This window comes from Xenorhabdus griffiniae (genome assembly GCF_037265215.1).
GTDB classification, from domain to species: Bacteria; Pseudomonadota; Gammaproteobacteria; order Enterobacterales; family Enterobacteriaceae; genus Xenorhabdus; species Xenorhabdus griffiniae.
In genome coordinates, this window is sequence record NZ_CP147737.1 from 1,635,343 (window position 1) to 1,750,685 (window position 115,343).

At 43.9% G+C, this 115,343-nt stretch carries 101 protein-coding genes, 2 tRNA genes, 1 pseudogene, 1 riboswitch and 1 other annotated feature (2 of these 106 only partly in view); of the genes and pseudogenes, 61 read left to right on the plus strand and 43 right to left on the minus strand.

Annotated elements, in window-relative coordinates:
- The 22 genes from sdhD to aroG all read left to right on the plus strand — a co-directional run.
- Window positions 1–269, plus strand: partial view of a succinate dehydrogenase membrane anchor subunit gene (gene sdhD / locus WDV75_RS07310; protein ID WP_047770308.1) — the 3' portion only. The gene continues 79 nt to the left of window position 1, outside the view; only the last 269 of its 348 coding nucleotides appear in the window; the start codon falls outside the window, past its left edge; the stop codon is at window positions 267–269.
- The gene (sdhA, locus tag WDV75_RS07315) at window positions 270–2,036 is read left to right on the plus strand and encodes a succinate dehydrogenase flavoprotein subunit (protein ID WP_189758114.1); all 1,767 of its coding nucleotides are present in this window, start codon (window positions 270–272) and stop codon (window positions 2,034–2,036) included.
- A 37-nt stretch (window positions 2,037–2,073) separates the two neighbouring features.
- On the plus strand, window positions 2,074–2,790 hold the full coding sequence (locus tag WDV75_RS07320; protein WP_273570730.1) for a succinate dehydrogenase iron-sulfur subunit: 717 nt from the start codon (window positions 2,074–2,076) through the stop codon (window positions 2,788–2,790).
- Between the two features lie 335 nt (window positions 2,791–3,125).
- Window positions 3,126–5,933 (plus strand): 2-oxoglutarate dehydrogenase E1 component, encoded by a 2,808-nt coding sequence (gene sucA / locus WDV75_RS07325; RefSeq protein WP_273570728.1) that lies wholly within the window; start codon window positions 3,126–3,128, stop codon window positions 5,931–5,933.
- Between the two features lie 14 nt (window positions 5,934–5,947).
- Window positions 5,948–7,159 carry a 2-oxoglutarate dehydrogenase complex dihydrolipoyllysine-residue succinyltransferase gene (odhB, locus tag WDV75_RS07330; RefSeq protein WP_189758117.1) on the plus strand — a complete coding sequence of 404 codons (1,212 nt, stop codon included), beginning with the start codon at window positions 5,948–5,950 and terminating at the stop codon, window positions 7,157–7,159.
- A 158-nt stretch (window positions 7,160–7,317) separates the two neighbouring features.
- Complete coding sequence (gene sucC / locus WDV75_RS07335) at window positions 7,318–8,484, plus strand: ADP-forming succinate--CoA ligase subunit beta (RefSeq protein ID WP_273570727.1); 1,167 nt, start codon at window positions 7,318–7,320, stop codon at window positions 8,482–8,484.
- Window positions 8,484–9,353 carry a succinate--CoA ligase subunit alpha gene (sucD, locus tag WDV75_RS07340; protein WP_099131146.1) on the plus strand — a complete coding sequence of 290 codons (870 nt, stop codon included), beginning with the start codon at window positions 8,484–8,486 and terminating at the stop codon, window positions 9,351–9,353. The genes sucC and sucD overlap by 1 nt, the downstream gene beginning before the upstream one ends.
- A gap of 644 nt (window positions 9,354–9,997) precedes the next feature.
- Window positions 9,998–11,569, plus strand: a complete 1,572-nt coding sequence (cydA, locus tag WDV75_RS07345; RefSeq protein ID WP_273570724.1) for a cytochrome ubiquinol oxidase subunit I — start codon at window positions 9,998–10,000, stop codon at window positions 11,567–11,569.
- A gap of 14 nt (window positions 11,570–11,583) precedes the next feature.
- Window positions 11,584–12,723: a cytochrome d ubiquinol oxidase subunit II gene (gene cydB, locus WDV75_RS07350; protein WP_189758120.1), complete on the plus strand. Its 1,140-nt coding sequence runs from the start codon at window positions 11,584–11,586 to the stop codon at window positions 12,721–12,723.
- 11 nt (window positions 12,724–12,734) lie between these two features.
- Window positions 12,735–12,851: a cytochrome bd-I oxidase subunit CydX gene (gene cydX / locus WDV75_RS07355; protein WP_099131149.1), complete on the plus strand. Its 117-nt coding sequence runs from the start codon at window positions 12,735–12,737 to the stop codon at window positions 12,849–12,851.
- Window positions 12,851–13,138, plus strand: coding sequence for a cyd operon protein YbgE (ybgE, locus tag WDV75_RS07360; RefSeq protein WP_273570720.1), 288 nt, complete (start codon window positions 12,851–12,853; stop codon window positions 13,136–13,138). The genes cydX and ybgE overlap by 1 nt, the downstream gene beginning before the upstream one ends.
- Before the next feature lie 114 nt (window positions 13,139–13,252).
- Window positions 13,253–13,657: a tol-pal system-associated acyl-CoA thioesterase gene (gene ybgC / locus WDV75_RS07365; RefSeq protein WP_189758122.1), complete on the plus strand. Its 405-nt coding sequence runs from the start codon at window positions 13,253–13,255 to the stop codon at window positions 13,655–13,657.
- Window positions 13,654–14,343, plus strand: coding sequence for a Tol-Pal system protein TolQ (gene tolQ, locus WDV75_RS07370; protein WP_273570717.1), 690 nt, complete (start codon window positions 13,654–13,656; stop codon window positions 14,341–14,343). The genes ybgC and tolQ overlap by 4 nt, the downstream gene beginning before the upstream one ends.
- A gap of 24 nt (window positions 14,344–14,367) precedes the next feature.
- Window positions 14,368–14,799 carry a colicin uptake protein TolR gene (gene tolR, locus WDV75_RS07375; protein ID WP_273570715.1) on the plus strand — a complete coding sequence of 144 codons (432 nt, stop codon included), beginning with the start codon at window positions 14,368–14,370 and terminating at the stop codon, window positions 14,797–14,799.
- Window positions 14,800–14,834: 35 nt separating this feature from the next.
- Window positions 14,835–15,896 (plus strand): cell envelope integrity protein TolA, encoded by a 1,062-nt coding sequence (gene tolA / locus WDV75_RS07380; RefSeq protein ID WP_273570713.1) that lies wholly within the window; start codon window positions 14,835–14,837, stop codon window positions 15,894–15,896.
- A 190-nt stretch (window positions 15,897–16,086) separates the two neighbouring features.
- Window positions 16,087–17,373: a Tol-Pal system beta propeller repeat protein TolB gene (tolB, locus tag WDV75_RS07385; RefSeq protein ID WP_420497544.1), complete on the plus strand. Its 1,287-nt coding sequence runs from the start codon at window positions 16,087–16,089 to the stop codon at window positions 17,371–17,373.
- Window positions 17,374–17,415: 42 nt separating this feature from the next.
- A complete protein-coding gene (pal, locus tag WDV75_RS07390) occupies window positions 17,416–17,916 on the plus strand; it encodes a peptidoglycan-associated lipoprotein Pal (protein WP_273570740.1) in 501 nt (166 codons plus the stop codon).
- A gap of 33 nt (window positions 17,917–17,949) precedes the next feature.
- Entirely contained in the window at window positions 17,950–18,690 is a 741-nt protein-coding gene (gene cpoB, locus WDV75_RS07395) for a cell division protein CpoB (RefSeq protein ID WP_422399063.1), read from the plus strand.
- A gap of 156 nt (window positions 18,691–18,846) precedes the next feature.
- A tRNA-Lys gene (locus WDV75_RS07400) sits at window positions 18,847–18,922 on the plus strand.
- 31 nt (window positions 18,923–18,953) lie between these two features.
- Window positions 18,954–19,029 (plus strand) — tRNA-Lys (locus WDV75_RS07405).
- 288 nt (window positions 19,030–19,317) lie between these two features.
- Window positions 19,318–20,037, plus strand: a complete 720-nt coding sequence (gene pnuC / locus WDV75_RS07410) for a nicotinamide riboside transporter PnuC (RefSeq protein WP_273570709.1) — start codon at window positions 19,318–19,320, stop codon at window positions 20,035–20,037.
- 409 nt (window positions 20,038–20,446) lie between these two features.
- A complete protein-coding gene (gene aroG, locus WDV75_RS07415; protein ID WP_273570707.1) occupies window positions 20,447–21,499 on the plus strand; it encodes a 3-deoxy-7-phosphoheptulonate synthase AroG in 1,053 nt (350 codons plus the stop codon).
- 70 nt (window positions 21,500–21,569) lie between these two features.
- Here aroG and gpmA read toward each other — a convergent pair whose 3' ends face one another.
- The 4 genes from gpmA to modE all read right to left on the minus strand — a co-directional run bounded on the left by gpmA (window position 21,570) and on the right by modE (window position 26,107).
- Window positions 21,570–22,322 (minus strand): 2,3-diphosphoglycerate-dependent phosphoglycerate mutase, encoded by a 753-nt coding sequence (gene gpmA / locus WDV75_RS07420; protein ID WP_189758129.1) that lies wholly within the window; start codon window positions 22,320–22,322, stop codon window positions 21,570–21,572.
- A gap of 229 nt (window positions 22,323–22,551) precedes the next feature.
- Complete coding sequence (locus WDV75_RS07425) at window positions 22,552–23,391, minus strand: CPBP family intramembrane glutamic endopeptidase (RefSeq protein ID WP_273570704.1); 840 nt, start codon at window positions 23,389–23,391, stop codon at window positions 22,552–22,554.
- A gap of 216 nt (window positions 23,392–23,607) precedes the next feature.
- Entirely contained in the window at window positions 23,608–25,092 is a 1,485-nt protein-coding gene (gene modF, locus WDV75_RS07430) for a molybdate ABC transporter ATP-binding protein ModF (protein WP_273570703.1), read from the minus strand.
- Between the two features lie 223 nt (window positions 25,093–25,315).
- Window positions 25,316–26,107, minus strand: coding sequence for a molybdenum-dependent transcriptional regulator (gene modE / locus WDV75_RS07435; protein WP_273570702.1), 792 nt, complete (start codon window positions 26,105–26,107; stop codon window positions 25,316–25,318).
- Between the two features lie 176 nt (window positions 26,108–26,283).
- On the opposite strand from modE, the gene WDV75_RS07440 reads away from it, so the two are divergent.
- The 4 genes from WDV75_RS07440 to modC all read left to right on the plus strand — a co-directional run bounded on the left by WDV75_RS07440 (window position 26,284) and on the right by modC (window position 29,259).
- Window positions 26,284–26,418 carry an AcrZ family multidrug efflux pump-associated protein gene (locus WDV75_RS07440; RefSeq protein WP_074018394.1) on the plus strand — a complete coding sequence of 45 codons (135 nt, stop codon included), beginning with the start codon at window positions 26,284–26,286 and terminating at the stop codon, window positions 26,416–26,418.
- Window positions 26,419–26,720: 302 nt separating this feature from the next.
- Window positions 26,721–27,491 (plus strand): molybdate ABC transporter substrate-binding protein, encoded by a 771-nt coding sequence (gene modA, locus WDV75_RS07445; protein ID WP_273570698.1) that lies wholly within the window; start codon window positions 26,721–26,723, stop codon window positions 27,489–27,491.
- 17 nt (window positions 27,492–27,508) lie between these two features.
- Complete coding sequence (gene modB, locus WDV75_RS07450) at window positions 27,509–28,201, plus strand: molybdate ABC transporter permease subunit (RefSeq protein ID WP_273570696.1); 693 nt, start codon at window positions 27,509–27,511, stop codon at window positions 28,199–28,201.
- A complete protein-coding gene (gene modC, locus WDV75_RS07455; RefSeq protein WP_273570694.1) occupies window positions 28,195–29,259 on the plus strand; it encodes a molybdenum ABC transporter ATP-binding protein ModC in 1,065 nt (354 codons plus the stop codon). Before modB ends, modC begins: the two co-directional genes overlap by 7 nt.
- A 60-nt stretch (window positions 29,260–29,319) precedes the next feature.
- Here the strand turns inward: modC and WDV75_RS07460 are convergent, their stop codons facing one another.
- A complete protein-coding gene (locus WDV75_RS07460; RefSeq protein ID WP_273570693.1) occupies window positions 29,320–30,135 on the minus strand; it encodes a pyridoxal phosphatase in 816 nt (271 codons plus the stop codon).
- A gap of 255 nt (window positions 30,136–30,390) precedes the next feature.
- Here WDV75_RS07460 and pgl point away from each other — a divergent pair, with 255 nt between their 5' ends.
- Window positions 30,391–31,377: a 6-phosphogluconolactonase gene (pgl, locus tag WDV75_RS07465; protein ID WP_273570692.1), complete on the plus strand. Its 987-nt coding sequence runs from the start codon at window positions 30,391–30,393 to the stop codon at window positions 31,375–31,377.
- A gap of 79 nt (window positions 31,378–31,456) precedes the next feature.
- On the opposite strand, the gene WDV75_RS07470 is transcribed toward pgl, so the two are convergent.
- Window positions 31,457–32,035, minus strand: coding sequence for a hypothetical protein (locus WDV75_RS07470; protein WP_273570690.1), 579 nt, complete (start codon window positions 32,033–32,035; stop codon window positions 31,457–31,459).
- A 417-nt stretch (window positions 32,036–32,452) separates the two neighbouring features.
- Window positions 32,453–33,721 carry an adenosylmethionine--8-amino-7-oxononanoate transaminase gene (gene bioA, locus WDV75_RS07475; protein WP_273570689.1) on the minus strand — a complete coding sequence of 423 codons (1,269 nt, stop codon included), beginning with the start codon at window positions 33,719–33,721 and terminating at the stop codon, window positions 32,453–32,455.
- A 95-nt stretch (window positions 33,722–33,816) separates the two neighbouring features.
- Here bioA and bioB point away from each other — a divergent pair, with 95 nt between their 5' ends.
- The 5 genes from bioB (at window position 33,817) to uvrB (ending at window position 40,070) form a co-directional block, all read left to right on the plus strand.
- Entirely contained in the window at window positions 33,817–34,857 is a 1,041-nt protein-coding gene (bioB, locus tag WDV75_RS07480) for a biotin synthase BioB (protein ID WP_273570687.1), read from the plus strand.
- The gene (gene bioF, locus WDV75_RS07485) at window positions 34,857–36,008 is read left to right on the plus strand and encodes an 8-amino-7-oxononanoate synthase (RefSeq protein ID WP_273570685.1); all 1,152 of its coding nucleotides are present in this window, start codon (window positions 34,857–34,859) and stop codon (window positions 36,006–36,008) included. The genes bioB and bioF overlap by 1 nt, the downstream gene beginning before the upstream one ends.
- Window positions 35,992–36,765, plus strand: coding sequence for a malonyl-ACP O-methyltransferase BioC (gene bioC / locus WDV75_RS07490; RefSeq protein ID WP_273570683.1), 774 nt, complete (start codon window positions 35,992–35,994; stop codon window positions 36,763–36,765). The genes bioF and bioC overlap by 17 nt, the downstream gene beginning before the upstream one ends.
- Before the next feature lie 40 nt (window positions 36,766–36,805).
- On the plus strand, window positions 36,806–37,438 hold the full coding sequence (bioD, locus tag WDV75_RS07495) for a dethiobiotin synthase (RefSeq protein ID WP_422399064.1): 633 nt from the start codon (window positions 36,806–36,808) through the stop codon (window positions 37,436–37,438).
- Window positions 37,439–38,039: 601 nt separating this feature from the next.
- Window positions 38,040–40,070, plus strand: a complete 2,031-nt coding sequence (uvrB, locus tag WDV75_RS07500; protein WP_338860986.1) for an excinuclease ABC subunit UvrB — start codon at window positions 38,040–38,042, stop codon at window positions 40,068–40,070.
- A 17-nt stretch (window positions 40,071–40,087) separates the two neighbouring features.
- Here uvrB and WDV75_RS07505 read toward each other — a convergent pair whose 3' ends face one another.
- Window positions 40,088–40,849 carry an IS5 family transposase gene (locus WDV75_RS07505; protein ID WP_338802971.1) on the minus strand — a complete coding sequence of 254 codons (762 nt, stop codon included), beginning with the start codon at window positions 40,847–40,849 and terminating at the stop codon, window positions 40,088–40,090.
- Window positions 40,850–41,088: 239 nt separating this feature from the next.
- On the minus strand, window positions 41,089–41,997 hold the full coding sequence (yvcK, locus tag WDV75_RS07510) for a uridine diphosphate-N-acetylglucosamine-binding protein YvcK (protein ID WP_273558385.1): 909 nt from the start codon (window positions 41,995–41,997) through the stop codon (window positions 41,089–41,091).
- Between the two features lie 224 nt (window positions 41,998–42,221).
- Window positions 42,222–42,378, plus strand: a riboswitch (molybdenum cofactor riboswitch).
- Here yvcK and moaA point away from each other — a divergent pair.
- The 5 genes and pseudogenes from moaA (at window position 42,365) to WDV75_RS07535 (ending at window position 45,463) form a co-directional block, all read left to right on the plus strand.
- Entirely contained in the window at window positions 42,365–43,348 is a 984-nt protein-coding gene (gene moaA, locus WDV75_RS07515) for a GTP 3',8-cyclase MoaA (RefSeq protein WP_273558387.1), read from the plus strand. (Overlaps the previous riboswitch by 14 nt.)
- Window positions 43,349–43,381: 33 nt before the next feature.
- Window positions 43,382–43,861: a cyclic pyranopterin monophosphate synthase MoaC gene (gene moaC, locus WDV75_RS07520; protein ID WP_189758146.1), complete on the plus strand. Its 480-nt coding sequence runs from the start codon at window positions 43,382–43,384 to the stop codon at window positions 43,859–43,861.
- Window positions 43,858–44,103, plus strand: coding sequence for a molybdopterin synthase sulfur carrier subunit (gene moaD / locus WDV75_RS07525; RefSeq protein WP_273558384.1), 246 nt, complete (start codon window positions 43,858–43,860; stop codon window positions 44,101–44,103). The genes moaC and moaD overlap by 4 nt, the downstream gene beginning before the upstream one ends.
- 2 nt (window positions 44,104–44,105) lie before the next feature.
- Entirely contained in the window at window positions 44,106–44,573 is a 468-nt protein-coding gene (moaE, locus tag WDV75_RS07530; RefSeq protein ID WP_273558383.1) for a molybdopterin synthase catalytic subunit MoaE, read from the plus strand.
- A 172-nt stretch (window positions 44,574–44,745) separates the two neighbouring features.
- A pseudogene (locus WDV75_RS07535) lies at window positions 44,746–45,463 on the plus strand (Bax inhibitor-1/YccA family protein).
- 89 nt (window positions 45,464–45,552) lie between these two features.
- On the opposite strand, the gene WDV75_RS07540 reads toward WDV75_RS07535, so the two are convergent.
- Window positions 45,553–46,164 carry a TetR/AcrR family transcriptional regulator gene (locus WDV75_RS07540; protein ID WP_273558382.1) on the minus strand — a complete coding sequence of 204 codons (612 nt, stop codon included), beginning with the start codon at window positions 46,162–46,164 and terminating at the stop codon, window positions 45,553–45,555.
- A gap of 151 nt (window positions 46,165–46,315) precedes the next feature.
- Between WDV75_RS07540 and WDV75_RS07545 the strand changes: the two genes are divergently transcribed.
- Entirely contained in the window at window positions 46,316–47,512 is a 1,197-nt protein-coding gene (locus WDV75_RS07545) for an MFS transporter (protein ID WP_273558381.1), read from the plus strand.
- A gap of 97 nt (window positions 47,513–47,609) precedes the next feature.
- Here the strand turns inward: WDV75_RS07545 and WDV75_RS07550 are convergent, their stop codons facing one another.
- From WDV75_RS07550 to cecR, 5 genes are all read right to left on the minus strand, one after another.
- Window positions 47,610–48,716 carry an ABC transporter permease gene (locus WDV75_RS07550; RefSeq protein WP_273558380.1) on the minus strand — a complete coding sequence of 369 codons (1,107 nt, stop codon included), beginning with the start codon at window positions 48,714–48,716 and terminating at the stop codon, window positions 47,610–47,612.
- A gap of 12 nt (window positions 48,717–48,728) precedes the next feature.
- Complete coding sequence (locus tag WDV75_RS07555; RefSeq protein ID WP_273558379.1) at window positions 48,729–49,889, minus strand: ABC transporter permease; 1,161 nt, start codon at window positions 49,887–49,889, stop codon at window positions 48,729–48,731.
- Window positions 49,886–51,622 carry an ATP-binding cassette domain-containing protein gene (locus tag WDV75_RS07560; protein ID WP_273558378.1) on the minus strand — a complete coding sequence of 579 codons (1,737 nt, stop codon included), beginning with the start codon at window positions 51,620–51,622 and terminating at the stop codon, window positions 49,886–49,888. The genes WDV75_RS07555 and WDV75_RS07560 overlap by 4 nt, the downstream gene beginning before the upstream one ends.
- Before the next feature lie 8 nt (window positions 51,623–51,630).
- Window positions 51,631–52,623 carry a secretion protein HlyD gene (hlyD, locus tag WDV75_RS07565; protein WP_189758156.1) on the minus strand — a complete coding sequence of 331 codons (993 nt, stop codon included), beginning with the start codon at window positions 52,621–52,623 and terminating at the stop codon, window positions 51,631–51,633.
- A 79-nt stretch (window positions 52,624–52,702) separates the two neighbouring features.
- Entirely contained in the window at window positions 52,703–53,398 is a 696-nt protein-coding gene (gene cecR, locus WDV75_RS07570) for a transcriptional regulator CecR (protein ID WP_273558377.1), read from the minus strand.
- Window positions 53,399–53,647: 249 nt separating this feature from the next.
- Here cecR and rhlE point away from each other — a divergent pair, with 249 nt between their 5' ends.
- The 6 genes from rhlE (at window position 53,648) to WDV75_RS07600 (ending at window position 64,003) form a co-directional block, all read left to right on the plus strand.
- Window positions 53,648–54,982, plus strand: coding sequence for an ATP-dependent RNA helicase RhlE (gene rhlE, locus WDV75_RS07575; RefSeq protein ID WP_273558376.1), 1,335 nt, complete (start codon window positions 53,648–53,650; stop codon window positions 54,980–54,982).
- A 4-nt stretch (window positions 54,983–54,986) separates the two neighbouring features.
- A complete protein-coding gene (gene dusC / locus WDV75_RS07580; RefSeq protein WP_273558375.1) occupies window positions 54,987–55,970 on the plus strand; it encodes a tRNA dihydrouridine(16) synthase DusC in 984 nt (327 codons plus the stop codon).
- Window positions 55,971–56,715: 745 nt separating this feature from the next.
- Window positions 56,716–57,018, plus strand: coding sequence for a hypothetical protein (locus WDV75_RS07585; protein WP_273558374.1), 303 nt, complete (start codon window positions 56,716–56,718; stop codon window positions 57,016–57,018).
- A complete protein-coding gene (locus WDV75_RS07590) occupies window positions 57,015–57,749 on the plus strand; it encodes a hypothetical protein (protein WP_273558373.1) in 735 nt (244 codons plus the stop codon). The genes WDV75_RS07585 and WDV75_RS07590 overlap by 4 nt, the downstream gene beginning before the upstream one ends.
- A gap of 82 nt (window positions 57,750–57,831) precedes the next feature.
- Window positions 57,832–62,910 carry an RHS repeat domain-containing protein gene (locus tag WDV75_RS07595; RefSeq protein WP_273558372.1) on the plus strand — a complete coding sequence of 1,693 codons (5,079 nt, stop codon included), beginning with the start codon at window positions 57,832–57,834 and terminating at the stop codon, window positions 62,908–62,910.
- Window positions 62,911–63,751: 841 nt separating this feature from the next.
- The gene (locus WDV75_RS07600; RefSeq protein ID WP_189758163.1) at window positions 63,752–64,003 is read left to right on the plus strand and encodes a GlsB/YeaQ/YmgE family stress response membrane protein; all 252 of its coding nucleotides are present in this window, start codon (window positions 63,752–63,754) and stop codon (window positions 64,001–64,003) included.
- Between the two features lie 44 nt (window positions 64,004–64,047).
- Here WDV75_RS07600 and sseA read toward each other — a convergent pair whose 3' ends face one another.
- Both sseA and WDV75_RS07610 read right to left on the minus strand, forming a co-directional pair.
- Complete coding sequence (gene sseA, locus WDV75_RS07605) at window positions 64,048–64,887, minus strand: 3-mercaptopyruvate sulfurtransferase (RefSeq protein WP_273558371.1); 840 nt, start codon at window positions 64,885–64,887, stop codon at window positions 64,048–64,050.
- Between the two features lie 39 nt (window positions 64,888–64,926).
- Complete coding sequence (locus WDV75_RS07610) at window positions 64,927–65,082, minus strand: hypothetical protein (protein WP_189758165.1); 156 nt, start codon at window positions 65,080–65,082, stop codon at window positions 64,927–64,929.
- Window positions 65,083–65,460: 378 nt separating this feature from the next.
- On the opposite strand from WDV75_RS07610, the gene dinG reads away from it, so the two are divergent.
- Together dinG and WDV75_RS07620 are read left to right on the plus strand one after the other, a co-directional pair.
- Window positions 65,461–67,572 (plus strand): ATP-dependent DNA helicase DinG, encoded by a 2,112-nt coding sequence (gene dinG, locus WDV75_RS07615; protein WP_273558370.1) that lies wholly within the window; start codon window positions 65,461–65,463, stop codon window positions 67,570–67,572.
- Window positions 67,573–67,969: 397 nt separating this feature from the next.
- Window positions 67,970–68,311: a cupin domain-containing protein gene (locus tag WDV75_RS07620; protein WP_189761371.1), complete on the plus strand. Its 342-nt coding sequence runs from the start codon at window positions 67,970–67,972 to the stop codon at window positions 68,309–68,311.
- An 875-nt stretch (window positions 68,312–69,186) separates the two neighbouring features.
- Here WDV75_RS07620 and WDV75_RS07625 read toward each other — a convergent pair.
- The 3 genes from WDV75_RS07625 to rhtA form a co-directional block, all read right to left on the minus strand.
- Window positions 69,187–69,411 (minus strand): alkylphosphonate utilization protein, encoded by a 225-nt coding sequence (locus WDV75_RS07625; protein ID WP_273558369.1) that lies wholly within the window; start codon window positions 69,409–69,411, stop codon window positions 69,187–69,189.
- A gap of 189 nt (window positions 69,412–69,600) precedes the next feature.
- Complete coding sequence (gene dps / locus WDV75_RS07630; protein ID WP_273558368.1) at window positions 69,601–70,107, minus strand: DNA starvation/stationary phase protection protein Dps; 507 nt, start codon at window positions 70,105–70,107, stop codon at window positions 69,601–69,603.
- Window positions 70,108–70,388: 281 nt separating this feature from the next.
- Complete coding sequence (gene rhtA / locus WDV75_RS07635) at window positions 70,389–71,279, minus strand: threonine/homoserine exporter RhtA (protein ID WP_273558367.1); 891 nt, start codon at window positions 71,277–71,279, stop codon at window positions 70,389–70,391.
- A 190-nt stretch (window positions 71,280–71,469) separates the two neighbouring features.
- Between rhtA and WDV75_RS07640 the strand changes: the two genes are divergently transcribed.
- Window positions 71,470–71,934, plus strand: coding sequence for a GNAT family N-acetyltransferase (locus WDV75_RS07640; protein ID WP_273558366.1), 465 nt, complete (start codon window positions 71,470–71,472; stop codon window positions 71,932–71,934).
- 134 nt (window positions 71,935–72,068) lie between these two features.
- Here WDV75_RS07640 and WDV75_RS07645 read toward each other — a convergent pair whose 3' ends face one another.
- Window positions 72,069–73,070, minus strand: a complete 1,002-nt coding sequence (locus tag WDV75_RS07645; RefSeq protein WP_273558365.1) for a Gfo/Idh/MocA family protein — start codon at window positions 73,068–73,070, stop codon at window positions 72,069–72,071.
- 288 nt (window positions 73,071–73,358) lie between these two features.
- Between WDV75_RS07645 and WDV75_RS07650 the strand changes: the two genes are divergently transcribed.
- On the plus strand, window positions 73,359–74,930 hold the full coding sequence (locus WDV75_RS07650; RefSeq protein ID WP_422399065.1) for an ABC-F family ATPase: 1,572 nt from the start codon (window positions 73,359–73,361) through the stop codon (window positions 74,928–74,930).
- 79 nt (window positions 74,931–75,009) lie between these two features.
- On the opposite strand, the gene moeB is transcribed toward WDV75_RS07650, so the two are convergent.
- Window positions 75,010–75,765: a molybdopterin-synthase adenylyltransferase MoeB gene (gene moeB / locus WDV75_RS07655; protein WP_273558363.1), complete on the minus strand. Its 756-nt coding sequence runs from the start codon at window positions 75,763–75,765 to the stop codon at window positions 75,010–75,012.
- 112 nt (window positions 75,766–75,877) lie between these two features.
- On the minus strand, window positions 75,878–77,116 hold the full coding sequence (gene moeA, locus WDV75_RS07660) for a molybdopterin molybdotransferase MoeA (RefSeq protein WP_273558362.1): 1,239 nt from the start codon (window positions 77,114–77,116) through the stop codon (window positions 75,878–75,880).
- Between the two features lie 209 nt (window positions 77,117–77,325).
- On the opposite strand from moeA, the gene WDV75_RS07665 reads away from it, so the two are divergent.
- From WDV75_RS07665 to yeiB, 3 genes are all read left to right on the plus strand, one after another.
- The gene (locus WDV75_RS07665) at window positions 77,326–78,510 is read left to right on the plus strand and encodes a YbfB/YjiJ family MFS transporter (protein ID WP_273558361.1); all 1,185 of its coding nucleotides are present in this window, start codon (window positions 77,326–77,328) and stop codon (window positions 78,508–78,510) included.
- Window positions 78,511–78,684: 174 nt separating this feature from the next.
- The gene (gene folE / locus WDV75_RS07670) at window positions 78,685–79,353 is read left to right on the plus strand and encodes a GTP cyclohydrolase I FolE (RefSeq protein WP_189758451.1); all 669 of its coding nucleotides are present in this window, start codon (window positions 78,685–78,687) and stop codon (window positions 79,351–79,353) included.
- A 39-nt stretch (window positions 79,354–79,392) separates the two neighbouring features.
- Window positions 79,393–80,526 (plus strand): DUF418 domain-containing protein YeiB, encoded by a 1,134-nt coding sequence (yeiB, locus tag WDV75_RS07675; protein WP_273558360.1) that lies wholly within the window; start codon window positions 79,393–79,395, stop codon window positions 80,524–80,526.
- 135 nt (window positions 80,527–80,661) lie between these two features.
- On the opposite strand, the gene sanA is transcribed toward yeiB, so the two are convergent.
- The 6 genes from sanA to metG all read right to left on the minus strand — a co-directional run bounded on the left by sanA (window position 80,662) and on the right by metG (window position 87,950).
- On the minus strand, window positions 80,662–81,384 hold the full coding sequence (sanA, locus tag WDV75_RS07680; protein WP_189758453.1) for an outer membrane permeability protein SanA: 723 nt from the start codon (window positions 81,382–81,384) through the stop codon (window positions 80,662–80,664).
- A gap of 277 nt (window positions 81,385–81,661) precedes the next feature.
- The gene (locus WDV75_RS07685; RefSeq protein ID WP_273558359.1) at window positions 81,662–83,359 is read right to left on the minus strand and encodes an NAD-dependent malic enzyme; all 1,698 of its coding nucleotides are present in this window, start codon (window positions 83,357–83,359) and stop codon (window positions 81,662–81,664) included.
- A gap of 162 nt (window positions 83,360–83,521) precedes the next feature.
- Entirely contained in the window at window positions 83,522–84,406 is an 885-nt protein-coding gene (gene cdd / locus WDV75_RS07690) for a cytidine deaminase (protein ID WP_189758455.1), read from the minus strand.
- A 193-nt stretch (window positions 84,407–84,599) separates the two neighbouring features.
- Window positions 84,600–85,295, minus strand: coding sequence for a CidB/LrgB family autolysis modulator (locus tag WDV75_RS07695; RefSeq protein WP_273558358.1), 696 nt, complete (start codon window positions 85,293–85,295; stop codon window positions 84,600–84,602).
- Window positions 85,289–85,774 carry a CidA/LrgA family protein gene (locus WDV75_RS07700; RefSeq protein WP_273558357.1) on the minus strand — a complete coding sequence of 162 codons (486 nt, stop codon included), beginning with the start codon at window positions 85,772–85,774 and terminating at the stop codon, window positions 85,289–85,291. The genes WDV75_RS07695 and WDV75_RS07700 overlap by 7 nt, the downstream gene beginning before the upstream one ends.
- 148 nt (window positions 85,775–85,922) lie before the next feature.
- Entirely contained in the window at window positions 85,923–87,950 is a 2,028-nt protein-coding gene (gene metG, locus WDV75_RS07705) for a methionine--tRNA ligase (RefSeq protein ID WP_273558356.1), read from the minus strand.
- A gap of 316 nt (window positions 87,951–88,266) precedes the next feature.
- Between metG and apbC the strand changes: the two genes are divergently transcribed.
- The 4 genes from apbC to asmA all read left to right on the plus strand — a co-directional run bounded on the left by apbC (window position 88,267) and on the right by asmA (window position 92,868).
- Complete coding sequence (gene apbC, locus WDV75_RS07710) at window positions 88,267–89,379, plus strand: iron-sulfur cluster carrier protein ApbC (protein WP_273558355.1); 1,113 nt, start codon at window positions 88,267–88,269, stop codon at window positions 89,377–89,379.
- 296 nt (window positions 89,380–89,675) lie between these two features.
- On the plus strand, window positions 89,676–90,317 hold the full coding sequence (gene udk / locus WDV75_RS07715; RefSeq protein WP_189758460.1) for a uridine kinase: 642 nt from the start codon (window positions 89,676–89,678) through the stop codon (window positions 90,315–90,317).
- Window positions 90,318–90,364: 47 nt separating this feature from the next.
- The gene (gene dcd / locus WDV75_RS07720; protein ID WP_189758461.1) at window positions 90,365–90,946 is read left to right on the plus strand and encodes a dCTP deaminase; all 582 of its coding nucleotides are present in this window, start codon (window positions 90,365–90,367) and stop codon (window positions 90,944–90,946) included.
- A 65-nt stretch (window positions 90,947–91,011) separates the two neighbouring features.
- Entirely contained in the window at window positions 91,012–92,868 is a 1,857-nt protein-coding gene (gene asmA / locus WDV75_RS07725; protein WP_273558354.1) for an outer membrane assembly protein AsmA, read from the plus strand.
- Window positions 92,869–92,917: 49 nt separating this feature from the next.
- Here asmA and WDV75_RS07730 read toward each other — a convergent pair whose 3' ends face one another.
- Both WDV75_RS07730 and WDV75_RS07735 read right to left on the minus strand, forming a co-directional pair.
- Entirely contained in the window at window positions 92,918–96,475 is a 3,558-nt protein-coding gene (locus tag WDV75_RS07730) for a phage tail protein (RefSeq protein ID WP_273558353.1), read from the minus strand.
- A gap of 244 nt (window positions 96,476–96,719) precedes the next feature.
- Window positions 96,720–98,300 (minus strand): TerC family protein, encoded by a 1,581-nt coding sequence (locus WDV75_RS07735; RefSeq protein WP_273558352.1) that lies wholly within the window; start codon window positions 98,298–98,300, stop codon window positions 96,720–96,722.
- A gap of 289 nt (window positions 98,301–98,589) precedes the next feature.
- Between WDV75_RS07735 and gndA the strand changes: the two genes are divergently transcribed.
- Window positions 98,590–99,996, plus strand: a complete 1,407-nt coding sequence (gndA, locus tag WDV75_RS07740) for an NADP-dependent phosphogluconate dehydrogenase (protein ID WP_273558351.1) — start codon at window positions 98,590–98,592, stop codon at window positions 99,994–99,996.
- Between the two features lie 551 nt (window positions 99,997–100,547).
- On the opposite strand, the gene WDV75_RS07745 is transcribed toward gndA, so the two are convergent.
- Window positions 100,548–101,042: a YbaK/prolyl-tRNA synthetase associated domain-containing protein gene (locus WDV75_RS07745; protein WP_273558350.1), complete on the minus strand. Its 495-nt coding sequence runs from the start codon at window positions 101,040–101,042 to the stop codon at window positions 100,548–100,550.
- A 169-nt stretch (window positions 101,043–101,211) separates the two neighbouring features.
- Here WDV75_RS07745 and yiaY point away from each other — a divergent pair, with 169 nt between their 5' ends.
- Window positions 101,212–102,363, plus strand: coding sequence for an L-threonine dehydrogenase (gene yiaY / locus WDV75_RS07750; protein ID WP_273558349.1), 1,152 nt, complete (start codon window positions 101,212–101,214; stop codon window positions 102,361–102,363).
- A gap of 99 nt (window positions 102,364–102,462) precedes the next feature.
- Here the strand turns inward: yiaY and WDV75_RS07755 are convergent, their stop codons facing one another.
- Window positions 102,463–102,750 (minus strand): ArsR/SmtB family transcription factor, encoded by a 288-nt coding sequence (locus WDV75_RS07755; RefSeq protein WP_273558348.1) that lies wholly within the window; start codon window positions 102,748–102,750, stop codon window positions 102,463–102,465.
- Between the two features lie 120 nt (window positions 102,751–102,870).
- On the opposite strand from WDV75_RS07755, the gene WDV75_RS07760 reads away from it, so the two are divergent.
- Together WDV75_RS07760 and WDV75_RS07765 are read left to right on the plus strand one after the other, a co-directional pair.
- On the plus strand, window positions 102,871–103,875 hold the full coding sequence (locus WDV75_RS07760; protein ID WP_273558347.1) for a permease: 1,005 nt from the start codon (window positions 102,871–102,873) through the stop codon (window positions 103,873–103,875).
- 194 nt (window positions 103,876–104,069) lie between these two features.
- The gene (locus WDV75_RS07765; protein WP_273558346.1) at window positions 104,070–105,149 is read left to right on the plus strand and encodes a methyltransferase domain-containing protein; all 1,080 of its coding nucleotides are present in this window, start codon (window positions 104,070–104,072) and stop codon (window positions 105,147–105,149) included.
- A 152-nt stretch (window positions 105,150–105,301) separates the two neighbouring features.
- On the opposite strand, the gene hisIE is transcribed toward WDV75_RS07765, so the two are convergent.
- From hisIE to hisL, 9 genes are all read right to left on the minus strand, one after another.
- A complete protein-coding gene (gene hisIE, locus WDV75_RS07770) occupies window positions 105,302–105,937 on the minus strand; it encodes a bifunctional phosphoribosyl-AMP cyclohydrolase/phosphoribosyl-ATP diphosphatase HisIE (RefSeq protein ID WP_273558345.1) in 636 nt (211 codons plus the stop codon).
- Window positions 105,931–106,707 carry an imidazole glycerol phosphate synthase subunit HisF gene (hisF, locus tag WDV75_RS07775; RefSeq protein ID WP_273558344.1) on the minus strand — a complete coding sequence of 259 codons (777 nt, stop codon included), beginning with the start codon at window positions 106,705–106,707 and terminating at the stop codon, window positions 105,931–105,933. Before hisF ends, hisIE begins: the two co-directional genes overlap by 7 nt.
- Window positions 106,689–107,426, minus strand: a complete 738-nt coding sequence (gene hisA / locus WDV75_RS07780; RefSeq protein ID WP_273558343.1) for a 1-(5-phosphoribosyl)-5-[(5-phosphoribosylamino)methylideneamino]imidazole-4-carboxamide isomerase — start codon at window positions 107,424–107,426, stop codon at window positions 106,689–106,691. The genes hisF and hisA overlap by 19 nt, the downstream gene beginning before the upstream one ends.
- Before the next feature lie 4 nt (window positions 107,427–107,430).
- Window positions 107,431–108,021 carry an imidazole glycerol phosphate synthase subunit HisH gene (gene hisH / locus WDV75_RS07785; RefSeq protein ID WP_273558342.1) on the minus strand — a complete coding sequence of 197 codons (591 nt, stop codon included), beginning with the start codon at window positions 108,019–108,021 and terminating at the stop codon, window positions 107,431–107,433.
- A gap of 22 nt (window positions 108,022–108,043) precedes the next feature.
- Window positions 108,044–109,111 (minus strand): bifunctional histidinol-phosphatase/imidazoleglycerol-phosphate dehydratase HisB, encoded by a 1,068-nt coding sequence (gene hisB, locus WDV75_RS07790; protein ID WP_273558341.1) that lies wholly within the window; start codon window positions 109,109–109,111, stop codon window positions 108,044–108,046.
- A complete protein-coding gene (hisC, locus tag WDV75_RS07795) occupies window positions 109,108–110,226 on the minus strand; it encodes a histidinol-phosphate transaminase (protein ID WP_273558340.1) in 1,119 nt (372 codons plus the stop codon). Before hisC ends, hisB begins: the two co-directional genes overlap by 4 nt.
- Window positions 110,227–110,268: 42 nt before the next feature.
- On the minus strand, window positions 110,269–111,582 hold the full coding sequence (gene hisD, locus WDV75_RS07800) for a histidinol dehydrogenase (RefSeq protein WP_273558339.1): 1,314 nt from the start codon (window positions 111,580–111,582) through the stop codon (window positions 110,269–110,271).
- Between the two features lie 2 nt (window positions 111,583–111,584).
- A complete protein-coding gene (hisG, locus tag WDV75_RS07805; protein ID WP_273558338.1) occupies window positions 111,585–112,484 on the minus strand; it encodes an ATP phosphoribosyltransferase in 900 nt (299 codons plus the stop codon).
- A gap of 50 nt (window positions 112,485–112,534) precedes the next feature.
- Window positions 112,535–112,656: a sequence feature (His leader region), on the minus strand.
- Window positions 112,632–112,679, minus strand: a complete 48-nt coding sequence (gene hisL / locus WDV75_RS07810; protein ID WP_113967449.1) for a his operon leader peptide — start codon at window positions 112,677–112,679, stop codon at window positions 112,632–112,634. Its footprint overlaps the feature before it by 25 nt.
- Window positions 112,680–112,976: 297 nt before the next feature.
- On the opposite strand from hisL, the gene WDV75_RS07815 reads away from it, so the two are divergent.
- Window positions 112,977–113,816, plus strand: coding sequence for an SDR family oxidoreductase (locus WDV75_RS07815; RefSeq protein WP_273558337.1), 840 nt, complete (start codon window positions 112,977–112,979; stop codon window positions 113,814–113,816).
- Window positions 113,817–113,835: 19 nt separating this feature from the next.
- On the opposite strand, the gene WDV75_RS07820 is transcribed toward WDV75_RS07815, so the two are convergent.
- Window positions 113,836–114,456 (minus strand): glutathione S-transferase family protein, encoded by a 621-nt coding sequence (locus WDV75_RS07820; RefSeq protein WP_273558336.1) that lies wholly within the window; start codon window positions 114,454–114,456, stop codon window positions 113,836–113,838.
- A 152-nt stretch (window positions 114,457–114,608) separates the two neighbouring features.
- Between WDV75_RS07820 and WDV75_RS07825 the strand changes: the two genes are divergently transcribed.
- On the plus strand, window positions 114,609–115,343 hold the 5' portion of the coding sequence (locus WDV75_RS07825) for a serine hydrolase (protein ID WP_273558335.1). Its footprint extends 474 nt past the window's final position; the window shows 735 of its 1,209 coding nt (coding positions 1–735); its start codon is at window positions 114,609–114,611; the stop codon falls past the right edge of the window.

Below are 115,343 nucleotides of genomic sequence, written 5' to 3' on the forward strand. Positions count from 1 at the left end.
TTTTGTACGTCCTCTATCTTGTCGGTTTTGTCGCAACAACGTCGGATATTACCTATGAAGTCTGGCGGGGTTTCTTTTCTTCATCCCTCACTAAAGTATTCACTGTGTTGACGCTGCTTTCTATTCTGGTTCATGCGTGGATTGGAATGTGGCAGGTACTGACAGATTATGTCAAACCGCTCGCACTGCGTCTGGTTTTGCAACTGGTGATTATCGTAGCGCTGTTAACTTATTTGATTTACGGAACAATTGTGGTGTGGGGTGCATAAATGAAACTGCCAGTAAGAGAGTTTGACGCTGTTGTTATTGGTGCTGGCGGCGCAGGTATGCGTGCTGCACTGCAAATTTCACAAATGGGTTTATCTTGTGCTTTGATTTCCAAAGTGTTCCCAACTCGCTCCCACACTGTATCAGCACAGGGTGGGATCACTGTTGCGTTGGGCAATTCCCATGACGATAACTGGGAATGGCACATGTATGATACGGTGAAAGGTTCCGATTATATTGGTGACCAGGATGCTATCGAATATATGTGTAAGACTGGCCCAGAAGCTATTTTGGAACTGGAACACATGGGGCTGCCATTCTCCCGTCTGGATGATGGCCGTATTTACCAACGCCCATTTGGTGGGCAATCCAGAAATTTTGGTGGCGAGCAGGCTGCTCGTACTGCCGCTGCTGCTGACCGAACTGGCCACGCTCTATTACATACTCTGTATCAGCAGAATCTAAAAAACCACACGACTATTTTCTCCGAATGGTACTCGTTGGATCTGGTTAAGAATCAGGATGGTGCAATTGTCGGTTGTACCGCGATTTGTATCGAAACCGGTGAAGTGGTCTATTTCAAAGCTAAGGCGACTATTTTGGCAACCGGTGGTGCTGGTCGTATCTTCCAATCCACAACTAATGCGCATATCAATACCGGTGATGGTGTGGGGATGGCATTACGTGCGGGTGTTCCTGTTCAGGATATGGAAATGTGGCAATTCCACCCAACGGGTATTGCTGGCGCGGGTGTTCTGGTTACGGAAGGTTGTCGTGGTGAAGGTGGTTACCTGCTGAATAAAGATGGTGAGCGCTTTATGGAGCGTTATGCGCCAAATGCTAAAGACCTTGCTGGCCGTGATGTAGTCGCACGCTCTATGATGATCGAAATCCGTGAAGGCCGCGGCTGTGAAGGCCCATGGGGTCCGCACGTTAAACTGAAACTAGACCATCTGGGTAAAGAAGTATTGGAATCTCGCCTGCCAGGTATTCTTGAATTATCCCGTACTTTCGCCCACGTCGATCCAGTAAAAGAACCAATCCCTGTTATCCCAACCTGTCACTATATGATGGGGGGTATCCCAACTAAGATCACAGGTCAAGCGCTGACAGTCAATGAAAAAGGCGAAGATGTAGTGATCCCTGGTTTGTTTGCTGTGGGTGAGATTGCTTGTGTCTCTGTTCACGGTGCAAACCGTCTGGGGGGTAACTCACTGCTTGACCTAGTGGTATTTGGTCGCTCCGCAGGCTTGCATTTGAAAGAGTGTCTGATGGAACAGGGGGCTAGCCGTGATGCTAGCGAATCTGATGTTGATGCGGCTCTTCAACGTCTGAACCGTTGGAATAATACCCGTTCAGGTGAAGATCCAGTGGAAATCCGCAAAGCATTGCAAGCTTGTATGCAGCATAATTTCTCGGTATTCCGTGAAGGTGATGCGATGGCAAGGGGACTGGAAGAGCTGAAAGTGATCCGTGAACGTCTGAAAAATGCTCGTCTGGATGATACTTCATCAGAATTCAATACCCAACGCATTGAATGTTTGGAATTGGATAACCTGATGGAAACGGCTTACTCAACTGCGGTTGCTGCGAATTTCCGTACAGAAAGTCGTGGTGCCCATAGCCGCTTTGACTATCCAGAGCGTGATGATGCTAACTGGCTGTGCCATAGCCTCTACTTACCGCAAACTGAGAGCATGACTCGTCGTGAAGTGAATATGCAGCCAACGCTGCGTGAAGCTTTCCCGCCGAAAGTGCGTTCTTACTAATTGCATTGCTGATGTTCCAGTTGCGGAGAAATAGATTATGAAACTTGAATTTTCAATTTATCGTTATAATCCAGATGTCGATGATATACCTCGTATGCAGGATTACACGCTGGAAGCAGAGGAAGGGCGCGACATGATGTTGCTGGATGCGCTCATCCAGCTAAAAGAGCAAGATCCAACCTTGTCATTCCGCCGCTCTTGTCGTGAGGGGGTTTGTGGCTCTGATGGCGTGAATATGAACGGTAAAAACGGCTTGGCATGTATTACCCCCATTTCAGCGCTGCGCCGTGGCAATAAGAAAATCGTTATTCGTCCATTGCCTGGTTTGCCTGTGGTGCGTGATTTGGTTGTTGATATGGGGCAGTTCTACGCGCAATATGAGAAAATCCGTCCTTATCTGATTAATGATGGTAAAAACCCACCTGCGCGTGAGCACCTGCAATCACCAGCACAGCGTGAAAAGCTGGATGGTTTGTATGAATGTATCTTATGTGCCTGCTGCTCAACGTCCTGTCCATCATTCTGGTGGAATCCGGATAAATTTATCGGTCCGGCTGGTCTTTTGGCGGCATACCGTTTCCTGACTGACAGCCGTGACACAGAAACAAGTTCACGATTGGATAATCTGAATGATGCATTCAGTGTATTCCGTTGTCATGGAATTATGAATTGCGTCAATGTATGTCCTAAAGGATTGAATCCGACTAAAGCGATTGGTCATATTAAATCTATGTTGCTGAAACATAGTGCATAGCAAAATAACAATTTGCACATAAATAACACATAAATAGTGTGTAAATAGTGCATATAATGTTGCCCTCCACAATTTTGAAATAAATATCAAATCAGTGGAGGGCATTAAAGAATGAAAAATGATAAATTGCCTGCTGCTAAAGACGAAGTCTGTTTCTAAATAAAGGGATCTTTAAAAACTGATATTCGGTTTTTAAAGGTTCCTTGAAGGGTAGGAAAACCCATAGAAGAACATGCATTAAGCACGTCCAAATGAACCTTTTATCAACACCGCTAATTAAGCGGTATTTGTTAACCACGGCGAAAACTAAAGCTTTTAAAGCTTAAGGGATCACAATGCAGAACGGCGCAATGAAGGACTGGCTGGACTCAAGCTTTCTGGCTGGTGCAAACCAGTCTTACATAGAGCAAATCTATGAAGACTATATAACCGATCCTAATTCTGTTGATGCAAGTTGGAGAGAAATTTTCCAACAATTACCGGAAGCAGGACTTAACGGCGAACAACTTCACTCACAGACACGCGATTATTTCCGTCGTCTGGCAAAGGATGCCACGCGTTACCACACTTCAGTCAGCGATCCAGCAATGGATGCAAAACAAGTCAAAGTATTGCAGCTCATCAATGCATTCCGCTTCCGCGGACACCAAAATGCAAACCTTGATCCATTGGGATTATGGAAACAGGAACCTGTACCCGATCTTGATCCTGCTTTCCATAATTTAACAAAAGCGGATTTTGAAGAAACGTTTAATGTAGGCTCTTTTGCCATTGGCAAAGAAACCATGAAATTGGCTGATCTGTATGACGCGCTGAAACGCATTTATTGCGGTTCAATTGGTGCGGAATATATGCACATCACCAATACGGAAGAAAAACGTTGGATCCAACAACGTCTGGAATCAGTGACAGTCAGTTCACAGTTTAGTGCAGAGGAAAAGCGTCGTTTCCTGAAAGAATTAACATCAGCGGAAGGTTTGGAACGCTATTTAGGCGCTAAGTTCCCAGGGGCGAAACGTTTCTCCCTGGAAGGTGGCGACGCACTTATCCCTATGTTAAAAGAGTTGATCCGCCACGCAGGTAAACAAAGTACCCGTGAAGTGGTTTTGGGGATGGCTCATCGTGGTCGCCTCAACGTATTGGTCAATCTCTTGGGTAAAAAACCGGTAGATCTGTTCGATGAATTTGCGGGTAAACACAAAGAGCATCTGGGGACAGGCGACGTAAAATACCATCAAGGTTTTTCGTCTGATTTTGAAACCGAAGGTGGTTTGGTACATTTGGCTCTGGCCTTTAACCCATCTCACCTTGAGATTGTCAGCCCTGTTGTTATCGGTTCTGTACGTGCCCGCCGTGATCGTCTTGATGAAGGTCGCAGTAACATGGTGCTGCCGGTCACCATCCACGGTGATGCCGCAGTCACAGGGCAGGGGATTGTTCAGGAAACGTTGAACATGTCTCAGGCTCGTGGTTATGAAGTTGGCGGTACTGTTCGTATCGTAGTGAATAACCAGATTGGTTTCACCACGTCTAACCCGAAAGATGCTCGTTCAACCCAGTATTGTACTGATATTGTGAAAATGGTTCAGGCGCCAATTTTCCACGTTAATGCAGATGATCCGGAAGCGGTTGCATTCGTCACACGTCTGGCGCTTGACTTCCGTAATACCTTCAAACGTGACGTTATGATCGATCTGGTCTGCTACCGTCGCCACGGTCATAACGAAGCTGATGAGCCAAGTGCAACTCAGCCACTGATGTACCAGCAAATCAAAAAACAACCAACTGCACGTAAGATCTATGCAGATAAGCTGGTAGCGGAAGGTTTGCTGGAAGCCAATGACGTTACTGAGATGGTGAACCTGTACCGTGATGCGCTGGATCATGGTGAATGTGTTGTCGATGAATGGCGCCCAATGGGGCTGCACTCGTTCACATGGGAACCTTATCTAAACCACGAATGGGATGAAGAGTATCCACATCAGATGGATATGAAACGCCTGCAAGATCTTGGCAAGAGCATCAGCACTGTTCCTGCCAAAGTGTCAATGCACTCACGTGTTGCGAAAATCTATAGCGACCGTGCAGAAATGGCTAATGGCAATAAATTGTTTGACTGGGGTGCTGCGGAAACATTGGCTTACGCGACCTTGGTTGATGAAGGTATTCCTGTCCGCATCTCTGGTGAAGATGCGGGACGTGGTACTTTCTTCCACCGTCATGCTGTTATTCATGACCAAAACAATGCTTCTGTTTATGTGCCGTTGGCGAATATCCACAATGGACAGGGTGTATTTAAAGTATGGGATTCTGTCCTTTCAGAAGAAGCGGTACTGGCATTTGAATACGGTTATGCAACAACTGAACCTCGTGTTTTGACGATTTGGGAAGCCCAATTTGGTGACTTTGCTAACGTGGCTCAGGTTGTGATTGACCAATTTATCAGTTCTGGCGAACAGAAATGGGGCCGTATGTGTGGCTTGGTTATGTTGCTGCCACATGGCTATGAAGGGCAGGGACCAGAGCACTCATCGGCACGTCTGGAGCGTTATCTGCAACTGTGTGCTGAACAAAATATGCAGGTCTGCGTACCATCGACTCCAGCTCAGGTTTATCACATGCTGCGTCGTCAGGCTCTGCGTGGTATGCGCCGTCCGCTCATCGTGATGTCACCGAAATCACTACTGCGTCATCCATTGGCTGTGTCTACTCTGGATGAATTAGCGCATGGCAAATTTGAGCCAGTGATTGGTGAAATTGACGCTTTAGATCCAAAAGGTGTTAAGCGCGTTGTGCTTTGTTCTGGCAAAGTTTATTACGATCTGCTGGAACAGCGTCGTAAGAACGAACAGACCGATGTTGCTATTGTGCGTATTGAACAGCTGTACCCATTCCCACGTCAACATCTGCAAGCTGAACTTGAGCAGTATGCCCATGTTCATGACTTCGTCTGGTGTCAGGAAGAGCCACTGAACCAAGGGGCTTGGTATTGCAGTCAACATAATTTCCGTGAAGCAATCCCATTTGGGGCTTCTTTACGTTATGCAGGTCGTCCGGCATCTGCTTCCCCAGCTGTGGGATATACGTCTGTTCACCAGCAGCAACAGCAAGCACTGGTTAATGACGCACTGAACGTTGAATAAATTAAGGATAGAAAATGAGTAGCGTAGAAATTCTGGTCCCAGACCTTCCTGAATCTGTTGCAGATGCCACTGTGGCAACGTGGCATAAAAAACCAGGTGACACCATAGAGCGTGATGAAGTGCTGGTTGAAATTGAAACGGATAAAGTGGTTTTGGAAGTACCAGCAAGTGAAGCCGGTGTTTTGGAATCCATTTTGGAAGAAGAGGGCGCCACTGTACTGTCCAGGCAACTATTAGGTCGTATCCGTTTAGGTGACAGCACGGGTATACCTGCCGAAGTAAAAGCTAAAACAGAGGCAACACCAGCACAGCGTCAGACTGCGTCTTTGGAAGAAGAAAGCAACGATGCACTAAGCCCTGCTGTCCGTCGTCTGATTGCAGAGCATGATTTAGATCCTGCTGCCATTAAAGGCAGTGGTGTTGGTGGCCGTATTGTGCGTGAAGATATCGAGAAATATGTCGCTGCGAATAAAAAAGTGAGTGATAAGCCTGTTACATCTGCTGAACAGCCATCTTTATTGCCACACCGCAGTGAAAAACGTGTCCCAATGACGCGTCTGCGCAAGCGTGTTGCAGAACGTTTGCTTGAAGCGAAGAACAATACGGCAATGTTGACGACTTTCAATGAAGTCAACATGAAGCCAATTCAGGAATTGCGCAAGCAGTATGGCGATGCATTTGAAAAACGTCATGGTGTACGTCTGGGCTTTATGTCTTTCTATGTGAAAGCGGTTGTTGAAGCGTTGAAACGCTATCCAGAAGTGAACGCTTCCATTGATGGAACGGATGTGGTTTACCACAACTATTTTGATATCAGTATTGCTGTATCTACACCACGTGGCCTGGTTACACCGGTATTGCGTGATGCAGATGCATTGAGCATGGCTGACATTGAGAAAAGCATCAAAGAGCTGGCTATCAAAGGCCGCGACGGTAAACTGACTGTTGAAGAACTCACTGGCGGTAATTTCACCATTACTAACGGCGGTGTTTTCGGCTCTCTGATGTCCACCCCGATCATTAACCCACCACAAAGCGCGATCCTTGGTATGCATGCCATTAAAGATCGCCCAATGGCTGTAAATGGTCAGGTTGAGATCCTTCCGATGATGTACCTGGCACTGTCCTATGACCACCGTCTGATTGACGGTCGTGAGTCAGTCGGCTTCCTGGTGACCATCAAAGAAATGCTGGAAGATCCAACACGTTTGCTGCTGGATGTATAGCATCACTATCGGCGGAGAGTGTGAATTCCGCCAAGTCTGAAGTAGTACGACGTTGATGTAAAAATATATGCAGGCCAGCCCCAAGGGGCTGGTCATATCCAGAGCAACAAAATAGAAGGTAATTTACCTTTCTTAAATTAAATTATGGATAGAACATCATGAATTTACACGAGTATCAGGCAAAACAACTTTTTGCACGGTATGGTTTACCAGCACCTGCTGGCTATGCTTGTACCACACCGCGCGAAGCAGAAGAAGCAGCATCCAAGATTGGTTCAGGTCCTTGGGTCGTTAAATGTCAGGTTCATGCAGGTGGCCGCGGTAAGGCGGGTGGCGTGAAAGTCGTCAACAGTAAAGAAGATATCCGCACTTTTGCTGAACAATGGCTGGGTAAACGACTGGTAACTTACCAGACAGATGCACAGGGGCAACCTGTCCATCAGATCTTGGTGGAAGGGGCTACCGATATTGCCAAGGAGCTGTATCTTGGGGCTGTTGTTGATCGTGGTACACGTCGTGTAGCGTTCATGGCCTCTACTGAAGGTGGCGTCGAAATAGAAAAAGTGGCAGAAGAAACGCCTGAGTTAATTCATAAAGCCATTATCGATCCCCTCTCTGGCCCTATGCCGTATCAAGGCCGTGAATTGGCGTTCAAACTTGGTTTGACGGGTAAACAGGTTGGTCAATTCACCAAGATTTTCTTGGGATTGGCTAACTTGTTCTTAGAGCGTGATTTGGCATTGGTCGAAATCAACCCTCTGGTGATCACAACGCAAGGTGATCTGGTTTGTTTGGATGGAAAATTGAGTGCTGATGGTAATGCGATGTTCCGTCAGGCTGAATTGCGTGAAATGCACGATCCTTCGCAGGAAGATCCACGTGAAGCTCAGGCTGCACAGTGGGAACTGAATTATGTTGCGCTGGATGGCAATATTGGTTGTATGGTGAATGGTGCAGGTCTGGCAATGGGAACGATGGACATTGTCAAATTGCATGGTGGTGCACCAGCAAACTTCCTTGATGTCGGTGGTGGTGCCACAAAAGAGCGTGTTACCGAAGCATTTAAGATCATCTTGTCAGATGAAAATGTTAAAGCTGTTTTGGTTAATATCTTTGGTGGTATTGTCCGCTGTGACTTGATTGCTGACGGCATTATTGGTGCGGTGGAAGAAGTGGGTGTTAACGTACCGGTAGTCGTTCGTCTGGAAGGAAACAATGCCGAACTGGGTGCTAAAAAGCTGGCGGATAGCGGTTTGAACATCATTGCCGCTACCAGTTTGACTGACGCAGCTAAACAGGCAGTAGCCGCAGCGGGGAATAAATAATGTCTATTTTAATCGATAAAAACACCAAAGTGATTTGTCAGGGTTTTACTGGCAGCCAAGGGACTTTTCACTCGGAACAGGCGATAGCCTACGGTACTCAAATGGTGGGTGGCGTAACACCGGGTAAAGGTGGCACTGAGCATTTAGGATTACCTGTATTCAACACCGTACGTGAAGCCGTTGAAGCAACGGGTGCAACCGCTTCTGTAATCTATGTTCCGGCACCATTTTGTAAAGATTCCATTCTGGAAGCGATTGATGCAGGTATTAAACTGATCATCACTATTACAGAAGGCATCCCAACACTCGATATGTTGACCGTTAAGGAAAAACTGGATCAAGCTGGTGTCCGTATGATTGGTCCTAACTGTCCGGGAGTCATTACTCCTGACGAATGTAAGATCGGTATTATGCCTGGTCACATTCACAAGTCAGGTAAAGTGGGTATTGTTTCTCGTTCAGGCACACTGACTTATGAAGCAGTTAAACAGACCACAGATGCTGGGTTAGGGCAATCTACCTGTGTTGGTATCGGTGGTGATCCAATCCCAGGTTCAAATTTCATTGATATTCTGCAACTGTTCCAGGAAGATCCACAGACAGAAGCGATTGTCATGATTGGTGAAATTGGTGGTACAGCCGAAGAAGAAGCTGCGGCTTACATCAAAGAACATGTGACTAAACCGGTTGTTGCTTATATTGCGGGTGTGACTGCACCTAAAGGTAAGCGCATGGGCCATGCTGGAGCGATTATCGCAGGTGGTAAAGGGACAGCAGACGAGAAATTTGCTGCCCTGGAAGCTGCGGGGGTGAAGACAGTACGTAGCCTTGCAGACATTGGTGATGCTGTAAAAGCGTTATTGGTATAAAGATCACAAAATAAACTCTTTTTATAGAAAAAGGCTGCCTTGGGGTGGCCTTTTATTTTTATTTATAATATTAACAGTAGGTTAGTCATTTATAAGATCAGTTTTTTTTCAATTTAATTGAGTTGGATTTTAGTAAAATCTATTTATTTGATTAATTAAATTGGAAATATCGGAAAAATATATTTTTTAAAGAATGAAAACGAAAAGTTAATTTTCTAATGCGTTTTACAGCAAAAAATAAATTACGAGTCATTGCAAATAACAACTTATTAACACTAAATAAACTATAATGAAATAATAACTGTAAAGCTTAACAAAATAAGGAAAAAATTGACTAAAATCAATTTATTACTCTGGATTGTATTCGCTAAACTTGATTAAATTGATCTAGTATATATAGGCATTAACCTAAGAATGTATAGTATTGTTGACCTATATTCAGAATTCTAAGCTGAGTCACGTAAAAGCTATTTATTGTATGTGAATATAGGCGTAATATTATTGTGGTATCTATTGAGTTTTTTGATTTTGTAATAATTCATTGTTGTGTTTGAGGCATTTATTGCTGGTAGTTACGAGACTTTCGTTTTACGAAGTCGGGTTGCCGCAAGTCGGTGTCTTCCTGCTAGGAGCAAGGAGTCAAGATGTTTGATATTGTCGAACTGTCACGATTACAGTTTGCCTTAACTGCTATGTACCATTTTCTATTCGTCCCATTAACGCTCGGTATGGCGTTTTTGCTTGCGATCATGGAAACGGTATATGTCCTTTCTGGCAAACAAATCTATAAAGATATGACAAAATTCTGGGGTAAGTTATTTGGTATTAACTTTGCCTTGGGTGTCGCAACGGGCTTGACCATGGAGTTCCAGTTCGGAACCAACTGGTCATATTTCTCACATTATGTTGGTGATATTTTCGGTGCGCCTTTGGCCATCGAAGGTCTGATGGCATTCTTCCTCGAATCCACATTCGTTGGTCTGTTTTTCTTCGGGTGGGATCGACTGAGTAAGAAACAACACTTGGCGGTTACCTGGCTGGTTGCATTAGGCTCTAACTTCTCTGCATTGTGGATCCTGATTGCGAATGGTTGGATGCAAAACCCGATTGCGTCTGACTTTAACTTCGAAACCATGCGAATGGAGATGGTGAGCTTCAGCGAACTGGTACTTAACCCAGTAGCACAGGTGAAATTTGTCCATACTGTTGCCGCCGGTTATGTAACAGGGGCTGTTTTTGTGCTAGGCATCAGCTCTTACTATCTGCTTAAAGGGCGCGATTTGGGGTTTGCTAAACGTTCTTTTGCGATTGCAGCGAGTTTTGGTATGGCTGCGGTACTGTCTGTCATTGTTCTGGGTGATGAATCTGGATATGAAATGGGGGACGTGCAGAAAACCAAATTGGCAGCAATTGAAGCAGAGTGGGAAACCCAGCCACCTCCGGCTTCATTCACGCTGATTGGTCTTCCCGATCAGGACAAAATGGAAAATAAATACGCTATCCAAATTCCTTACGTTTTAGGTTTAATTGCTACCCGCTCTACAGAGACACCGGTTGTTGGTCTGCGTGATTTGATGAGCCAGCATGAGCAGCGTATCCGTAATGGCATCAAGGCTTATGAATTACTGGAAGAACTGCGTGCAGGTAATGTTGATCCGAATGTTCGCAGTGCATTTAATGAAAGTAAGAAAGATCTTGGTTATGGCATGCTCGTGAAGCGTTATACCCAAAACGTAGCTGATGCGACAGAAGAGCAAATTAAAGCCGCGGCGAAAGACTCTATCCCACGTGTAGCACCACTCTACTTTGCATTCCGTATCATGGTTGCTGCTGGTTTTATTATGTTGTTGGTTATCGGCTTGTCGTTCCTGAGTGTTCTCCGTAACCGCATCGGTCAACATAAGTGGCTGTTACGTGCGGCATTGTTCAGTATTCCATTGCCATGGATTGCCGTTGAAGCTGGTTGGTTTGTCGCAGAATATGGCCGTCAGCCATGGGCGATTGGTGAAGTGTTACCAACGGCTGTCGCGGCTTCAACACGCAGTGTCGGTGATCTGATTTTCTCAATGGTGCTGATTTGTGGTCTGTATACTTTGTTCTTGATCGCAGAGATGTTCTTGATGTTCAAATTTGCCCGTCTTGGCCCAAGCAGCCTCAAGACTGGACGTTACCATTTTGAGCAAAAAACCGCTTCTTCAGCGAATAATATTGGGTAAGCAGGAGTCCACTTATGCTTGATTATGATGTATTACGATTTATATGGTGGCTGCTGATTGGTGTGTTACTGATCGGTTTCACGGTGACTGATGGTTTCGATATGGGAGTGGGAATCCTGCTGCGGATCATTGGTAAAAATGATACCGAACGCCGTATCATGATTAACTCAGTTGCCCCGCACTGGGATGGTAACCAGGTTTGGTTAATTACCGCGGGTGGTGCCCTGTTTGCCGCATGGCCGATGGTATATGCCGCCGCTTTCTCTGGCTTTTATGTGGCCATGATTCTGGTTTTGGCTGCTCTGTTTTTCCGTCCGGTTGGCTTCGATTACCGTTCAAAACTGGAAAGCAGCAAATGGCGTAATATGTGGGATTGGGGGCTGGTTATCGGTAGCTTCGTACCTGCATTGGTTATCGGAGTGGCATTCGGTAACTTGTTGCAAGGCGTACCGTTGGCGGTAGATTCTTACCTGCGTGTCTCTTATGAGGGTTCATTCTTTGGATTGCTAAACCCTTATGGTTTGCTGGCAGGGGTGATTAGCCTGATGATGATTGTGACGCAAGGGGCAACGTATCTGCAAATGCGTACAACAGGCGAACTGCACTTGCGCTCCCGTACTGCAACCCATGTTTGTGCTGCGATAACGGCAATTGCGTTCCTGCTGGCAGGGATATGGCTGATTTATGGCATTGATGGCTATGTTGTCACGGGAGGCCTGGATGTTAATGCGGCATCCAATCCGTTACATAAAGAAGTTATCCAGCAGGCAGGCGCATGGCTGACCAACTTCAATAACTATCCTGTTCTGTGGGCTATACCTGTGTTGGGCGTATTGCTTCCACTGCTGACTATACTGGCTACCTGGATGGATAAAGGTGCTTGGGCATTCTTATTCTCATCCCTGACAGTCGCTTGCATTATCCTGACTTCAGGGATTGCTATGTTCCCGTTCGTGATGCCATCAAGCATTGATCCGAATGTCAGTCTGACTATGTGGGATGCGACATCCAGTCAGTGGACGTTGCAAGTTATGTTCATTGTTGCACTTATCTTCGTTCCTATCGTGCTGTCTTACACCATATGGTGTTATTACAAAACCTTCGGGCGTTTGGATAAGAACTACATTGATAACAACAAACACTCACTGTACTAAGGAGCATAAGCATGTGGTATTTTGCTTGGATTCTCGGAACGCTCTTGGCTTGTAGCTTTGCGGTCATTGCTGCTTTGGCACTTGAGCATAGCGAATCACAGAACGCTTCTGAGAGTGACAAAAAATAATGTTGGCTGATAAATGCTACCAACTTATGGATAAGGGCCCATTGAGGGCTCTTATCCTCATTATCGCCTTAACACTCGCTGCCTGTGTGTTTTGGGATCCGGCCCGTTTTGCCGCCAGTACCAGTTCACTACAAATATGGCAAGGTGTTTTATTGATTTGGGCAGTTTGTTCTGGCGTTACTTTTGGTGTTGGTTTTCATCCTAACCATCTTATTTGGCGATTGTTTTTTCATCCGCTACCTGCATTTTTTATTCTTCTTTTTGGCTTATATCATTTCTTTAAGTAAAATAATTGTAATTTTATAGGCCATCGGCCTATAAATTTTTTTTACTGACAGGTCATTCCAAAGCGCTATTGTCTTAAGTATAGTGACAGCGTCAATTCGCCTAATTAGGATTATATGAGTAATATGTTATTCCGTTGGCCTATCCGTGTTTACTACGAAGACACAGATGCTAGTGGTGTGGTTTATCACGCTCGGTATTTGGGTTTTTACGAAAGAGCTCGTACAGAAATGTTGCGGGAAAGAGGTTTCCACCAACAGTCTATGCTAGATGAGCAAGTTGGCTTTGTTGTTAGTCGCATGACGATTGACTACCGGAAACCAGCAAAACTGGATGATCAGCTGGTTGTTGAAAGCGAAGTTACAAATATCCGTGGCGCTTCTCTAACATTTATTCAACGAATTGTTGATTGCAATGGCGTAGTTATCAGCAGCGCAGAATGTCTGGTTGTCTACGTGAATTCATCTCAAATGAAGCCGATTGCGCTTCCAAAGTCTATTGTCGCGGAGTTTAAGCAGTGACTGACATGAACATCCTGAATTTATTTCTTAAGGCAGGCTTCTTAGTACAGCTGATCATGCTGATTTTGATTGGCTTCTCTATCGTCTCTTGGGCAATCATTATTCAACGAACAAAAATCCTGAATGCCGCAAGCCGTGAGGCAGAAGCATTTGAAGATAAATTTTGGTCTGGTATTGAATTATCTCGCCTTTACAAAGAAAGTCAGTCACGCCGTGATTCGTTAAGTGGTACTGAGCAGATATTCCATTCCGGGTTTAAAGAATTTGCTCGTTTACATCAGGCAAATAACCATGCACCAGAAGCGGTTATTACAGGGGCTTCCCGTGCCATGCGTATTTCACTAAATCGTGAGTTGGAAGTATTGGAAAATCATATACCATTTCTGGGTACAGTAGGTTCGATCAGCCCTTATATTGGTTTGTTTGGTACGGTTTGGGGGATCATGCATGCATTTATTGCATTGGGAGCGGTCAAACAGGCAACCTTGCAAATGGTTGCGCCTGGTATTGCTGAAGCTTTGATTGCAACAGCGATTGGCCTGTTCGCGGCAATTCCTGCGGTGATGGCTTATAACCGCCTGAACCAGCGAGTTAACAAACTAGAACAAGTTTACGATAACTTTATGGAAGAATTCCTGGCTATCCTGCATCGTCAGGCTTTTGCTTCCAATACTAATAAGCCGTAATAAATCGTAAGGGGAAATCAGCGAATGGCGCGCACTCGTAGTCGCAGACGTGAGCTAAAATCTGAGATCAATATCGTCCCCTTGCTGGACGTGTTGCTGGTATTACTGCTTATTTTCATGGCAACGGCACCGATTATCACGCAAAGTGTGGAAGTTGATTTACCTGATTCGGTGGATTCAAAGACCGTTTCCAGCACGGATAATCCGCCGGTCATAGTGGAAGTTTCTGGGGTAGGGCAGTACAACATGATTGTTAATCAGGAACGCTTGGAGTTGTTACCTGAACAGCAAATCGTTGCAGAAGCTCAAACCGTGATGAAAGCCAATCCGAAAACGGTTTTCTTGATCGGTGGCGCTAAGGAAGTTCCTTATGATGAAATTATCAAGGCATTGAATATGCTTCGTCAGGCCGGTGTCAAATCGGTGGGCTTAATGACTCAGCCTATCGGCGCCTGACAACGGTTGTCACTTAAAGTTTCTGGATATCGAGCGTGGGAAAGACAAGCGAGCAAAATAATAGGCTGAATCGCGCCATTATTATTTCGGTAATATTGCACATTATCCTGATCGGATTTCTGATTTGGGGTCCTTGGGGGCAAAAAACAGAAATGGGGGGCGGTGGACAAAGCGGTACTGTCATTGATGCTGTTATGGTTGATCCGAATGCCGTCGTTCAGCAATATAACCAGCAACAACAGCAACAGGCCAATGCAAAGTTAGCTGAACAACAGCGGAAGAAAAAAGCGGAGCAACAGGCGGCTGAATTGCGGGCAAAGCAGGCGGAAGAACAGGAACGTTTGAAAGTGGCTGAAGAAGAGCGAATTAAAGCATTGCAGGAAGCTGAAGCGCAGAAAAAACAGTCTGAGGCTGCTGCCACTAAAGCACGTGAAGAGCAGGAACAGGCTGATGCCGCTGCTGCCAAAGCGCGTGAAGACCAAAAGCAGGCAGAAGAAGCGGCTGCAAAAGCACTGGCAGAAAAAGAACGAATTCTAAAAGAGCAAGCGGAAGCCCGCCAGAAAGCGGAAGCCCAGGCGAAGAAAGAAGCGGAAGAGGCAGTAAAACGTAAAGCGGCGGCTGAGGCGGAAGCTAAAGCGGAAGCTAAGGCCAAGGCAGAGGCAGAAGAAAAAGCTAAGGTGAAAGCAGAAGCAAAAGCTAAGGCTGAAGCAGCAAAGCAAGCTCAAACGGTTAATGATCTGTTAGGTGGATTAGCGTCTAATACGCCTAAGCAGGGGGGAGCAACTTCGGCCGGAAAAGGTGGTGGTAAGAAAAGTGGGCCTTCAGATTCGGAAATTAATAATTACAAGGGACGGATCCAGTCTGTGATCCAGCAGAATTTTCGCGATCCAAGCCTGTATATCGGTCGTACTTGTGATTTGAATATAAAGCTGGCGCCAGATGGATTACTGATTGATATCAAAGCAGGAGCGGGTGATCCGGCATTATGTCGAGCCGCTATTACCGCCGCTAATTTGGCAAAAAAAATGCCGCCTCCACCAAGCAAAGAGGTTTATGAATATTTTAAGAGTTTCACGCTAGAATTTAAACCGCAGTAAGTTAAATGTTTGGTAGATAATCATTATGTGTTAACCAAACTTACGAATAATTTATATGTACAAACAAAATTATTAGATTTTATTTAGGTGTCTAGTTTTGTTTGTTGGCGTTTGTTAGAATCCGGCGGATTATTGCGGCAGATAAAAAGATCGCGATAAGGGAGAGATGATGAAGCAAACTTTTAAACAGATGTTTAAAGTCATATTGGGCTTTCTGGTGATGTGGGCAGCGCTTGCTCATGCAGAGGTTCGCATTGAAATTACACAGGGTGTTGATTCTGCCCGTCCTATTGGCGTTGTTCCATTTAAATGGACTGGGGTCGGTGAGTCACCAGAAAATATTGGTTCAATTATTGCTGCGGATTTGAGAAACAGTGGGAAATTTAATCCGATTGACTCTGCTCGTATGCCGCAACAACCAACTACTGCATCAGAGGTAACGCCTGCCGCATGGGCTGCGTTAGGGATCGATTCAGTTGTTGTTGGAAATATTCAACCCAGTGCAGATGGTAAATTCCTGGTTTCTTATCAGCTTGTTGACGTTGCTGGTGCGCCAGGAACGGTCTTGGCACAAGAACAATTCACAGTTGAAAAGAAATGGTTACGTTTCGCCGCACACACAGCCAGTAATCAGGTATTTGAAAAATTGACAGGCATTAGAGGTGCATTTACTACTCGTATAGCTTACGTCGTTAAAAATAACAGTGCGGGGAAATATCGTTATGAGCTGCGTGTTTCTGATTATGATGGCTATAATCAATTTACCGTACATAGCTCACCGGAACCATTGATGTCACCGGCCTGGTCGCCAGATGCTTCCAAGCTTGCCTATGTTACATTTGAAGGCGGTCGCTCTGCGCTGATTATTCAAACACTGGCAACAGGTGCTGTTCGTCAGGTCGCTTCGTTCCCTCGCCATAACGGAGCCCCCGCATTTTCTCCGGATGGAACTAAGCTTGCTTTTGCATTATCTAAAACTGGTAGTTTGAATCTTTACGTGATGGATTTAGCGTCTGGCCAAATCCGCCAGATTACCGATGGCCGCAGTAATAATACTGAGCCAAGCTGGATGCCAGATAGCCAGACACTGGTCTATACCTCAGATCAGGGTGGGCGTCCACAATTGTATAAAATCGATATTAATGGCGGTGCTCCACAACGCCTAACTTGGGAAGGATCACAAAACCAAGATGCAGATGTTAGCCCTGACGGTAGTTTTATTGTGATGGTTAGCTCAGCGAGTGGCAGTCAGCATATCGCCAAACAGGATCTGGCAACGGGATCTGTCCAAGTCTTGACAGATACGTTTCTGGATGAAACGCCGAGCATCGCACCTAATGGCACTATGGTGATTTATAGCTCCACTCAAGGGTGGGGAACTATATTGCAGCTAGTTTCGACTGATGGGCGTTTCAAAGCGCGTCTTCCGGCTACCGATGGACAGGTAAAATTCCCTGCCTGGTCGCCGTATCTGTGATGCATAATAATATGTATGGCAAACTATAAAAGGATCAAAGAGATGCAACTGAACAAAATGCTAAAAGGGCTGATGTTAGCTTTACCAATCATGGCCGTAGCAGCGTGTAGTTCTAACAAAACTGGCAATAATGATCAGTCTGGTGTAAGCACTGTTGATAATTCTTCTAAGACTCTGTCTGCTGAAGAATTAGCACGTCAGCAGATGCAAGAGCTGCAAAACAACAACATCGTATACTTCGGTTTCGATAAGTACGATATCAACAGCGAATTTGCTCAGATGTTGGATGCACATGCTGCCTTCCTGCGCACTAACCCATCTGTTAAAGTGACTATCGAAGGTCACGCGGATGAGCGTGGTACTCCAGAGTACAACATTGCTCTGGGTGAGCGTCGTGCGAACGCAGTGAAAATGTATCTGCAAGGCAAAGGCGTTTCTGCTGATCAGCTTGCTATCGTTTCTTACGGTAAAGAAAAACCAGCTGTACTTGGCCATGACGAAGCAGCATATGCGAAAAACCGTCGCGCTGTGATCGTATACTAAGAGTAATGCATGAACAGTAACTTCAGACGTTATATGTTGGGTCTGTCGTTATTGGTTGGCGTAGCGGCTCCTTGGGCCGCTACCGCCCAAGCGCCAATCAGTAATGTCGGCTCAGGCTCCACCGATGAGCGCCTCTCCCAATTAGAGCGTATTTCTGACGCTCACAGTCAATTATTAACTCAGCTCCAGCAACAACTTTCTGATTCGCAACGTGATATCGATACACTCCGTGGCCAAATTCAGGAAAACCAGTATCAATTAAATCAGATCATTGAACGTCAAAAAGATCTTTATCTGCAATTGGATAAAATCACCAATCCAGCCAGTGCAGAGAATTCAGAACCAGAAAATCGTTCGGCACAAGCTGGGAATAAACAATCTGCTGTGTCGGCAAGTACAGGAAGTGAAAAAGGTGATTACGATGCCGCTGTTTCTTTGGCTATCAATACCAAAGAATATGATAAAGCGATTGTCGCATTTCAAAATTTTGCCAAAACCTATCCCAAATCTAAATATTTGCCGAATGCTAATTATTGGTTAGGGCAGTTGAATTACAACAAAGGCAAGAAAGACGATGCGGCTTATTATTTTGCCACTGTCGTGAAAGACTATCCTAAGTCACAAAAAAGCAGTGATTCCCTGTATAAAGTGGGTTTAATCATGCAGGAAAAGGGGCAAAAGGATAAAGCGAAAGCGGTTTATCAGCAGGTGGTTAAGCAATATCCAGGTACTAATGCAGCAAAAATGGCCGGGAAAAAGCTTTCTGGGATGTAATAATTATCCCCGAAAGGTCAGATATCGGTCTTTTGGGGGATAATTGACTGCTTAATAAGCATTTAAACAAGTTTTCTAAAATAAACGTTGCACCATACTGAGAAATCAGTAATATATGCCGCCGTTGGCAAGGATAACTGCCAAACAGATTTAGATGGGTCGTTAGCTCAGTCGGTAGAGCAGTTGACTTTTAATCAATTGGTCGCAGGTTCGAATCCTGCACGACCCACCATCTAAATTCTCACCTCAAGTACTCCTTAGATGGGTCGTTAGCTCAGTCGGTAGAGCAGTTGACTTTTAATCAATTGGTCGCAGGTTCGAATCCTGCACGACCCACCATCTAAACTTTCACCTCAAATACTCCTTAGATGGGGCGTTAACTCAGTCAGTAGAACCGTTGACTTTTAATCGATTAGTCGCAGCAGATAACTTAATAAATTGATTACTGACTTCACATTTTTCCTTATCATTCTTAATTCTTTAAAATAATTAAAGACTTTTTTTCTTAAATTCGCTATCTTGTTTAGTATGTAAAACACCAAAGTGCAAAATAGCCTATTTATCTCGTAATTTCATGTTTTTTGTATTGATATACTAAACATTATTTATGGTAAGGATAAAAAAAGTATGGATTTTTTCAACATTAATAACATATTCGTGCATATACCACTAGGAACGGGCGGCTATAACCTTTCATATATTGAAGCGGTTGGTACGATAGCAGGGCTGTTATGTATTTGGCTCGCTAGTCAGGAGAAAATCATTAATTACCTGTTTGGATTAATTAATGTCTCGCTATTCGCTGTTATCTTCTTTCAAATTCAACTCTACGCCAGCCTTATTCTGCAAATCTTTTTCTTCGCGGCCAATGTCTATGGTTGGTATGCATGGAGCCGAGTCAATGAGCAAAAACAAATAGAGCTTAAAATTCGGTGGCTCAACCCTAAACAGATGGCTGTTGTTGCCGCAATTTCCATCGCTGCCATATTGATCATGACATTTAATATCGATCAATTATTTGGTTATATGGCAAAAGTGGTGGTGCTCGCCCTACAGGGAATGGGCTTTAATATCATCATGCCTGAGTTACAGTCCGATGCTTTCCCATTCTGGGATTCAGTGATGACAGTATTATCCATCGTGGCAATGATACTAATGACGCGTAAGCATGTAGAAAATTGGCTGATTTGGGTTATCATCGATGTTATCAGTGTCGTGATTTATTACTATCAAGGCGTTTTGGCGATGTCGCTGCAATATATTATTTTGACAGGTATTGCATTGAATGGTGCTCGCCTGTGGATTAAGGCAGCGAAACCAGCGGATAACAACCCAAAGGAGATGTAAATTAAATCGATCGTCGGCCATAGATAATCTATGGCCTGTTATTTGATATTTCTCTACAAGACATTCTCTCCTTAAATAGGTTTTCATAATACTGAAAGTATCAGATGTTGGGGTTCCTTACCCCGCGCGGCGCGCGGGGTAAGGAAGGCTCCTATCATTTTGAAACGCTATTTAATTAGCCTATACGCATTAAATTTCAAGTTGCAATTTACAACACGATATGAAACGTGATTTGAAGTTAGATTAGTATATTTATTTGAATTAACATCATTTTTACTCTCAATAGCATTTTCCATAAAAAAGTATTCTATTTTTACTCACAAAGATTATTTACAGAACAACGCCTAACAGTTAGATTGAGATCACAAAATTGTTTTAAATAACTGTAAACGTATTAGGTGAAAGGATAATGAATTACCAGAATGACGATATAAGAATAAGAAAAATAACAGAATTATTGCCACCAGTTGCATTACTCGAAAAATTTCCGGCCACAGAAGAGAGTGCTATTACTGTTCGTAAGGCACGTGAATCTATTCATAATATTTTAATTGGTGAAGATGATCGTCTATTGGTAGTGATTGGTCCATGTTCAATTCATGATCCACACGCGGCGTTAGAATATGCAGAGCGCTTGAATAAATTACGTGAAGAATTGAAAGCTGATTTGGAAATTATCATGCGGGTGTACTTTGAAAAGCCCCGCACGACTATCGGCTGGAAAGGATTGATTAACGATCCAGGCATGGATTGCAGTTTTAATATCAATGGCGGATTACGTACTGCCCGTAAATTGTTGCTTGATATTAATAATATGGGATTACCTGCGGCAGGTGAATTCCTGGATATGATTACTCCTCAGTATTTAGCTGATCTCATGAGCTGGGGGGCGATAGGGGCACGTACAACGGAGTCTCAAATTCATCGCGAGTTGGCTTCAGGGTTGTCCTGTCCGGTTGGTTTCAAAAATGGTACAGATGGCACAATTAAAGTCGCTATTGATGCGATTAATTCAGCAAGTTCATCGCACTGTTTCTTGTCTGTCACGAAATGGGGTCACTCCGCAATTGTTAATACAATAGGTAACCGAGATTGCCATATTATTCTGCGTGGTGGCAAAGAGCCTAATTACAGTGCTGAACATGTCGGTGCCGTTAAAGAAGGACTAAAAAAAGCGGGCTTGGCTCCCCGCGTGATGATTGATTTTAGCCATGCAAATAGCGCGAAGCAGTTTAAAAGACAAATGGACGTCGGTGTTGATGTCTGCGGTCAGATTGCAAGGGGCGAAAACGCGATCATTGGTGTTATGGTTGAAAGTCATTTGGTTGAAGGAAACCAAAGCCTGGAGAGTGATAAGCCTTTGGTTTATGGTCAAAGTATAACCGACGGTTGTATTGGTTGGGAAGATACCGAAACGTTACTGCGCCAGTTGTCCCAGGCTGTCCAGAGTCGCAGAAGCTAATTTATTGCAAAATGCCATAAAAAAGCCGGATATCAATCCGGCTTTTAACATTCTTTATGCGATTTGAGAATTACTTCGCCTTACCCTGATTTGCAACTGCTGCTGCTTTTGCTGCGATTTCATCAGCATTGCCCAGATAGTAGTGTTTGATAGGTTTCATGTTCTCATCAAACTCATAAACCAGTGGTACAGCGGTTGGAATATTCAGTTCAAGAATTTCTTCTTCACTCATATTATCCAGATACTTCACCAATGCACGCAGGGAATTACCGTGAGCGGCGATAATGACTTTTTCGCCTTTTTCTACGCGTGGCTTGATCACTTCTTCCCAATAAGGAATAACACGTTCAATAGTCGTAGCAAGGCTTTCAGTAACTGGGAGCTCTTCTGGTTTCAGGTTGGCGTAACGAGGATCATGGCCTGGGTAGCGTTCATCATCTTTGGTTAAATCAGGAGGAGTGATGGCAAAGCCACGACGCCACAATTTAACTTGATCATCACCGTATTTGGCTGCGGTTTCTGCTTTATCCAGACCTTGTAATGCGCCGTAGTGACGTTCATTCAGTTTCCAGCTTTTTTCAACTGGCAGCCATTGCTGATCAACCTGATCCAGAATATTCCACAAAGTGTGAATAGCACGTTTTAGAACAGAAGTGTAGGCGAAATCAAAGGTAAAACCTTCTTCTTTCAGTAGTTGACCAGCTTGTTGTGCTTCAGAGCGGCCTTTGTCGGACAATTCAACATCAGTCCAGCCAGTAAAACGGTTCTCTTTGTTCCACTCGCTTTCTCCGTGCCGTACAAGAACCAGTTTAGTTACAGCCATAGCTTAAACTCCTATCAGTACTTTTTAATACAAAATGAAAAGATCGCTGCGGGCATTATATGGCGCGACAGGTCAAAACGGCAAACAATAGTCTCGTATCTTCTGTTTTAAATCATGTTTGGTGATAATTACGGCGATCATATATCAGGGGGAAGGGGAATAACGGAGAGTTTATGATCTGAACTGTCTCCGAATAGAGGGAGACAATTCAGATCAAATGGAATTCAGTTTAGTGCATAACTACTGATTTTATTGGGTAGGTGAAAAATAGCAGATGCATTAAGTTGAGTGAAAAATGGAAAGCAACAGCCACCCATAAACGCCCACTCCACAGCCAGGTCAGACCATAAATTAACCCTGCCAGCGTAGCAAAAATCATCAGTAAAGCCCCACCAGCAAAATGGGCAGCGCCAAACAGCAAGGAGGTAATGATAAGGGCTAAATAAGGATTCATCCATTGACTGAGCTTCTGCTGAATATAGCCACGAAACAGTGCTTCTTCAGCCAAAGAGACAAAGAAAAGATTAGCAATAACAAAGGCCGGGAACCAATTAGGTAGATGGAGTTCGACGGATAATCCACCTAACACAGTTGCAAGCCATAATAATGCTGGAATAGCTGCAATTAATAATGCCCATCCATGAGCAGGCGCATTAGCCAACGGTTTTCGGATGAACAAAGTAGGCATACAGAATATCAGGATAAATGGCAGCAGTGCTTTGTCAAAGTTGAAATACATTGAAAAAGGTGCGCTGAGCGGGCCTGCCTGCACTTTATCCAGATACTTGAGATTATGGAATCCTGGGATGTAATGTATAAACAGTAAAATACCACCGATGAGTAATAACAGCTCTATAACGATTTTGGGGACAACATGTTTTTCGCTGTTTTTTTGGCAATAACGATATGCGATACCTAAAAGAGTGATCACTGTCAGCGTGATTATAGCAGGATAGGTAAGTATGTTAGTGTTGATCCCAGCAATGATAGCGAAGAGTGCGACGAAAAAAGCAATTTTCTGACGACGCTCTAAAAGAGCCAATGCAATGGCAAGTAATGCCCAAGCCATATAATTCCCTAATATCTTTGAAAAAACCAATGAAATAATCTAAAAATAAACGGTGATTCTATAGTAATGGTTAAAAAATTCAAAAATAATCATAAAAAATATCAAAAAAATATGACTTGATTTTATTAAAGAATGATTAGATTGAACGATAACAGAAATCCCTCTCCGTCAAGAGAGGGAGCGGAGCATCGTCATGCATTGAACGAAAAAAGATGACTACAGTGATTCTAAGGAAATATTTTCAGTTTCATACCGATAAATATCACCGTCAGGAATAAATCGCAGACGATGGGTAATGCACTGTGGCGCATCTTCTTGATGATGGGAAACAAACAGAAGCTGTGTATCACCATGAGTAATCATGATGTCAATGAAGCGCAGAACTAACTGGCGGTTTAGAGGATCAAGCCCTTGCAAGGGTTCATCCAGGATCAATAAAGCGGGATGCTTCACCAGAGCGCGGGCAATCAAAACCAGTCGCTGTTGCCCCCATGACAAACTATGAAACGGGCTATTTGCTGTTGCTCCAGATAATCCCAATAAACCCAGCCATTCATCTGCTAACTGTTGCTGTCGATCTGAAACGGCCTGATAGAGTCCTATTGAATCGAAAAAACCAGACAGGATAACATTCCGAACGCCGGTACTGACACGATATTCCAGATGAATACTGTTACTGACATAACCAATGTGACGTTTGATGTCCCAAATCGTTTCACCACTTCCCCGTTGACGGCCAAATAATATTAATTCATTGCTGTAACCTTGCGGGTGATCGCCCGTAATTAGGCTAAGAAGTGTCGATTTACCCGCGCCATTTTCACCGATGATTTGCCAGTGTTCATTAGGGTTAACCTGCCAGCTTAAGCCGTGCAAAATGGGTTTATCGTTGTATTGGACAATAACATCACGCATTGACACCAAAGGTTGATCCGCGGGAAGTTGTCCATCTGTCCGGTATTCATCTGCTTCGGGAAGATGGATGTTTTTCAGTCTTTCACTGTGTGCTAACTGTGCCACGAGAGATTCTGCCAAAATGCGTTCTTTCTCTCCGGCTAGCGTCAGATGACAATCCGCCAGTACACCGACTTGTTCGACAAAATCAGGAATTTCATGGAATCGGGTTAAGATTAAAACTAAAGTAATGCCTTTTGCTGCCAGAGAACTTAATAATTGGGTAAGTTGATTGCGGGCATAACTGTCTAGCCCATCAAAAGGTTCATCAAGGATAAGCAGGTCCGGGTTTACCATTAATGCCTGACATAGCAAAACCTTACGAACTTCCCCTGTTGAAAGGTATTTGAATCGTCGTGAGAGCAGATCCTTGATACCAAAATATTCGCTTAATTCAAGACACAATTCATTGTCTTTATGGTGAAGCTGGATGATGTCTGCGGCAGTGCGTCCAGTATCTTCTTCTCCTTCACTGAGCAAATCTGTATTGTTGCGTTGCCACTCTTCATCAATCAGTTTTTGTAATTGTTCGAAAGATAGACGTATTGGTGTGCGAAACGAACAATGACGGTCACCTGCCAGTTGGATTAATTCATCCGACAGTGCACGCGCCAATGAAGATTTTCCACTGCCGTTTGCGCCAACAAAAGCCCAGCTTTCACCAGAAATAATTTTCAGTGACGGTAGCCGTAGGGTACGGGTGTCACTTAAACGGAAACTACCTTGCTTTATTTGCAATTCAGACATTCTTCTTCCTTTTTAAGCAACATCAATTAAAGGATCATCAGAAATAAGCGGAATAATGTTCAATGTCAATGTGTATACCAATCTAACTTCAAGATGCATGTGATTTCTCCTCGCGAAACGGGGAGAAATCGGGTTTCATATAATAGTGTTGTAAATTGCAACTTGAAGTTTAATGCGTATAGCTGTTTGTTATTCATTGAGGCTTAATCACTTTTGCAATCGATTAGCATAAAGTGGCAATAATCACTTTATCAGCATCGAAAAGTGCAGCAACAGAATCGCAGGGCTGGAGTTGCAAACGTGTCACTTCCTGATTAGATAACGTAACGCAAAGGGATTCACCGCCATCAAGTGTCAGAATAATTTCGCTGTGTTCTGTGCCTGTTTCAATATGGCTGACCTGGCCGGATAGGACATTATCGAATGAAGCAGAAGAAAGATGATCTTTAGTTAGGGTTATCCACGGCGCTTTAATCAACACCAGCACTTCTTTTCCGGTGACTAAATTCAGTCGATTGGCGCTTTGTTCCGTTACAGCCGCATAGATTGATGTTTTACCCTCTGCCAACAGAATACGAACATGTTGTTGAATATTGCCGTGGCTACGTTCAATGATCGTACCAAAAAATTGATTTCGGGCGCTGGTTTGTAACGAAAAACGAGATATAGCCGCAAGCAAGCTGTCCAGAGGCAGGGAATCTTCTTGCAAGACATCAAACGCTTTTTGTTGAATTTTCTCCAGCAAATCATAAAGCTGCAACAGACGTTCGCCATAATGGGTTAGTAACGCACCGCCGCCACCTTTTCCGCCTGTGGCACGTTCCACCAGGATCTCATCGGCGAGCTGATTCATTTCATTGATGGCATCCCAGGCACTTTTATAGCTGATCCCAGCTTGTTTTGCGCCTTGGCTGATAGAACCCGTGATTTTAATTTGCTTAAGCAACGCAATTCGTCGGGGATCGGCGAACAGACGTTGTTGCAATTTTAGTGTTAACAATATTTGGGCTTGCATAGTGATTTATTTAGGGTAACTATTTGAGCGTTCTTACAACAGAACCATAAGAATCGCACGTTTCGACGGTTACTGTTACTGTTTTATTGTCTAGAATAACCCAATTAACGTCTGTGTTATGTCAGATTCAGAAATGACACAGTTAATTTGTGAATCACTCAGGATATGAGGTTAGCATGTTTGAATTGCTTAAAAGTATGGGATTTGCACTGATCATGGTCCCCGTGGTGATGGCGGCGATTTTGGCGTTGATTTACGGACTTGGGGGATTATTCAATCTTATCTCCAAAACAGAAAATACCAGTCGTTAATCTTGAACTTTGTCATTTCTATTACCCGGTTATCCGGGTAATCATCAAATTCCTGCCTTTTCTCTATACGCATCAAACTTCAAGTTGCAATTTACAACACGATATGAAACCTGATTTTAAGTTAGATTGGTATATACCAATCGTCTTTCAACGTGATTTGCAAGCTGCAACTTGAAGTTGGATTGGTATAAAAACTAAAACTAACTCACAACTTGCCGATTAATCTCAGAATAGCGTTTTCATTTAACGTTGTATCTTGTTATATACAACGCACCATATTGATGATCTTAGGTGAGTATAAAATGAAAAATAAAGTTTATCAGTTACTGACAGGGGCTGTCGTTTCTTTTGCGCTTGCTGGAAACGTCTGGGCAGCAGATAAGGTGACGGTTTTTGCGGCCGCTTCATTAACCAATGCATTAGATGAGATTGCGGCACAGTATAAAAAAGAGAAACGGGGCGATATTGTTGCCTCTTATGCATCATCATCAACACTGGCTCGCCAGATAGCGCAGGGAGCTCCGGCGGATATTTTTATTTCTGCCGATCAGCAGTGGATGAATTACGCGACTGACAAACAATTAATTGCCGAAAATACTCGTCATACCTTGTTGGGTAACCAGCTTGTCCTGATTGCGCCGAAAGAGAGTCATTTGAATCAAGTTGAGATCAACCGAGAAACAAAATGGAAGTCTTTGCTGGCGGGAGGGCGGTTAGCGGTTGGCGATCCTGATCATGTACCGGTTGGTATTTATGCTAAAGAATCCCTGCAATATTTGAATGCATGGGATACGGTTAATCCATTGATGGCACGCACTAACAATGTGCGTAGTGGTATGGCGTTGGTGGAACGAGCCGAAGCCCCGCTGGGCATTGTTTATGGCTCTGATGCCGTTGCCAGCAATAAGGTCAAAGTTGTGGGAGTTTTCCCACTTGAAAGCCATAAACCGGTGGAATATCCGATGACAATAGTCAAAGGTCATGAAAAACAGGCTGTTCGCGATTTTTATGATTACCTTAAAACCCCTGAAGCCGCTGCTATTTTTAAACGTTACGGCTTTAGTTCACTGTAGGAACGGATCTTTTGGAGATGTTAAGTGAATATGAATGGCAAGCAATTTTACTGAGCTTAAAAATCTCAGCGATTGCTGTGCTATTTAGTTTGCCATTAGGGATCTTAATGGCATGGATGCTGGCTCGCTGCCAGTTTATTGGCAAATCCCTGCTTGACAGCATTATTCATCTGCCACTGGTATTACCGCCAGTCGTGGTGGGATATTTGTTACTTATCAGCATGGGGCGGCACGGAATCATTGGTGAATTCCTTTATGACTGGTTTGGTATCAGCTTTGCGTTTAATTGGACAGGAGCGGCATTAGCTTCGGCTGTGGTGGCTTTTCCACTGATGGTCAGGGCCATTCGGTTATCATTGGAGAGTGTTGATCGGTGCCTGGAACAGGCTGCCCGTACTTTGGGGGCAGGTTCGCTTAAAGTCTTTTTCACCATTACCCTGCCATTGTCATTACCTGGCATCATCGTTGGTGCGGTATTGGCGTTCGCCCGCTCGTTGGGTGAATTTGGTGCCACCATCACCTTTGTTTCCAATATTCCGGGGGAAACCCGAACCATTCCTCTTGCCATGTATACCTTGATAGAAACGCCAGGTGCTGAAACCGCCGCAGCCCGTTTGTGTGTTATTGCCATTATATTGGCTCTGGTGTCATTGATGCTTTCTGAGTGGCTGACACGTTGGGGGAAAAAACGTTTGGGGGCAGCATGTTAGAGTTGGATTTTGAGCAGCGATTGGGTGAGCTTCACATGCAAGTGAATACCACTTTACCAACAGAAAGTATTACTGCCATATTTGGTCTTTCGGGGGCAGGAAAAACCTCATTGATCAATGTGATTGCGGGATTGAGCCATCCACAAAAAGGCCGCATTGTTTTAAACGGCACGATCTTAGTGGATACAGAACAAAGGATCTTTGTGCCACCAGAGAAGCGCCGAATTGGTTATGTCTTTCAGGATGCGCGACTTTTCCCGCATTATCGCGTGAAGGGAAACTTGCAGTACGGCATGGCGCCAGAGATGAAACCCCAGTTTGACAACATCATTGGCCTGTTGGGAATTGAACATTTGCTGTCTCGTTTTCCCATCACGTTATCTGGTGGAGAAAGACAGAGAGTAGCGATTGGCCGTGCATTATTGACAGCCCCTGAAATCCTGCTTATGGATGAGCCACTGGCATCATTAGATTTACCGCGTAAACGTGAGTTATTACCTTATCTTGAAAAGTTGTCCAAAGACGTCAAAATCCCGATCCTTTATGTCAGTCACAGTTTGGATGAAATTTTACGTTTGGCAGAGAATGTTATTGTTATGGACAACGGAAAAATCAGGGCAACAGGAACCTTGGAAGATGTCTGGTCGAGCAGTGCATTGCGTCCATGGCTGCAAAAAGAGAGTTTGGGTAGCATACTAAAAGTTTCTGTTATGGAGCATCATCAACGTTATCAAATGACCGCCGTCGCGGTGTCTGACAAACTTCTTTGGTTGCCACAAGTTAATGTTTCTCCAGGAGCGGATCTGCGTATCCGTATTGATGCATCCGATGTTTCTTTAGTCTTGGAGCCACCAAAATCCAGCAGCATCCGTAACACCTTACAAGTCAAAGTCATTGAGTTTTTTGAAGATAATGGCCAGGTTGATGTCAAATTAGCAGTGAGTGAACATAGCCTGTGGGCAAGAATTACGCCATGGGCGCGGGAAGAGCTTAATTTGCGGGCAGGGCAATGGTTGTATGCACAGATAAAAAGTGTTTCGTTGAATCGTCACTTATAACTATCTGGAACATTATAGAGGGAGCAGAGCAGTGGACTGATTTGCTCCCGTTGGATTAAATTACAGTACGTATTTTCTCAGAATTTCAGCAATGCCAGGTTGAGTATTATCCCGTGTCACAATATCTGCCCGTTCTTTGACGGCCTCAACGCCATTACCCATCGCGACACCCAACCCAACATTCTCCAGCATACTGAGATCGTTATAATTATCACCGAAAGCAATCACATCGTTCATACTCATGCCTTGCGATTCCACCCATTGCTGTAATCGCATACCTTTGCTATTGCCTTTCTTGGCGATATCTACCTGATCAAACCATGACCATTCACACTCAAGGCCAACATTTTCCTCAATTTGTCCACTTATCTCACGCAGTTTCACTAAATCGGATGAGCTGGTAGCGAACTTCCAAATGGCATTCACCGTGTGGATTGCATCTTGAAAACTCTCTGTTTGCTGGATATTAGGGCGTTGATGTTCAGGCAGAGAATCCGACCATGCAAGGGTTCGGACTACAGTGTGAGGAAATTGATATAAAATGGCATCATCAACATACATCAAATGCTGAATTTCCGTGCCTTGCAGATAGGAAAGTGCTTGGGAAGCTTCTTGGGCAGAGAGTGGATTAGAGGCCAATACTTTCTTTGCATGATAATCATAGGAATAAGTCCCATTGCAGCAGATCGCAGGCGTATCGAGTTGTAACGCTTGATAGAAAGGGTGGATGGCGACATGATGGCGTCCAGTGACAATCAAAACTTTGATACCTGATTGGCGGGCTTCATTTAGGGCTGTCAGTGATTCGGGCAGGATACGTTTTTGTGGATCGAGCAGTGTTCCATCGAGATCCAGCGCAATAACGCGATACGACATGAGTTGTCCTCTAAGTTGTCCATGATATAAACAAAATATTATACGTTAGTTGAATATAGTTAAACCGTCATATACCAATTGCCTTTCAAGATGCGTCTTATATCTCCTCGCGTAGCGGGGGGAAAATATAAACAATCATATTGATTTGCAAACTGCAATTGGACGTTGGATTGGTATATGGATAGTTTAGCAGGCAAAATCTTTCAAGAATCGTTACAGATCAATGAAATGGTAATGAAGTATTAAGGAGAGAACATGAAACAGGTGGTTTATACAGCCAGCCCAAATAGCCAACAAATTCACGTGTGGTCGCTGAATGTAGCAGGGGAACTTGTGCTTCTCCAGACCGTAAATGTGCCCGGTGAAGTACAGCCAATGGTTGTCAACCCTGATGGTAAACACTTATATGTAGGAATTCGTCCGCAATTTAGTATCGTCACCTATGCAATTGGGGCAGATGGACGTCTTGAACAGCAGGCTATTGCACCATTGCCGGGTAGCCCAACGCATATATCTACTGACAGAGCAGGGCGTTTTTTATTTTCTGCATCTTACAGCTTTAATAACTTAAGCGTTCATCCTATTGATCAAAATGGGATCGTTACAGCACCACATCAAATTGTAGAAGGCCTGCAAGCGCCACACTCTGCCAATATTGAGCGGGAAAATCGTCAACTGCTGGTTCCCTGTCTGAAAGAAGATCACATTCGTATTTTCAATTTAGATGAGCAAGGCTATCTGACAGAAAGCCGGACAGATGAAATAACGACAGCAGTAGGTGCAGGCCCACGTCATATGGCATTCCATCCGGAAAAACAGGCTATTTACTGCATTAATGAGTTGGATTCAACCGTTGATGTTCTGCGTCAATGGGAAAAATACCGTATCGTGCAATCAGTTGATTCGCTGCCGACAGATTTTTCCAACGTTCGGTGGTCGGCAGATATTCATATCACACCGGATGGCCGACATCTTTATACCAGTGAACGTTCAGAAAGCCTGCTCAGCCATTTTCGCGTTTCAGAAGATGGTTATCACCTGACATTAGTTGGTCATTATCCGACAGAAACCCAGCCTCGTGGTTTTGCCATCGATCACAGTGGTCGTTTCCTGATTGCATCAGGGCAGAAATCAGATCATATTTCTGTATCACGCATTGACAAATATTCGGGGGAATTAACGCAACTGGCGCGTTATCCGGTTGGTAAAGGCCCGATGTGGGTGACGGTATTAGCGCTGTAACCTTGGGCTTCCAGTCACATAGCTTGCTATGTGACTGGAGAATACGCCTTTGCTACTTAAGATAAAAAATTAATGCAATTTATTGTTGGATTAGATTAAAAGAGCCGATACCAGATAAAACAATAGGGTATGTAATTAATATGTGATTCTGTTGTACAGAATATAAATCGCCCAAATAAACATTTCCTTTTAAAAGACGTAATATAATATTTCTTGGGTAAATATAAAGTTGAATATTTAATGGCGCGTTGATAATGGAGTAAGGGTATTTTACAACGCCACCAAGATGAATATTATTAAAATTCAGTAGTGGTGTATTATGTCCTCCCTGAATATAGCCATTGAAATTGGTTTTTTTACCTATATTTGGCTGATGCCCAATAATAGCCGAGTTAGATGATACCTGGATAAAAGGATAATTACCATATTGATAATATGTATTAATGTTAAAATGCCCACTGATAAATTCTGTTTGTTGCAAGACAGGGCTGGTTAATGTATCTGGTTTAACTGTTTCTGCAAACAAAGGAGCTAACTCAGGTTTTTCTCTTACCAGAATTTCATAATGTGAAATTTCTTGCTCATACCTGTTTTTAGATAGTTTAAATACATCCTGCATTTCTTCATTGGAAGGGGTGATCAAATTTTCTGTATTCATGATATTTTCCTCTTTGTTTAAATGAGTGTGGTTACGTCATGAATATACCAAATAACTTATTTCTAGGTGACGAAATAACCTCTGTTTTTGTCATTAATATTTATCAGTGATTGACGTTTGGAAATGCATTTAATATGTTTTTTTATTAGGGATATAATAATCAGGTTTATTTGTTTCAGTCATATAATGAGATATACCAATCTAACTTCAAAATGTTTTTGATTTATTTCTGCTAAGCGGAAATAAATCAGGTTTCATATCGTGTTGTAAATTGCGATTTGAAGTTTAATGCGTATAAATAGCTTTCAAAATGATAGGAGTATTCCTTACCCCGCGCACCGCGCGGGGTAAGGAACGCCAACATCTGATGCTTTCAGTATTATGAAAACCTGTTTATATGACTGGATATATTTTTATTTAATTTATTGTACCCGCAATGGCCTTTGTCAGCTTTGCTAGCTGTTCTGTTTGAATAATATAAGGCGGCATCAGGTAAATTAACCGGCCAAATGGCCTGATCCATACCCCATGTTGGACAAAATGGCGTTGTAATGAAGCGACATTTACGGGCTGTTTCATTTCAACCACACCTATCGCGCCTAACACCCGAACATCTTTGACTAAACTATGTGACTTGAGGGGAAATAGTTCTGCTTTTAATTGAGTTTCAATTGCTTGAATACGTTGTTGCCATGGGCTGTCAGCGAGCAATTTCAGGCTGGCACTGGCGACGGCGCAAGCCAGAGGATTACCCATAAAAGTTGGGCCATGCATAAAACAGCCCGCTTCACTTTGACTGATAGTTTCAGCAATATGGCGGGTAGTCAGTGTTGCGGACAATGTCATATATCCTCCCGTCAATGCCTTGCCTAAGCACAATATATCTGGCTCAATCTGCGCATGTTCACAGGCGAATAACTTGCCAGTTCGCCCAAATCCGGTAGCAATCTCATCTGCAATTAACAAGATCTGATATTCATCACAAAGCTGACGAACCTGACGCAGATATTCAGGATGATAAATTCGCATCCCGCCAGCACCCTGAACAATAGGTTCTAAAACTACAGCGGCTACTTCATCATGATATTGCAGCAATAATTGTTTCAAAGACGCGATATCTTCTGCTTGCCATTCATCACCAAACTGGCATTGCGGAGCATCGGCAAACAGATGATTGGGGAGATAGCCTTTGTACAGATTATGCATGGAGTTGTCTGGATCGCAGACAGACATAGCCCCGAAAGTGTCGCCATGATAACCATGACGCAGGGTCAGGAAACGATGGCGTTTTTTCCCTTTGGCCTGCCAATATTGCAATGCCATTTTTAGGGCGACTTCGACGGCGACAGAGCCTGAATCCGCCAAAAAAACACACTCCAAAGCATCCGGCGTCATCGCCACCAATTGCCTGCACAGTGCAACCGCAGGAGGGTGGGTTATGCCGCCAAACATAACATGGGACATCTTATCGATTTGTGATTTTGCGGCTTCATTGAGAGCAGGATGATTATAACCATGGATAGCCGCCCACCATGAAGACATACCATCAATCAATGTGCGACCGTCTGATAAAACCAATTCTACACCTGTGGCTGATATGACCGGATAGGTGGGAAGTGGATTTGTCATTGAGGTATATGGATGCCAAATATGGCGCTGGTCAAATTCAAGATCTGAAGGAGTCATAATAACTTTAACGTAAACCTTTTTTAGTTCATTTTGGTTGACATGATAGCGAGGCTATTTAAACTGACAACATTTTTTACATCGGAGATGTTATTGTGAGCGAGCGTCAACAATGGACTATCAAACAAACACAGGCGTTGTTTGATAAACCTTTTTTTGAATTATTATTTCAGGCACAACAGGTACACCGCGAACATTTTGACCCACAACAAGTACAGGTCAGCACTCTGCTTTCGATCAAGACGGGCGCTTGCCCAGAAGACTGTAAATATTGTCCGCAAAGCTCCCGTTACAAAACGGGCCTGGAAAAAGAGCGGTTGATGGAAGTGGAAAAAGTCATTGAATCAGCGCATAAAGCGAAAAATGCGGGCTCAACCCGTTTTTGCATGGGGGCGGCCTGGAAAAACCCCCATGAACGTGACATGCCGTATTTGGAGAAAATGGTCAAGGAAGTCAAGGCATTGGGAATGGAAACCTGCATGACGTTGGGTATGCTGAACCACTCTCAGGCACAGCGTTTGGCAGAGGCAGGTCTGGATTATTACAACCATAACTTAGACACCTCGCCAGAATTTTACGGCAATATCATCACCACTCGAAGTTATCAGGACAGGCTGGACACGTTGGATAATGTCCGCAATGCGGGCATTAAAGTTTGCTCTGGCGGTATCGTTGGGTTGGGAGAGCAAATTCGCGATCGGGCAGCATTATTGGTGCAATTAGCAAACCTGCCTAAGCCACCGGAAAGTGTACCAATCAATATGCTGGTAAAAGTAAAAGGGACGCCATTGGAAAACAATGAAGATGTCGATCCTTTTGACTTTATTCGTACCATTGCGGTAGCACGGATCATGATGCCAAAATCTCACGTCCGTTTATCCGCTGGACGTGAACAGATGAATGAACAAACTCAGGCTATGTGCTTTATGGCGGGGGCTAACTCCATTTTCTACGGCTGTAAGTTGTTGACAACACCAAACCCGGATGAAGATAAAGATCTGCAACTGTTCCGCCGTTTGGGTATCAATCCTCAACAGACAAAGACGGCATTTGGTGACAATCAACAGCAGCAAAATTTGACAGAAGCCATCCTTCATAATGCTGATAACGAACAATTCTATAATGCGGCAATATGATGAGCTGGTCAGACTTTTTCTCCCGGCGTTTGGCCGAACGTCGGGGCACTCCTCTGTGGCGTAACAGGCAAGTCCATCACGGATCTGATGGACGTTTATTATCTACGTCGGACGGCCAATATCTTAATTTTTCCAGTAACGATTATCTTGGGCTGAGCCAACATCCCAAGATTATTGCTGCCTGGCAACAGGGTGCCCAGCAATATGGTGTAGGCAGTGGCGGTTCAGGGCATGTTACGGGCTACACTGCTGCACATCATACTCTGGAGCAACAATTGGCTGAGTGGTTGGGATACTCTCGTGCTTTGCTTTTTATTTCCGGCTATACCGCTAATCAAGGGGTGATTGCGGCGTTGATGGCAAGGGAAGATCGCATTATTGCCGATCGACTAAGCCATGCGTCGTTGCTCGAAGCAGCAATGCACTCGCCCGCCCAACTGCGGCGCTTTCTGCACAATGATATGGGCTCTTTGCAGCAACATTTGACAACAGCATGTCTTGGTAAGACGCTGGTAGTCACGGAAGGTGTTTTTAGCATGGATGGCGATTATGCACCACTTGACGCTATTGCGCAGCAAGCGAAATCTACGGCAAGTTGGCTGATGGTGGATGATGCCCACGGTATCGGCATTCACGGAGATGAAGGACGTGGCAGTTGTTGGATGCAAAATGTTAAACCAGAGATTCTAATCGTCACCTTTGGCAAAGCATTTGGATTGAGTGGCGCCGCCGTTTTATGTGATGAACAAACTGCGGAATACTTGCTCCAATATGCCCGGCATCTGATTTACAGTACCTCAATGCCTCCCGCGCAGGCAGTGGCACTTTCCGAAGCCATACGGCAAATCAAGGCTGGGGATGAGTTGCGTCAGCGGTTGCAAAACAACATTCGTTACTTTCGCCGCGAAGCACAGCATCTGCCTTTTGCATTGATGAATTCAGAAACAGCCATCCAGCCATTAATTGTGGGTGATAATGAACGTTGTACCGCACTGTCTCATGCGCTTAAGCAAAAAAAAGTGTGGGTTAAAGCGATACTTCCCCCCACGGTTCCCCCTGACAGTGCACGATTGCGTATTACATTGACAGCCAACCATACACGGCACGACATTGATGCATTACTGGAGGCATTGCATGGATCTGGTTGTTAAATCTGTTGACAAGCAAGCGATTGCCGGTGCTTTTGGGCGCGCGGCTGCCAAATATGACACAGTGGCTAAATTGCAACAGCAAACCGGTGAATATTTGCTGGGATTGGCACAAGCGGAAAAGATTGGTGGACGAGTACTGGATGCGGGGTGTGGAACCGGTTTTTTTAGTGCTCGTTGGAAACAGTTGGGGAAACAAGTGATCGCCCTGGATTTGGCTTCCGGTATGTTGAGCCATGCAAAGGAACAACAAGTTGCTGATTATTATTTGCAAGGGGATATCGAACATTTGGGGTTAGCGGATAACAGCGTAGACCTCTGTTTCAGCAATCTGGCGGTGCAATGGTGCAATGATTTGCCAAGCGCCTTGCGCGAATTTTATCGTGTGACTCGTCCTGGTGGATTGATCGTATTTTCCACGCTTGCACAGGGTTCACTGAATGAATTGGCCACTGCTTGGGCGCGAGTGGATGATTATCGGCATATTAATCATTTTCTGCCATTGCGAGCAATTACTCAGGCATGTCAACTCTATCGACATAAAGTCATTAACCGGCAATATTACCAGCACTATCCACAACTGTTGCCCTTACTGAATTCTCTAAAAGGGATCGGTGCAACACATCTGCATTATGGCCGCCAGCAGGGATTAATGACAAAAAAACGGCTCACTGCGCTTGCCGAAGCATATCCACGGAACAATGGGGATTACTCATTAAGCTATCAAATTGCTTTTGGAGTCATTTATTGTGACAAATAAATATTTTCTTACAGGAACCGATACCGAAGTAGGTAAAACAATGGTGAGTTGTGCTTTACTTCAAGCAGCTAATAAGAAGGGATATTTGACTGCTGGTTATAAACCTGTGGCATCTGGCAGTGAAATGACGATTGAAGGAATTCGCAATGGTGATGCACTGGCCTTGCAACGTAATAGTACGGTGCCATTGACTTACCAGGAAGTGAATCCACTGGTATTTGTGGAACCGACATCGCCGCACATTATCAGTGCGGAACTTAACCAGCCAATCGATTTTTCCGTTTTATCAGCAGGTCTGGCAGTTTTGGCAAAAAAATCTGACTGGGTTTTGATTGAGGGCGCAGGAGGATGGTATACGCCATTATCGGAAAATACGACGTTTGCTGATTGGGTGATTCAGGAGAATTTACCGGTAATTTTGACAGTCGGTGTCAAATTGGGCTGTATCAACCATGCGGCATTAACCGCAAAGGCTATTCAGTATGCGGGGTTAAAACTGGCAGGCTGGGTTGCCAATGAAATTGAACCAGCCGGTAAACGTCAGGCTGCTTATCTGGAGACATTGGAGCGCATGATCCCTGCACCGTTATTGGGCGTTATCCCTCATCTGAGTGAATCATGTGATAAAAATCACATAGGAAAATATATTACTATTGATTCTTTGGTTAACTAATTGTTTACTGTGAGTTAGTTAAAGTTGATGCTGACTGTCGTGTTTTAGTCGTTGTTCTCACGCAGAAGATGTTTTATTTCGACAATCATTGAGTTATTTTTGATCAACAAATCGCGTGAATCAATCAGAAAGCAGCATAAAAATATTCCACTATTGAAAAAATTTATAAGTGGGGATAACTCTGCAACTGCCCATGCTTAATAGGTTTTGCTGAGTTATCCACTATTCCTGTGGATAACCTTGTGTATTAGTTTTAGAAAAGTATCCTCGTGCAAGGCCATACGCGGCTTGCGCCAGATTTGCTGTTATTCTCTACTTGGATTTTTTTGTAATCAAAATCAATATGTTAAATAAAATCAATTCCTTTTTGCATCTCTTTGCTATTCCGTGCTTTATCATTTCAGTCATTAATACAAAAATAGAAAAGAGCCAGATCATTATCTGGGGATAAAAATAGTCATCCTTGATGTTAAACAAAGGTTAATATCATAAGATTAATAACATCCGGGCAATAACATTATTTTGCCAAACTGACTTGAAGCTGGTTTTTTATCCAGTATGATAAAAATAATTTTGTCGATGTATGGATGGCGTGGGGAAAATGAGCAAAGAAACAAATAAGGTATTTAAGTTATATTCTGATTTTAAACCGGCAGGCGATCAGCCATCGGCTATCAGACAATTACAGGAAGGGCTGGAAGATGGACTAGCCCATCAAACTCTTCTGGGGGTAACCGGCTCGGGTAAAACTTTCACCATTGCCAATGTTATCGCAAACTTAAATCGACCCACCATGATACTTGCCCCCAATAAAACATTGGCGGCTCAGCTTTATAGCGAAATGAAAGCGTTTTTCCCTGAGAATGCAGTGGAATATTTCGTTTCCTATTACGATTATTACCAACCAGAAGCCTATGTGCCCAGTTCCGATACTTTTATCGAAAAAGATGCTTCAGTGAATGAACATATCGAACAGATGCGTCTGTCCGCAACGAAAGCCTTGCTGGAACGCCGTGATGTTGTTGTGGTGGCTTCTGTCTCCGCGATTTACGGTTTAGGTGATCCTGATAGCTATTTGAAAATGATGCTTCATTTAACCGAAGGCATGTTAATTGATCAACGTACCATCTTGCGTCGTTTAGCGGAACTGCAATATACCCGCAATGATCAGGCATTCCAGCGCGGAACATTTCGGGTACGTGGTGAAGTCATTGATATTTTTCCCGCAGAGTCGGACGAACGTGCTTTGCGTGTAGAATTGTTTGATGATGAAGTCGAACGCCTTTCCCTGTTTGATCCGCTGACAGGGCAGGTCGAGTACCATGTGCCGCGTTATACCATCTATCCCAAAACCCACTATGTTACGCCACGTGAACGTCTCCTCCAGGCGATGGAGGAGATCAAACTGGAGTTGGAACAACGGCGCAAGATCCTATTGGCGTCAGACAAATTATTGGAAGAACAGCGTATTACCCAGCGAACCCAATTTGATCTCGAAATGATGAATGAATTAGGTTATTGCTCTGGTATTGAAAACTACTCCCGTTATCTGTCCGGCCGCTCTGCCGGTGAACCCCCTCCAACGCTGTTTGACTACCTGCCGGCGGATGGCTTGCTGGTGGTGGATGAATCCCACGTTACTATCCCACAGATTGGCGGAATGTACCGAGGGGATCGCTCCCGCAAGGAAACATTGGTGGAATATGGCTTCCGTTTGCCGTCAGCGTTGGATAACCGTCCATTGCGGTTTGAAGAATTTGAAGCGCTGGCACCACAGACCATTTATATTTCAGCCACTCCCGGCAATTATGAATTGGAAAAATCCGGTCATGAAGTTGTTGAACAAGTTGTGCGTCCAACGGGACTCATTGACCCTGAAGTTGAAGTTCGCCCAGTGGCAACCCAAGTAGATGATCTTCTGTCTGAAATTCGTATTCGTGCGGCAAACAATGAGCGCGTGTTGGTCACCACCTTAACCAAACGGATGGCGGAAGATCTGACTGAATATTTGGAAGAGCATGGTGAGCGAGTGCGTTATCTCCATTCCGACATTGATACTGTAGAACGGGTGGAAATTATCCGTGATCTTCGTCTCGGTGAATTTGATGTTTTGGTTGGCATTAACTTACTGCGCGAAGGACTGGATATGCCGGAAGTTTCCCTGGTAGCAATTTTGGACGCAGATAAAGAAGGTTTCCTTCGCTCAGAACGCTCCCTGATCCAAACCATCGGCCGTGCAGCACGTAACCTGCATGGTAAGGCCATTTTATATGGCGACAAAATAACGAATTCGATGGCAAGAGCTATTGAAGAAACAGAACGCCGTCGAGCCAAACAGCAGGCATTTAACCAGGAACACGGCATCGTACCGCAAGGTTTAAAGAAAAAAATTGGTGACATCCTGAAAATTGGTCAGCCGGTTAATGGTAAAGGGAAGGCTAAAGGAAAAAATAAAGTTACTTTGGGTACAGATGATTACCGCAACCTGTCAGCGAAAGAGCTGGAGAGAAAAATCCGTGAACTGGAAGAGAAAATGTACCAACATGCACGGGATCTCGAATTTGAACAAGCAGCCAATATTCGTGACCAGGTTCAGGCATTGCGGACGCAATTTATTACTAGGGGCTGTTGACGTTTTGAGTTCACCATTTACTCAACCCACATCGGTAACCATATAATGACAAACGCCAGTGCCAACATACTGGCGTAATTTCGCGCCAATTTATCGTATCTTGTCGCAATAGCTCGAAAATGTTTTATTCTGGCAAACGCATTTTCGACCAAATGCCGATAACAGTATAAAACTTCATCAATACTTTTATCGGGTTTTCGGCTATTTTTTCGATAGGGAATGACCGTTTTTGAACCTTGTTTTTCAACGAAATCTCTGAAAGTACCGCTATCGTAACCTTTATCCGCGATCACAAAATCGGATGCGGGTGAATGGGTGACCAAACTTTCTGCATGTACAATGTCGTGCGTTTGACCCCCTGACAGCTCAAAATGGACAGGCAAACCATAACTGTCTACGGCCAAATGAATTTTAGTCGAACGTCCACCTCGACTTTTACCGATGGCTTCATCTTCTGTTGAAGCTGCCCCTGAGCTATGTTGATGAGCGCGGATAATACTCCCATCAATGAATAACCATTCGGTGTCTGTATTTTCAGATAACAATTTGAATAATAATTCAAAAACACCTTTCTTTGACCAGGCGTTAAAGCGCTTAAAAAGCGTATTCCATTTGCCAAATTCATCGGGTAAATCCCGCCACGGACATCCCGTTCTCATTCGATAAAGGATCCCTTCGAAAGTCAGGTAATGCGCGTCTTTGTGGTAAATACATCCATGTTGTTGCATTAATACAGCTAGCGTATTCCATAAAGATTTTGATAACATTGTTCTTGGCATGATGAGCTGGGGTAATGGTTTTTTCGCGAAGACAATGATACCAGATCATCATGCTGTTCAAACTTCCCTCCACGAAACGTCAACACGCCCTAATTCCTGAAAATTTATGTGAGCCATCGTGACTGGTTAATTGGTCTTTTTCAGACCGATTAGCAGGTCTTTGGGGAGGGTTTATGGCTGCTATCATAAAGAAGACAAACTCCATTATTTTAAATAGAGTTTGTCAGTGGACTGAAATGCTAACCCAATTTTTGCAGAGTATGCTCAATTGCCTGGCGCAATAATTCACGGTCGTGACGGTAAGGCACATCCTGCGCTTCTAAAACCTGTTGTGTCACAACGCGGTCACTGAAAGGGCTGATATCAGTACGTGGGCCGACAATAAGCGCATTAATCATCCTGCGGCCAATCTTATTTTCCATGATTGCCAGTTTATTTTTTAATGATAAATTGGCAGCAGCGTGGCTGAGTTCTTTTCCTAAGTTACCGATATAAATCATGTTTGCATTACTGCGCCGTAAGGATTGGGTTAAATCTTCCAATAGCAACAACGGCATCAGGCTGGTAAAGAAGCTGCCAGGGCCGATCAAAATCAAATCTGCTTGCTCAATGGCATCCAGTGCTTCTTTAGTGGCATTGACATGAGGGTAAAGCAATAGTTCTTGTGGTACGCAATTCAGTTGATCGATATTCACTTCACCATACACAGTATTGCCTTGATCATCGACAGCCATCAAATCAACCGACTGCTCTGACATCGGAATCAACTGTGCATTGACTTTCAGCAGATTGCGGAGCAGGTTAATTGCCTCAAGCGGACGGACACTTAAATGATCCAGGGCCTTCAACATCAGGTTACCTAAATTGTGGCCAGACAATTCGCCATTGCCACTAAACCGATATTCGAACATGGCAGAAGCAATGGTAGGTTCCGTGATTAACTGATTGAGGCAATTGCGCATATCTCCCCACGCAATTCCACCTTCTGAACGTCGTATTCTGCCGGTGGAACCCCCATTGTCCGTTGTCGTGACAATGCCTGTCAGGCGTGCGCCAAGGGAAGAAAGGGAAGACATAACACGTCCAAGTCCATGGCCGCCGCCGAGGGCGACAACGCGATCCAAATCAGCTAATGTGCGATTTCGCATAGGATTCCTGTTACTGGCTAAATATAGGGGCTTTAATAAAACGCATGTAATTTATCACAAAATATGATGCTTTCAGAAATTGATGTGATTTTATGCAATCATTGCGCCTGATAACCTGGAAACACTGCGGGAAGCTGCTGTTATCGCGATTAGTTAACTCGTTGTATAATAAGATATATATCGGAACGGGAATTAGCTTTTTATTTTAGGTTCATATAAAATTTAACTGATATTAACTCCTAGCCTCTGTGTCTAAGTCGCTGTTCTATCAAATGGATACCAGATTGATATGATGCTCTGGCCGTGACTCCTGAGTCACCAGGATGTCAGGTAGAAATGCCGGCATCTCCCGTATTTGGAAGGTGTTATTGTGGAACAACTCGTAGATGTATTCTCACGCAAGTTCTATTATTTGAGATTGTCTATTACTGATGTGTGTAACTTCCGTTGCACCTATTGCCTGCCTGATGGATATCAGTCTCATGGCCATAAATCATTTCTTTCCCTGCCAGAAATTCGTCGTATTAGCCGAGTATTTGCCGAACTTGGCACAGAAAAAATCCGCCTGACAGGGGGAGAACCCACCATGCGTCGTGATTTTTGCGACATCATCGCAGCGGTTCATGAAAATCCGCAAATTAAAAAAATTGCTGTTACAACTAATGGTTACCGCATGGAAAGGGATGTCTCCCAATGGAAATCAGCTGGCTTGACCGCGATTAATGTGAGTGTTGATAGTTTGGATCCTCGCCAATTTTACGCCATTACCGGACAAGATAAATTTTTCCAGATTATGCGTGGTATTGAGGCAGCTTTTGAGGCGGGATTCAACGTAGTGAAAGTTAATGTCGTGTTGATGAAGAATGTGAATGATACTCACCTGCCTGCTTTTCTTGATTGGATTAAACGCCGTTCTATCCAGTTGCGTTTTATTGAACTGATGGAAACGGGAGAAGGCAGTGACATTTTTCATCGACATCATCTTTCTGGGGAAGTGATCCGTCATCAACTGTTACAACAGGGATGGCAACAACAGCAACGTTCGCGTAGTGATGGACCGGCTCAGGTTTTTCGTCATCCCGATTATCAGGGAGAAATTGGCCTTATCATGCCGTATGAAAAAAACTTTTGTCAAAGCTGCAATCGTCTGAGGGTATCTGCAATTGGCAATCTCCATTTATGTTTGTTTGGTGAGCAAGGCATTCCATTGCGTGATTTATTGTCTGATGATGCATCATTGGATGCCCTGAAATTGCGTATTCAAGGTGGATTGCGCCATAAGCGCGAGGCTCACTTTTTACATCAAGGGGATAGCGGGCTCACCCCGAACCTTTCTTTTATTGGCGGTTAGCTTGGTTGCAAGATTTATTTTCAGGAGCAAAGAATGTCTCAATTAACCCATATCAATACTTCGGGTGAAGCTCATATGGTGGATATTTCTGCCAAAGCCGAAACAGTGCGTGAAGCACGGGCAGAAGCCTTTGTTGAAATGCAGGCTGAAACCTTAGCCATGATTATCGCAGGTGATCACCACAAAGGGGATGTCTTTGCAACCGCCCGTATTGCAGGTATTCAGGCAGCGAAACGGACGTGGGAATTGATCCCGCTTTGCCATCCGCTGCTGCTGAGTAAAGTGGAAGTCCGGCTGGAAGCACAAACGGAACATAGTCGGGTTAGAATCGAATCCTGTTGCCGCCTGGCGGGGAAAACAGGTGTGGAAATGGAGGCTTTGACGGCGGCATCTGTGGCCGCTTTGACCATTTATGATATGTGCAAAGCGGTTCAAAAAGATATGGTCATTGGGCCTGTGCGTTTGTTGGAAAAAAGTGGTGGCAAATCAGGAAATTTTAAGGTGGAGTCATGATAAAGGTACTGTTTTTTGCTCAAGTCCGCGAATTGTTGGGAACGGATTCACTTGAACTACCTAATGATTACCTAACTGTAGCGCATCTTCGTCACGCACTGACTGAAAAGGGGGAACGATGGGCGCTGGCACTGGAAGAAGGTAAGGTATTGTCTGCCGTAAATCAATCTTTTGTCCATGCTGAACATGCTTTGAAGGACGGTGATGAAGTGGCTTTTTTCCCGCCTGTTACGGGGGGATAAAAATGGAAAATACACGGATCAGTGTCCAGCAGGAGACATTCAGTGTTGGGGAAGAATATCAATGGCTCTCGCAATGTGATGAAGATGGTGCTGTTGTGACTTTTACCGGCAAAGTTCGCAACCATAACTTGGGAGATAATGTTAACGCCCTGACATTGGAGCATTATGCTGGTATGACAGAAAAAATGTTGCAGAAAATTGTTGACGAAGCCCGCCAACGTTGGCCTTTGCAACGAGCCTGCATTATTCATCGCATTGGCGAATTGTACCCAGGGGATGAGATTGTATTTGTTGGTGTTACCAGCTCTCACCGCAATGTAGCTTTTATGGCGGCTGAATTCATTATGGATTATCTGAAAACTAAGGCCCCATTTTGGAAAAAGGAATTGCTTGTTGAGGGTGAACGCTGGGTAGAAGCAAGGCAAAGTGACCAGGATGCGGCAAGTCGTTGGCAAAACAGTGTTCGGTAGATCGTTCTGCGGACTATCTCGAAAACTGGACAAATAAACAATATGTCACTGAAATTGCTATTAATTGGCGGATGGTTTTATTAATGTTCTATGCTAATGTATAACTTTTGAATAGATTGTTTATTTTTAAACATTCTTAATCCTTAAACATTGTCATGAAAAGGTAATCATCATGGATCGATATCAACGTTCTAATGATTCGATTGTCCAGAAAGCTGGTTCTGGTATACAAACATACATGGCACAAGTCTACGGTTGGATGACTTGTGGCCTGTTGTTAGTTGTTAACCGCATTTGTTGCATGGTATGTGGCAAATACCCCTGAAATTTTATACGCCATTTTCAGTAGCTCTATTGTTTTCTATGGCCTAATCATTGCACAGCTTGCGTTAGTCTTTGTGCTGTCTGGTTTGGTGCATAAAATGAGTGGAGCACTGGCGACAGGGCTGTTTATGCTGTATTCCATGCTAACGGGTTTGACACTTTCCAGTATCTTTGTGGTGTATACCAGTAGCTCTATTGCCAGCACATTTGTTGTTTCAGCGGGGATGTTTGGTGCCTTGAGCGTTTATGGTTATACCACTAAGCGTAGTCTGAGTGGCTTGGGTAGCTTCCTGTTTATGGGGTTAATCGGCATCGTTCTGGCTTCTTTGATAAACATCTGGCTGAAAAGCCCAGCATTGATGTGGGCAATCACTTATATCGGTGTTGTGATTTTTGCTGGTTTGACGGCATACGATACCCAAAAACTGAAAGAAATGGGTGAACAATTGGATGTTAACGATAAAGAAAACCTGCGTAGGTACTCAATTACTGGCGCACTGACTCTGTATCTGGACTTCATTAACCTGTTCTTAATGTTGTTGCGTATTTTGGGTGATCGTCGATAGTTACTGATAGATTGAATTATCACTCTGAAGTCACCTGTTATGCAGGTGACTTCTTACAATCATTTCACCTTATCGAATCAAATAATGAATTAAAAGCTCTTATCTTCTGCTGATGCTTTCTTTAATCCATTTAGTAACATATCAAGAGCATGTAAGGCTTCGAACAAGGCTGTATTAGGATGTTGGCTTTTAGCAATCCACAAAGCAGTATCCATCAACCCTCCGTTGATTAGGCGAGCCAAAATCTCGGGGGAGGTAGAGGTGATCTGATCTTCTTCCATGAGAATATTTAACATACTGGTGATAGATGTAATGCATTGCAGCCTGGCAGTTTGTAGCCATTCAGCATCTAAAATGGCAGGGGCGTCGCATAAGACAATACGTTGTATCTCTGGCTCTATTGCCATTTTTAAATATGCATGACACCGTTTTGTAAATGCTGTCCACGTGTCTATTTCTTGCCTGGAGATTTCTGTCAAACGTGCATTCATTTCAGCATCAATTTGTTGTAATACGGCGAGAAACAATCCTTTTTTATCTCCGAAATGATGATATAGCGCACCACGAGTCATCCCTGCTTTAGCCGTCAAATCGTCCATAACAGTATTTACATATCCTATGGTGCCAAATTGTTGACGTGCAGTTGCGATTAATTTTCGCTTGGTTTCTTCAATCATTTCTGCTCTGGATTTGCGGACCATATCACGATTCCAAGTTTGAGTTGTCAGGTTTTTATAATTGACATACGCAATGTATGTCAATTAGATTAACATACGTCAAGTATGTAAGTGTTTTGTAAACCCTATATTTTATAAAAAATTTGCTGATTTCATAAATTACTCAGGAGTAATTATGGCTAATCCGTATAAAGTGTTGTTTAGCACGCCTGGAACATTTGCATTTTCTATAGCCGGATTTATTGCACGAATGCCAATTTCAATGGCAGGAATAGGCATAATTACTATGCTTTCGCAATTAAGAGGATCTTACTGGATTGCTGGTGCTGTTGCGGCGACTTTTACTTTTTCTATGGCAATATTAGCACCACAAATTTCACGGATGGTCGATCGCTTTGGTCAAAGTCGCGTATTACCTTACGTTACTGCATTTAGCGTTATATCAATGTTTATCCTCTTACTTTGTACTCATTTTCAGGCACCGGATTGGACATTATTTGTCTTTGCTGCTTTAGCGGGAGGTATGCCAAGTATGCCAGCAATGATTAGGGCAAGATGGACTGAAATATATCGGGGAGAACAGCGGCTTCATACCGCTTTTTCTTTTGAAACTGTTTTAGATGAGATTTGTTTTATTATTGGTCCTCCGATTGCTGTTGGATTGAGTGTCGCTGTAGCGCCTGAAGCAGGGCCATTAGTTGCAGCGATTTTATTAGCTGTTGGAGTAACGATTTTCGTATTACAAAAACAAACGGAACCACCCGTATACCCCCATCTCGCTGAAAATAAAAGCACTGTTCTGAAAATACCTTCAATACAGATATTGATTTTGTCATTAATTGCACTAGGTACAATTGTTGGAACTATTGATGTTATCAGTGTGGCTTTTGCCGAACAACAAGGGAAAACTGTTGCTGCAAGCATTGTTTTATCAGTGTATGCCATTGGTTCTTGTATTGCGGGTTTAGTATATGGAGCCATTAAAATAACTATCCCTTTACCGCGTATGTTTATGATTACAGCATTAGCGACAATGCTGACAACTATACCATTGTTGCTGGCTTATGATGTTTTGACACTTGCTGCGATGGTGTTTGTTTCTGGTTTATTTTTCGCTCCTACAATGATAGTTGCAATGAGTTTAGTGGAAAATATAGTGCCTTTTCGCAACCTAACTGAGGGTTTAACTTGGATGGTGACAGGATTAGGTATTGGTGTTGCATTTGGGGCTTCGGTTGCTGGATGGGTGATAGATGAAATGGGCGTTCAGTCAGGATTTTTGGTTACGCTGATTGCTGGCGTTATTGTATTTTTGGCAGCCACTTGGGGTTATCGATTGATGCGACGTAATATTACTCAGTACTCGAACTGAGATGTTTCCTGAAAAGAGAAAATTGAGAAAGAGAGCTTAATCTATCAATGTTCATCTGCTCTCTTTTCTATTAACCGAACTCTTGATTGGATTATTATCAAGCAATCTTACTCCGAAACAGCCGATAAGCGATCCCTCCGGTTGTGGCAGTAATTACCAATAAAGGCCATAAATTTGGCCAGATAACGGATAAATCAGCGCCTTTCAAATAAATCTGCTTGGTGATGTCAGTAAAATGTCGGATTGGATTAATCCAGGTGATATTTTGTAACCAAACAGGCATATTCTCGACCGGAGAGATATAACCAGAAAGCAGAATAGCGGGCATCATAAACACAAATACACCAATAAATGCTTGTTGCTGGGTGGAACAGACAGCAGAAATCAGCAAACCGAAACCCACCAGGGATAAGCCATAAATCAACATACAGCCATAAAATAGCAGCAATGAACCCGCGAAAGGAATTTGATAGAACAGCGTTCCAATCAGCAAAACAATGCTTGCTTGCATCGTCGCCACAACTAATGCTGGAATCGCTTTGCCAAGGAAAATTTGCCATGTCGCCAATGGAGAAACCAGTAATTGATCCAGCGTTCCTTGTTCCCGCTCACGGGCGACTGACAACGCTGTGACAATCAGTACACCAATCGTGGTAATCATGGCAACCAGAGACGGCACGACGAACCATTTATAATCCAAATTGGCGTTATACCAGTTACGCACAATGAGTTCACTATTATTGAAATTAGGGGTATTTCCCAACAGTTGTTTTTGGTAATCCATCACAATCTGCTGGATATAGTTGGCTGCAATTTGGGCGCTGTTTGAATTACGCCCATCCAACAAAACTTGAATTGATGTCGGGTTATGGTTGGCGAGATTAGCACTGAAATTTTGCGGAAAGCGTACCAGTAATAGTGCCTTGCGGTTATCCAGAGTAGGGCGGATCTCTTGCGAACTGGTTAGCAAAATAACATCAGGAAATGCTTTTGATTTTGCCAGTCGTTGGGTTAACTCAATCGATGCCTGTCCATTATCCTCATTATAAATGGCAATGGTGGCATTTTTGACTTCCAGCGTTGCTGCCCACGGGAACAGGATCATTTGTATAATCACGGTCAAAATCAAAATGTTCCGTGTTTGCGGCTCTCTCAGAAGAGACTGCAACTCTTTCATAATGAGTGTGTACAGACGATAAAACATGCTCTTTCCTTTTTAATCCAGATGTCGACGTGTTTTCCACGCGGTCAGGCCGATAAAGACGATGGAACTGGCAATCAACAGGAGTAGGTTTGTCATCAACACAGTGCCAATGTTCCCGGCCAGAAAGAGCGTCTGTAGGCTGCTGACGAAGTAACGTGCAGGTATGATATAAGTCGAAGCCTGAATAAGCGCAGGCATACTGTCTATTTCGAAAACGAAACCAGACAACATAATGGCAGGCAAAAAAGCGGCATTGAGAGAAATCATCGCCGCATTGAATTGATTACGTGTCAGGGTAGAAATCAGTAACCCCATCCCCAGGGCGGTAGCAAGATAAAGGCTGGAGACTAATGCTAGTATCCAGAGTGAGCCGCGATAGGGCACCTCCAGCACAAACACCGTGAATAGCATACAAAGTACCATGACAAAAGATCCCAGCATCTGATAGGGCAATAATTTGGCAAGTAACAGTTCGGTGCGGGTAACCTGAGTTGAAAGTAGCGCTTCCATAGTTCCGCGTTCCCATTCACGGGCAACCACGAGTGAGGTAAGAATTGCGCCTACCACAGTCATAATAATTGAAACCGCACCGGGAATAAGAAAATGTCGACTAATGGCGGCGGGATTAAACCAATAGCGGATTTGTGTATCAATCAAGGGTGTCGTTGAAATTCCACGATTTTGCCCTCGTTGCTGTAACCAAACTTGCCAGATGCCTTTAGTATAACCCTGCACAAAATTGGCGGTATTGGGTTCACTGCCATCGGTAATAACCTGAATCGGAGCATGGCTCCCTGCGCGGGCGAGCTGGGTATCAAAATTGACAGGAATGACGATAATGCCGCGGATTTGGTTTTCCTGCATTTTTTTGATTAAGAACTGGCGGTTGTCGCTGATGGTAGCATCAATATAGGGTGATCCCGTAAATACATGCACTAGCTCTCTGGCATCTTTGCTTTGCTGCTCCATGAGAATACCGAGGCGAAGTTTGCTGGAATCTAGGTTAATACCGTAACCAAAAATAAACAGCAACATCAATGGGATAACTACGGCAATCAAAGCACTGCTGGGATCACGGACAATCTGCTTAGTTTCTTTGATGCAGAGCGCTTTCAATCGACGCCATGAGAAACTGACGGCTTTCTGAGGTGTTGTATGTTCAGGATGACTCATTGCGGCTCCTTATCGTAGTTCAACACGAGATCGATAAAAGCATCTTCCATGGAAGGGTTAGGGAAGTTATCCGTAGCGACCAGTTGTTTCAGTTCATCGGGTGTTCCGGCTGCGATCAATTTGCCTCGAAATACCAGCCCGATACGATCACAATACTCTGCTTCTTCCATAAAGTGAGTTGTGACCATCACAGTTACCCCTTTATCCACCATGCCATTGATATGTAGCCAAAATTCTCGGCGGGTTAATGGATCAACGCCCGAAGTGGGTTCATCCAAAAACAGAATATCAGGTTCGTGCATCAATGCGCAGGAAAGGGCAAGTCGTTGCTTAAATCCGAGCGGCAGGCTATCCGTCTTTTGGTGTAAGATTGGCCCAAGATTGAAAGCACGGATCATGTCAGACATCTTTTCTTGTTGATGACGACCTTTCAGGCCGTAAACACCAGAGAAAAATTTAAGGTTTTGTCCAACGGTCAGGTTGCCATAAAGTGAGAATTTTTGCGCCATATAACCAAGGCGTTGACGGGCTTTGCCTGAACTGGTTTTTAAATCCATATCCAGAACCAAGGCTTTGCCTGAAGTGGGGATCATCAAACCACACATCATTTTGAAGGTAGTTGATTTTCCGGCGCCATTTGGCCCTAATAGGCCGAATATTTCCCCTCGTTTCACCTGAAAATCGACATGGTCAGTCGCCGCAAAATCGCCAAATTTTTTAGTCAGACTACGAGCTTCTATCACGGTTTCGGTTGGGTTTGGTGGGATTTGAGGCATTATCTCCGCTAATTCGGAGCGATGGGACGGGCCGCCACCTAATAAATCGATAAATGCGTCTTCGAAACGGGGTTCGGCTTCGATGAGATTGGTTTCATGTCCCCCTATTTGTTGGAGTAAGGCGTTCTTATCTGCCTCTTCTTTTAAGATCAGGCGAACATATTTTCCTTGAATCACACCATCAGTCACTTGCGGCAAGGTGAGGGCATGTTGCAACATTTTGCGCCGTGCATCCTGTTTGACATCAAGCAAAAAAGATCGGCCCGCAATATTGCGGGTTAAATCTTGTGGCTGGCCGCGATAGAGCAGCTCACCTCGGTTCATCAACAAAACATCACGACATAACTCGGCTTCATCCAGATAAGAGGTGCTCCATAAGATCAACATACCGTCAGAAGCGAGCTCATGAACCATTTGCCATAATTCACGACGGGCAATGGGATCAACGCCCACACCAGGCTCATCCAGTAGCAAGACCTTCGGGCTACCTAGTAATGTACAAGCCAGCCCCAGTTTTTGTTTCATGCCACCGGACAATTTTCCGGCTAACCGTCCGGTAAAACGGGTTAAGTCTGTGAAAGTAAGTAATTTCTGAAAGGTGGCTTTGCGCTCTTCACCAAGAACACCGCGCAGATCGGCATATAAAGTGAGATTTTCCATTACGGTTAAATCTTCATACAAGCCAAATTTCTGCGGCATGTAACCGAGCTCAGAACGGACTTGAACACTGTCCTTGATGGGATCAAGCCCCATGATTTCAATATTGCCGCTATCAGGCTTCAATAATCCGGCCAACATTCTTATCAGCGTGGTTTTTCCGGCACCATCTGGACCGACAAGTCCCGTCACTGATCCGCCCTGAATTTCTGCTTGCAGATGAGATACAGCAGGAACCTCTAATCCTGGAAAAGTTTTCTCCACGCCGTTCAGTTTTATCGTATAAGCTGAACTGGTCATGTTATCGCCTACTTATTTGTTTCAGTAAAACGCAAAGTAACAGGCATTCCTTGTTTCAGTCCTTCATCGGGATCAAGGACAATAATGCGCAGGCGATAGACCAAGTCTGTTCTTAAGTCAGGGGTTTCGACATTTTTTGGGGTGAATTCGGCAGTTGGAGAAACGAAACCGATTTTGCCATGATAAGGCTGGTTTTTCCGCCCATCGGTATAAATCAAGACCTCCCGTCCTGCGATAGCCTGATTAAGATTAGGCTCATCAATATATGCCCTGATCCAAACAGGATTGGTCAATGACAGGGTAAAAACCGTGTTGCCAGCCGCCAGCATGGTGCCTGGCTCAATGGCTCTGGTCAGGATCATCCCTGCCGAGGGAGAAGTGAGTTGAGTATCTTTTAGATTAAGTTCAGCCTGTGCCACGGCTGCTTCTGCTTGAATAAGTTGGGCTTTTGCCGCTGCAATTTCTTCTATACGATAACCAGTTTCGAACTGACGCAATTTATCTTTTGCTGCCTGGTAAGCGGCCAGTGCTTGATTGCGTCCGGTTCTGGCATTTTCCAGATCATTGGCTGAGATTGTTTTGCTCTGCCATAACCCTTGCTGGCGTTTCAGGAAACTATCGGCAAAATGGAATGCTGACTCTTTTTGCTTGACTTCAGCACGTACCTGGGCGATTTCTTCGCTGCGATAACCCGCTTCGGCTTTGGCAAGATTTGCTTTAGCAACATCACGAGCTGCTTTGGCTTGATTCAAGGCATTGATAAAGGGGGCATCATCAAGGCGGCCAATCATTTGGCCCACAGTAATGGCATCACCTTCATCCACCTGCAAATTAGCCAGCTTACCTGCAACCCGAAAACTGAGGTTAACAGTTCTGACATCAACATTGCCATACAGGGTGAGCTCCCTGCTATTTTGTTCCTGATAATAGTAGATACCGACAATAGCACTGATAACAACAATGAGTGCCAATAGGGCAAGAGCAAACTTTTTACTGTTCATACTATCCCTTATGCCTTGTTCAATTTATACCCGTTATCTTTCAAGTGGTGGCTTCGTTGGTTATGCCATTGCTTAAGCGCTATTGGGTATACCTTTTTGATTTTTCTCTTAACCCATCAAGTAACAAATTGATGTGCTGAGATAAAACCTGATTGATTAATTCGTATTCTTTGGTGCCAATATTGTCCCATCCGGTTTGGCGTAATAAGGCTTCCCTGGCCAGTCGGAAAGAGAGGATCTCACCCAATAGAGCATGGGTATGAATTTGGGTTGAAATTTGGCGTTCATCAGCGCCGATATAATTGGCGATGAGCTTATTCAACCGAGAATAAATTGGAGCCAGCCCCTGCTCATGCATAACGCTGTAAGCCTCTGTTGGCGTCAATTGTTCATGGGACATGATCCGGCTGATATTGATACTGCTTTTTTCGAAAATCAGGCGGTTATAGCTAACCATTCCCTGATGAATAAATGCCAATATTGGGTTTTTGGGGTAGGGCTTCGCTGTTGTAGCAAAAAAATGATCAATGGCCTCAATAAGAGGGGCAAACTCTGATTTCAGTTTATCGGCAATATGTTGTACGACGGCGAGGTATAATCCCTCTTTGGAACCGAAATAGTATGCGATAGCTGCGATATTTTGCTGAGCATGTTGGGCAATATTGCGGGTAGTCGCACCATCCAGACCTGATTTGCCAAAAATCTCTATCGCTGCTTCCAGAAGTTGTTGTTTGGCTTGTTCGCCGCGTAATGTCTGGGCCTTCTTTGCTGCCATGTCAAAATATTTCCTGTGATAAAGAGTTTTTGGGAATACTGAAAATATATCAATCGTATGATTAACTTTAAAACTAAAGTAATTCGATGTAAAGTTAACTCAAATTGTCTTTTTAATAGTCACCCATAAAAAATAATCGTCCAAAAGACATATCTGTTATAATCACGCCCTATTTATATAGGCTGCATTGCAGTTTGTGTAGTCCTGAATTGATATCAGGCATGATGAAGTCTGGAGTATTTCTTATTTATGAATTTTGAGTCACTCGGCTTGAAGGCTGATATTTTGCGTGCCGTTGAAGAACAAGGCTACGTGGAACCTACCCCTATTCAGCAGCAGGCCATTCCTGTTGTGTTATCCGGCAAAGATCTACTGGCCAGTGCCCAGACAGGCACAGGAAAAACAGCAGGATTTACTTTGCCTATTCTGCAACGCTTGAGTGAATCCCCGATTCAGGCAAAAGGCCGCCGTCCGGTCAGGGCGTTGGTTTTAACCCCAACCCGAGAACTGGCGGCTCAGGTGGGAGAAAATGTACGTAATTACAGCAAATATCTTAGATTACGTTCGTTTGTTGTCTTTGGCGGAGTCAGCATTAATCCGCAGATGATGAAACTGCGTGGTGGTGTCGATATTCTGGTCGCAACGCCAGGCCGCTTGCTGGATTTGGAGCACCAAAATGCGGTCGATCTTTCACGCGTTGAGATTCTGGTTTTGGATGAAGCAGATCGCATGTTGGACATGGGTTTTATTCACGATATTCGTCGGGTGTTGAACAAACTGCCAGCAAAACGCCAAAACTTACTCTTTTCGGCGACATTCTCTGATGAAATTAAGAGCCTCGCCAATAAATTACTGAAAGAGCCAGTCAGCGTAGAAGTAGCACGGCGTAACTCGGCCTCTGAGCAAATTGATCAATCCATCCATTTTGTTGACAAAAAGCGCAAGGGTGAATTGCTCTCTTACATGATAGGTAGCCAGAACTGGCAACAGGTACTGATATTTACGCGTACTAAACATGGTGCAAACCGGCTGGCGGAACAATTAAATAAAGATGGTGTGACTGCGGCTGCGATCCACGGTAACAAAAGTCAGGGAGCAAGAACCCGTGCACTGTCTGATTTCAAGACAGGGCAAATCCGTGCGTTGGTGGCAACGGATATTGCTGCCCGTGGGCTGGATATTGATCAATTGCCTTATGTCGTCAACTACGAATTACCAAACGTTGCCGAAGATTATGTGCATCGAATTGGTCGTACTGGGCGCGCTGAGGCGACTGGACAGGCGATATCGCTGGTGTGTGTCGATGAACACAAGCTTCTGAAAGATATTGAGCGCCTATTGAAACGAGAAATTCCACGCATTGCTATTTCGGGTTATGAGCCTGATCCTTCTATCAAAGCTGAACCTATCCAAAATGGACGTAATAGCCGTGGTAATAACTTTCATAGTAATAGCAGCTCGCGCGGTAATCATTCTCGCGGCAATAACCCTCATCGAAATGGCAAACAGGGTCATTCCAAACAAAATCGGGTAAATAAAGAACGCGCAACCAAAACCTCACGTGCTTCGGTAGCGGGAGAGTAATTTAATGCGCGTTTTGCTGGCTCCGATGGAAGGGGTTTTGGATTCTTTGGTTAGGGAACTGTTGAGTGAAATCAATGACTATGACCTGTGCGTTACTGAATTCCTGCGTGTGGTTGACAGCTTACTGCCGGTAAAATCTTTTTACCGGCTGTGCCCTGAACTGCATCATCAGAGCCGTACCCCATCGGGAACTCCAGTCAGGCTCCAGCTTCTTGGGCAATATCCAGAATGGTTGGCAGAAAATGCGGCGAGGGCGGTTGAGTTAGGATCATGGGGTGTCGATTTAAACTGTGGCTGTCCGTCAAAGACGGTCAATGGCAGTGGTGGTGGCGCTAGCTTATTGAAAGATCCTGAACTCATTTATCAGGGAGCTAAAGCCATGCGTGAGGCGGTGCCCGCCCATTTGCCGGTAACAGTAAAAGTACGTCTGGGATGGGATTCTACTTCACATCAGTTTGAGATTGCGGATGCTGTTCAACAAGCGGGGGCAACCGAATTGGTTGTGCATGGACGAACCAAAGAAGAGGGTTATAGAGCGGAGCATATTAACTGGCAGGCGATAGGTGAAATTCGGCATCGCCTTGTTATTCCTGTTATTGCCAACGGTGAAATTTGGGATTGGCAAAGCGCTCAGGCGTGTGTCAAAACGACAGGATGTGATGCCATGATGGTGGGCCGTGGTGCTCTGCATGTGCCAAATTTGAGTCGTGTTATTAAATATAACGAACCCAAAATGCCGTGGAGCGGCGTACTCAAATTACTGCAAAAATATACTTATCTGGAAAAGCAAGGAGATACGGGGCTTTATCATGTTGCCCGTATCAAACAATGGTTGGGGTATTTACGCAAAGAGTATAATGAAGCGGGTGAGTTATTTATGCAAATCAGAGGATTAAAAACATCTGCTGAGATTGCCAAAGTTATTTCTTCTGCCGTAGATGAATGTCTACTGCGACATGCCATCCAAGAATCCTCCATCTTCTGTTAGTCGCATTTATTCCCTCCCGTGATAGAGTGTTTCTCTATTTCTGGGGGAGAATGCATGTTTTTTATAATTTAAAACCTATCGGGTATAAGTAAAATACATCTCATTTTTTTATAAATAATAAATTATATCTATAAAATCTAATTCCATTAGAGGAGTTTTTCTTATATTGATGTCAGAATTATATGAAGGTAGACTAATTTTATGGTTGATTTTATACATAATAAATAAAATCATCTATGATTTGACTTTATTTTTATTTAAACAGATTTATATGTTTATTATTTATAAATGGTTGTAATGGTAAAAATATATTTATTGAATTAATAGTTTAGCGATCAGGTGATGCATATATAATTCAGGCATAAGAAAAATATTCTTTGCAATCACTGGAAAATCTGGATGATGGGGTTATATTTGTATTGTGAAGGTTATTGTTCGGGCATATTTATTACTTTCAAATGAAAATGTTGAAAAAACATAAAAATATTTACCTATTTTTTCATATACGGATTAAACTTCAAGTTGCAATTTACAACACGCTATGAAATCACACGCATCTTGAAGTTAGATTGGTATATAGAGTCATCATCCAAGCATTAAGCTATTATAAAGTTAATACAACGTGTTTTATTGATAAGTTAAATAATAGTTTTCAAGTATTCATTTTTATATTTTTTTAATCATTCATTATTTTAATGGAACTCACAAATTTATAAATAACTTTATTAAATTACAGGAAAAACATATGAACAATTTTAAAGATAACGATCAACTCTGGAATGGGGTAACTGAGTTGAAGATACTACTACCACAGAGTAAAGGTAATGAAGCTTACATTTTTGCTAACGGAAAAAATAGAGTGGCTGTCGATGTTTATATTCAAGGAGCTGATTCTAAAAATAATCAGGTAGTAGTCCCAAGTGATATTCTTTTTCAACATACCTGGCTTATTGACTATAACACAGGGGAAAAACTGACTAGACAGGCACAAAAGAAGAAGACAATTTTACATGGTCTTATACGGATGAAGCTAATGAATTTACTATGACACCAAACGTTTCATCTTTTACTGATGACGTTCATTATCATGGTAATTTAAAGCTAAGCAGAGTGAGACTTTATATATACTGTTCACCTGCGGCAGTTAGGGAGATCAAAAAAATAGCTGTATTGGTCGAGGCGCCAGATAAGAAAAATTACTCTTCAGGATATGGAAAACCCTTTGATGAATTTATTATGTTAACTGCGCACGAAGAAATATATTATAAACTTCCCCATCTAAAACAGGAACAAGGAGATTTTGCCAGTCAATACTCGATTCCGGGTCATGAGAATGCAAGTTGGGAACAAACTAATATATATGTAACACTTGAAATAAATGATATATATGGAAAACGGAGGATTACAAAATTACAACAGTCTGGTGCTCTACTTAATGCTGTTCATCAGCTATATCATGACGACAACGGGTATAGATATTATTATGCCCATTTTCTTTGGTCCTTAGGAGAAAAGACGACGGTTTCCATAGGTAATACCGAGTGGTTTGAGCTGCCTATTACGTTTCCTATAGACATAGAAATTAGGCAAAAAGATGGTGCTCTTTGCTTTACGGTAATGGTAGTGGGTGATCCGACTTTTCCTAAGAAACAGGATGAATGGTATATAAAATTTTACATTGATATCTATGACCAATATGGAAATAAAGGAACTTTTGCGATAGTGCCAAATAATGATAGTAACGCACAGAAAGAAGACATTCATTTTATTGAGATATAAATCGATATTTAAAGAAGGAGGATGAGTACATCCCTCTTTCAAACGATTTTTCATAAAATAATACAGAAAGAGAGGCGCCAAAATGCAGAATGATTTTTTCTCTCAGGCCCACAACTTTCAAAGTGCGGCCATGGGCAGTGTTGATCCCCGCACCGGCCTGTATACGTATGCGATGTTGGTGGCTCGGTTAACTGGTAACCGACACCTTGGCCCCACCCAAACCTTTTCCCTGGCCTATAACCCGCTCAATACCGACAACCAGGGGTTCGGTATTGGCTTTTCCCTGGGGCTGACCCAGTATGACAGCCAGCAACGGTTATTAAGTCTCTCCACCGGCGAGCGTTATAAGGTGGATGAATATACGGACCAGGTTTACCTGAAACAGTATAAGCAGGACGTGGTACGGTTTGAAAAGGATGTCGCTCAGAATGTCTATCGGGTGATCCATAAATCAGGCACGGTGGAAGTGTTAACCGGGCCGGACAATGCCTATCCCCTCAAAGTACCGACCCAAATATTTACCCCCCTGGGGCATTCTCTGACCCTGGACTGGAAAAGTGATGCCGGCCCTGACCTGTACCTGACGACCGTCACCGATAACACCGGGCAGGTGTTGTTAACCGTGCACTATGAGTACGGCAGTTATACCCGTTTTACGGTCTGGCCCGGCACGGCGGAAGCCTATGATATCCAGTTGCTGTTCGAGAACGGTTATGTGAGCGCGGTGAAAAAAATGACGTCGGCCGGCCAAACATTGACCTGGGCATTGGGGTATGACATCGAGTGTCGGTTTTTGAATCAGGTGGATGCCCCGACGGGGTTGACGGAGCGGGTCAATTATCATCTTGATGGCCACCGCTTCCCCGAAGGCGCCCCCCTGTCTGCATTACCCTATGTCACCCAGCATACCCAGTCGCCCGGCCACGGCCCGGATATTGTGCGCACCTATCAATATACCGCGGCCAATTTTCTGGGGTACGGAGCGAAGGGACACTGGTATGCGGATGAAGATTATCTCTACGGGGTCCTGAATGATTACCTGTATGGCTCAACCGAACAGTGGGACAATGGCACCACGCAGCGCCATATCACCCGCCGCTATAACCAGTACCACCTGCTGGTGAGCGAGACGACAGTGCAGAACGGGCGCCAACGGGAGCATCAGACTGACTATTATGCGCAGGTGGGCAGGGCGTTTGACGACCAGCCGCCCCAGTTTCAGTTGCCGAAAACAGCCCGCATCAGCTTTAATGATACCCCTGACGTGGAGGTGATCCAGACGGCGTTTGATGAAGCGGGTAATCCGACCGTGCAAATTGCGCCGGATGGTACCCGCACGGACTGGGTGTATTATCCGGCTGAGGGGGAAGCCGGAGCCTGTCCCGCTTCACCGCATGGCTTCGTGCGTTTTGTCAAATCCAAAACCGTCACCCCCGGCAAGGCGTCACCGGCAGGTACCTATGAGGATGCGCCAATCCACCGGATGGTCTATCGCTATACGTCGTTACCGGCGCTTGCCGGAGCTCCCGCAGACTACGCTGTGGTCTGCACCTATCAGGGCGGGTATAGCGCCGGACAGTTACTGCATGAAAGTCAGTCTGGCTATATTAACGATGTCAATTCTCCCGATCATGGGCGCATTCAGCATATTGATGAAACGGTGTATGCCCTGTCCGGAGAGGAACAGGCGGCCGGTAAGACGTGGCACAGTCAGCAAACCTTCAGCTATACCCTGCAGGGGGAGGCATTGGTAAAAAGTGGCCAATGGACCGGGCATGACCAGCTGAAGCTCACGACCCAGCGTACCCAATCACAGGTCAGCGGTAAATTATGGCATGAAGTGGATACCCAGGGCTGCACGGCCCACTATGACTATGATGATCTTGGGCGTATCTCAGCGCATACCCGTAATGCGAATACCCGCTATGCCCAAAGGGTACAGTATGCCTATGCCGTTGAAGAGGAAGGCGCGGTGACGACCACGAAAACCGATGTGTGGGGTAACCAGGTGCGCACCCGCTTTGATGGGCAGGGGCACGTCTATCAGCAGGAAATATTGGCAAAAGGACAGGAAGATCAGGGCTGGCGTTTAGTCTCAGAGATTGAGCGGGACAGCTGGGGGCGAGTTGTGGCCCAAACCCGGTATGATTGGTTACCGGTGGAAAATGCATCTGACCGTGCAGTGCCGGTTGCGGTCAGACAGCGGATGGAATATGACGACTGGGGGAACTTGCAGCGGATTATCCAGGCTACGGGCGAAAGCATTCAACACGATTATGATCCGGTAACCCGCACGGCGAAGGTGACCCGACAGGCGGAAGGGCTGTCTTTTAGTCAATGTACGGTGGAGTATGATACCCGTCACCAGCCGGTCACGGTCACCCTCTATGACAGCCAAGGCAACTTCCATAGTCAACAGCAGCATTACTATGATGGTCTGGGACGGTTACGGGCCACGGTTGATCCTGAGGGACAGAAAACCGAGTACACCTATGATTTATGGGGACGGGTATTGACGGTAAGTCACAGTGACGGGACGGTGATCCAAAAATCCTATGCACCGTTCACAACAGGCAACCTGGTGGCGCAAATTGCGGTGAATGAAACGGTGCTGGGAACGCGTTGCTTTGACAGCCTGTATCGTCCCCTTACAACCACCTGTGGAGGGCGGACTTACCGTGCGTCTTACCAGGGAGAGACCCCTTATCCCAGCCAGATCACCGATCCGCGGGGCCAGACGGTAAATTATTGCTATGAACCGCGGTTAGGTAATGTGCCGACCCATGTGGATGCCGGTGACATCCAGAAGGACTTTGCTTTTGATTCTAGGACCGGTGTGCCGACCACCGCCAGCGCGGCACAGCAGGCCACCCGCAGTCTGGAATATACCGCTGCCGGCCGTTTGCAACAGGAGACCTGCCGTTTTGATGATACGGGGGCAGGGGCTGCACGAAAAGCAAACTACACCTATTCCCCTGCCGGCCAGCTGACGGCTTACCAGGATGTTACGGGGAAAAACTGGGGTATCAGTTTTGATAAGTTTAGCCGGCCGATTGCTGCGCGGGATGCAGAGATTGATATCGAATTGACCTATGATGCGGCCAGCCGCGTCAAACAGTGGACGGTTCACGACAAACAGCATGATAACACCATTACCACCACGCTCAGTTTTGATGAGTTTGGGCGAGAGACGGCACGTCAAATCCAGACCGCCACGGATACGCTAACCCTAACGCAAACGTATACCATCAGGCACCAGATCGCCTCGCGCACCCTGTATTCACAGCAGGCCGGTCATCAGCTACGCCAGGAAACTTATACCTATGATCCTGCCCGCCAATGGTTGGTGGAGTATGATTGTACTGGTGTAGAATGCCCGCGGGATGCTTACGGCTTTAGCATTGCGCATCAGAGTTTTACTTACGATCGTTTGGGGAATATCCAGACCTGTATCACTACCCTCGACGATGGAAAGCGTGATACGGCCACGTTTCTCTACACTAATCCGTCAGAACCCTGTCAGTTACACACCGTTACCCATACGCACCCGGGGTATCCGGCCACGATCACCCTGGCGTATGACGCCGCGGGCCGCCTGATACAGGATGAGGCGGGCCGTCATTTAACGTATGATGCCCTGGGCCGGCTGTCGGCTGTCCAGCTCAGTGACACCACCAGTGCGTATGGCTATGATGCGGCTAACCGGTTGGTGTTGCAGCGGGTAGGGCCAGACCAGACCCATGAACTTTATTATCAGGGGGCGACGCGCGTCACAGAAATTCTGCGTGAAAGCGGTGTGGCGACCCGCTTATTGCGGGCACAGGGGGAAGTGGTGGCGGCCATCACGGGCACTGATACGCATTTACTGGGCACGGATGGTCATAGTGTGCTGGTGAGCCATCAGAACGAGGGCAGCGAAACCCGCTATCGTTATTCACCTTATGGACAGCAGGCTGAGGCCGAGCGCCATCCGGATATTCCGGCTTATAATGGCGAACGCCTTGATCCGGCGGCGGACGCCTATCATCTGGGGAATGGGTATCGGGCGTATAATCCGGTGCTGATGCGTTTTAATGCCCCCGATAGCTGGAGTCCATTTGGTGCAGGGGGAGTGAACCCGTATGCCTACTGCCTTGGTGACCCCATCAATCGTATTGACCCGACGGGGCATATCAGCCTGGGCAGCTTGCTTGGGATTATTGGGGGTGCCGTTGGGCTGGTGATTGGTCTGGCGCTGGCTATCCCTACCGGTGGGGCCTCACTGGCGGGTGATGCCGCGATTCTTGCGGGGCTGCTCGCGGATGTGACTGGGATTGCCAGCGCCGCCACAGCAGACAGTAACCCTCGAGTCTCGGCTAGCCTTGGCTGGATCTCGCTGGGATTTGGGGTGCTCAGTTTGGGAGCCGGTGCCCTTGGCGGCCTTGCCAGCGGTTTGCGGCGGTTGAGCCAACGTCCGGCCGCGTTTAGTGAAGGGTTTGGTGTCAGGTTTAGCCACGGGGAACCAAGGCGAATGAACATGGCTCTTCCTGGAATTGGAAATAGTCAATTACGGGGGCGTATTAGTAGTGATTATGTACTCGCGTTCAGGCGTGCTATTAATGAAAATAGGATTGTAGCAGTTGAAAATCCTATCGGAAGCAATACCCATACTATTGGGCTGGATACGCGTGGATTATCGTCTGCTAATGGCGAAATAGAATACTTGAGAAGAGCATTCTTTAGGCCAAGGGGAGATAGCTCCAGTATAGAAATTGTTGACAATATTGTCCCATTAGAAGATGGGACTCAATCTCCAATCCAGATTGGAAATATAGATTTTGAAGTATTATATTTGCACTTCGTAGATGCCAACATACTAAATACTCGTAATATAGCTGATCCTGTTATTAGCACGGTCAATGCTCTTCGCTATATCGTAACTTCTCACGTAGTAGAATTATCAGAACTTAATGCTAATACCATCCAGCTGATGAGAACTATGTGGGGGAACGTTGGGCATTTTCATTTTAGTGTAAATGAGTGGCTGTACTATGCTATGCGAAATGCAGCTCCTAATCTAATTTTCACACCTAATATAGAGTCAGGTGATAATGCCTTTCAATTTTTTAATCAGCATGTCATTCGAAATCTCAGGATAATATGGGGAGTCGATCAAATTTGATTATGAATATCTTCATTTTTTATTTTATAATATAAGAGCTAAATGAAATTTAAATCACACAGTTTAATCTATTAATTAAAAGTAATTTGTCTGTTATATATATATATGTATTAAACTTCAAGTTGCAATTTACAACGTTATATGAAACCTGATCTCTCCCCGCTTTGCGGGGAGAGATTACACGCATCTTGAAGTGAGATTAGTATATATTTATTATTTGCTGGTGGTTATGAAGATAAAATATATTTATAGTATTGATGTTTAGAACTTGGGTTACATGCATGGATAATTCAGATGTAATAAAAAACTCTTTGCAACTACTGGAAAAACTGGATGGTTGGGTTATATTGGTACTGTAAAGGTCATTGTGCAGGCATATTCATCATTTTCAATTGAGCGCTTTGAAAAAATATAAATATATTTACCATATTTTTCATATGGAGTTATTAATTAAGTATCAAGTGATTAAAAAATTAATATGATTGTTTTATTTATAAGTTAAATAATAACCTTTCAATCTTTGTTCTGAGATTTGTTTTCATAAGTCATAATGTTAATGACGGTGGTGACATTGAAAATGATTTGCCTAACTTAGTCTATATACTTGTTCATAATATTGAGAGTATCAAGTGTTATAGCTCCTTATCCCGCGCGGTGTATGGGATAAGGAGTACTCCCATCATTTTGAAATGCTATTTAGAAGAATACTGATTAAAAAAATTCGCCTTATGTACGCATTAAACTTCAGGTTGCAATTTTTTTTTGTTGGTGTCTTAACTTAAAACAGAGAAAAATAATTGAACCAGTGGACTAATAACCTAATCAGTTTTGGAGGTGGTGTATGGGGATTCTGTCATGGATTATCTTTGGCTTAATTGCAGGAATCCTTGCTAAATGGATTATGCCGGGAAATAACAGCAGTGGCATCATAATGACGATTATTCTGGGTATTGTGGGGGCTGTGGTTGGTGGATATATCAGTACGTTTCTTGGTATGGGAAAAGTGGACGGCTTTAATTTGGGGAGTTTCGTTATTGCCGTTATTGGCGCAATAATAGTCCTGTTTGTATACCATAAAATTTCTAATCAATAGTACAATGAAGGGCATGTTATTTTGATGCCCTTTGTTGTCATTAGCTATTTTTCTAACGGAAGTGAATCATCAGCGCCCCATTCAGCCCAGGAGCCATCGTATAATCCTGTTTCCTCATGACCAATCATATTAAGCCCCAGAACTAAAACCGCGGCTGTCATACCAGAGCCACAACTGGTAATGATAGGTTGGCTTAAATCAATGCCCTGTTTGCGAAATATTGCTGCAATTTCTTCTTGTGGCTTATAGCATCCATTATCGATCAGGGCTGTCCACGGAACATTTTTAGCGCCGGGCAGGTGCCCCATCCTCAGACCTGGACGGGGTTCCGGCACTTTTGCCTGAAAACGCTCTTCTGCTCTGGCATCAACAAATTGAACCCCTACATCGTTACGGAGAGCATCAAGGATCTGCGCCTGAGAACAGACTTTTTCAGGGGTAAACTGGATATTGAAAACTTCGGGAGAGCGAATAACTTTACCGGATTCGGTGGGATAACCGGCTTGCTGCCAGCCTTGTAAGCCCCCTTCAAGAATACGGATATGCTGGGCTCCAAAAATTTTGAATGTCCACCATGCCCGTGGGGCGGAAAACATATTGCCTTGATCGTAAATTACCACCAGATGATTTTCACTGATGCCCATTTTGCTAACAGCCTGACGGAAAGTTTCCGGCGCCGGCAACATGTGAGGCAGGTTGGTTTGTAGATTAGCGACCTTATCCAGATCAAAAAATTGTGCGCCCGGAATGTGTTTCTCTAACCAAAGTTGGTGATAGTTGATAGATTGGGTAGGCATTGGGGCACTGGCATCAACGATAACGATATTCTCATCATAAAGATGTTCGTTTAACCATTGTGGACTGACAAAATATTCATTTTTCATGAGCTTCCTCATCTGGTGTTACGATACAAGCCAACGTATTTATTGTTGCCCTGTTGGAGTATTTTCCTGCTGAGTCTGTTGTGGCGCTTCTGTTGGTGTGGTTGAGCGGGTGTATATATTCATCCCTGCCAGAAGGTTCCCACCAATTGAGCCGATGGAAAATAATATGATGATAATGAGCAGGATTTTTTTCATCTCTGTATCCAATAAGGTTTTTAATAAAGAGTTATACGCATTCAACTTCAAGTTGCAATTTACAACACGCTATGAAACCTGATTTCTCTCCCGCTTCGCGGGAAGAAATTACACGTATCTTGAAGTTAGATTGGTATATAACGGCTATAAAAATCCAAAAGTATATCGGCTTCTACATTTCAGACAAGCGATAACCGGTTTTCTTACATTGACAATAAAAAGACTGGAAACCGCTTCGCAGGAATGATCATATAAAGCTGCTTTGAGATCAGTTCCATGGGAAAATTATTTCTTACCAAATTGCGCTTATGCGTTTGAACAGTAAAGACAGAAGTATGATGAAAAAAATATCCCCCCCATTTTTAAGCAGTAAAACTCATGGCTCTTTCTAATTCAGTAAAAAGTCAGATTAGTCAGTGGTATAAATCATTATCTACCCATATTGATGGTTTTATTCCACGTGCTCCGCAACGTCAAATGATCGCCGAAGTTGCAAAGACATTGGCAAATGAAGAAGGGCGGCATTTGGTGATAGAAGCGCCAACAGGAGTAGGAAAAACGTTATCATATCTGCTCCCAGGGATTGCCATCAGCCGGGCAGAACAGAAGCCATTGGTAGTCAGTACAGCCAATGTTGCCTTACAAGATCAAATTTATAGCAAGGATTTGCCACTGCTGCGTAAAATTATTCCTGACCTGAAATTTACGGGCGCTTTTGGTCGGGCGCGTTATGTCTGCCCGCGCAATCTGGAGGCCATTTGTGCCGCAGAAGGAGAGCAGATTGACTTGATGTTTCTAGTCGAAGATCAGACTGAAATTGCGAACAGTGAAGAGCGGGAACTGTGCCGCCGACTGCGCAGTGATTATACGATGTTTGTCTGGGATGGCTTACGTGATCATCATAAACTGGCACTGGCGGATCCATTGTGGGCAAAAATCAGTACGGATAAGGTGAACTGCCTGGCACGCAATTGCCAGTTTTACCACCGTTGCCCATTTTTTCTTGCGCGCAGGGAAATTGAAGATGTAGATGTTATCGTTGCCAATCACTCTTTGGTTATGGCGGCGTTGGAAAGCGAATCGGTTTTACCGGATGCAAAAAATCTGTTGTTAGTTTTGGATGAAGGACACCATATTCCCGAAGTGGCAAGGGATGCGCTGGAAGTTGAAGGAGAAATCACCTTATTCCAGCTTCATGGGCAATTAGATACCTTTGTCCGCCATGTAGAACAATACCTGGTTCAATTCCGGCCGGCAAAACCGCCTGCTTTGGCCAATATCCCTCGATTACAGAACCATTGTGCAACAATCCGTGAATACTTTAAGGAATTGGCGGAGATAACACAGGCGCTCTTGCCTGAGCGTGGTGAAGCGGAAGAATATCTGTTCGAACTGGGAAAGTTACCGGCTAGTTTGCTGTTATGCTGCCAGCAATTATTTAAACTCACTGATGGATTACGTAGTTTAGCAGAAGCGATTTTGAATGATTTAAGTGATCAGACGGCCAAACAAGATATCGTCCGCTTGCATCGGGCTATTTTGCAAATCAGCCGAACATTGGGTTATTTTGAGAATATGACAAAACTGTGGCGTTTGGCGTCACAAGAAGAGTCTTCCCATGCGCCAATATCCAAATGGTTAACGCGACGCAATGAGAAAAACCAATCGCACCTTTATTTTCATTGTGCTGGAATTCGGGTTAGCGAACAATTAACCCAAATACTATGGCGTACCATTCCCCATGTTGTAGTGACATCGGCCACGTTGTGTTCACTGAATAGCTTTTCCCGCATTCAGGAGCTTACCGGATTACACGAAAATTATGGTGATCGTTTTATTAGCTTGTCATCACCTTTTGAACATGTACGACAAGGGCGTTTGGTTATACCGCAAATGACACAGGAACCGACCATTCAGAATGAAATGCAGCATCTTGAGGAAATGTCGCGTTATTTCCGCTCTCAAGTGATAGCAGGAAAACATCGGGGAATGTTGGTACTTTTTAGCAGTCAACGAGCAATGGAAGGGTTCCTCACTTTTGTTACAGACCTGCGGTTGATGTTATTAGTACAAGGTGATCAGCCTCGTTATCGATTGGTAGAAACACATTGCAAGCGTATTGATGAAGGACAAGTTAGCGTTTTGGTTGGGTTACAGTCATTTGCAGAAGGGCTGGATCTAAAAGGTGATTATCTTTCACAAGTCCATATCCATAAAATCGCATTTCCTCCCGTAACTAATCCGGTGATAATTACTGAAAGCGCATGGCTGAAATCTTTAAAACGTTATCCATTTGAAGTACAGAGTTTACCCAGCGCTTCCTTTAATTTGATCCAACAAGTGGGGAGGCTCATCCGTAGCCATGAGTGTTATGGTGATGTGGTCATTTATGACACTCGGTTATTTACCAAACGTTATGGTTCACGTTTATTGAATTCTTTGCCGGTATTTCCCATTGAACGGCCGAAGGTGCCAGCGGAAAAGGAATAAATAACTCAAGGATGGGTTATTTATTCAATTGCGCTGTATCAATATTCTAACTTGATGTAGACCTTGCCTGTGGCGCAGGCGATATCCATTATCAAGACAAAATTGCGCCTACTGTGGGATAAAAAAACGACAAAAATCATCGACATTACAGAAGATTTCAACTAAGTTGTCCATGGCCCGTTCCTCCCCAGAGCTGTTTGGTGTGTACCAAAACTTTGCTCCAGGAACAGGCTTCTCGTCGATTTTTTACCCAAAATTTGGGTTGGTTACTCTGCGCACACGTTGCTATGAGCTCGGTATTACACTCGGGAAAATCGCATAGCCCGATGAAATAGCCAAAGTCATGTTGTTTCTGGCCTCTAATCAAGCAAACCATATATAAGGAAAGAGATATAATATGAACCATATTGCCGCATTGAGAAAAGTTAATAACTTAAAACAAGAATTTGATTTAATAGAAGAAATCTGGTCACCTAAGGTGATAGCTCAAACAAACGAATATAAGATAATCATATTGCTCGCTGAGGGTGATTTTATATGGCATACACATGAAGATGAAGACAAGGTGTTTATGGTTATTGAAGGTGAACTTCGTATAGATTTTAAAAATGATCACGTAATAATAAAGCAAGGTGAGTTTTTTGTGGTACCTAAAGGGGAAGAAAGTAAGCCTTCATCCAAGGAATTAACCAAGCTGCTATTAATAGAACCATATATAGTCGCGAATTCAGGTCAATAGATTATTAATAAAAATTGTCAGATCGTGAATTCAGATAATATGTGTTACACGTGATTCGAGGTGGAGACAGGGGAGGCGACTGATTAGCTCCCCCTGCTCCTACCACCTACAAGTTGGCGCAGGAATTTGTAATACCCGTCACTATTGAAGATATCAGTACCCTAATAATGACGGGGATATCGCCAAAACTAAAAAAACCGGGCTTGAACTTACAACTTATTGAAATTATTGTTTAACAAAGCTGAAGCTATATCGTATCTATTGGTGCATACATATGCTATATATCTCTTTAAGACAAAATTGATATTTTTTAGGGTGTTTCATATGTTTGGCACATCTGATACGTGCGACTTCTTTGCATTGTTCAGATTTATTATTCAATTGTGCTTCCGTTGCAAATGTATTCCATGAGGCTAATAGCAAAATAGCTGTGCATAGAGTCAGTGAAGTTTTCATCTTGTAACCTCTATATAAAATTTAATATTTTTAATATCTTTGCTCTATACCAATCGCCTTTCAAGATGCGTCTTATATCTCCCCGCGTAGTGGGGAGATATAAACCATTACATTGACTTGCAAGCTGCAACTTAAAATTGGATTGGTATATATCAGAACAAAAACATATTTATAATAAATTTTCTTATCTGAAATTCCAATCTATTTGGTGTTTTTCTGGGCTGGGTGTGTGAATGGCATATTTAATGGATTGATTTTCCAAAGGGTATTGCTGTTTTTTGTAGTTGGTAAGGATAACGGTCAGTTGTCTGACTGCATATAATCAATGTTATTCAATTTTTAATTCCATTAATAAAAAAGGATAAATAATATAAAAATTAATATTATTTATCCTTTAAGTAAAAATAGGGTTGTAACCGTTATTTATCTACTTTTTTCAGGAAGCAGGTTTTCAGGACTAATCCCTTAATTTTATTGGCATTACATTCAATTTCGTCTTCGCGGTGAGTCAGGCGGATATTTTTGATCAGTGTACCGCGTTTCAGTGTCTTGGAAGTACCTTTAACTTTCAAGTCCTTGATAACCTGAACTGAGTCACCGTCATTCAGTAATGCGCCGTTAGAATCTTTGACTTCGATATCCATCTTATAGAATCCTCATGTTTAATTTTGAATCAAACAGGGATTATAGAGAGAAAAATGATTTTTTTAAAGGTTTGTGGGGTTTTTAAGGGGATAGCTTCTTTTTTTTATGCTTTTTCCATCAGTTATGGACATTGATGTTAAAAAGGCCACATTTGTGGCCTTAAGTTAATGAAGAATAATATTTTTATTTTATTGCTCAATGTTTGCTTCGATAAACCATAAAAATTTGTCAAGATCACGGGATGCCGCAGTAAACATATCTGCAGTGTCTTCATCTTCTGCATCAATGATCGCCTGACGGATATCATTAGCAACGACAGCATAGCGATCTGCCAGTGCCTTTAGATGGTCCTGTACTTCATGAATATCCGTTGGATAGCTTTTCAGGATGGTACGTTTATGCACTTCCTGAACAGTACCTAACGCGGTTCCACCTAATTGAACTGCTCGTTCTGCGAATATATCAAGGTGTTCCGTGATGGAATTACGAAAATCATCCAACATTTCATGAATGGCGATAAAATTGCGACCACGCATGTTCCAGTGAGCCTGTTTAGTCAGCATGGATAGGTCGATAAATTGGCTCACCATATGATTTAAGGTCGTAATCGTTCTTTGTTTAATACCTTCATCAAGATTGTTTCGGGTATAAATAAGACCAGAAGGTTTGGTTTTGAGTAATTTTGCAGTATTCATAATATTGCTCCCTTAATTCTGAGTAATGAGTTATCTCATTAGATAGAATAAATTTAGCTGATCATTTGCCGGAAGTCATATTGATTACTTCTATTGAATTGATAGTTATTGTGTTGATCGGTAACACTTTGATAATCCATAAAAATAAAAAACCGGAGAGTAAATATTTCTCCGGTTTCAATGAATTATCTCTATACGCATTAAACTTCAAGTTGCCATTTACAACATGATATGAAATTACACGCATCTTGAAGCGAGATGGGTATATATGTTTAAAGTCGTTATTCTACTTTTTCTATTTTAGTTTTTCTCTTAATGGTCGAAGTGGAGCCTATGGAAGCACAAATAATACAGAAAAGGGCAATCCATTGAGACATTGCCAAATGCTCATTAAGGAAAATGATGCCTGATAATGCGCCCAAAGCAGGTTCAAGGCTCATTAATGTCCCGAATGTTTTGGCTGGCAGGCGAGTAAGGGCAATCATCTCCAGAGTGTAAGGAAACGCGGTGGATAAAATGGCGATCCCCAGGGCTATCGGCAGTAGAGAAGCATCGAACAGGAGTTCAGGACCTGTCTGTATTAATCCGATTGGGAAGAAGATAAAGGCTGCAATAAGTGAGCCGATAGACACTGTCGCGGCACCATAGCCCGCTCCAGCACGTTGTCCAAAGATAATATAGAGCGCCCAAAAAACACCGGCTCCCAGTGCATACAAAATACCGATAGGATCGAGTGTATTGACGCTATTTCCGATTGGCAGCAGGAAGCTTAATCCGGCAATAACCAAGGCAATCCAGAGAAAATCCAGAGGACGGCGGGAAGAAAACATGGCTACCGCTAAAGGTCCGGTAAACTCAAGTGCAACGGCAATGCCGAGCGGAATTCGGGATAAGGACATATAAAACAGGTAGTTCATCGCCCCTAAAGAAATGCCGTAGGCGAAAAGCGGGAACAATGAAGAACGCTGAAACTTTAACCGCCACGGTTTGAAAATCAGAAATAGAATAATTGTGCCTAATGCAAGTCTCAGGGCTGTGACACCGGGCGCGCCAATGACAGGAAATATTGTTTTAGCCAGAGAAGCCCCGGCTTGAATTGATGTCATTGACAGTAACAATAAAATCACAGGAAGCAGTGAAAAAGACGCTGCCCGATGCTTGGAAAGAGACATTTTAAAGAAACCTCAGTTACAACGTGTTATTTAAGGGCGCCATCTTCGCAGTGAAATGGATATAACTCAACAGTATTATCAGTTGTATGCTTGTTAGCAGACGATGCTCCCCTGATGCTTGACCATTTTAATAATTACATTATCCTGTTGGTTGAAATTTATACTAACTGAAAGTAATCGAGAAAAACTGATGATAATAAGAACGGCTACTATGCGGGATATTGAAGCTATTTTATCTCTTTATAGCATATTGTTTAGTGAAATGGTGGTGTTGCAGCCGGATAGAATGCAAGCAGCTGAACAAGAGAGAGATTTTATTGTTTCCAACATCAATAACGATAAGTTTCATTTACTGGTTGCGGAAGATGGGAATGGCAATATTAAAGGTTTTGCTATTGCTCAGGAGCAAAAAACACCCCCCTTCAATTGCCTGGTTCCGAGAACTTATGGTCATGTTTTTGACTTAATGGTAAGTCAGGATGCCAGAAATCTTGGTGTTGGTCAGAAGTTACTGGCTGGTATGAAAAAGTGGGCGCAAGAAAATCATTATTCACATCTTGAGCTGAGTGTATTATCCCAGAATGTTGATGCGATACGCTTTTATATCAGAGAAGGGTATCAAGAGGTCAGCAGGACGATGGCAATTATTTTGTGAACAGAAATAATATACGCATTAAACTTCAAGTTGCAATTTACAACACGATATGAAACCTGATTTCTTCCCGCTTCGCGGGAAGAAATCACACGCATCTTGAAGTTAGATTGGTATAAACAGTAACATTAAGCCAGTTAGGAAATAATATTTGCAGCAGTCCGATATTCTTTTAATACTTCATCCATAACCCAACTGGTGCGGGCGGCAGATTCACCTGTGGATGGACAATTGCCATTTACTTGTATGTTATTAATCATTGTCTGGATGAATGGCATTTGGATATGTTTTGGATTTTCGAAATGATATTGGTGTAATTGATTATTTTCGTCATAGTGTGAAATGGGGGAATCACCAAATGTGGCAAAAACGATTTTGCCTTTTGTACCGATAATTTCGACTTTATCCTCACGAGAACTGGCGACAAAATTCCAAATGCCAACTCCCTGAACATGATTTTCGAACATAAATGACATGGAAACACAGTCTTCGGCGGGATAGGCTTTTGCCTGTGAATTGGCATGTCCTTTGACTGAGATAATTTTTCCCAGCAGAAAATCCAATATATCCAGTGTATGGCACGCTAAATCAACAAATAAACCACCACCAGATATTTCTGGTTGTACAAACCAGGGTAAATTATTGGGATCTTGATAGATAGACGCCATTTCCCTAAATTGCATACAATTGACTATCCGTGGTGTACCAATTGCGCCAGAATCAATTAATTCTTTTATTTTAATAAACCTTGGTAATGCTCTGCGGTAATAAGCGACGAACAAGGGAACTTTTTGAAATCGGCAGATAGCAATCATTTCGTTGCATTCTTCAAAGGTTAATGCCATGGGTTTTTCGACATAAACACTTTTGCCAGCTTGTGCTGCTAAAATAGTATATTTTTTGTGGGTAGAAGGTGGGGTTGCAATATAAACAGCATCAACTTCCGGATCATTAACCAACGATTCGGCATCCGAGTACCATTTTCGGATATTATGCCGTTCGGCAAAATCTTTGGCTAAATCCGCATTGCGACGCATGACGGCGACTAATTCTGAATTCCCTAATTTATAAAAAGCTGGGCCACTTTTTACTTCTGTTACGTCACCACAACCTATAATACCCCATCTTACTTTTTGCATTGTGTTTTTCCGGTATATCAATTTGATGATTTGTAAAATATAGAGGAAAGTTTATAACAGTACCGTTTTCTATTCTATATTTCTCTGTCCAATAGATTAGTTTATTTTATGGAAAAATGATTAATATTCAGTGTGTTATTTGAGGTGATGCCCTGATTTTGAAAGTGGGTAACGCATTCTGGCGATACTTTTCTTCTATTGTGGCATAATGCGCGGCTATCAGTTTTATCATCTCCCTTTTATTCACTTATAAGAGCAACAGTTGTGTTAAGTACAAACAACATCACTATGCAGTTTGGCAGTAAGCCACTGTTTGAAAATATTTCTGTCAAATTCGGTAACGGTAACCGCTATGGTTTGATTGGGGCGAATGGGGCAGGTAAATCTACTTTCATGAAAATCCTGGGCAGAGATTTAACCCCAACTTCCGGTAATGTCAGCCTTGATCCTAACGAGCGTATGGGTAAGTTGCGCCAGGATCAGTTTGCTTTCGAAGAATATACCGTGTTGGATACCGTCATCATGGGGCACCAGGAACTGTGGGAAGTCAAACAGGAGCGTGACCGCATTTATGCGATGGCAGAAATGAGCGAAGAAGATGGTTATCGTGTCGCGGATCTGGAAGTCGCTTATGGTGAGATGGATGGTTACAGTGCAGAAGCGCGTGCTGGCGAATTGTTGCTGGGTGTCGGTATTCCCGTTGAGCAGCATTATGGCTTGATGAGTGCAGTAGCACCGGGCTGGAAATTGCGTGTATTGCTGGCACAAGCCTTGTTTTCCAATCCTGACGTTCTGCTGCTCGATGAGCCAACCAACAACCTGGATATCGATACTATCCGTTGGTTGGAGCAAGTGCTCAACGAACGTAACAGCACCATGATCATTATTTCCCATGACCGCCATTTCCTGAATACGGTATGTACACATATGGCCGATCTGGATTATGGCGAACTGCGTCTATTCCCTGGTAACTATGATGAGTACATGATTGCCGCAACGCAAGCGCGTGAACGTCTGTTGGCCGATAATGCCAAGAAAAAGGCACAGATTGCTGACTTGCAGGCATTCGTTAGCCGTTTTAGTGCTAATGCTTCTAAGTCTAAACAGGCAACTTCCCGTGCCCGCCAAATTGACAAGATCCAGTTGGAAGAGGTAAAGGCTTCCAGCCGTCAGAATCCTTATATCCGCTTTGAGCAAGAGAAGAAACTGTTCCGTAATGCGCTGGAATTGGAGGGATTAACCAAGGGATACGATAACGAACCCCTGTTTAAAAATCTAAATTTGCTGATGGAAGTCGGCGAAAAGATGGCGGTAATCGGTGAAAACGGTATTGGTAAAACGACTCTTCTGAAGACGCTGATTGGTGAGGAAACGCCAAATAGCGGCACCATTAAATGGTCTGAAAATAGCACGATTGGTTATTATGCGCAGGATCATGCCAGTGATTTTAACTGTGATATGACGGTGTTTGAGTGGATGAGCCAATGGAAGCGCGAAGGCGATGATGAACAGGCTGTACGCAGTATTCTTGGTCGCTTGTTGTTTGGGCAGGATGATATCAAGAAGAAAGTGGGTGTGCTTTCCGGTGGTGAGCAAGGCCGGATGCTGTTTGGCAAGCTGATGATGCATAAGCCGAATATTCTGGTCATGGATGAACCGACTAACCACCTAGATATGGAATCTATCGAGTCTTTGAACCTTGCGTTGGAACTCTACCAGGGAACGCTGATTTTCGTCTCCCATGACCGTGCCTTTGTGAGTTCACTGGCTAGCCGTATTTTGGAAATTAAATCTGACAAGGTTATTGATTTTAAAGGTACTTATGATGAGTATCTGAGAAGTCAAGGTATTGGCGAATAAGACTTTGATATTAACAGAGAAACATCCGGCTCAATTGGGCTGGATGTTTCTTTATCAAAATAAGTTTTCAACGACATATTCACTGCGACCGGCAAACTTCACATAAAGGATCTTGCCGCAACGTTATTTGGCGAAATTGCATTGTCATTGCATCAAAAAGTAATACTTTGCCGTGACAGGTTTGCCCGTATTGGGTCAGTAGCTTAATTGTTTCCATTGCCTGCAATGAGCCGATAGTTCCTACCAATGGCGCCATAACACCTGCTTCAACACAAGTCAGGCTGTTTTCGCCAAACAAACGACTCAGGCAACGGTAACAGGGGGTTTCCGGTTGGTAAGTAAAGACGGAAAGCTGGCCTTCCATGCGGATCGCAGCACCCGAAACCAATGTTATTTTACGGCCATAACACAGACGATTGAGTTGTTCACGAATGGCAACATTATCTGTACAGTCGAGTACAATTTCATGTTGGCTGATTAACTCATCTAACGCCGGATCATCCAATAGTCCTTCAATGGGATTGATGGCGATATGTGGATTGATCTCCCGCAGGGTCAGCGCCGCGGAATGCACTTTTGCCATACCAATACGCTCATCGCGGTGGAGGATCTGCCGTTGCAAATTGGAAAGGGAAACCGTGTCAAAATCCAGCAGGGTGATTGTTCCAATACCTGCCGCTGCAAGATATTGGGAAGCAGCGCAACCCAGCCCCCCAGCTCCCACTATCAACACCTTGGCTGATTTTAATTTTTCCTGCCCGTCGAAATCGAAACCACGTAAGACAATTTGTCGGTTATAACGCAACGTTTCTTCATCAGTAAGTTCGACTGCCATGTTTCATTATCTTCTTAGTTATACGCATTAAACTGCAAGTTGCATTTACAACACTCTATGAAATCACACGCATCTTGAAGTTAGATTGGTATATTAGTTTTTCAATTACTGGTTATTTCAATAAATAGTTAAAAAACTCGATTTGTACCGTTTCACCAGCAGCAACATGCCCACGTTCCCGTTCCAACACAATAAAACAGTTGCCGAGGTTATATGAACTAAAGATATGGGAACCTTGATGCCCTGTAGTTTGTACCTCTAATTCACCTTGTTCATTAAGTGAAGCAATACCACGTTGGAAATCCAGTCTGCCAGGGGATTTTTTCAAAGGTGTTGTCGTCTTGGCTGTGAGACGCATAGGTGGTTGCCATGCAGAAAAACCCGCTAAATGGGCAATCAATGGTTGTACTAATTGGTAGAACGTGAGTACGGCAGACACAGGGTTACCTGGCAAGCCGCAGAACCAGGCATTTTCCAATTTTCCAAAAGCGAAAGGTTTTCCCGGTTTGATAGCGAGTTTCCAAAAACTAATTTTTCCTATTTCGTCTAAAATTTGTCTGGTGTAATCCGCTTCACCGACAGAAACGCCACCACTGCTGATCACTAAATCTGCTTGTTTATCTGCTTCAATAAAGGTCTGGCGCAATGCATCAGGATCATCGCGGATTACGCCAAGATCGATAATTTCACAATCCAGTTTTTCCAGCATCAGGCGAATAGCAAATCGGTTGGTATCGTAAATTTGGCCTGCCTGTAAGGGTTTACCGATGGCTTGTAACTCATCACCGGTAGAAAAAATGGCAACTTTCAGTTTGCGGACAACATCAATCGTTGCAATACCTAGCGAAGCAATCAGCGGTAATTGTGCTGTGGAGAGCTTAATCCCTTTTGGCAATACCACCGCATTTTGGCTGATATCTTCCCCAATGGTGCGAATATTCTGCCCTGGTTTTACCGGATGGGGGAAGCGAATGCCTGTTTCGGTAACCTCCGTTTGTTCTTGCATCACAACAGCATCAGTGCCAGGAGGAATGGGGGCACCAGTCATAATGCGGATGCAACTGCCGTTCGGCCATTCTTGCTGAAACGGCATACCAGCCAGCGCCTTACCTGCCACTGGTAAGATGTGGTTTTCGTGCAGATCTGCCAGGCGAATGGCATAACCGTCCATTGCTGAGTTATCAAACGAGGGTACGTTGATCGGGGAAATGATATCAGTGGCGGTAATTCGGTTCGCAGATTCAGTCAGGTTAATGGTTTCTGTCGTGATCAAAGGGGTAGCAGTGAGGGGAACGGTGTGTGTCAGTAATGTTTCTAGTGCTTGCTCAAGTGAGGTATGACAGTGATCCATAAGAAACTCCCTATACGCCGCAAATTGCGGGCAACTGTTTATTCTTGTAGGGGATGCATTATGGCAAAGATTGCATTGTTGGGGAATGACAGGCGATGGTGACTGCCACAGAGAGAGGTTTGTTAAGAAAAGATGTATATTATATTCATGATTTGTTATAACTGGATGATGCCCTCCAAACTAATTAATTTTATTACTATTTAATCACTATGAAAAATCAAACTGTTACATCTCTTCATCGTAATTATCAAGCTTTTCAGATTGCATTAAGTGGCTTCCTCGCTTTGGTTGTTGCAATGGGAATAGGACGCTTTACTTTTACCCCACAAGTTCCATTAATGATCGCTGAGTCACAACTCACGTTAACGAGTGCGGGGATAGTTGCAGCATTCAATTACCTCGGCTATCTGGCGGGTTCTTATGATGCCATGCGGGCGCAACGTTTTGTAGAATACCGTTTGTGGAGCGGTTTGTGGGGATCTGTCATTATCACCTTGCTTTCTGCATTGTTGGATGGCCCGATATTACACAGTATTGCCCGCTTTTTTATTGGCTGGGCCAGTGGTTGGACGCTGGTATTGGTTGCCGCATGGACGAATGATGAATTGGCAAAATTGAATCGTCCGGGGTTGAGTGCAGCCGTTTTCTCAGGGACCGGAGTGGGGATATTTATCAGTGGCATGGTAGCAATAGGGCTCCAGTCCTGGCAGATGAGCGCAGCCAGTGCGTGGATGTTATATGGCATCCTGGCGCTGTTATTCAGCATTTATGTCAGTCGTTATCTGCCCCGCAGCGGTGAATTGCACCGTCCGCAGACGGCAATCCAAACCTTGAGTCTGACACCGAAAATCAAGCGATTAGTGTGGTGTTATAGCCTGGCTGGATTTGGCTATATTTTGCCTGCGACATTTCTTTCCCAAATGGCGACAGTGCGTTTTCCTGATAGCTTGTTTGCCCAGTTTGTCTGGCCAATATTTGGTGGTGCTTCGGTCATTGGCATTATGTTAGGAATTTTGTTGCGTAATGTATCAACATCCCAAATTCGTCTGGCGGTGACGTTATGGCTTCAGGCACTAGGTATCCTGATTGCGGAAATGTTGCCGGGCATTAGTGGTTTGATGATTGGGGCATTGCTGATAGGCGGTGGATTTATGTGTGTAGTACAGCTTGCTTTGCAGTATGGCCGTGAATTGGCGCCCAATCATGCCCGTTATATGGCGGGATTGCTGACCACGGGCTATGCATTGGGACAATTGGTCGGGCCAATGTTATCCGCTACTTCGACATGGCTGACAGGCAAACTGGAACCTGCGTTGTATATCGCATTTATTGGGTTGCTCATTGCTGGTTTGCTGGTATTTTATCGCACCAATACTCATCGTGAGCCATCCTGATTTGGTGCATTGATGATATACAGGTATAGTTATGCGCTTATTCGTGCAAACGATATATGCGTAGAACAAGATAATAAAGTCGATATTGTGTGGTATTACATTCGCTGATATCTGCGTAAAATAAGCGTCCCGATTTCCCGTCAAGTAACGGAAATATTTACCTTGGAGAAACTGATGTCATCCCTAAGTACAGAAGCTGCGCTGGTGCATTCGGCACTGGTTGCCCGTGGTCTTGAAACCCCATTGCGTGGACAAACTTTGGCGCCAGAGGTGCGTAAAGTACGCATTGAGGAACACATGACAGAAATTATGAAGCTGTTAAATCTCGATTTGAGTGATGACAGTTTGGCAGATACGCCCGCTCGTATCGCGAAAATGTATGTGGATGAGATATTCTCAGGGTTGGACTATAACAATTTCCCGAAAATTACGCTGATAGAAAATAAAATGAAAGTGGATGAAATGGTAACAGTGCGTGATATTACGATGACCAGCACTTGTGAACACCATTTTGTCACTATTGATGGCAAAGCCACGGTTGCTTATATTCCTAAAGATAAAGTTATTGGTTTGTCGAAGATTAATCGCATTGTTCAGTTTTTTGCCCAGCGTCCACAAGTGCAGGAACGCTTAACACAGCAGATCCTGATTGCTCTGCAAACTTTGCTTGGTACAAACAATGTTGCTGTTTCCATTGATGCTGTCCATTATTGCGTGAAAGCACGTGGTATTCGCGATGCAACCAGTACCACGACAACGACTTCTCTGGGAGGGTTATTTAAAACCAGCCAGAATACACGACAGGAATTCCTGCGTGCTGTGCGTCACCTGCATTTGTCATGATGAACTTTTATTATCATGAAACACAGTTGTAATGGGGTAATGTGTCAGAGAATTGAGATAGTTGATAGTGTGCGTGGTTTTGCCATTTTGGGAATATTATTGCTGAACATTTCCAGTTTTGCTTTGCCATATGCAGCCTCTATGAATTTGTTTTATAAAGATTCAGTCTCGTTCTCTGACGTGATGACATGGTCTGTATTGAATACTTTTACTCAGGGAAAATTCCTGTTCATCTTGACGCTGTTGTTCGGCGCATCACTTGAATTGCTTCGGCAGCGGGGACGTGATTGGAATATTTCCCGGTTACTGGTTTTGGCTGTTATTGGTTTGCTGCATGGTGTTTTGCTATGGGATGGCGACATTTTGTTGTCATATGGCGTTGTTGGTTTATTGGCATGGCGTTTTATCAATACCCGTCAAAAGTTGTTTGGTACAGCGGCGACTTTTTATTTATTCGGCATAATGATGTTTTACCTTTTAGGACTCTTTCCTGTAGGGGAAAATAATGCATTTTGGCAGCCGACACCGGAAGATATTTCTTATGAAAGCTACTGGAAAATGTATGGTGGATTATTAGCCATAGAATACCGTATTCGTCAGATAAGCGGTGCGATGATTGTGGTGATTGTGCAATATGGCTGGCAAATAATGGGGGTTATGCTTTGTGGCGCTATGTTACTACGCAATGGTTGGTTGAAAGGGGAATTTAGCCATAATCATTACCGCCGATTGGCATTATGTCTGATCCCTGTTGGTATGCTGGTTCAGGGGATTGCCTTGTCGATACAATATTTATATCCCTACAGCTATTTCGCATCTTGGACCGTCCGCTACACCATTACTGAATTGGCGACACCGTTGCTAGCATTGGCTTATATTGCATTAATTTATGGATTTTGGCCTGTCATTTCACGTTGGAAAATCGCGTTTTGGCTCCGGCAGGTCGGGAAAATGGCACTGAGCAGCTACTTGTTACAAACACTGATTTGTACCACACTTTTTTATCGCTTTGAGTTATTTGGACAGTTTAGTCGTTTGGAGTTAATGGCATTTATTCCTTTTATCTGGGCATTCAATATTTGGTTTGCTTGCTGGTGGTTGCAACGTTATTCTCAGGGGCCGATGGAAAAGCTCTGGCGTAGCTTAACCGCAAAATTGGCCGGTAAGGTTTAGTTTTGTCGCTAAACTGCAATTTTTATACGCATTAAACTTCAAGTTGCCATTTACAACACTCGATGAAACCTGATTTCTTCCCGCTTCGCGGGGAGAAATCACACGCATCTTGAGGTTAGATTGGTACATCCATTCTTATTTTCTCTGTGACTTCTTTTCTAATTCCTGTAACTCTTCTGGTGATACCGCAGGGTAACCTTGAATTCCTGTTGGTGCGGTATGTTGCGCAGGGATAGGCAATAATGGGCCTAAAAAGCGCGGTTCACGTTTTAAAATATAGAGATCAGTTAAGGCGCCGAGACGAGCCAAGACTTCCCTGAAACGGATTGTCATCATATTTTTGGGGGAGGGAACCACATAACATTGCGCTTCTATACCAAAATGCATAGCGATAAACAAGGCTCGTTCGCAGTGGAAGCGTTGAGTGATGATAGTAAAATCGTTGGTATCAAATACCTTGCGGGTTCTGACAACCGAATCTAATGTTCTGAATCCGGCAAAATCCATCACAATGTCACTGGCCGGAATGCCTGCCTTGATTAAATCCTTCCGCATGGTAATGGGTTCATTATAACTATGCTGGGCGTTATCTCCGCTTAATAGCAGGTACTTAACTTTACCGCTGTTGTAAGCATTCACTGCTCCCTGGATACGATAGAAATAATATTGGTTATATGTACCGGTTTTATAATATTTGGACGTGCCGAGTACCATACCAACTTCTCGCTCAGGCAGTTGCCTGACATCATCAAAAATGTAAGGAGCGGTTTTCCAGCTAACCCAACGGTCAAGCATAATGGCTGCCAGTATCAGGACAGCAATGATAAAAATGAGACCAGTAATCAAGCGCTTCCACATGATTTTTTTGTTTGCCTTATATGTGCTGATGAACCAATGGCCTAAAGGCTACTTGACTTGAAATATCGAAGCAAGTTTTGGGAGGGATCATACCGGAACTAAACTGATTCAATTTAAAAATATAAGCAATCTCACTTCAAGATGCGTGTGATCTCTCCCCGCGAAGCGGGGAGAGATAAACCATCACATTGATTTGCAAGCTACAACTTGAAGTTGGATTGGTATATTGGATTATTTTTCAAGCCTGCCAATATGACTGGCAGGCTTATTACTAATATCAGAATGAAGTGCGTTTATAGACGCGATATTCTGGTTTCCAGAAATTGCGTTCAATCGCTTCATCCAACGCATCTTCCGATGTAACAATCGCTACGCCTTGAATTTGGGCCTTTTTCGCCACTTCTTTGGCTATTTTGCGGGAAACATCCTGGATGTCATCAATCGGTGGCAACAATGGGCCAGAGCCTGTTTGCGCCAGTGGTGAACAATCCGCTAATGCGCGGCTGGCAGCCATCAGCATATCATCGGTAACACGTTTGGCGCCGGCAGCGATAACACCTAAGCCGATGCCTGGGAAGATATAGGAGTTGTTGCATTGTGCGATTGGATATTCCTGACCGTTATATTTTACGGGTGCAAACGGACTTCCTGTAGCGACCAATGCTTTGCCTTCCGTCCAATTGATGATGTCTTCTGGACGAGCTTCTACACGTGAAGTTGGGTTGGACAGCGGCATCACGATGGGACGTTCACAATGTTTGTGCATTTCACGGATGATCCCTTCGTTGAACAGACCTGATTGACCAGAAACACCAATCAGAACGGTAGGCTTGGCATTGCGAACCACGTCCATCAATGAAAGAGAATCGCTGGTGACATCCCACGATTGCAAGGTGACGCTTTTTTGAACCAAAGCACTTTGGAAGTCCAGCAAGTTTGGCAGCTTGTCAGTCAGGAGACCAAAGCGATCAACCATAAACACGCGGGCACGAGCTTGTTCATCACTCAATCCTTCAGATTTCATTTGAGCAATGATCTGCTCTGCAATACCACAGCCAGCAGAGCCGGCACCGAGGAATGCCACAGTTTGATCTTTCAATTGGCGGCCTGCGGCACGGCTGGCGGCAATCAGACTACCTAAAGCAACCGCTGCAGTACCTTGGATGTCATCATTGAAGCAGCAAAGCTCATCGCGATAGCGGTTCAACAGTGGCATGGCGTTGTTCTGAGCAAAATCTTCAAATTGCAGCAGTACGTTAGGCCAGCGACGTTTCACAGCCTGAATAAATTCATCGACAAATTCCTCGTACTCTTTGCCGGTAATGCGTGGATGTCGCCATCCCATATACAGCGGATCATTGAGGAGCTGTGGGTTATTGGTTCCTACATCCAAAACCACGGGCAGGGTATAAGCAGGGCTGATCCCGCCACAGGAAGTGTACAGTGACAGTTTGCCAATCGGGATCCCCATGCCTCCGATCCCCTGATCACCCAGACCAAGAATGCGCTCGCCATCGGTAACAACGATAACTTTTACATTTTGCTTGGTGGCATTTTGCAGCATGTCATCAATGTAAGCCCGATTTGGATAGGAGATAAACAAACCACGGGCACGGCGATAAATATCAGAAAAGTGTTCACACGCTGCACCAACGGTTGGCGTGTAGATAATAGGCATCATTTCGCTTAAGTGAGCATCAAGGAGGCGGTAGAACAGCGTTTCGTTGGTGTCCTGAATATTCCTTAAATAAATGTGTCTATCGATATCGTTTTTGAAATCGCAATATTGACGGTAGGCGCGTTCGGCCTGCTCTTCTATTGTTTCAACGGCCTGCGGCAATAAGCCATGTAAGTTGAAATTACTGCGTTCTTCTTCGGTAAAGGCACTGCCTTTATTCAGCAGAGGAAATTCCAACAAGATAGGGCCAGCGTAGGGAATATAGAGAGGACGTTTACTTTCGTGTTCCAGTTCCATGATGCTTACTCTTTGAACTTATCAATAACAAAATCGGCCATAGATCCTAAGAAGATAAAAACAATAAGTACAGTAAATGTTACTTAGATATGATTATTATGAGCAAAAGTGAGAGATAACATACAGAATTCGCTAATAAAATGTTATTGGATGAAGTGCATTTCAAAATGTATACCGTTCTGCTTTTGTACAACCGAGAGCCGCTAATGTGCATTCTGTCGCATTCCATTGTGATAAATGGCTATTTTCACCTTCCACCAAGACTGCTCGCTTAATGGATTTAAAATTACCACCTGCCATATTCATGAAAATCAGTGCTGCCTGTAATGGTGGTAAGCTTGGGTTGAATGCAGCATTTTCTGCATAACGGCCGGTATAAATTTTCCCTTGTTCATCTTGTAAGGCAATTCCTGCATGGGATTGGCTATAAGGCGCATGGCTGCGGTTCGCTGCATCCAATGCTGCTTGCACCAATTCGTCGCTGGTAGCTAATTGATGGCCGTGATTAACCTCATCCAGTAACAATGGTGTGTCAGCTAAATCGTGTGGGCCAAAGGCTTCTGGCAGGTAATCGGCCAGAGTTAATGAGGAATGGTTGGGGAGGCAAACTTCCAATTGTGTTCCACTATTCAGTTCATTCATAAATTGTCGGCAATGGCCACAAGGTGAATAGTTAACAGTGATGGTAACCAACTTCTTTTCACCACGCAGCCAGGCGTGTGTAATGGCCGATTGCTCGGCGTGGATAGTTTGTTGTAATGGAACGCCTACGAATTCCATATTAGCACCGAAATAGAGATTGCCACTTTCTCCCCGTGCAATTGCGCCAACATAAAAATGGGAAACAGGAGCAAGCGAATAAGCCGCAGCAAGTGGCAATAAGGCCAACGCCAGTGCCTGATCATCCAATCCGCAAAGCTGTTTAATTGACTCCGCTTGCTCTGCTGTCAGCATGGCTGGAAAATCGTCGTTGCCAATATAAGGTAATAGCGCTTTTTGTAGTTCAGGTGTGATTTCTGACCAAATAGCGTGAAAACGAACTTGCATAGAATGATCTCCAAATTAATTGAAGGTCATTCTAGGACGTCTGTTCAGGTTTGCAATGTAATAAATAGCATATAATTAATGAAATTCGTGAAATAAAGGTGAAATTTTATTAACCTATGTCAAATTTTCACTGTTTTATGATATTTATTTACTTTTTCGCTACGTTTTTGTAACCAGTGAAACCATAAAATGATCAGCTAAACAGATGCAGCAATACCGGAAATAGAAAAGGTGCAATCAGTGAAGTAATAATGCCGCAGGTCATTAAGGCCAGTGAACTGTATGCCCCTTCGACATGATCCAGCTCCGCACAGCGAGCCGTTCCCACCGCATGGGATGCTGTACCCATTGCCAACCCTCGTGCCGCCTGGGTTTTTATTTTCAGGGCGTTAAATAGATTGTGACCAAAGATAGCCCCCAAAATCCCTACCATAATGACACAAGCTGCGCTAATAGCAGGAATACCGCCAATGGAGCTGGCTACAGCCATAGCAATTGGCGTTGTCACGGATTTGGGGAGAACAGAAGCGGCAATTTCAGGCGTAGCACCTGCCCATAATGCGATAGCAGTCCCTGTCACCATTGCGACAATGCTGCCCACAAAACAGATGCTAATAATAGATTTCCATTGGGCCCGGATTTGATGTAGCTGTTCATACAGCGGAAAAGCCAGGGCAACAACGGCAGGTTGCAGCAAATCGTTCAGTATCCGGCTGCCGGCAAAATAGTGTCCATATGGTGTATGTGTCAGCAACAGTAAGGGGATGATAACAGCCATTGATATCAATAACGGATTAAATATAGGCAGTTTGAGTCGCACTGACAGCTTTCTAGCGCAGTAAAATACAATCAGGGTTAGTGGTAGTGACCACCAGATATGGCTTAACATTTTTCTTTCTCTTCCGGTTCTTGTGATAACTGTTGTGATGGATTTGTGGGGGGAGAGGTGAGTTCTTGCTGCTTAGTATTCGTCGGGTTATGAGTGCCAATAATGATACGTTCACGATGAATATAGTGTGAACTGTAGGCAACAACGACCATCACAATCACGGTGCTAACGATGCAAGAGAGCAGAATAGGGAGCATTTGTTGGCTAAGCTGTGGGTAATAATCCATGATCCCTACGCCAATGGGTAAAAAGAGCAGTGTCATATTTTTCATCAACAGGCTACAGCCTGGTTTTACCCAGTGTGAGGGAATAATTTGAGATGCGAGTAAGCCAAACAAGAGCAGTAAGCCAATAATACTACCGGGGAGAGAGAAGGGAAGTTGTGCCGAAATGATATTCCCCGCGATCAGGCACAAATAAAGCAGCGCAAATGCGCGCAGGTATTGCCAACCTATTATCAGCACATTTTGGAAAGACATAATCAATAATTCCTCAATATAACGAGGGTTTCATCATACGACTAACATTATAAATGTGCCATACATCACATTAAAAAGCGGGCCTTTTTTGGAGCCCGCCTTGTTATCTATTTGATAATTAATGATGTTTATCAAAAATATGCAGCTATTATTTAACCTGCATACCTGGTTGGGCGCCACTATCGGGGCTTAACAGGAAGATATCTTTGCCACCTGGACCTGCCGCCATCACCATACCTTCTGAAATACCGAAGCGCATCTTGCGTGGTGCAAGGTTAGCAACCATCACTGTCAGGCGATTTTCCAGTGCTTTGGGATCAGGATAGGCTGAACGAATACCAGAGAAGACCTGGCGAGTTTCACCACCGAGATCAAGCGTGAGTTTCAGTAACTTATCTGAACCCTCGACAAAATCAGCCTGTTTGATCAGTGCGATCCGCAGGTCAACCTTGGCAAAGTCGTCAAATGCAATGGTGTCCTGAATGGGATCATCAGCCAGTGGACCTGTTACGGTTTTTTGTGGTTCGATACTCTCTTTGGAATCAGCGACCATCGCTTCAATTTTCGCCATTTCGATGCGGTTGAACAGTGCCTTGAATGGTGAAACGTCATGGTTCAACAGAGGTTGCTGGATGCCGTCCCAGGTCAATTCGGTATTCAGGAAAGCTTCTGCCCGTGCAGCTAAACTTGGAAGTACAGGTTTCAGGTAAGTCATCAGCACGCGGAACAGGTTAATCCCCATTGAACAGATTGCTTGCAAATCAGCATCACGGCCTTCTTGTTTCGCCACAACCCACGGTGCTTGTTCATCAACATAGCGGTTAGCCAGATCAGCCAGTGCCATCATTTCACGGATTGCTTTGCCGAATTCACGGTTGGTAAAGTCTTCTGCAATACTTTGTGCAGCATCGACAAATTTCTGGTATAGCGCAGGATCAGCGAGTTGTCCTGCCAGTTTGCCGCCAAAGCGCTTGTTGATAAAGCCTGCATTGCGTGAAGCAAGGTTAACCACTTTGTTAACGATATCGCTGTTGACTCGCTGAACAAAATCTTCCAGATTCAGATCAATATCGTCAATGCGGGAAGAGAGTTTTGCTGCGTAGTAATAACGCAGGCAGTCTGCATCAAGGTGTTGCAGATAAGTGCTGGCTTTGATAAAGGTGCCACGGGACTTGGACATCTTAGTGCCGTTAACCGTGATATACCCGTGGACAAACAGGTTAGTTGGTTTACGGTAGTTACAGCCTTCCAACATGGCAGGCCAGAACAGACTGTGGAAATAAACGATGTCTTTGCCAATAAAATGGTAGAGATCGGCTTTGGAATCTTTCGTCCAGAACTCATCGAAATTCAGGTCATCACGTTTATCACACAGATTTTGGAACGCGCCCATATAGCCAATTGGGGCATCCAGCCAGACATAGAAATATTTACCTGGCTGATCAGGGATCTCAAAACCAAAATAAGGTGCATCGCGGGTAATATCCCATTGCTGTAGCCCAGCTTCGAACCATTCCTGCATTTTATTAGCCACTTGTTCTTGCAAGGTGCCGGAACGCGTCCATTTTTGCAGCATATCGCTGAAAGCAGGCAGATCGAAGAAGAAATGCTCCGTATCACGCATTTCTGGCGTTGCCCCAGAGATAACAGAACGAGGGTTAAGCAATTCCGTTGGGGAATAGGTGGTGCCACAGACTTCACAGTTATCGCCGTATTGATCTTCTGCCTTACATTTTGGGCAGGAACCTTTGACGAAACGGTCTGGCAGGAACATGCTTTTTTCTGGATCAAATAATTGAGAAATTGTCCGGTTTTTAATGTAACCGTTCTTTTTCAGCTCCAGATAAATTTTGGAGGCAAGAACTCTGTTCTCTTCGCTGTGCGTGGAGTGGTAATTATCATAGCTGATGGCAAAACCGGCAAAATCCTGCTGATGCTCTAGGCTCACCTTGGCAATCATCTCTTCTGGAGAGATACCACTTTGCTGGGCTTTCAGCATAATTGGTGTACCGTGGGCATCGTCGGCACAGACAAAGTGAACCTCTTTGCCGCGCATTCGATGATAACGAACCCAAATATCAGCCTGAATGTGTTCCAGAATATGACCGAGATGAATTGGACCGTTAGCATAAGGTAACGCACAGGTCACCAATAATTTGTTCGCGACTTGAGACATAGTTAGGATCTGACTTCCATAAAGTGAAAAGGGTTTTTGATGTTACCTGATAAGGAGCATTGTCGCTAGGGTAACGCGAGATCTTCGTCACTTTTACTTGTTGCCTTTATCCGAAGTGGTTAGCTTCTGTTATGATGGCTGAACAGTTTTATACCAATCTAACTTCAAAATTAATGCGTATATACCCATCTCACTTCAAGATGCATATTGTTTCTCCCCGCAAAGCGGGGAGAAACAATGAGTTATGTTTTCTTATAATGAGCAACTTGAAAGGTAACGCGTATAGGTTTGAGAAAGATAAATAAAAGGAGCTGGGATGAACTCACAATCCCCGGAGCAGACCAATCCTGATCTGCTGAAAGAACAGGTTGCAAAGATATTAGCAACATTCAAACATCCGACTTTAGAACAAGATTTGATTGCCCTGAAAGCATTGCATCATTGCACTATGCTGGATGGAATATTGCATATTGAATTAACCATGCCGTTTGTCTGGAAACGCGCCTTCGAAATATTAAAGCAAGAAACCACTCAGCCCTTGCAATCCGCGACGGGCGCAAAATCCGTTGAATGGCGATTAAGCCACAATATCAGCACATTACGCCGTTCCAATAATCTGCCTGGTGTTAATGGTGTGCGTAATATCGTGGCAGTGAGTTCAGGAAAAGGCGGCGTAGGGAAATCCAGTACAGCGGTGAATCTGGCGCTGGCGCTGGCACAGGAAGGCGCAAAAGTGGGAATTTTGGATGCGGATATTTATGGGCCATCCATCCCCAATATGCTTGGTACAGCCAAAGAGCGCCCGACTTCCCCTGATGGGCAGCATATGGCACCCATCATGGTTCACGGCATGGCAACCAACTCCATCGGTTATCTTGTTACCGATGATAACGCGATGGTATGGCGTGGCCCGATGGCAAGTAAGGCCTTGATGCAGATGTTGCAAGATACGCTGTGGCCGGATCTGGATTATCTGGTGATTGATATGCCACCAGGAACAGGTGATATCCAGCTAACGTTGTCCCAGAATATTCCGGTGACAGGTGCGTTGGTTATCACGACACCACAAGATATTGCCTTGATCGATGCGATGAAAGGCATTGTCATGTTCCAGAAAGTCAATGTGCCAGTGTTGGGTATTATTGAGAACATGAGCAGCCATATTTGCAGTAACTGCGGTCATCATGAGCCAATTTTCGGTACGGGTGGGGCGGCAAAGCTGGCAGAAAAATATGATTGCCAATTACTGGGACAGATCCCGCTGCATATTTCACTGCGTGAAGATCTCGATCGTGGTGAACCAACAGTAAGCAGTCAGCCTGACAGTGAATTTGCGGATATTTATCGTGACATCGCTGCGAATATTTCTGCGAAGATGTATTGGCAGGGCGAAAAAATCCCAACTGAAATTTCTTTTCGTGCAGTTTAATTAATGAGTTTAACCGTATGTAATCGCGGTTGTGTAGAAAAGGTTGGTCAATGGCTCAATTGATACAGAGTCATTGATCAGTGCTCGGTGTTTTCTACGCTTTTTACTTGCAGAATATTTTCTATCAGAGACCTAAAATCGCGGGATTTTTATGCGAAACGTATCGAAAAAAACGAGACTTATCTTGTTTACTCTGGAATAGAAGTCATTAACTCCCTATAATCCGCCAAACATGGTATTAGCGAATACCATATTTCTATTTTATTTTTTTCTTTTTTAACCAGGTTATTTTTAGTATGGCTGATGAAGCACATAAGTGTACAATCGTAGGTATTTCAGGTGCCTCCGCCTCAGGCAAAAGCCTTATTGCCAGCACACTTTATCGAGAATTACGGGCTCAGGTTGGTGATCACAATATCGGTGTTATCCCAGAAGATTGCTATTATAAAGACCAAACTGACACCCCGATAGAAGAACGTTATAAAGTTAATTATGATCACCCAAATTCAATGGATCACAATCTACTATTTGAACATCTTCAGGCATTGAAAGCTGGAAAATCCATTGAATTGCCGCAATATGACTACGTTGAGCACACCCGCAAACCTGAATCCATTCATTTTGAACCGAAAAGAGTTATTATCCTCGAAGGTATTCTACTATTAACAGATAAGCGTCTACGCCAAGAACTGGATTTCTCCATTTTTGTCGATACGCCACTGGATATTTGTTTGATGCGCCGTATCAAACGTGATGTGAATGAACGTGGACGTTCATTGGATTGCGTGATGGAGCAGTATAAGGAAACCGTGCGTCCAATGTTCCTGCAATTTATCGAACCATCAAAACAATATGCCGATATTATTGTGCCTCGTGGTGGGAAAAACCGCGTGGCCATTGATATCTTAAAAGCCAAGATTGGCCAATTTTGCGAATAATCTGCTGTTTAGGCATTCATAAGTATCATCGTATTTGAGAGGAAATAATGCGACTCTGTGACCGTGACATTATTAAATGGCTAGATGAAGGTAAGCTGGTAATTACCCCTCGTCCCCCTGTTGAACGTATTAATGGGGCAACTGCTGATGTGCGCCTTGGGAATCAGTTTCGTGTTTTTCGTGGTCATACTGCCGCCTATATTGATTTGAGTGGCCCTAAGGCGGAAGTCAATGCGGCACTTGACCGTGTCATGAGCGATGAAATTACTTTGTCGGATGGCGAAGCATTTTTCCTCCATCCTGGCGAATTGGCTTTGGCAGTAACACTGGAATCTGTCACACTGCCTGATAATTTAGTCGGTTGGTTGGATGGTCGTTCATCTCTGGCGCGCCTTGGTTTGATGGTCCATGTTACTGCGCATCGCATTGATCCAGGTTGGCAGGGGCAAATTGTCCTGGAGTTCTACAATTCAGGCAAACTGCCTTTAGCCTTGCGTCCTGGCATGGTAATAGGGGCATTGAGTTTTGAACCGCTTTCTGGCTCTGCTGAGCGACCTTATAATCGGCGTCAGGATGCGAAATATAAAAATCAGCAGGGAGCCGTAGGTAGCCGAATCAGTGAGGATTAATCTTTTCTGGTAAAAGCCTTATGGTGAAAAAATAGTCTTCTTGTGAACATGAGACTGGGGAAGTCATGAAAAGATTGTTGACGACACTCATTATTTTGTTAGTAGTCATTGTAGCTGGCCTGACGGCATTGGTTATGCTGGTTAATCCAAATGATTTTCGTGGCTACATAATCAAACAAGTACAAAAGAAGAGTGGCTACCAGCTTGTGTTGCAGGATGACTTGCGTTGGCATGTTTGGCCCAAGTTAAGCATTCTTACCGGTGAGATCTCGTTGACTGCTGAGAATGCCAAGGTACCAACCATTGTGGCTGAAAATATGCGTCTGGATGTGGAGTTGTTGCCACTGCTGTCTCATCAACTTTCAGTCAAAGAGGTGATGTTGAAAGGCGCTGTTTTGCGGTTCACGCCGGATAGTCAGCCGCAAAAGCAGCCAGAAGCCCCAATTGCGCCGGAAAGTGATATGCATTATCCAGGCGTCACGGGAAGCCAGGCTTGGAAACTGGATATTGCCAGAATCAGATTAGTGGATAGCTTACTGATCTGGCAAACCAACGCACATGCCCAATTAAATGTTCGTGATCTCAATTTATTGCTGGAACGCGGTGATCAAGATCACGTTAACCTTAACCTCCGCAGTAAAATCAATAAAAATCAGCAAGAGCTGTCATTTGAGCTTAATTCGTCAGTAGATATTTCTGATTATCCCCAGCAGCTATCGGCCGACATTCATTCCTTTGAATACCAATTACAGGGCGTTGGGTTACCATCTGCGGGTATCCAGGGAACGGGCAGTAGTATAGTAAAATATCAGGCGGCACCTGAATCAATTGCGCTGCAAAAAATAGCCTTGACAATGAATGATGGGAGTGAACTAAAAGGGAATATTACTGCCGTTTTGCAAGATAAACCGCAATACGCTATCAACTTGAGTTCAGCCAAATTCAATTTGGATAACTTGTTGGGGTGGGATGCCTTACCGAAAAATACGCCGCAGGCAAAACATGATTATCGGATTGAAAATAATTCCTTAAAACCGGTGATTGCAACGTCGGTTTCGCCATTGTCTAACTATGACCTTAGCTTTTTACAAGGGTTTAATGCTGATATTTCATTGGCAGCAGATAAATTCATTTATCAGGGCATGGATATTGACCATTTTGGTCTGCAAGCTATCAATAACAGTGGCCTGGCGAAAATCACTAAATTAAGTGGCAACGTGTTTGGTGGGCATTTTGCGCTGCCGACATCAATTGATGCCACGGTTATTCCGGCAAAACTGCACACAAAGCTGTTCTTGCAACGGATTGAGATACAATCTTTATTAACTGCATTGGCATTGCCATCGATATTCAGCGGTCAGCTTAATGTTGATGGTGATCTTTTGGGAGAGGGTTACGATGAGTACGCAATTTCTCATTATTGGCAAGGTGATTTGAATATCGATCTAAAAAACGCGCGTCTGGAAGGATTGAATATTCCTCAGCTTATTCAACAATCTTTTGCGCGGGCAACAGATCAAGTCGGCCAACCGACAAATACAAATGATTTCACTGAAGCTAAAAATATGTCAGTGAAAGCCCAATTGGAGCACGGTGAGGTTAAAATTAGTGAGCTTGTAGCGAATTCAGGCATATTCAATATTAAAGGGCAGGGAAAAGCTAATTTACTGAAACAGAACACCGATGTTTCATTATGGGTGCAATTAACCAATGGATGGGGTAAGCAGAACGAGTTTGTACGTCGTCTGGCGCAGTTAAAAATCCCATTGCGGGTTTATGGTGACTGGAACAATCTGCAATATGCGTTGAACGTAGAACCCATGTTGCGTGATGAATTACAGCAGAAGGCGAAAAGCTGGCTCGAAAATAACAGCAATAATGAAAACATTAAGGCATTAGAAGATCTGCTCAAGAAAAAATAGGTGATCGCCGAAGCGATCACCCGAATTACCGAACTTACTGTTTTTTTTATTAATACCCTACAACCTGGTAATAGAAGTTTGGAACCCAACCTAATTGAGGTGTTGTGACGGATATTGTGAAGGTATCCTTCGACAAACCATCACCGTTTACATTGCCTCGCTGTGTTTTGACATCAGCCAGGTAACTGGGGCGTTGATTATCAAAATTATCTCCGACGACACTTGCCTGGCATGAGATGATGCCATTTGGCAAAGTCGTGGGCAGTTGGATCTTATAGAAATGGGTATAGTAAGTCACTCCACCGATCTCGGCTGCATGAGAATCCCCAATGGGTTCACTGCCTACAGCCACCCCATTTATCATAAGTATTTCACCCAGCTTGATGATGGTGTGCTCGTCCGTGATTCGACGTGACTCAATACCTAATCCAATCAGATTACCCAAGCCTAAATTTCTTACAAAGGCTTGTTTATCAGGAATATCCGCCCCGTTTTTGCTTTTCGCCAGTCGGCTATCAGCGTCAGCTTTGGCTGCCACCGCATTGGTATTGGCATCACTCGCTAATACCTCAATTTTGTTGATATGAGTATCAACCTCGACTTTGCTATAAGCGCCTACATCAGAAGCGGTCAGTTTAATATCGGATAATAGTGCCTTGCCATTGACAGTGCGTGTAAGTGGCACTCGGCTATCTGCATTGTTATTAGCTTTATTTGCCAGACTCTTGATATCTTCAAGGCGATTTTCTACCTCTACTTTAGTATAGGCATTCACATCAGAGGCCGTCAGATCAATATCGGATAACAGAGCCTTGCCATTCACAGTGCGAGTCAATGGGACTTTGTGCTCCGCAGTGTTATAGGCATTATTGGCTGTCTCCTTGACTTCATCGATAAGGATGTTGATCTCTGCCTTGTTATAGGCATCTACATTGGCTGCGGTGAGTTCAATGTCTGTTGACAGTTCTTTGCCATTGACCTTACGGGTTGATGGCACTTTGCTGTCAGCAAGTTGAACAGCCGAATTCGCTGTCTGATTGGCGGCATCAGCCCGTTTGTCAATTTTGTCGATACTCTCATCGAGTTCCGCTTTATTGTAAGTACCAACGTCAGCGGCATTCAGCTCAATATCCGTTAACAGCTCTTTGCCGTTTACCTTACGAGTTGATGGTACTTTGCTATTGGCATCTTTACTGGCTGTCTCAGCTTTGTTATAGGCAGATTCCGCCAGCTTATCGACCTTGCCGACACGATCATCGATTTCTACTTTGTTATAAGTACCGACATCAGCCGCAGTCAGCTCAATATCCGTTAACAGCTCTTTACCATTAACCTTGCGAATGGATGGGACTCTGTTATCAACCTTTTTAAGAGCTTCATTTGCGTTCTGATTGGCAATATCTGCCAGGGCCTTAACATCCTTGATCTGAGCGTCAGTTTCGCCTTTGTTATAGGCATCAACATCCGCCGCAATCAGTTGAATATCTGCTGATAGCTCTTTGCCATTGATTCTGCGGGATTTGGGAACTTTTTGGTCAAGCTCTTGGATGGCGTTATAGGCATTATCATTGGCGGTGTTAGCTAATTGTTGGACATTATCAATTTGTGTTTTGACACCACTAATAAGGTCATCCGTTTCCTTCTTGTTGTAGGCATGGACATCGGATGCTGTCAGTTCAATATCCGTTAACAGCTCCTTGCCATTGACCTTACGGGTTGATGGGACTCTATTCTTGGCATCTTGAATTGCGGTATTTGCGTTGTTATTAGCAGATTCCGCCAGCTTATCTACCTTTCCAATACGATCGTCGATTTCCACCTTATTGTAAGTGCCGACATCCGCTGCACTTAGCTCAATGTCAGTGGTCAGCGCTTTGCCATTAACTTTGCGAGTTGATGGGACGCTGTGAGCAACCTCATTAAGAGCTTCACTTGCACGTTGATTGGCCGTTTCTGCCAGTTTATCAACCTTGCCGATGCGATCATCAATCTCTGCTTTGTTGTAAGTATCAACATCTGCGGCAGTCAGGTGAATATCTGCTGACAGCTCCTTACCATTAACCTTACGGGTTAACGGGACCTTACTCTTAGCCTCCTGAGTCGCGGTATTGGCATTATTATTAGCGTTTTCAGCTAAGTTATTAACATTGTCGATCTGTACTTTGACATCTTTGATGATGGCATCAGTTTCTTCTTTACCATAGGCACCAACATCAACTGCGCGTAATTCAATGTCAGATAATAGCTCTTTGCCATTGATTTTGCGGGATTCCGGGACTTTTTTGCCAAGTTCTTGAATAGCGGTATTGGCGTTGTTATTGGCCGTTTCCGTTAGCTTTTCAACATTACTAATACGATCGTCGATTTCTACTTTATTATAAGTACCGACATCCGCCGCACTTAATTCAATATCTGTTGTTAACTCTTTGCCATTGATCTTGCGGGATTCAGGGACTTTTTTGCCAAGTTCTTGAGTCGCGGTATTGGCGGTGTTATTAGCCGTGTCAGCTATTTTCTGAACTGTGTTGATTCGATCATCAATTTCTTTTTTATCGTAAGTGTCAACATCATTTGCGGTTAACTGTATATCTGTTATTAACTCTTTGTTGTTGATCTTGCGATCTGTTGGGACTTTTTTGTCCAACTGTTTCAGGGCGTCGTTGGCATTCTCATTAGCTGTGTTAGCCGATTTCTCAACGTTTGCGATAAGCCCATTGACTTCCTGTCTGGTGTAGGCATTCACATCATGTGCGGTAATTTCGACATCGGTTAACAACTCTTTTCCGTTTATTTTACGGGATAATGGAACCTTAGTGTTTGCCAGCTCAGCAGCTTTCTTGGCTGATTGCTTGGCTTCATCAACAAGAGTGTCGGTTTGAATTTTGTCATAAGCGCCGATATCTGTTGTTGTCAGTTCAATATCTTTGGACAGTTCTTTACCGTTAACTTTACGTGTTGATGGTACATATTTATTTGTCGAGAGTACCAAATTAACCGATTCATTGGCTTGATTGGCTAATTCATATGCTGTTTTGACTGCCTTGGGCGTTGCAGCATGAACTTCGCTGTCACTGCCGACTTCATTACTTAACGCAACAAATCCTTTTTTTCCTAAAGTGGCGCTTGGGTGATTACGGCTTTCAGCGTGTTCTTTAATTTTTTCTCTCACATAATTGCGAGAGGCAAAACCGGAAAGCAGTTCTTTTATCCACCCTGTCAGGCCATTGTTGCTAACCGTCAGCGCCATACGGATAGCTTGTTCCTGGGATTCTGGTTTGTAGAGTTCGGCACAATTTCCTACCGCAATCAATGTACCGTCTTTATCAAATAGGCCAATTTCACGAACCCACCAATTACCTTCACCTTCAGGAAGTATTTGTTCGGCAATAACTTGGCCAGGTGTTTGGGGGTTGACGATTAAGGCATCAAGTTCAGCGCGGTGTTTTTCATTAATCAATCCTGATTGGTTGACATTGGGTGTGGGTGAACTGCCACCACCGTCACCTACAGCCATATGGGTAATTTCAAGTTTGACACCTGATGAGGCGGCTCTTTCCAGTTTTTCTGTGCCAGCCTGTGTTAATAATGCAAAATATTTTGTACTCATATAAACCCTCACTTTATCAACAATAAATAGAAGTATTGCTAACTCAGCCACAAGAGACACTGCGTAAGGCTCTTGAACCCGATGAAGGCGGTGCGACATCTCCGCTAACGACCATTGGACGGGTTTATTGTACTTAGGGTAATCATGAACAAATACTTTAAAAATTAAATTAAACTGATAAAACTTATAGGAATAAAAAAAACCGGACTTATGCCGGTTTTTTCTCAGTGGGTGATATCGTAGGTTATATTTCTGCCGTTTCTTCCACAGTCAGCGGGGTAATTTTCACTTTATTGATGCGGTGGCTGGTGATTTCCAGCGCTTCAAACAGATAGTCACTAATTTTCAATTGTTCGCCTTGTTGTGGAATGTGTTGCAGATGTTCCATCAACAAGCCTGCTAGTGTCTGGTATTCCCGTTTTTCATCCAATGGTAGCGGCACATAAAGCACTAAATCTTCCAGTGGCATAAATCCATTGGCGATCCAATATCCCTCTTCCATGACCTGAATATCATGGCGGGCATCGATCTCTCCGCTACCGACAGGAAGATTACCTGTAATGGTTTCCATCACATCAGTGACTGTAACCACCCCTTCGACAGAGCCAAATTCATCGACAACAAAGGCAAAATGCGTTTGCGCCTTACGGAATTGTTCCAACGCCTGTAGTAAGGAAAGCGATTCCGGGAAAATCAACGGCTGCTGGACTAACTTCCTTAAATCGAAAGTGTTATGCATCAGTTGTTGATTAAGGATATCAATCACATGTACAACGCCAAGCGGTTCGTCACCACTTTGTTCATCTGTGACTACAATGCGTGTATGTGGCTTTTGTTCCAATAACTTAGTCAATTTTTCCGTAGGGGAATGGACATCAAGATAAACCACATCATGGCGTGACGTCATGATGCTGCTGACGGTACGTTGTGCCATGCTAAGAACGCGGGCAATCATTTGGCGTTCCTGAGGCTCAAAGATTTCTTTGCTATCTTCATGATCGGCAATCAGGTCAGAAGTATGGTTATCCAGCGCAGCGTTTTCACGTTTGCCATTTAAAATGTGAAGAACCGCTTCTGCGGTTCTTTCGCGCAGGGAGCGAGAAGCGCTCAAGAATTTGCGGCGATTGAACTGAGCGAACTGGTTTAGTGCTTCAATCATGATGGAGAAGCCGATGGCCGCATAGAGATAGCCTTTCGGAATGTGATAACCAAAGCCTTCTGCAACCAGGCTAAAGCCGATCATGAGCAAGAAGCTCAGACACAGGATCACGATTGTGGGATGCGCATTGACAAATTTTGTCAGCGGCTTGCTGGCCCATATCATCAGGATCATGGCAATGGTGACAGCAGCAATCATGATACCAATATGGTTGACCATTCCTACGGCGGTGATAACAGAATCCAGAGAGAATACCGCATCTAAGACGATAATTTGCACAACAACCGCCCAGAAGCTGGCTCCTTTGCGTTGTTGATGAGTATGTAACATTTTTCCTTCCAACCGTTCATTCAATTCCATGGTCGCTTTGAACAGCAAGAAGATCCCTCCTATCAACATAATTAAATCACGGGCACTGAAACGGTGCTCCCATAAAGTAACCAATGGATTAGTCAGGGAAATGAGCCAGGATAGGCTAAATAGCAGCAATATCCTCATGACAAGGGCACAGGAAAGCCCTGTCAGGCGAGCTTTATCTCTCTCTTTTTCAGGTAGTTTATCTGCCAGAATGGCAATGAATATTAAGTTGTCTATTCCGAGAACAATTTCTAAAACGATAAGTGTGGCCAGACCTGCCCATATCGTCGGATCAGCGATCCATTCCATATAATTTGTTTTACCTTTTAGTGGGACGGCATTTGCCGACTATTCAATAATGAGGATTGAAATGCGAAATATCAATAGATGATTTATCTCAGTTGGAAATTTTTTCAGCAAAAAAACGTCACGACGATATCGGTTGCATCAATAACTATCACCGATGACCATTCCTGAGTTAACATGTGACTTCATTAACAAATTGCCCGCTCTGTTTTGTTGCATACGGTATGTACACACTCGGTATCACGTATAGCATCTTGGGCGGGCGGCAGTCATTATTAGACGGGAGTTATTCATGTCCAAACAACAGATCGGTGTTGTCGGTATGGCGGTAATGGGGCGCAACCTGGCGTTGAATATTGAAAGCCGTGGTTACTCTGTATCTATTTTTAACCGCTCCAGCGATAAAACAGATGAAGTTATTGCTGAAAATCCAGGGAAAAAATTAGTTCCAAGTTATTCCATTGAAGAGTTTGTCGATTCGCTGGAAAAGCCACGTCGTATTCTGTTGATGGTTAAGGCTGGTGAAGCTACGGATAAAACCATTGCATCGCTGATGCCACATTTGGATAAGGGTGACATTCTGATCGATGGTGGCAACACCTATTTTCAGGATACTATTCGCCGTAATCATGAGTTGTCTGCACAGGGCATTAATTTTATCGGGACGGGGGTTTCTGGTGGCGAAGAGGGAGCGTTGAAAGGTCCTTCAATTATGCCAGGTGGTCAGAAAGAAGCTTATGAGTTGGTAGCCCCAATTTTGAAAGAGATCGCAGCTCAGGTTGATGGCGAACCTTGTGTGACTTATATCGGGGCAGATGGTGCAGGTCATTATGTGAAGATGGTTCACAATGGCATTGAATATGGTGATATGCAGCTGATTGCAGAAGCTTATTCTCTGTTGAAAAGCGCATTGAACCTAAACAATCAGGCGTTGGCTGAAGTATTCAGTGACTGGAACCAGGGTGAATTAAGCAGCTATTTGATCGAAATTACTGCTGATATTTTCCGTAAGCAAGATGAAGAGGGAAAATACCTGGTTGACGTGATCCTGGATGAAGCCGCTAACAAAGGTACCGGTAAATGGACCAGCCAAAGCTCGCTGGATCTGGGTGTTCCAGTAACACTTATTACGGAATCTGTCTTTGCACGCTATATCTCTTCTCTGAAAGATCAGCGCGTAGCTGCCTCTAAGGTTCTGTCAGGCCCGGACGTTCAGCTGTTCAACGGAGATAAGGCTGAATTTATCGAGAAAGTCCGCCGTGCCTTGTATTTGGGTAAGATTGTGTCTTACGCGCAAGGTTTTCAGCAGTTGAAAGCGGCATCGGATGAGTACAACTGGGATCTGAACTATGGCGAAATTGCCAAGATCTTCCGTGCGGGTTGTATTATTCGTGCGCAATTCCTGCAAAAAATCACCGATGCATACAATGAAAACCCAGCTATTGCGAACCTGCTTTTAGCACCTTATTTCAAACAAATCGCAGATGAATATCAGCAAGCTCTGCGTGATGTTGTTTCTTACGGTGTGCAGAATGGTATCCCAACGCCAACATTCTCGGCGGCAATCTCTTATTACGATAGCTATCGTTCGGCTGTATTGCCGGCTAACCTGATTCAGGCACAGCGCGATTACTTTGGTGCGCACACTTACAAGCGTACTGATAAAGAAGGTGTTTTCCACACTGAATGGTTGGACTAATCATTAAATATCTTTATACCAATCTAACTTGAAGATGCGTGTGATGTCTCCCCGCGAAGCGGGGGAGACATCAAGTTTCATATCGTGTTGAAAATGGCCATTTGAAGTTTAATGCGTATATACCAATCCAACTTCAAGATGTATGTAATTTCTCCCCGCGAAGCGGGGGAGACATCAAGTTTCATAGCGTGTTGAAAATGGCCATTTGAAGTTTAATGCGTATATACCAATCCAACTTCAAGATGCATGTAATTTCTCCCCGCGATGCGGGGAGAAATCAGGTTTCATATCGTGTTGTAAATTGCAACTTGAAGTTTAATGCGTATATAAGAAATGATGTGAAATAAAATTAAAGCATCAATCTAGAGGTTGCCACGCAAGCAATCGTTGGGCAAATCTCTCTAACCAGTGTGCTATCTCCGCATCGTGAAGATAAAGATATATGGTGAGGCAGAAGATAGTCAGGCTGAGTATTACCAGAACAAAAATATTATTCATATAATAATCACCCATTTTACCTGGTTAAATTATAGCAAACTTTAAATTGTCTTTTATTTATTGAGTATTTTCCGAAAAGCAACTAACTCCGGTGTAGCGATGCGAAGATAATCGCTTGTATTCAAAATAATCGAACGTTCCAGACTACCTGCATTAAATGCCAATTCCTCATAACGTTCGAATAAAAACGGATCGGCAACTAATTTCAGATCTGAGTGAAAACTAAATGGAGGGATGGCACCAAAAACACAACGAGTCAATTCAGAAACTTCTTTTGGGCTTGCCAGAGATGCCCGGCTCCCGCCAACTTGTTTGGCAAGAGTAGCAAGATCGGCTTGTTGGTCAGCAGGCAAGACAGCAAGGACATACTGTCGGTAATCCTTTCCTTTTACATGGCAAACCAGGGCCTTAGCGCCTTGCCCTAGCTGGGTTCCTCGTATTTTTGCCACTTCTTCTGAACGGCCGCCAGTCGCGTGTTCCATAACGCGATAGCGGGCATTGTTAGTGTCTAATAGGGTAGTGAGGCGTGCAAAGATGTCGTTTGTCACTAAAATATTCTCCTACATAAGCTTAAAGTAAATGATACCTATTTTTTCATGCTTGCTTCGGCACTTATTGATTTTGATCAAAATGACGAAAATAGATAAGTGTCACATTGTAATTCCATTTTTTTACATTCATGTTTGGAATACTTCAGTAAAACTTAAGGAGTTTCAAATGGCAGCATCAACTTTCTTTATCCCGCCAGTGAATAAAATCGGTATGGGATGCATGGACGAAGCCGTCGAATTAATAAAAACTTATGGCTACAGGCAGGCTTTGATTGTCACTGACCGCGTGTTAAACGAGATTGGTGTTGTTGGAACAGTTCAGGCTTTACTGGCAGATGTTGGAATAAAAAGTGCAATTTATGATGGAACCAATCCAAACCCAACTACGATTAATGTTGGAGAAGGTTTGGCAATTCTGCGCCAGCATAACTGTGATTGTGTGATCTCTTTGGGGGGTGGTTCACCGCATGACTGTGCAAAAGGTATTGCATTGGTGGCAGCGAATGGCGGGGATATTCGTGATTATGAAGGCGTCGATCGTTCAGCTAAACCACAGTTACCTTTGATTGCCATCAATACTACCGCAGGGACAGCTTCTGAAATGACACGCTTCTGTATCATTACAGATGTTGAACGTCATATCAAAATGGCAATTGTAGATAAAAATGTAACGCCTATTTTGTCAGTCAATGATTCTGCATTGATGGCAGGGATGCCAAAAGGATTGACTGCCGCAACGGGGATGGATGCGTTGACTCATGCTATTGAGGCTTATGTTTCTACGGCGGCAAATCCTATTACTGATGCTTGTGCATTGAAAGCGGTGACAATGATTAGCAATTATTTACGTCGCGCTGTTGAAGATGGCAATGACATGGAAGCGCGTGAAAACATGGCTTATGCCCAGTTTTTGGCTGGCATGGCGTTCAATAATGCTTCTTTGGGATATGTCCACGCCATGGCACATCAGTTAGGTGGGTTTTATGATTTGCCTCACGGTGTCTGTAATGCGGTTTTATTGCCACATGTACAGAGATTCAATGCAAAAGTTTCTGCTGCACGTCTGAAAGAGATTGCGGTGGCTATGGGGGTTGAAGTTAGTGCTTTAAACGATACGCAAGGTGCTGAAGCTTGTATTCATGCAATCAGTGAATTGGCAAAAGATGTGAATATTCCGTCTGGTTTGACTGAGTTGAACGTAAAAGAGGAAGATTTGCCAACATTAGCGACCAATGCGTTGAAAGATGCCTGTGGATTCACTAACCCGATTCAAGCATCACATGAAGAAATTGTTGCTATCTTTAAGGCAGCAATGTGATTCACTGCATGTTCTGGTCACATCACGATCCACTGACAAGTCCCATTATTTTCCAGGGGATTTGCCAGCGGGTTGAAATCTCTTAATGAAATGTTCGAGTTAAATCCCAACGCAACATTCTTCTTGTAAGAAGTTGATCAGGTTACCCAAATGCTGATAATCAGGTATACATACGATAGTACGGCTGTGTTTCTCCTGATGGATTAGCCCGACATTCACCATACGGTTGAGATGATGTGACAGCGTTGAAGGGGGAATACCTAGAGCTTTCTGAATGTCCCCTACCGAGGCTCCTTTATGACCTGCCTTAACTAAAAACCGGAATATAGCTAATCGGTGATAATTCCCCAGTTCCGCCAGACTTGCTGCGACTTCTTCGTGTTTCATACGTGTCTCTGAACCCAAATTTCTATGTTTCTAGAAATATACTTGACAGGAATTGTAATGGCAATCTATCATCCGTATTATTTCTATAATACTAGAAATATAGATATATAAGGAGCAGGTATGTCTTCGCAATTACAAGAAACCCTAAACATGTTTGTCTTCCTTGCCATAGAGTTATCAGCCTTGTTTATTGGTATTAGTTTGTTGGTTGGTATTCTCCAGCGGCATATACCTCCATCTAAGGTAGAAGCGTTACTGAGTGCTAACCGGAAAAGGGGATATTTTCTCGCTGCTGTCCTCGGCGCTATCACTCCTTTTTGTAGTTGTTCGACTATTCCTATGTTGAAGGGACTGATCCGTGCCAAAGCTGGTTTTGGTCCAATGATGGTATTCTTATTTTCTTCCCCGCTATTGAATCCCATCATCGTTGTATTGCTTGTTGCTACTTTTGGTCTGACGCTAACCGCTATTTACGTACTATCTGCCTTTCTGATCTCATTGGGGGCCGGATGGTTGCTACAAGTATTGGGATTTGAACGTTATGTACGCTACGAAGAGACATCTGGTTGTGGAGTTTCTGGGAGTAGTTGCGACGTTAAACCAACAATATCAAACAGTTGTGAATCAATGAAAGCTCCTTGTTGTTCTGCTACCCAAATGACCTCGCAATCTACAGGTTGTTGCGATAGCCAAACCACTAAAGTGGTTCGCCCAAAAAGTAAATATAGCGGTTTGTGGCAGGATGCTTGGGCAGATTTTAAGAACGTACTACCTTATTTATTCATTGGTATAGCAATAGGCAGTGTGATCTATGGCTATGTTCCGACTAGTCTGCTTGAAAAACATGCTGGCTCGGATAATCCGTTTGCTATCCCAGTTGCTGCTGTAATTGGAATACCACTGTATCTTCGCGCCGAAGCTTTGATACCGCTTTCAGCCGCTTTGATGACAAAAGGTGTCAGTGCTGGCGCGATTCTGGCATTAATTATCGGTGGTGCTGGCGCCAGCCTGACTGAGCTGATTTTATTACGTTCCCTATTCACATTTAAGCTTTTGGCTGCCTTTGTCGCAGTTATCCTTGCGATGGCAATGATTGCAGGTTACGCGGCGTTACTATTTTTCTGAATGTTCATCCAATAAACGTATCAGGTCGATCATTATTAGAGTTATACCAATCTAACTTCAAGGTGCGTGTGATTTCTCTCCGCGAAGCGGGGAAAAATCAGGTTTCATATCGTGTCGTAAATTGCAACTTGAAGTTTCATGCGTATATGTCAGGACTAAGATTGGGTTTTATTAGAGGTTATAGGAATAGAATGATGAAAACTAAAGAACAACAATTATCTCAGCGAGTTGAAAATGTACAAAACTATTATGGTACAACGCTTTCGAGCAAAGAAGATCTGGTAACTAATGTTTGTACTGTAGATAAACCACCTTCTGATGAGATCAAAGCCATACTAAAGATAGTCCATCCAGATGTGCAGCAGCGTTTTTATGGCTGCGGTACTCCTTTTCCTCCTTTGTTGACGGGAGCAACTGTGTTGGATTTAGGTTGTGGTGGTGGGAGAGATTGCTTCATTTTATCTAAGTTGGTAGGGCCAGAAGGAAATGTCATTGGTGTGGATACGACTCTTGAACAAATTGAATTTGCCAAGAGTTACGTCGAATATCACCGAGAAGCCTATGGTTACAACAAAAGTAATGTACATCTTATACACGGTAATATTGAGTCCTTGGATCTACTCAATTTACCGCCGAATAGTGTCGATGTCATAGTCTCCAATTGTGTCATTAACCTGGCGACTGCAAAATCTGATGTGCTTCAGGGAATGGCTCAATTGCTCAAACCTGGTGGAGAAATTTATTTTGCTGATATTTTTTCTGATCGTAGACTTTCCCAAGAATTGAAAAATGATCCCTTGCTGATTGGAGAATGTATTGGTGATGTATTGTATTACGGCGATTTTGTACGAATAGCGCGTGATGCAGGTTTTCGGGATATACGAATTGTTGCAAGTCATTTAAAAACTATTTGTAACAAATCCATTGAAGAAAAGCTGGGGAATGCAAGGCTGTATTCAATGACTCTCAGGTTATTCAAGATTGAGCTAGAAGATAGTTGTGAAGATTATGGTCAAGCTGCCATATACAAAGGTAATCTCCCTGGTGCTCCCACTCATTTTATGTTTGATCAAGAACAGGTATTTGAAACAGGGAAAGTGGTGCCAATATGTCGAAATACAGCAGATATTATTTGCAAAAGCCGATACCACAGCTTGTTTAGTGTGGTAGGTGGAGGTCGTACACACTATGGCGTTTTTAACGGTAAAACTACGCTAAGTAAATTTGCCGCCTCAGTTGATCCCATATATGCATTAAGCAGTTGTGGTTGCTAAAGCGAGACCTTATATTTCTTTTCCCGCAGCGCGGGACACGCATCTTAAAGTTGGATTGGTATGATCGGACAACTAGCAGTCACTTCGTACATGTACATATAGCGTGGTGAAGTGGCTGCTACTTTTCAAGATCTCAATTCCAGTATTGAAAATTACTTTTTGGCTGAGTGCCGTTGCTGCAATTGACGAATGATACTACTGAGGTCGAGCTTTTGATCCTGGAGTAAAACCAGCAGATGATAGAGCAAATCTGCGGCTTCGTTGGTCAGCTCTTCCCGATCATTGACTGTGGCGGCTAACGCGGTTTCGACGCCTTCTTCGCCAACCTTCTGGGCGATGCGTTTTGTGCCACTGGCATATAAGCGAGCAGTATAAGAACTGTCTGGCGAGGCATGTTTTCGGCTTGCCAATAATTGTTCCAATTCATAGAGAAAACCCCATTCGGTTTGTGCAGGCGCAAAACAGCTTTCACTGCCTGTATGACAGGTAGGACCAATAGGCTCTACTAAGGCTAACAAAGTATCGTTGTCACAGTCGGGATAGATACCGACCAAATTCAGAAAATGGCCGGAGCTTTCGCCTTTTGTCCATAATCGCTGTTTAGTACGGGAAAAAAAGGTCACTTTGCCAGAGTTGAGCGTGACATTTAGCGCTTCCTGATCCATGTATCCCAGCATTAACACGGTTCCAGAGATGGCGTGTTGAACAATGACGGGCATCAGATTATCCACTTTTTTCCAATCCAGTTTCTCTATTTCCTGGGTTGTTAATTGTCGTTTTGTCAACATGTCCTAACCTCGATGCCCTGTGTAGCAAGATATTGTTTGAGTTCGTTGATATTAATGATTTGTTTGTGGAAAACGGAGGCAGCCAAAGCGCCATCAACATTTGCAAGCTGAAAAGCATCGCGGAAGTGTTCTGGTGCTCCAGCCCCTCCAGAAGCAATCAGTGGTACAGAACAGACATCACGCACTAATTTTAGTTGGGTAAGATCATAACCATTGCGGACACCATCTTGATTCATCATATTCAGGACGATTTCACCAGCGCCGCGTTGTTGCACTTCTTTGATCCAATCCAATGTTTGCCAGCGGGTTGCGGTTGTACGCTTTTCATCCCCGGTAAATTGGTAGACTTGGTAATTGTTGGTATTTTCATCAAACCATGTATCAATACCCACGACAACACATTGCACACCATAGCGATCAGCCAAGCGGCTAATTAAACTTGGATCAACCAAGGCTGGGGAGTTAATGGAAATTTTATCTGCACCGAATGCTAAAATTTGTCCCGCCTCTTCGACGGATTTAATGCCACCCGCTACGCAGAAAGGGATATCGATAACTTCAGCGATTTTTGCCACCCAGTTTTTATCTACCACGCGACCGTCGGAAGAGGCGGTAATATCGTAAAACACCAACTCATCAGCGCCCTCCTGAGCATAGCGTTGAGCGAGCGGAACAATATCACCAATAATTTCATGGTTACGGAATTGTACGCCTTTGACGACTTGTCCATCACGGACATCCAGGCATGGAATTATGCGTTTTGCCAACATTGGATAGCCTCCGTCAGGGTAAATTTTCCTTCCAGTAGTGCGCGCCCGACAATGACACCTGCCACACCAGAAGCAGGTAGGGAAGAGATATCAGTGAGACTGCCAATGCCGCCGGAAGCCTGAAATTGGATTTGTGGATATTTGTGACTGATTTCCTGATAAAGCACAATATTAGAGCCATTTAATGTGCCATCACGGGAAATGTCGGTACATAAAACATGTTTTAGTCCGACAGGGAGATACTGCTCAATGACATACTCAAGGGTAGCGTTGCTGTTTTCTTGCCAGCCACTAATAGCGATTTGTTTTACCCCATCTGCATTGATGCGAACATCCAGTGCCAGCACAATGGCTTCTGCCCCGTAGTTTCGCAACCATTGTTTGACTAATTCAGGTTGTGTAATTGCCGTGGAACCAATAACAACCCGACTTGCACCTGCTTCAAGCAGGGTTGTTATATCTTCCTCTGAACGAATACCCCCGCCAACTTGAACGGGAACAGTAACGCCAGCCAGTAGCTCTTTTAAGAGTGCAATTTGGCGTTTGGCAGGATCTTTGGCACCGGTTAGATCGACTAAATGCAGTAACTTAGCGCCTTCCTGTTCATATTGCTGTAAGCGTGAGAGTGGAGAACTGCCATAATCTCGACGTTGGTCATAATCTCCTTGATGCAAACGCACCACATTGCCATCGATTAAATCTAATGCAGGTATAATCATGCGGTTACATCTCCAAAAAGTTTTTTAGTAGTTGTACGCCAGCTGCCCCTGAACGTTCAGGGTGGAATTGCACCCCAAAGAAATTATCTTTTGCAATGGCGCTACTAAATGTATTGCCATATTCAGTTTGAGCAATCGTATATTCACCGACAGGCAGGGCATAACTGTGAACAAAATAGAAACGGGAATTATTTGCGATAGAGCGAAACAGTGGATTATCTGTCTGCGCTTTCACCTGATTCCAGCCCATATGTGGCAATGGCAAATCTGTGGTCACCATTTTTTTGACGCGGGCGTCAATGAGCTGCAAGAGAGGGATGTTATCACCTTCTTCGCTGATTCGGGCCAGCAATTGCATGCCAAGACAGATACCTAATACGGGTTGGGTAAGCGAATTAATCAAGGGAATTAATTGTCGTTGTTCAAGTTGTTTCATTGCGGCAGTCGCCGTACCCACTCCCGGTAGAAATAGTTTATCGGCTGCCTGAACAATATCCGCATCTAAACTCACCGTCGGCTCATAACCTAACCGGCGGATGGCATAGGCAACGGAAGCGAGGTTAGCGCAGCCTGTATCTAGAATAACAACGTTCATCATAGTTTCCTTTACGCCTTTCCTATAAAACACCTTTGGAACTCGGCAAGATATCGCCCTCTACGCGAATAGCTTGACGTAACGTTCGGCCAAACACTTTAAACAGGCTTTCCGCCCGATGGTGATCATTCTTGCCTTTAGTTTTCAAGTGTAAGGTGCATCCCATTGTGTAAGAGAGAGAACGGAAAAAATGCTCGATCATTTCTGTACTCAAATCACCAACCCGTTGGTGTTTAAATTCAGCTTTATATTCAAGATGTGGGCGACCGGAAATATCCAGAGCACAGCGAGCAAGGCATTCATCCATTGGTAGCATAAAACCAAATCTGGCAATACCGCGTTTATCCCCCAGTGCTTGCTTTAAAGCTTCTCCCAGTGCGAGGCCGGTATCTTCAACAGTATGATGATCGTCAATATAGAGATCACCCTTGACTTGGATATTCATGCGGAAGCCGCCATGAGTTGCGATTTGATCCAGCATATGGTCGAAAAAACCGACGCCCGTATTGATACGACTTTCTCCTTCACGATCCAACCAAATTTCAATATTGATAGCGGTCTCTTTGGTTTTTCTTTCAACATGGGCATGGCGATCTTTACGGGTCAGTTGTTGACAAATGAGCGGCCATCCTAGTGATTCGGGTTGGTAGCGAATGCCTTTGATCCCCATATTTTGGGCTAATTGTAGATCGGTTTCCCGATCACCGATGACGTAACTGTTGTCAGTATCAATGGCATTGTCTGCCAGATATTTTTGTACCAACCCAAGTTTGGGTTTACGACAGTGACAGTGATCTTCTGGTTTGTGTGGGCAGATCAACACCTCTTCAAAATGAATACCTTGTGAAGTGAAAACCTGCATCATCAAGGCATGAGGTGGCTCAAAATCCGTTTGTGGAAAACTAGCTGTACCTAACCCATCCTGATTAGTGATCATCACTAACTTATAATTGGCTTTTTGCAGGGCGAGTAAGGCAGGGATCACACCAGCTTCAAAAGCCAATTTATCAAGGCGATCAACTTGATAATCACTGGGTGGCTCGGTGATCAATGTTCCATCGCGGTCAATAAAAAGCATTTTCTGGCTCATGGATTTTCAGTTTCCTTGATTTGTTGAGGTTGGTTGGAAAGTGCACTAATGGCACGAACCAGTTGTTCACATTCATTCCGGTTGCCGACGGTAATACGCAGGCAATTTGTTAATCCTGGCTGTTTACGCTGGTCACGCAAGATGATCCCTTGTTCCCATAGCGTTTTAAATACAAGCCCTGCATCGGTAAATTTCGCCAAAATATAGTTGGTTTCACTTGGAAATACGTTTTCAACCAACGCCAGTTTACTGAGGGCTTGCTGGAGATAAGCCCGATTGTTGATGATCTCTGCCACACGATTTCTCATTGTTGCAATGCCTGCTTTAGTGAGTGCTTGTGCCGCGATATCAGCAACAGGCGTCGCCAGTGGATAAGGGGCAATCACTTTTAGCATCAGTGCGATGATATCGGCAGAGGCCAGCGTAAATCCACAACGTAATCCAGCCAAAGCAAAAGCTTTCGAGAGAGTTCGCAAAATAACTAAGTGAGGATAGTCATGTAGCCAACGGGTGGTAGCATGGGTAGTTGTATATTGTGGGTAAAATTCGATATAGGCTTCATCAATAGCAACGATGGCTCGGTTACGGGCTAATTCAAGGATCTGGCGTAGTGCCGCAGGATCAATCAGGTTGCCTGTTGGATTGTTGGGGCTACAGATATAGATTAGCTTGACGCGATCCAGATTATTTTTGATAGCGGCAATATCTGGTTGCCAGTCAGCGCTGGCAGGAATTTTTTTCTGTTCTACACCGAAAGTTTCGGCGCTAACACTGTACATACCATAGGTTGGTGGACAAAACAGGACCGCATCGCGTCCTGGCTCGCAGAAAACGCGGATCAGCAGTTCGATAGATTCATCGGCTCCACGGCTGACAAGAACTTGCTCCGGTTGCAGGCCAGCATAATCGGCATAACGCTGAATGACGGTTGCTGGTTGGCATTCAGGATAGCGATTGAGTGTATTTTCGGTGAGTTGGAAATCGGGGGCGATGGGATATTCATTCGCATTTAACCAAATATCACCACGACCACCCAGACGACGGGCAGACATATAAGGGACTAATTTGCGAACGTTTTCTCTTGCCAATGAATTGATATCAAAAACTGTACTCATGATTGTTCCTTAATTTTTTATGGCTATCAAACCCCGTGGTTCTCAGTCTGCATTCTTCAAGACTGCCATACGTAATGTAACGGCATTTTTGTGCGCGATAAGCTGTTCGGCCTGTGCCAGTGTTTCGATAGTGGGGGCGAGTTTTTTTAATCCTTGTGGCGTGATCCGTTGGACGGTCATTCTTTTCAGGAAATCAGCCAGACCGAGACTGGAATAGGTTGAAGTATAGCCGTAGGTAGGCAGAACGTGATTGGTGCCGGAAGCGTAATCTCCGGCGGATTCAGGCGACCAGTCGCCAAGAAAAATAGAACCGGCGTTGGTAATCTGCTCAACCAGTTGTTCAGGCTGACGAGTTTGGATGATCAAGTGTTCTGGACCATATTGGTTGCTGATTGCGACGCACTGGTCGAGATCTTGCGTAATAATTATCCGGCTGGCTTGCAAGGCTTGAATTGCGATCTGCTGGCGTGGCAAGGCTATGAGTTGGGTTTCAATTTCATAGATAACTTTTTTAGCTAAATTTTCATCGGGAGTTAGCAATATCACTTGGGAATCGGGGCCGTGTTCTGCCTGTGAAAGTAGATCTGCTGCGGTAAATACGGGATTGGCTCCGCTGTCAGCGATAACCAATACTTCGGATGGGCCTGCGGGCATATCGATTGCCGCGCCGTCAAGCTGTTGGCTGACCTGACGTTTGGCCTCTGTTACCCATGCATTTCCGGGACCAAAAATTTTGTCTACTTTGGCAACGGATCCTGTTCCGAATGCCATTGCGGCAATCGCCTGAGCACCACCGATTTGAAATATTTCGCTGATCCCACAGAGTTGCGCAGCATAGAGTATTTCATCGGCAATAGGGGGAGGAGAACACAAGATAACTTTACGGCAACCTGCAATGTTGGCGGGCGTACCTAACATTAATACGGTTGAGGGCAGGGGAGCAGATCCGCCAGGAATATAGAGTCCAACCGAATCTATTGGGCGTGTAACTTGTTGGCAGCGAACTCCGGGCAATGTTTCGACGTCAATTTCTGCCGGTTTTTGTGCTTCGTGGAATTGCCGGATATTGTTCATAGCCTGTTGCATAGCTTGCTTAATTTCTGGGGACAGACGAGCGGCGGCTGCATCCACTTCGTTGGCAGAAATTCGGATGGTTTCAACAATGGTTTTGTCGAAACGTTGGCTAAGCTCTTGTAATGCCTGGTCGCCTCGTGTTTTCACGGTTGCCAAAATCTGTTTCACTGTATCGGCAATATCGTCGGATGCGGCAATAGCCGGACGGGTCAGCAATATTTTTTGTTGTTCTGGCGTACATGCTTGCCAGCGAATGATGGTTTTAAAATTAGTGTTCATCAAAGTTACTCCATCATTTTTTCAATTGGCAGCACCAGAATAGAACTGGCACCTAATGCTTTGAGTTTCTCCATTGTTTCCCAAAACAGGGTTTCACTACTGACCATATGCATGGCCACGCGATTTTGGGCGCCTGCCAGCGGCAAGATCGTGGGGCGTTCTGCACCTGGCAGCAGGGAGATAATCTCTTCCAACTTATCGTTGGGAGCATGTAGCATGATGTATTTGGATTCTCGTGCCTGAATGACGCCTTGGATACGGAGCATCAGTTTGTCAATAAGCTGCTGTTTGGCTTCTGATATCTCTCCGTCACGTTGGATCAAACAGGCTTTTGACCGATAAATAACCTCAACTTCCCGTAAGCCATTGGCTTCCAACGTGGCACCTGTGGAAACTAAATCACAGATAGCGTCTGCAAGCCCTGCTCGGGGGGCAACTTCGACTGAACCATTGAGAAGACAAGGTTTAAAGAAAATGCCTTTTTGGTCTAAATAACGTTTCAATAAGTGTGGGTAAGAGGTTGCGATCCGGGCATTTTGCAGGCATTCCACGTTGGTATAATCGCAATCGAAAGGCATTGCCAGGGAAAGCCGGCAATCGCCAAAATCGAGGCGGCGTAATATCAGATAGCGAGGATCTTCTCCTTGTGCCTGGCGAGTCAGTAGCTCTTCTTCAAGCACGTTTGCCCCAATAATGCCCAGATCGACAACTCCATCCATCACGAGGCCCGGAATATCATCATCACGGACACGCAGAATGTCGATAGGCATATTTTCAGCGAATGCGATCAGGCGCTGTTGCTGTAAGTTAATTTTGATGCCGCAACTCGCCAGCAATGCTCTGGAGTCATCACTCAGACGGCCTGATTTTTGAATGGCGATACGTAAGCGTGTTTTATCTAGCATGTTTTGTCCTATCTCAAGATTCAGTTAGTCATTAATTCCTAAAAAGCGGAAACAAAAAACCCCCGGAAAATCTTCCGAGGGTTTTTATCGTATTCGCACCACCGGAAGACGGGTCAAATGTCTTCCAGCACACAGCAGCCTGAAAGACTAGTCAGGATGATGGTGATGATGATGGTTAAACTGAATACGGTTCATATATGCGAATTCTCTATTTTTCTTACAAAAAAAGTTTTATACAAAAATATGCTGTACTGAATAATGGCGGTACGTAACGTTATGTTTGTGACTAAGGATTGGTTGCTTGTTGTTTAACCTATACGATCTTGTGTATAAAAAGCAAACTTTATTTTAAAGGAGATGTTTGTTTCTTAATAACTCATTGTTTTTAAATAAAAATGTGTTTTGTTGCTATTAAACGAATATATGAGTAATGTTAGCCGTGGTTATGTAATAGCCTAAAAATCAAAATGGCATTGCTTTTGGGAGGGTAGGGTGAGAAAAGTTTCCATTATTGGATTAGGGTGGTTAGGAATGCCATTGGCACAAGCACTACAAAGCGAGGGAATGCAGGTAGTTGGTAGCAAAACAACACCAGATGGTGTTGAAGCGGCGTGTATGTGTGGAATAGATTGTTACCAACTAAATTTGGAGCCTCAGCTTGTGTGCGGTGCAGATGATCTTGATCAGCTGATGTCTGTTGATGTGCTGGTTTTGACATTGCCTGTTAGTGGTGTTGCTGGTGGTGGGAAGGAATATGTAAAAGCAGTACAACTGGTTGTTGATACTGCACTTTCGTATTCGGTTCCACGGATTATTTTCACCAGTTCTACTTCAGTTTATGGTTCATCTGTGGGTTATCTCAATGAAGATGAGGCTGTGTCCCCTGAAACTGAGTCAGCCAAGGCACTGGTTGAATTGGAAAACTGGCTGCATCAATTACCTAATACATCGGTCGATATCTTGCGTCTTGCCGGACTGGTGGGAAATGGGCGTCATGCAGGGCGTTTTCTCGCTGGAAGGAAGGCACTCAGTGGAGGAGAAAGTGCGGTCAATTTGGTACATCAAGACGATGCTATTTCTGCCATTAAGCTTCTTATTCAACAACCAAAAGGCGGGCATCTTTTTAATTTGTGTGCACCAATACACCCAAAAAGAGCCGAGTTTTATCAGTCAGCCAGTCGCCAGCTCGATCTGACGCCGCCAGAATTTTTACAGTCAGAAAACGCAGAAATCGAAAGTAAGGCAGAGAAAATCGTTGATGGTAGCCGTATCTGTCGGGAACTGGGATTTGAGTATCAGTTTCCAGATCCCGGCAGAATGCCAATGAGTTAATGAAATACCAGGTAAAACCTCAGCTTATTTCTATCATAACAATTTTTCTGAAAGCGGGTCTTTCGGTCAGCAATTGATACCAGCGCTCTAAGTTTGGCAGGGATGGACGCTCTATTTCTACGTTTAGCCATAAATAAGCCAGTGGTGCCAGGGCAATATCAGCCATACTAAATTTGTTGCCGGAAAGGTATTGCTGAGTGCTTAGAGTGTCATCGACAATTCTTAGCCATTTTTCAATCTCTGCTAACAATTGGCTGATGATTTTAGGGTCACGTTGATCTGCCGGTGTTCTGACAAAGTTGATCATAAATTGTTTAGTCGGAGGGAAGAAGTTGCAACCAACCCAATCCATCCATTTTTCAACACTGGCTCTTTCTTGAAGATCGGCGGGGTAAAGCGTGTCTTTGCCGAATTTCGCCGCAATATAGCGAACAATCGCGTTGGATTCCCATAAGATAAAATCGCCTTCTTGCAAACAAGGAATAACTGCATTGGGATTCATACGCAGGTATTCAGGATCGTTGAGTTTGCCAAATTTGCCACCAACATCCATTTGTTGATATGGCACATTTAGCTCTTCCAGACACCAAAGCACTTTTTTCACGTTTGATGAATTTTTACGGCCCCAAATTGTCAACATTATTTTCTCCTTGAGAACAGTACACTTTTAATACTTGATAATATGACAATAAAATTGATTGAATAACAGAAAAATCTTTACGTTATTGGGTTGGAGTCTTCATTTATAACATCCTATATTAATAGAGTTTTAGCAGAGAAAAAGGGCGAGCGATGATGAAAAAAAGACAGCAGATATCGATAATTAAATTTTTTACTTTTGGCTTGGGTGTTTTTTGGTTGGCGAATATCAGTGTATATGCAATGGAACAACCCGCAGCGCCCGAAATTGATGCAAAAGCCTATGTGTTGATAGATTATGCCAGTGGAAAAATTCTGGCCTCAAATAACGCGGATGAGCGGTTAGATCCTGCCAGCTTGACGAAGATAATGACCAGTTATGTTGTCGGGCAGGCGATCAAGTCAGGAAAAATTACCACAGAAGATCAGGTAACGGTTGGTAAAGATGCCTGGGCGACAGGGAATCCAATACTTAAGGGTTCATCGCTTATGTTTCTGAAACCGGGTGACAGGGTTAAGGTGATTGATCTGAACCGCGGTGTTGTTATCCAATCCGGCAATGACGCCGGTATTGCACTTGCAGATTATGTTGCAGGCAGTCAGGATGCTTTCGTTGATTTGATGAATAAATACTCAGAAACACTAAAGTTGACGAACACCCATTTCAAAACAGTGCATGGCCTGGATGCAGCAGGGCAGTATAGTACAGCCTATGATATGGCACTTTTAAGTCAGGCCATGATCCGTGATGTGCCGGAAGAATACGCCCTGAATAAAGAAAAAGTGTTCACTTTTAACAATATCCGCCAGCCTAATCGCAATCGTCTGTTGTGGAATAAAAACATGAATGTGGATGGTATCAAAACCGGACACACCAGTGGCGCTGGC

Coding starts and splice junctions, on each gene's coding strand:
- sdhA (WP_189758114.1), top strand. CDS start 270: ATGAAACTGCCAGTAAGAGAGTTTGACGCTGTTGTTATTGGTGCTGGC.
- WDV75_RS07320 (WP_273570730.1), top strand. CDS start 2,074: ATGAAACTTGAATTTTCAATTTATCGTTATAATCCAGATGTCGATGAT.
- sucA (WP_273570728.1), top strand. CDS start 3,126: ATGCAGAACGGCGCAATGAAGGACTGGCTGGACTCAAGCTTTCTGGCT.
- odhB (WP_189758117.1), top strand. CDS start 5,948: ATGAGTAGCGTAGAAATTCTGGTCCCAGACCTTCCTGAATCTGTTGCA.
- sucC (WP_273570727.1), top strand. CDS start 7,318: ATGAATTTACACGAGTATCAGGCAAAACAACTTTTTGCACGGTATGGT.
- sucD (WP_099131146.1), top strand. CDS start 8,484: ATGTCTATTTTAATCGATAAAAACACCAAAGTGATTTGTCAGGGTTTT.
- cydA (WP_273570724.1), top strand. CDS start 9,998: ATGTTTGATATTGTCGAACTGTCACGATTACAGTTTGCCTTAACTGCT.
- cydB (WP_189758120.1), top strand. CDS start 11,584: ATGCTTGATTATGATGTATTACGATTTATATGGTGGCTGCTGATTGGT.
- cydX (WP_099131149.1), top strand. CDS start 12,735: ATGTGGTATTTTGCTTGGATTCTCGGAACGCTCTTGGCTTGTAGCTTT.
- ybgE (WP_273570720.1), top strand. CDS start 12,851: ATGTTGGCTGATAAATGCTACCAACTTATGGATAAGGGCCCATTGAGG.
- ybgC (WP_189758122.1), top strand. CDS start 13,253: ATGAGTAATATGTTATTCCGTTGGCCTATCCGTGTTTACTACGAAGAC.
- tolR (WP_273570715.1), top strand. CDS start 14,368: ATGGCGCGCACTCGTAGTCGCAGACGTGAGCTAAAATCTGAGATCAAT.
- tolB (WP_420497544.1), top strand. CDS start 16,087: ATGTTTAAAGTCATATTGGGCTTTCTGGTGATGTGGGCAGCGCTTGCT.
- pal (WP_273570740.1), top strand. CDS start 17,416: ATGCAACTGAACAAAATGCTAAAAGGGCTGATGTTAGCTTTACCAATC.
- cpoB (WP_422399063.1), top strand. CDS start 17,950: ATGTTGGGTCTGTCGTTATTGGTTGGCGTAGCGGCTCCTTGGGCCGCT.
- pnuC (WP_273570709.1), top strand. CDS start 19,318: ATGGATTTTTTCAACATTAATAACATATTCGTGCATATACCACTAGGA.
- aroG (WP_273570707.1), top strand. CDS start 20,447: ATGAATTACCAGAATGACGATATAAGAATAAGAAAAATAACAGAATTA.
- gpmA (WP_189758129.1), bottom strand. CDS start 22,322: ATGGCTGTAACTAAACTGGTTCTTGTACGGCACGGAGAAAGCGAGTGG.
- WDV75_RS07425 (WP_273570704.1), bottom strand. CDS start 23,391: ATGGCTTGGGCATTACTTGCCATTGCATTGGCTCTTTTAGAGCGTCGT.
- modF (WP_273570703.1), bottom strand. CDS start 25,092: ATGTCTGAATTGCAAATAAAGCAAGGTAGTTTCCGTTTAAGTGACACC.
- modE (WP_273570702.1), bottom strand. CDS start 26,107: ATGCAAGCCCAAATATTGTTAACACTAAAATTGCAACAACGTCTGTTC.
- WDV75_RS07440 (WP_074018394.1), top strand. CDS start 26,284: ATGTTTGAATTGCTTAAAAGTATGGGATTTGCACTGATCATGGTCCCC.
- modA (WP_273570698.1), top strand. CDS start 26,721: ATGAAAAATAAAGTTTATCAGTTACTGACAGGGGCTGTCGTTTCTTTT.
- modB (WP_273570696.1), top strand. CDS start 27,509: ATGTTAAGTGAATATGAATGGCAAGCAATTTTACTGAGCTTAAAAATC.
- modC (WP_273570694.1), top strand. CDS start 28,195: ATGTTAGAGTTGGATTTTGAGCAGCGATTGGGTGAGCTTCACATGCAA.
- WDV75_RS07460 (WP_273570693.1), bottom strand. CDS start 30,135: ATGTCGTATCGCGTTATTGCGCTGGATCTCGATGGAACACTGCTCGAT.
- pgl (WP_273570692.1), top strand. CDS start 30,391: ATGAAACAGGTGGTTTATACAGCCAGCCCAAATAGCCAACAAATTCAC.
- WDV75_RS07470 (WP_273570690.1), bottom strand. CDS start 32,035: ATGAATACAGAAAATTTGATCACCCCTTCCAATGAAGAAATGCAGGAT.
- bioA (WP_273570689.1), bottom strand. CDS start 33,721: ATGACTCCTTCAGATCTTGAATTTGACCAGCGCCATATTTGGCATCCA.
- bioF (WP_273570685.1), top strand. CDS start 34,857: ATGAGCTGGTCAGACTTTTTCTCCCGGCGTTTGGCCGAACGTCGGGGC.
- bioC (WP_273570683.1), top strand. CDS start 35,992: ATGGATCTGGTTGTTAAATCTGTTGACAAGCAAGCGATTGCCGGTGCT.
- bioD (WP_422399064.1), top strand. CDS start 36,806: ATGGTGAGTTGTGCTTTACTTCAAGCAGCTAATAAGAAGGGATATTTG.
- uvrB (WP_338860986.1), top strand. CDS start 38,040: ATGAGCAAAGAAACAAATAAGGTATTTAAGTTATATTCTGATTTTAAA.
- WDV75_RS07505 (WP_338802971.1), bottom strand. CDS start 40,849: ATGCCAAGAACAATGTTATCAAAATCTTTATGGAATACGCTAGCTGTA.
- yvcK (WP_273558385.1), bottom strand. CDS start 41,997: ATGCGAAATCGCACATTAGCTGATTTGGATCGCGTTGTCGCCCTCGGC.
- moaC (WP_189758146.1), top strand. CDS start 43,382: ATGTCTCAATTAACCCATATCAATACTTCGGGTGAAGCTCATATGGTG.
- moaD (WP_273558384.1), top strand. CDS start 43,858: ATGATAAAGGTACTGTTTTTTGCTCAAGTCCGCGAATTGTTGGGAACG.
- moaE (WP_273558383.1), top strand. CDS start 44,106: ATGGAAAATACACGGATCAGTGTCCAGCAGGAGACATTCAGTGTTGGG.
- WDV75_RS07540 (WP_273558382.1), bottom strand. CDS start 46,164: ATGGTCCGCAAATCCAGAGCAGAAATGATTGAAGAAACCAAGCGAAAA.
- WDV75_RS07545 (WP_273558381.1), top strand. CDS start 46,316: ATGGCTAATCCGTATAAAGTGTTGTTTAGCACGCCTGGAACATTTGCA.
- WDV75_RS07550 (WP_273558380.1), bottom strand. CDS start 48,716: ATGTTTTATCGTCTGTACACACTCATTATGAAAGAGTTGCAGTCTCTT.
- WDV75_RS07555 (WP_273558379.1), bottom strand. CDS start 49,889: ATGAGTCATCCTGAACATACAACACCTCAGAAAGCCGTCAGTTTCTCA.
- WDV75_RS07560 (WP_273558378.1), bottom strand. CDS start 51,622: ATGACCAGTTCAGCTTATACGATAAAACTGAACGGCGTGGAGAAAACT.
- hlyD (WP_189758156.1), bottom strand. CDS start 52,623: ATGAACAGTAAAAAGTTTGCTCTTGCCCTATTGGCACTCATTGTTGTT.
- cecR (WP_273558377.1), bottom strand. CDS start 53,398: ATGGCAGCAAAGAAGGCCCAGACATTACGCGGCGAACAAGCCAAACAA.
- rhlE (WP_273558376.1), top strand. CDS start 53,648: ATGAATTTTGAGTCACTCGGCTTGAAGGCTGATATTTTGCGTGCCGTT.
- dusC (WP_273558375.1), top strand. CDS start 54,987: ATGCGCGTTTTGCTGGCTCCGATGGAAGGGGTTTTGGATTCTTTGGTT.
- WDV75_RS07585 (WP_273558374.1), top strand. CDS start 56,716: ATGAACAATTTTAAAGATAACGATCAACTCTGGAATGGGGTAACTGAG.
- WDV75_RS07590 (WP_273558373.1), top strand. CDS start 57,015: ATGACACCAAACGTTTCATCTTTTACTGATGACGTTCATTATCATGGT.
- WDV75_RS07595 (WP_273558372.1), top strand. CDS start 57,832: ATGCAGAATGATTTTTTCTCTCAGGCCCACAACTTTCAAAGTGCGGCC.
- WDV75_RS07600 (WP_189758163.1), top strand. CDS start 63,752: ATGGGGATTCTGTCATGGATTATCTTTGGCTTAATTGCAGGAATCCTT.
- sseA (WP_273558371.1), bottom strand. CDS start 64,887: ATGAAAAATGAATATTTTGTCAGTCCACAATGGTTAAACGAACATCTT.
- WDV75_RS07610 (WP_189758165.1), bottom strand. CDS start 65,082: ATGAAAAAAATCCTGCTCATTATCATCATATTATTTTCCATCGGCTCA.
- dinG (WP_273558370.1), top strand. CDS start 65,461: ATGGCTCTTTCTAATTCAGTAAAAAGTCAGATTAGTCAGTGGTATAAA.
- WDV75_RS07620 (WP_189761371.1), top strand. CDS start 67,970: ATGAACCATATTGCCGCATTGAGAAAAGTTAATAACTTAAAACAAGAA.
- WDV75_RS07625 (WP_273558369.1), bottom strand. CDS start 69,411: ATGGATATCGAAGTCAAAGATTCTAACGGCGCATTACTGAATGACGGT.
- dps (WP_273558368.1), bottom strand. CDS start 70,107: ATGAATACTGCAAAATTACTCAAAACCAAACCTTCTGGTCTTATTTAT.
- rhtA (WP_273558367.1), bottom strand. CDS start 71,279: ATGTCTCTTTCCAAGCATCGGGCAGCGTCTTTTTCACTGCTTCCTGTG.
- WDV75_RS07640 (WP_273558366.1), top strand. CDS start 71,470: ATGATAATAAGAACGGCTACTATGCGGGATATTGAAGCTATTTTATCT.
- WDV75_RS07645 (WP_273558365.1), bottom strand. CDS start 73,070: ATGCAAAAAGTAAGATGGGGTATTATAGGTTGTGGTGACGTAACAGAA.
- WDV75_RS07650 (WP_422399065.1), top strand. CDS start 73,359: ATGCAGTTTGGCAGTAAGCCACTGTTTGAAAATATTTCTGTCAAATTC.
- moeB (WP_273558363.1), bottom strand. CDS start 75,765: ATGGCAGTCGAACTTACTGATGAAGAAACGTTGCGTTATAACCGACAA.
- moeA (WP_273558362.1), bottom strand. CDS start 77,116: ATGGATCACTGTCATACCTCACTTGAGCAAGCACTAGAAACATTACTG.
- WDV75_RS07665 (WP_273558361.1), top strand. CDS start 77,326: ATGAAAAATCAAACTGTTACATCTCTTCATCGTAATTATCAAGCTTTT.
- folE (WP_189758451.1), top strand. CDS start 78,685: ATGTCATCCCTAAGTACAGAAGCTGCGCTGGTGCATTCGGCACTGGTT.
- yeiB (WP_273558360.1), top strand. CDS start 79,393: ATGTGTCAGAGAATTGAGATAGTTGATAGTGTGCGTGGTTTTGCCATT.
- sanA (WP_189758453.1), bottom strand. CDS start 81,384: ATGTGGAAGCGCTTGATTACTGGTCTCATTTTTATCATTGCTGTCCTG.
- WDV75_RS07685 (WP_273558359.1), bottom strand. CDS start 83,359: ATGGAACTGGAACACGAAAGTAAACGTCCTCTCTATATTCCCTACGCT.
- cdd (WP_189758455.1), bottom strand. CDS start 84,406: ATGCAAGTTCGTTTTCACGCTATTTGGTCAGAAATCACACCTGAACTA.
- WDV75_RS07695 (WP_273558358.1), bottom strand. CDS start 85,295: ATGTTAAGCCATATCTGGTGGTCACTACCACTAACCCTGATTGTATTT.
- WDV75_RS07700 (WP_273558357.1), bottom strand. CDS start 85,774: ATGTCTTTCCAAAATGTGCTGATAATAGGTTGGCAATACCTGCGCGCA.
- metG (WP_273558356.1), bottom strand. CDS start 87,950: ATGTCTCAAGTCGCGAACAAATTATTGGTGACCTGTGCGTTACCTTAT.
- apbC (WP_273558355.1), top strand. CDS start 88,267: ATGAACTCACAATCCCCGGAGCAGACCAATCCTGATCTGCTGAAAGAA.
- udk (WP_189758460.1), top strand. CDS start 89,676: ATGGCTGATGAAGCACATAAGTGTACAATCGTAGGTATTTCAGGTGCC.
- dcd (WP_189758461.1), top strand. CDS start 90,365: ATGCGACTCTGTGACCGTGACATTATTAAATGGCTAGATGAAGGTAAG.
- asmA (WP_273558354.1), top strand. CDS start 91,012: ATGAAAAGATTGTTGACGACACTCATTATTTTGTTAGTAGTCATTGTA.
- WDV75_RS07730 (WP_273558353.1), bottom strand. CDS start 96,475: ATGAGTACAAAATATTTTGCATTATTAACACAGGCTGGCACAGAAAAA.
- WDV75_RS07735 (WP_273558352.1), bottom strand. CDS start 98,300: ATGGAATGGATCGCTGATCCGACGATATGGGCAGGTCTGGCCACACTT.
- gndA (WP_273558351.1), top strand. CDS start 98,590: ATGTCCAAACAACAGATCGGTGTTGTCGGTATGGCGGTAATGGGGCGC.
- yiaY (WP_273558349.1), top strand. CDS start 101,212: ATGGCAGCATCAACTTTCTTTATCCCGCCAGTGAATAAAATCGGTATG.
- WDV75_RS07755 (WP_273558348.1), bottom strand. CDS start 102,750: ATGAAACACGAAGAAGTCGCAGCAAGTCTGGCGGAACTGGGGAATTAT.
- WDV75_RS07760 (WP_273558347.1), top strand. CDS start 102,871: ATGTCTTCGCAATTACAAGAAACCCTAAACATGTTTGTCTTCCTTGCC.
- WDV75_RS07765 (WP_273558346.1), top strand. CDS start 104,070: ATGAAAACTAAAGAACAACAATTATCTCAGCGAGTTGAAAATGTACAA.
- hisIE (WP_273558345.1), bottom strand. CDS start 105,937: ATGTTGACAAAACGACAATTAACAACCCAGGAAATAGAGAAACTGGAT.
- hisF (WP_273558344.1), bottom strand. CDS start 106,707: ATGTTGGCAAAACGCATAATTCCATGCCTGGATGTCCGTGATGGACAA.
- hisA (WP_273558343.1), bottom strand. CDS start 107,426: ATGATTATACCTGCATTAGATTTAATCGATGGCAATGTGGTGCGTTTG.
- hisH (WP_273558342.1), bottom strand. CDS start 108,021: ATGAACGTTGTTATTCTAGATACAGGCTGCGCTAACCTCGCTTCCGTT.
- hisB (WP_273558341.1), bottom strand. CDS start 109,111: ATGAGCCAGAAAATGCTTTTTATTGACCGCGATGGAACATTGATCACC.
- hisC (WP_273558340.1), bottom strand. CDS start 110,226: ATGAGTACAGTTTTTGATATCAATTCATTGGCAAGAGAAAACGTTCGC.
- hisG (WP_273558338.1), bottom strand. CDS start 112,484: ATGCTAGATAAAACACGCTTACGTATCGCCATTCAAAAATCAGGCCGT.
- WDV75_RS07820 (WP_273558336.1), bottom strand. CDS start 114,456: ATGTTGACAATTTGGGGCCGTAAAAATTCATCAAACGTGAAAAAAGTG.